This is a genomic window from Bradyrhizobium sp. URHD0069 (genome assembly GCF_000701345.1).
Classification (GTDB): Bacteria; Pseudomonadota; Alphaproteobacteria; order Rhizobiales; family Xanthobacteraceae; genus Bradyrhizobium.
The window spans coordinates 1-81,407 of record NZ_JNIJ01000034.1; the positions used below are offsets into that span (position 1 = coordinate 1).

The following is an 81,407-nucleotide window of genomic DNA, read 5'->3' on the forward strand; positions in this document are numbered from 1 at the left end:
CGCGACCCGTCTTCGCCAAGAGGCTTCGCCGGGCTGTGCACCTCCGGCGAAACTTTAATGAAAACGGAAGCAACATCGTTCGTCTGCGCGCCGCAAATCGCTCACGAGGTTCAACTCGCCCTGCGATTGCCGATGCGTGCCCGACGCTGCCGCGTCCACCGCATCCCACCCCGCGTCCGTGACGATCGCGATACGCCCCTCTCATGGGGTGAGACGGCGAGGCTTATAAATTTGATTTGGGTCAAACGGGAAGCGGAATATTTTTGCGAACAGGACTAGACAGCCAACTTGCTGATTTGCCCGTCGGGCAAATCAGCCGACCTGCGTGCCGGAGCTCAGAGGGCGGTGACTGAAGGCTCACTATGGCGGTGCTCACCGAAGCCAACACAGTGATCATGCAGCTTAAGCGGTGCAATATCGGCGTTGATTGCCCAGACCTCTCACGAGCACGGCTGCATTAATGAGGAAATCGTATTTTTCTTGTTGACGTTGGTCGGTTGTAGATGGTGCCGCCGAACAAAATTTCGATTATCGCAAGCGTCATTACGATGGCGATGATCACCATCACTACGCTGCGCGGCGTGACCATCGGCTCGAATTCAATGATGGAAGGCGGCACGGCTTGAACCATATCGACCGAGCGCGCAACAATGGGGAGTTGTAGTGGCTCGATATCTATCCAGCGATCGATCCATGGTGTTTGTACAGGTTCTTCATCGAGCGACATCTCCGACATCGCTGTCTGCCACTTGGGCTGATCGATGGGTTGCCGAACTTTATGGATCTGATCCGCTTCCTGAACTTTAGGGATCTGGATCTTTTTCTGAACTTTATAGATCCGATGACGTCGGCGTGTCGGTGTCGCGTCCCAGCAACGATTATTGCCGTGCCAATAGATGTGTACCGAACCGAAATGCTGACGCGCTTCGGTCTTGGTCATGCAGGACTTCGAAGCTTCTGATGGTGTGCTCACCACCAAGATCACAGCAATCATCGCGACGCGCATGCGGTCGCTCCGCCTTACATCACTACAGACGTTGCTCCGGCCTAAAAATCGCAAGACCGACGAGCTTAAGTCTAGAAACGTCGGATTGCAAATTATCCAAGATTCTTAAAGGACAATATGTATGTCCTATTAGCTTGTTTGCAGTCACCGCCCCAGCGAATGCTCTGGCTTTCTCTTTCGCATCTCACGCCAACAGTGCGATCTCTTTCAAACGTGAATCTCTATGCCTTACAACGGAAAGGATGGTCTGATTGGTTCGGCGTTCGAGGTGGCAAAAAACGCAAGGCAAAGTCGAGAGCCCATCGGCGAACGAATTCCGCGGCTTGTTCAGAGAAACGGCTTGGTTAGAGAAATCGTGCTCGAAGGCTCCCGCCCAGGTTCCTGAGCTCGCGAACTGGGCGGCTACTTTAGGAACCGGGCCCGACGCACGACGTTGTCCGGACGATACACGTCGGGCCCAGCCAAACCGCCGGGGGTTGAGATACCTTTGGGATGGCCGAATCAAAACATAAGCCAACATCGTGGCAAAAAATCCGAGGGCCAAAAAATCCGAGGGCTCTGCCGCAACGCCGTTCTCGACCCCAATAACCGCTCAAAGCTCCGGCTCCGGGTCACCCATGCCAACTGTGAAAGCCCTTGCGTCCAGGATCCTCGGCGAGTTCGAGCAAGCCCAGGCTGAGCTGGTCGGCAAGGCCGTGATCCTCACCGACGGAAAGGCCGGTACGGTGGAGAACGTTTGGCTTGACGAAATGCACGGGTTGCGAATCTCTATCAGGGGCCACGATGGGAAGTGGCCTGTCTCCACCATCAAGTTCGCGCAGCGGGCTGAAATCGGTTAGGCTGGGACGGGTACGACCGAGACGATCCACCGAGACGATCCAGTGGGTCGGAAGCCGTCGTCGATTGAGCATCACCGCTCCCGCTCCTCCTCATCGGGATGCACCCAGACGTAGCGCAGCGTTTGTCACCGTCCGGCGACGACCGGCGCGATGCGCCATGCCATCTGGGAAGATCGACGGCAAGCAATCCCCAGCTGCAGCGTGAAAGAACCGGTGCTAGCGCACGGGCATCGGCGGCCGCGGCACCGATGACGACTCTGGTTCGGCCTGCGGCTGATCCGCGGCTTGCGGCTGTGGTTCAACTTGCCGCGGCACGGAAGGCGAAGCGGCTTGCGTGGGCGGATATGGCGGCATCGGCCTGCGCGCCGGCGCGGCGGCCGATCGCGGCGGAGGCGCTGCTGTCCTGGGCCGCAGGTTCTGCTCGGAAGCCTTGTTCTGCTCGGAAACCTTGGCAACGTCGCGGGACATTTGTTCCTGGCTGGCCTTGAGCTGCTCGATGCTGGCCTTGAGCTGCTCGATCTGTTGCCCCACCGTTGCGAGATCGCGCGCCATCGATTGGAGCAACTGCGCCGATTCCGGAGATGGGGCGACGGCGGTCGCTACGACGCCTTCCGGTACCGTCTGAGCCAGAGGTGCCGGTTGCGGAGGTGCTGCCTTTGCCGCGGTCGCCTGAACGGCAGGTGGGGTCGCTCGCTCGGCCAGCCCCGGGTTTTCCAGCGGCCGCGATGAAGTCTGTACGAGCTGCGGCGCCCACTTCGCAATAATCGCTTTGGCCGCCTCCCCGTGGGACTGCCAAGCGATGGCAGCCACACCGATGCACGCTGCCAACAGCAAGGCCGTGAAGGCGCGTAATGCCCGCCTGCCAATCGACCGCCGGTGGCCGGGGACCTGGACATTGTTGACGGCAGGGCGAAACGTCGTAACGACCGGTGGAACCGGTGGGCCAGCGGAGAAGCCGGATCCTGTATGGGTCTGCGGATCCGAAAGATGGCGCGCGGCATCGCGCAACACATTGGTAAGCTCATCCCCGGGCGCGGCCACAACGGCATCGGACGCGACCTCAAGGACATCGTGCGGATCATCGGTTTGTTTCGGCTTCAGCGTGGAATGCATTGGCGCTCCATACTCGGTCCAATGTCACCGGCAAAAGAAAGCCGGCGGATTTACGCTAGGTCGACGACGACCTGCCCCACCCTTCATTCCGGTTTGACCAAAGCATGGCGATACGATGGAGAGTATAGGGCCGTGAGCGTCGCGATCGTGGGTGTTCTAGCTTCTCCGGGGAGAGCGTCTGCTTAGGATGCCGGCGTGAGTGGCATTCCTCCGGCGCCTGCGAATGCGCGGGGACTCAACAACTCGGTCAACGATCCGAGCGGCACCGGGAATGCGGCCAGAGTGCCTGCGATACCGCCGCCGGCAATAACTCCCCTTACACCACCCACTCTAGCCCCTCCTGCTGCTTACCGAACGGTTCCGGTGCAAAGGGCGGTAAAGATAAGACGAACGCGAGTTGCGACATCCGGATCTCATCGCCCGGCGACCGGAGCTGCCGTCAGGGAGCAAGACAAGCGGCTCGACCGCAAGAATATAAGCATCTGCAGGGGATGCTGAACTATACGGACCTCATCCTGAGGAGCTTGCGAAGCAAGCGTCTCGAAGGATGGATGCAACGCAGGGACTCGCGGCCATCCTTCGAGACGCGCGCAAGAGCGCTCCTCCAGCGATAACGGCGAAGCCGTTACGCCGGGATGAGGTCGGAGACGCGCGCAAGGACGCGCTCCTCCAGCGATAACGGCGAGGCCGTTACGCAGGGGATGAGGTCGGAGATATATTTACAAGCTCTTCGCGGGCTCGGATCAATCGCTGACGCCTCGGAATACCGGATCGCCGGTCGGAGCGTGTGAAGGATACTGACCTCATCCTGAGGAGCTTGCGAAGCAAGCGTCTCGAAGGATGGACGCAACGCAGGGACTCGCGGCCATCCTTCGAGACGCGCGCAAGGGCGCGCTCCTCCGGCGATAACGGCGAGGCCGTTACGCAGGGGATGAGGTCGGAGATATACTCACAAGCTCCTTCGCGGGCTCGGATCAATCGCTGACGCCTCGGAATACCGGATCGCCGGTCGGAGCGTGTGAAGGATACTGACCTCATCCTGAGGAGCTTGCGGAGCAAGCGTCTCGAAGGATGGACGCAACGCAGGGACTCGCGGCCATCCTTCGAGACGCGCGCAAGGGCGCGCTCCTCAGGATAAGGTCGGAGACGGCGCAAGGCGCCGCGCAATGTCGTAGGTTTTCACCCCAGCGGCTTCAGGCCGGCCTCGATTTGCGCGCGGCGCGGCTCCAGAAACGGCGGCAGCGCCAGTTTTTCGCCGAGCGCCTCCATCGGCTCGTCGGTGGCGAAGCCGGGCCCGTCGGTGGCGATCTCGAACAGGATGCCGTTCGGCTCGCGGAAATAAAGGCTTCGAAAATAGAACCGGTCGATCTCGCCGCTGTTGCGCACGCCTGACGCGTTCAGCCGCTGCGTCCAGCCATGATATTGCGCTTCGTCCGGGGTGCGAAACGCGACGTGATGCACCCCGCCGGCGCCCTGCCGCGCCATCGGCAAATCCTTCTGCTCGATCACGTGCAGCTCCGCAGCCGGACCGCCCTCGCCCATCGCGAACACGTGAATCCGGGCTGCTGCGTCCGGAGCGGCATAGTCGCGCTCCCTGCGCATATTCATAACGCCGGTCAGAACCTGCTCGGTAAGTGCAAGATCCTGCACGTTGAGCACGATCGGACCGAGACCGCGAATTTGGTGCTCCGCCGGCACCGGGCTGCGCTCCCACGGTGAGGCTGAACCCATTCCGCCATCGTCGACCAGCACCAGCCGCTGGCCTTCGCTATCTTCAAACGGCAGCGTCAACCGGCCGTCGACTTCGGTGACGTCGCCGGTGTGGCCGCCCGCCTTCTTCAGGCGATCCCGCCAATAGCCCAGGCTTTTCTCGCCGGCGACTCGCAAGCCGGTGCGCGAAATGCTGTTGCTGCCGCGCCGCTCCGGCGCTGCCGGAAAGTCGAAGAACGTGAGATCGCTGCCGGGATTGGCCTTTCCGTCGGCGTAGAACAGATGATAGGCGCTGACGTCGTCCTGATTGACGGTTTTCTTGACCAGCCGCATGCCGAGCACGCCGGTATAAAACGCCAGATTCTCCCGCGGTTTCGCCGAAATGGCCGTCAGATGGTGGATTCCGGTCAACTGCATCACGTCATCCTCACGCGTCGTTGCGCCACGTTGAAAACCGGTGTGGCCGGTTTCGGGCGCCGTCGCAGATGATGTAGGATATGCTTCGAGGACTCGCCAGCCACGCACACACGCGCGCTTGCCAAGGGGACAATACCATGACCGGGCACCTGATAGTCACCGACGAAGACGCGACGCGGGTGATCACGCTGCGGCGGCCCGAAAAGAAGAACGCGATCACCCAGGAAATGTATCGCGCGATGAGCGATGCGATCAACACGGCGCAGAACGATCCGGCGATCCGCTGCCTCATCATCACCGGCGGCTCGGGCGTATTCACCGCCGGCAACGATCTCGAGGACTTCCTGAAGGACGGCACCTCCAACACCGACACCCTGCGCGCCTCCAACGCCACGAAGTTTCTTTATTCGCTCGCACACAACGTCAAGCCGATCATCGCCGCGGTCGACGGCGTCGCGATCGGTATCGGCACCACCATGCTGTTCCATTGCGACTACGTTCTCGCCAGCACGGCGGCGACATTCTCGACGCCCTTCATTCATCTCGGTCTGGTTCCGGAAGGCGCCTCCAGCCTGCTGATGCCGCGCACCATGGGACATCAGCGCGCATTCGCCACGTTGGTGATGGGACGCACCGTTACCGCCGAAGACGCACGCGTCGCGGGCTTCGTCAACGTGGTGGTAGCGCCCGGTCACACCGAAGCCGAGGCGCGCAAGGTGGCGCGCGAGATCTGCGCGTTGCCGGCGGAAGCGGTCGCGATCTCCCGCAAGCTTCTGAAACTGCCGCCTGAAGATCTCACCCGCAGGATCGATCAGGAGGGCCATCTGTTCGGCGAACGCATGCGCTCGAAAGAGGCCGTGGCCGCGTTCAAGGCGTTCTTTTCGCGCAAGAAGGCGTGAAGCCAAGCTCCGTGAAATCCAAGCTTTGTGAAATCCAAGCTTTGTGAAATCCAAACTTTGTGAAATCATTGTGCTGCCGCGCCATCGCAAAATCATGAGACATTCGCTTTCGCCGATCCTCGCAGCCGTGATGCTGGTGATGGCGCTCGACCCCGCCTCGCGCGCCATAGCTCAAGCCGCGTCGGTCGATGTGAAGATCCTGGCGATCAACGACTTTCATGGTTACCTTCGGCCGCCGCCGGCCGGAATCACGATCGCCGATCCCGACGACAAGGCCAAGAAGATCATCGTGCCGGCCGGCGGCGCCGAGCACATGGCGACGCTGGTCAAGCAACTCCGCGAGCGAAACAAGAACACGATCTTCGTCGCCGCCGGAGACCTGATCGGCGCCAGCCCGTTTCTGTCGGCGATGTTTCACGATGAGCCGACGATCGAATCCTTATCCATGATGGGGCTTGAGGTGGCTTCGGTCGGCAATCACGAATTCGACGAGGGCAAGGACGAACTGCTGCGGATGCAGCATGGTGGCTGTCATCCCGTCGACAATTGCCAGGGGCCGCATCCGTTCCTTGGCGCGAAGTTTCGCTATCTCGCGGCCAGCACGATCGAAAAGAGCACCGGCAAGACGCTATTTCCGCCCTACGAGATCAAGCAGTTCGACGGCATTCCCGTTGCTTTCATCGGCCTGACGTTGAAAGGCACGCCTGGTCTCGTCTCACCGGTCGGCGTTTCCACGTTGGAATTCCGTGACGAGACCGACACCGTAAACGCGCTGGTGCCGGAGCTGAAGGCGCGCGGCGTCGAGGCCATCGTCGTGCTGATCCATGAAGGCGGTTTTCCGACCGGCGATTATAATGAATGCCCCGGGATATCCGGGCCCATCGTCGACATCGTCAAGAAGTTCGACCGGGCGGTCGACCTGGTGATCAGCGGCCACACCCATCAAGCCTATGTCTGCGAGATCGACGGACGGCTGGTCACCAGCGGCGACAAATACGGCACCCTCGTCACCGCGATCGACCTCAAGCTCGATCCTGCGACGCGCGATATCATCAGCGCCAAGGCTGACAACATCATCGTCCGCACCGCCGCCTATGCCAGGGATCCGGAGCAGACCGCGTTGCTGGAGTCCTACGACAAATTTGCCGCGCCGATCGCCAACCGCCGCGCGGGCTCGATCACCGAAACGCTGTCGCGGATGCCCAACAGCGCCGGCGAGAGCGCGCTCGGCGATATCGTCGCCGACGCCCAGCTGGCCGCGACCCGCGCCGATGCCAACGGCGGAGCCGTGATCGCGTTCACCAATCCGGGCGGCGTCCGCGCCGACATTCCGAGGAATGAAGATGGGGCGGTGACCTACGCCGAAATATTCGCGAGCCAGCCGTTCCGGAATCAACTGGTCACGCTGACGCTGACGGGAGTCCAGATCAAGAACATGCTCGAGCAGCAATGGCTCGATCCGAAGCGGCCGCGGATCCTTCAGGTCTCGAACGGTTTCAGCTACGCGTGGGATGGCGCCAAGCCGTACGGCGATCGCGTCATGGCGGATCGCGTGTCGCTGAACGGCCGGCGCATCGATCCCGCGATGAGCTATCGCGTGACGGTGAACAACTTTCTCTCGGCCGGAGGCGACGGCTTCACCGTCTTGAAGGAAGGGACTAACCAGCAATTCGGCATCTACGACGTCGAGGCCTTGTACGCCTACTTCCAGGCCAACAGCCCGATCGCGCCGACGCCAGCCGACCGCATTACGCGAATGAACTGAATTGCAAACCATATCGGCGGGTTCGGCTCTTTCGGAGCAGCCGGCGACCGCCTAGATTAGCCCCCTCTCGCAAAGCGCGTTGACGCGCCAGGGTATTGCATGACGACGCTTCTTCTTACTCACCGCTCATGTCTCGACCATGCCACGCCTCCCGGACACCCGGAACGCGCCGACCGGCTGCGTGCGATCGGCGAGGTGCTGGCGGAAGAGCGTTTCGGCAAACTGGTACGCGGCGAGGCGCCGGAAGGCAGTCTGGATTCGGTCACGCTCTGTCATAACGAGCATTATATCGGAGAACTCCGGCATATCGCACCGTCGAGCGGGCTGATCTATATCGACGGCGACACCTCGATGTCTCCCGGCACCTGGGAGGCGGTGATGCGCGGCGTCGGCGGTGCGGTCGCCGCCACCGACGCTGTGATGTCGGGCGTTCATAAAAATGCGTTCGTCGCGATCCGGCCTCCCGGCCATCACGCCGAAATCAGCAAGCCGATGGGCTTTTGCTTTTTCGACAACGCCGCCATTGCCGCGCGTCACGCCCAGCGCACATACGGCATCGGCCGCGCCGCCCTGGTCGATTTCGATGTCCATCACGGCAATGGCACCCAGGATATCTTCTGGGCCGATCCGACGGTAATGTACTGCTCGACCCACCAGATGCCGCTGTTTCCCGGCACCGGCGCCAGCGGCGAGCGCGGCGAGCACGACACCATCGTCAACGCGCCGCTGGCCGCGGAAGACGGCAGCGCCAAATTCCGCGCCGCGTTCGAAAACCTGATCCTGCCGCAGTTGCAGAAATTTTCCCCCGAGCTGATCATCATCTCGGCCGGGTTCGACGCGCATTATCGAGATCCGCTGGCGTCGCTCAATCTCAGGGCGGACGACTTCGGCTGGGTCACGCGCAAACTGATGGATATCGCCGACTCAAGCGCCGGCGGCCGAATCGTTTCGGTGCTCGAAGGCGGCTATGATTTGCAAGGGTTGAAAGAATCGGTCGCGGCGCACGTCACCGCATTGATGGACGGGTGAATTCCCGCCACAATACGCCCGCAAAAATTAGTTTGAATCTGCGCCGGTGAAAGGGCGCATCCGGGAAAGCAGTATGACCGAGAACACCCAAGTGGACGTCAAGAAGCTGAGCTTCGAGCGCGCGATCGAGGAGCTTGAATCGATTGTAAAACGGCTCGAGGAAGGCAAGGTGCCGCTGGAGGAATCCGTCGCCATCTACGAGCGCGGCGAGGCCTTGAAACGGCGATGCGAGGAATTGCTTCGGCAGGCGGAGGCGCGGGTCGACAAGATCACCACCGACGCCAACGGCCAGCCGACCGGCACCGAGCCGCTCGACGTTCAGTGAGATCGGGCCATCCGGCATGCGGGTACACGTCGCTCCCGGGCAACAGTTGAGAATATTAAGTCAAACCGACACCAAACCACCCCGACGAGGGCGGAAATAGCTCTTGGCGCGTTACACGGCCTGATATAGTCCCGGCGTGAGCCTGGGGATCAGCCGTTAGTGCGCGTTCAGCACCGCCATATCATCTATGTGCAGGGATACGATCCGCGCGGCCTCGCGCAATACTATCGCATGTTCCGAACCGAACTGCGGAAGTTTGGTCGGCTCTATCACCTCAGCGCCAGCATCAGCCGGCCGCAAGTAGCGCCCGACGGCGAGACCGCGTCCTGGACCATCGAGACCAAGGCAGGCGACTGGCAGACCCGCACCAGTTACGATTTTCTGCGCTGGGAAGACCTAATCCAGCGCGATCTTGCCGCGCCAATCTGGGCGACGGTGTTCCACGCCATGTGGATCTATTGGCGGCTGGTCTTCAGCGGCACGATTGCGCGATTCTGGAAGGCGCATTGGCGGTTCGCGACCTTCATTACCTACCCGCATCTCGTGCTGCTGGTCGAAGCCCTGTGCGTTGCGGGCCTTGCCTTCGCCTTCGAGAAAGGCCTCGATGCCCTTGGCATTCCTGACCCGTTCAGTATCGCCGCGGCGGCCGCCCTGTTCATCGCCGTACTCGGTACCGTTCTGAAATACACGGAAAACCAGACATATTTGCTCTATCTGCTGTCGGACACAATCTGGACCTGGGAATTCTCTCACCGCCAGCGGCCGGAGTGGGACGAGCGCATCGACCGTTTTGCGCAATACCTCGCCAAGGTCGCCCGCTCCAGCGACGCCGAGGAAATTGTCGTCGTCGGTCACAGTTCGGGATCGTTTTTGGGGGCCGAGATCCTGGCGCGCGCGCTCAAGCTCGATCCGGCGCTCGGGCGGCACGGCCCGCGCATTGTCCTGCTCACGATCGGCGGCAATTTCCCGATCGTCGGATTTCATGCGGCCTCGCAGGATTTCCGCGATCACCTTCGCCTGCTGGCGATCGAACCTTCGATCGACTGGATCGACTGTCAATCGCGCAAGGACGTGATGAATTTCTACCCGTTCGATCCGATCACAGGCCAGGGCATCGACGCCGGAAGCTCCCGACGCAACCCTACGATTGTGCCGGTCCGGTTCCGCGAGATCATCAAGGCCGAACACTACAACCTGTTCCGCTGGAAGTTCTTTCGGGTGCATTTCCAGTTCGTGATGGCCAATGAGCGGCCGCATGCCTACGATTTCTTTATGATCGTCTGCGGGCCAATTCCATTGAGCGAACGCATGGCTCGCCCCGAGGCGGCGCTGGCGATCGCGACCGGCGACGCCGCCGCCCGCGAATGGGCCTGGAAAAGCCTGGAAATGGCGGTCGCCAAGCGAATGGACGCCGCCGATTTAGTGGAGATGGAACGTTCGGCACGCTGCCGGGGTTAGCCAAGTTGCGCCGCGGCAGGGCCCTGCGGGTTGGCTTTGACCGCGGCTTTAGTGTAAAGCTACAGGGCTATGGACTGTTCAAAGCGGCCTACCGCCGGTCCTCGCGGCAGTAAGCGCTTCAAATCGCTGACAAAATGATTAATGAGGGCGAAGCCGCCGAAAGTGATGTACGTCACATTGAACGAACCCGGAGCGCATCTAAGCTTTCGAACCAGGCTTCGGCCTGCTCAGGTGGCATCCGGCGTCTTTTTGTTGCGCCGATAGGGTGCAACCCAACTCACGTCGGGCGACTTGTCCCGACATGCAAAATTGGAATATCGCCGTGACCGTATTCAGTAAAACGCCGCTTCTCGACACGATCCACACCCCGGACGATCTGCGCCGGCTCAAGGTGGAACAGATCCGGCAAGTCGCCGATGAGCTGCGCCAGGAAACCATCGACGCCGTCTCGGTTACCGGCGGGCATTTCGGCGCCGGGCTTGGAGTCGTCGAATTGACGACGGCTTTGCACTACGTGTTCGACACCCCGCGCGATCGCCTGATCTGGGACGTCGGCCACCAGGCCTATCCGCACAAAATCCTGACCGGCCGCCGCGATCGCATTCGCACGCTGCGCACCGGTGGCGGGCTGTCCGGTTTCACCAAGCGAACCGAAAGCGACTACGATCCGTTCGGCGCCGCCCACTCCTCGACCTCGATCTCGGCGGCGCTGGGCATGGCGGTGGCGCGCGACCTCTCCGGCGGCAAGAATAATGTCATCGCCGTGATCGGCGACGGCGCGATGTCCGCCGGCATGGCCTACGAGGCCATGAACAATGCCGGCGCGATGAATTCCCGGCTGATCGTCATTCTCAACGACAACGACATGTCGATTGCGCCGCCGGTCGGCGCGATGTCCGCCTATCTGTCGCGGCTCTATTCAGGCAAGACCTATCGTTCGCTGCGCGAGGCGGCCAAGCAAATTAACAAGCATCTGCCAAAAGTGCTGGCCGACCGCGCCAATCGCGCCGAAGAATATTCCCGCGGCTTCATGGTCGGCGGCGGCACCCTGTTCGAGGAACTCGGCTTCTACTACGTCGGCCCGATCGACGGCCATAACCTCGACCATCTGCTGCCCGTGCTCAAGAACGTCCGCGACATGGAAACCGGCCCGATTCTGGTTCACGTCGTGACGCAGAAGGGCAAGGGCTACGGCCCGGCGGAAGCCTCCGCCGACAAGTATCACGCCGTGGTCAAATTCGACGTCGCGACCGGCGCGCAGGCCAAGGCCAAGCCGAACGCTCCCGCCTATCAGAACGTGTTCGGCCAGAGCCTCGTCAAGGAAGCCGAGAAGGACGACAAGATCGTTGGTATTACCGCGGCGATGCCGTCGGGCACCGGGATCGATATTTTCGCCAAGTCCTTCCCGGAGCGTACTTTCGATGTCGGCATCGCCGAGCAGCATGCGGTGACGTTCGCCGCCGGTCTGGCGACGGAGGGCTACAAGCCGTTCTGCGCGATCTATTCGACCTTCCTGCAGCGCGGCTATGACCAGGTCGTACACGACGTGGCGATCCAGAGCCTGCCGGTACGCTTCGCCATCGATCGCGCCGGCCTCGTCGGCGCCGATGGTGCGACCCATGCCGGATCGTTCGACAACGCCTATCTCGGCTGCCTGCCCAATTTCGTCATCATGGCGGCTTCCGATGAGGCCGAGATGGTTCACATGGTCGCGACCCAGGTCGCGATCAACGATCGCCCGAGCGCGCTGCGCTATCCGCGCGGCGAAGGCCGCGGCGTCGAGATGCCCGAAGTCGGTATTCCGCTCGAGATCGGAAAAGGCCGCGTCGTTCGACAGGGCACCAAGATCGCGCTGCTGTCGTTCGGCACCCGTCTTGCCGAATGCGAGAAGGCTGCCGACGAGCTGGCGGCCCACGGCCTATCCACCACCATCGCCGACGCGCGCTTCATGAAGCCCCTCGACGTCGACATGATCCTGAAACTCGCGCGCGAGCATGAAATCCTGCTGACCATCGAGGAAGGCGCGATCGGCGGCTTCGGCTCCCATGTCATGCAGATGCTGGCGGACCACGGCATGCTCGACGGCGACCTGCGGATGCGGTCGATGGTCATGCCCGACGCGTTCCTGGATCACGATTCGCCGAACGCGATGTACGCCCGCGCCGGCCTCGACGCCAAAGGCATCGTAGCCAAGGTGTTCGAGACGCTCGGCAAGGATTTCAAGGCCGAGACGGTGAAGCTCGCCTGACGCATCCGAGCCGGCTGCTGCCGACTTCGACAATGATAGTGCCGAACTCGGGTAAACCGAGTTCGGTTCGCGCATCCACGATGTGCAATTTGCACATCGGGAATGACAGGAATTTGTCTAGCCGGCCCCGACGTTTTTCTGCCCGATGCCCTTGATATCGGACGACCCAAGGTCGAGTTGTGTAAGCGTCACGGGCGGATCGGCCTGTATCCGCTGGACAATGCGATCGACCCCGCAGCCAACGACGCCTCGCTGACGATACTTCGCGGCAATGAAAACATGATAATCGAGGCCGAGACTTGCGAGCGCATGGCAGCCGAGCGACTGGCGTCTACGCACATGCCTGCATCGAGTTGAACTTGACCAAGGGCGATCGAACCTCACCCCGCAAGCGCGCGGACCTGTTGCTGGTCGAGCGCGGCCTGTTCGAGAGCCGGGCGCGGGCCCAGGCCGCGATCGAAGCCGGCCTCGTTATGGCCGATAACAAGCCGGTGCTGAAGCCATCCGAGAGCATTGCCGCCGACGCCGTGCTGCAGGCGCAGCCCGCGCATCCCTTTGTCTCACGCGGCGGCGTTAAACTGGCGGGCGCGCTCGAGCAATATCCGATCGAAATCGAGGGTCATGTCTGCCTCGACGTCGGCGCATCGACCGGCGGCTTCACCGAGGTCTTGCTCGCCAACGGCGCCAGCCTGGTGTTCGCCATCGATGTCGGGCGCGAGCAACTGCATCCGTCGCTGCGCGGCCATCCCAAGGTCGTTTCGATGGAAGAAACCGATATCCGCGATTTTGAGGGCAAGCGCCTGCCGGCGCGTCCGGATGTCGTCGTCATCGACGTCAGTTTCATTTCCCTGAAAGCGGTGCTGCCGGTTGCGCTGTCGCTGGCGGCGGCGCCGATGCATCTGCTGGCGCTGATCAAGCCGCAATTCGAGGCGCCGCGTAAGCATTCCAAGCGCGGCATCATCCGCAATGCGATGGTGCATCAGGAAATCTGCGACGATATCGCGGCGTTCGCGGCTTCGCTCGGATGCACCGGCATCCAGGTGTTTCCGTCCTCGATCAAAGGCGGCGACGGCAACATCGAATTCTTCATCGGCGCGCGCCGTGGTTGAACGTCTGGTCATCGATCACGTCGGTCATCGCGGCGACGGTGTCGCCTTGGTCGACGGACAGACCGTGTATGTGCCGTACACGCTTGGCGGCGAGACCGTCGAGGCTGCGCCTGTGGCTGGCCATCCCGACCGCCGGCGCCTGCTCGGGGTCGAGCATGCAAGCCCGGAGCGGATCACGCCATTTTGCCCGCATTTCGGAGTCTGCGGCGGCTGCGCGATTCAGCATTGGGAGGCCGAGCGCTACCGCGCATGGAAACGCGATCTCGTGATCGAGACGCTGGCGCAGGCGAAGATCGATTGTGAAGTGGCTCCCCTGGTCGATGCCCATGGCCTCGGTCGGCGGCGGATCACCCTCCACGCCCGGATGGGCACGCATGACGTGCTCAAGGTGGGCTACGCCGAGGCAAATTCGCACGACATCATTCCGGTCGATCGCTGTCCAATTCTCGATCCTGCATTAAACGGTGCGCTGGAAGCCGCGTGGGCCATCGCCGAGCCGCTGATATCGATCGGAAAGCCGCTCGACATCCAGATTACCGCTGCGGATAACGGCCTCGATGTCGACGTGCGCGGCTCGGGGCCGCTGCCGGCGAAGCTGATCGCAACCCTGTCGCGCGTTGCGGAGCGACACCGCCTGGCGCGGCTGACACGCCACGGCGAGCTGGTGCTGATGCGGGCGCCGCCGACAATCACCATCGGCAATGCGCAGGTACCCCTGCCGGCGGGCTCGTTCCTGCAGGCCACGACCGCCGGCGAGCAAGCGCTGGCGGAGCTCGTGGCCGGACATTGCAAGCGCGCCAAGCACATCGCCGACCTGTTTTGCGGGGTCGGACCGTTCGCGTTGCGGCTCGCGGCAAAATCGCGAATTGCAGCATTCGACAGCGACCCGGGCGCGATCACCGCGCTGCAGAAAGCGGCGACCTCGACCCCTGGACTGAAGCCGCTCAAGGCCGAGGCACGCGATCTGTTCCGGCGTCCGCTGATGCCGCAGGAGTTGCGCGACTACGATACGGTCGTCTTCGATCCGCCCCGGCAGGGCGCGCAGGCGCAAGTGCTTCAGCTCGCGGCGAGCAAAGTTCCGGTGGTGGTTGCGGTATCATGCAACGTCGCAACGTTTGCGCGCGATGCGCGGATTCTGATCGATGGCGGCTACAGGCCAGAAAGCGTAACGCCGGTCGACCAATTCCGCCACACCCCGCATGTGGAACTGGTCGCACGATTTGTGCTGAAACGTTGAACCTGTTTTGCGGGCCGATGACCTACGCATGGGAAGCGGTCACAGGGCCGGTCGATCGCGTTTTGGTTCCAGTGATCGCCGATCCAGCATTCCACGGCATGCCGACGGATTGAGCAACACAGACGGCCGAATGCCGCGTGAGATCCGGGCAAGTCACGCCGTTGAAGACAGTTGACTTCACAGGAGATCATTATGGACGTCAATCCTGACAAGCTAAATGCATTCGTCGGAAAGATGCTGGGCGACGTCGGTGCGGCGATGAACGCTTCGCTGATGCTGATCGGCGACAAGCTCGGCCTCTACAAGACGCTTGCGGCCAAGGGACCCCTCACCTCGGCGGAACTTGCCCAAGCGACGAACACCAGCGAACGCTATGTCCGCGAATGGCTCGCCGCCCAGGCCGCATCCGGCTATGTCGATTACGACACGGCGTCCGGCGAATTCTCGATGACGCCGGAGCAGGATATGGTTCTCGGCAACGAGGACAGCCCAGTGTTCATGGGTGCGGTCGGCAGTCTAATTTCAGCGACGTTCCTCGACGAATCCAAGATTTCCGACGCGTTCAAGACCGGCAAGGGCGTCGGGTGGAATCAGCGTAGCGAATGCCTGTTCTGCGGTACGGCGCGTTTCTTCCGCACAGGCTACAAGCACCATCTGGTGCAGGAATGGCTGCCCGCGCTGGATGGCGTCGTCGAGAAGCTCAAGCGCGGCGCAGCGGTTGCCGACGTCGGCTGCGGACACGGAATTTCCACGCGGCTGATGGCGGAGGCGTTTCCGAATTCACGATTTTTCGGATTCGACTATCATCCGGGTTCGATCGAGGCCGCGCGCCAGGCAGCAAAGGATGCCGGGCTTGGCGAACGCGTGCGTTTCGACGTTCACTCTGCCAAGACGTTTCCAGCCGCGGGCTATGATCTCGTCTGTTTCTTCGACTGCCTGCACGACATGGGCGATCCGGTCGGCGCAATGAAACACGTGCGGGAGACCATGTCGGACGATGGCACCTGCATGCTGGTTGAGCCGTTTGCCAACGACCGACTTGAGGACAATCTCAATCCAGTCGGACGCATCTTTTACGCCGCGTCGACGGTGGTCTGCACGCCCGCCTCGCTCGATCAGGAGGTCGGCTTGGCGCTCGGCGCGCAGGCCGGTGAAGCGCGCCTTCGCGAAGTCGCTCGGCAAGGCGGGCTGACCCGATTCCGCCGCGCCACCGAAACGCCTTTCAACTTGATTCTGGAAGCGCGGGCGTAATCGAAAACCTGCGTTGGGGTTGACGTCGGGGTTTACGTCGGGGTTTACGTCGTCCTGGCGCTCCCCGGCCCCGTAAAGAACGGCCTCGTGGTCGAGACGGCGCGCAAGGGCTTTTCTCGCCACGAAGCTGCCTAACCTCTCACCGCCCCCAGCGATCTTGCCAGATTTTTTCGCCGATCATGCAATTCACCCGCGGCTCCTTCTCGGCCACCGGGACGATCGGGCGCTCGGGCGTCCGGCCGGCGACTTCGAGCAGCAGTTTAGTCCGGATCGCCTCCTTGAATTTGTCGCGATCCTTGATCGTCACCACAAACGAGCCGGGGCCTCCGATCACGCAGTCCTCGTAGTAAAAATCCAGATTGTCGATGTCCATGGTCGAATAGGACGGCTCCTTCACCATGATGGGCAGGCCGTTGATGACGATGCCCTTCTCCAGCGCCGCGTCGCGCGCGCCGGTGACCGGCGCGCCGTTATTGTTGGGGCCGTCCCCGGAAATATCGATGACGCGCCTCAAACCGCGATAGGGATTCTCCTCGAACAAAGGCATCGCGAAATGGATCGCACCTGAGATCGAGGTGCGCGACGCCCGGCGGATCGGCGTTTTCATGATTTCATTGGCGACGGCATCCGCCGTTTCCGGGCCATCGATCAACCGCCAGGGAATGATGATCTTCTGGTCGCTGGATGCCGCCCATTCGAAATAGGTCACGGCAATCTTGCCGTTAGGGCCGGTTTTTAGCGCCTGCAGAAATTCCTTGGAAACGATGGCCTGGGCGTAGCCCTCTCGCTGGATCGCAAGTTCGTCAATGTCCATCGAATAGGAGACATCGACGGCGAGAACCAGTTCGACATCGACAGGCGACCCCGCGTCCTTGTCGGCAAAGTGATGGCCTGCTTGATTGCTTGGGTTCGGCGCGGCGATACCCGCTACGTCACCTCCGGCCATCGCCCCCGCGACAAGCACCGCCCCGATCGAGACATACCAGCGCATAGCGGCCCTCCCGTCGTCTGACGCGATGGTGACACGCAAATCGGACTTCGAAAAGCGGGAACATCGATTGTCGCTACACATTCAAGTCAGTCAAACCGCTGCCTTAATTGCGACGGGACTCCATTTACCACCGACGCGAGGAAGCGGATTCGGGCGATATCATCGCCTGCCGCCCACCGTGCTGCCGCACCAGTGACCCGGATTGAACGAATCCAGCGGTGAGGCGACAGATGTAGCGCGCGAAAAAGTGCGCGGATCGGCACAGATATGGTTACACCCCCTGCGATTCCCGCAAACGATGGTCGGCCGCCACGGACGCGCGCGACCGTTTGGTGGGCCGTTTTGTTGGCGGTGATCGGCGCTGTCGTTGTGCTATTTCTGTCGCCGCTGTGGCCAGAGGTGAGTGAGCCCGCCGCTGCGACATCGAGTGAACCGCTAACAGCGGCCTCGGCCGGCGAAACCTGCCTCCGCCTTTCCGATCATGCATCGGAGTATCTCGGCGACGAGGCAATTCGGCGCCGCACCGAACTACGGATCTCGAGTTGCAATATGGCGTTCGCAGCTCAACCGGAGAATCCCCGCTTCAAGGTAGCCGTGGCGCGGGCCATGCCGCACGCCCAAAGAGCGGAGTCGCTTGCGCTCCTGCGCGAGGTGGCGGCGCAAAACGACGCCGAGGCCTATTACGAGATCTATGAATCCCATAAATCATGGGATCGCGGCGATCTCGACAAGGCGCCGCTGGTGCCGCGCGCCGAGGCCGATCACGCGCTGCGCAAAGCCGCCGAGCTCGGGCATCCCTATTCCACGCAGATGCTCGCCGTATTGCTTGACCGCGGCGGCACCGTAAAGCGCGACGCGGCCGCCGCGCGATATTGGGCGGAGCGCGCGCTTGCCAATCCCGCGAAAGACGAGAGCCGCGGAAATCTCCTGGTGCTGCTCGGGCGCTTGCTGGCGAAATCCGACAATCCGGACGAAGCAGCCCGTGGCGTTGACCTGCTCGAGACACTGAGCAAGGCGGGGCAGTCTGGCGCCAAGACGCATTTGGCGCTCGCAATCCGCAAGGACGATCCCATGCGCGCGCGGTCATTGCTGGAAGAATCCCGGCGTCCCGATCCCGGCGGCGCGATCCCGCCTTTGGCGGAAATGCTGATCGCCGGCGAAGGCGGCCCGGCGGACCCGAAGCGCGCGTTGTCCCTGCTGCAAGCCCCCTCAGACACCGTAAAGGTCAAGGGTGTACTCGGGCAGCTCTATCTCGAAGGCAAACTGGTGCCCCGCGACGTCCAGGAGGCGGTGCGGCTGGTCGATCTCGCCGGCCAGTGGGATCTCGACGCGCGCCTGCAGGTGTTGCAGTTGCTCGCGGCCAATCCCGACGTGCGGGTCAAATATCCGAGGAACTTACTTTACGGCGCCGTCGAGGCCGCGGAACTCGACGAGCCCGGCGCGATAACGGCCCTGATTGCCCTGAAACTGTCACCGAATGCCCAGTTCCAGGACAAGCCAGGAGCCTGTAAACTCATCGAGACGGCCGTCAACCGTGGCGATCAGAGCATGAAGCCGCGTCTGGCGGAGTGCCGCGCCAACTGACCAAAGCGTGCGCCGCCGTGAGGAGGTGCTGCCGGAATGATCGATGCCGTCACCAAGCCGAAAACCAAGGTCAAGACCAAGACCAAACGGCCGCGCCTGCACAAGGTCATCCTCGTCAACGACGATTACACGCCCCGTGAATTTGTCGTCACAGTCCTGAAGGCGGAATTCCGCATGACCGAAGATCAGGCCCACAAGGTCATGATCACGGCGCATCGGCGCGGCGTATGCGTGGTCGCCGTCTTCACCAAGGACGTTGCCGAGACCAAGGCAACGCGCGCCACCGACGCCGGCCGCGCCAAGGGCTACCCGCTGCTGTTCACCACCGAGCCGGAGGAATAGAGCGTTTTCAAACGAAGTGGAGACCGGTTCACATCAAGAAAACGCGTCAATCAAGAATCGAGAGCCAAGTTTCGATTCTATCAAAACGGAAAAGGCTCCAACAGGCGATGACCGGCTGTTCCCGAGTTCAAGCCGCAGGGGTCTCATCTACCAAGCCATAGACGCGCTGGGCATTTGAAAAGCCAGCGATCGGAAACTCGCCCAAATCAGCCCAGCTGCCTGCGCAAATTCCAGCGAACCCGGCAGACGCGACAATCGTTCGATTGAGGCGGCCGGCGATTTTCTCCAGCCGCGCGGCGAGGTTGACGGCCGGACCGATGCAGGTGAAGTCGAGCCGGTTGCCGCCGCCGATATTGCCGTACAGGATTTTTCCGACATGCAGCGCGACCCCGAAGCGGAAGCGCTCGACGGCATCGCCGATCGGGTACTGCATCGCCTCGACGCTGGCGCGGGATTCGCGCGCGGCTTCCAGCACTTGGCCGCAGACCTGCTGGACGTCGCCGACATATTCATCGATCGGAAACACCGCGAGCAGCCCGTCGCCCATGAACTTCAGCACTTCCCCTCCGTGCGTCCGGATCGCGGCCACCTGGCAGTCGAAATAGCCGTTGAGGATATCGACCACGGTCTCGGCCGGCAGCCGGTCCGACAACGCGGTAAAACCGCGTAAGTCCGACAGCCAGATCGCGGCATCCATCGTATCGGTGTGGCCGCGCCGTATCTGCCCGCCGAGAATCCGCTCGCCGGCGCGGTTGCCGACATAGGTGTCGAGCAGGATCGAGGCGGTGCGGCGCAGGCTGATGATCTCGATGACCCGCGCCAGTGGCGTCACTATCGCTCGCAGTGCGGCCAACTCGTCATCGCTGAAGCCGTCCGGCCGTTTCGTGGTGAAGCTCGATGCGTGGATCGAGCCGTCGAGGAACAGAAGCGGCAGCGCGATATAGTCGGTGACGCCTTCGGCGCGCATGTCGTCGAGAAAAGGAAAGCGGTCGCTTGCCGGATCGTCGAGGCGGCATCTGACCTCCCGCCCCTCGTGAAATACGATCGCCAGCGGGCTGCTTTTGAATTCCGGCGAATTCCGAATATCAAAATCCACAGTGCCGACGGTGACTTCGGCTCCCGGCCGCCAAATGAAATTGCGGCCGAAAATATCGGGATGCAGAGTCCGGACGAAGACACCGACGCGCCACAGCGGCAAGCCTGCCTGCACCACGCGCTCGCAAGTGTCCGCCATCATTCTGGATGGGCTGGGCGCGGACCTGGCGCCATCGATCAGCCAGTCGGCGATTTTCTGCAGGTCGGATGTATTCATCACGGTCGCATTTGCCGCGCAAGTTCGCGGCCCGTCAATGAGATAACTTACCGATATGGCTAACCGCCGACCTGCCCGCGATGCCGCAGAAAATGATCGGCGAGCACGCAGGCCATCATGGCTTCGCTCACCGGCACCGCGCGGATGCCGACGCAGGGGTCGTGGCGGCCCTTAGTCATGATATCGGTGTCGGCGCCGCTGCGATCCACAGTGCGGCGCGGCGACAGGATCGAGGAGGTCGGCTTCACCGCGAAGCGCGCCACCACCGGCTGCCCGGTGGAGATGCCGCCCAGAATGCCGCCGGCATGATTTGACAGGAAGCTGACGCCCTGATTGCCCATCCGCATTTCGTCGGCGTTTTCCTCGCCGGATAATTCGGCAGCGCCAAAGCCGGCGCCGATCTCGACGCCTTTCACCGCGTTGATGCTCATCAGCGCCGCGGCCAAGTCGGCATCGAGCTTGGCGTAGATCGGCGCGCCCAGTCCCGCCGGCACGCCTCCCGCGACGACCTCAATCACCGCGCCGATCGACGATCCCTTCTTTCTGATATCGTCGAGGTAGCCCTCGAAGAACGCAGCCTTGTCCTTGTCCGGGCAGAAAAACGGATTGCGCGCGATCTCGTCCCAGTCCCATTTTTCGCGATCGATCTTGTGCGGACCCATCTGCACCAGGGCACCGCGCACGGTCATCTCGGGAACGATCTTGCGGGCGATGGCGCCGGCCGCGACCCGCGTCGCGGTCTCGCGAGCGGAGGAGCGGCCGCCGCCGCGATAATCGCGCAGGCCGTATTTGGCCTCATAGGTGAAATCGGCATGGCCCGGACGAAACTTGTCCTTGATGTCGGAATAGTCCTTCGAGCGCTGATCGGTGTTCTCGATCAACAGCGCGATCGGCGTGCCGGTCGTCACCTGCACGCCGGTCTCCGGATGCGCCATCACGCCGGAGAGAATCTTTACCGCATCTAGCTCCTGGCGCTGGGTGGTGAAGCGCGACTGTCCGGGACGGCGGCGATCGAGATCGCGCTGGATGTCTTCGTTGGCCAGCGGCAGCAACGGCGGGCAGCCATCGACCACGCAGCCGATCGCGATCCCATGGCTCTCGCCGAAGGTCGTGACCCGGAACATGTGGCCGAAGGTGTTGAAGGACATTTTTGACAATCCGCAGGGCGGTTGAAAGTCAACAGCGCCTTGTCGTAACGCGGGGGACTTGGCCGGTCAAACCTCTCGTTCGTCATGGCCGGGACAAGCCCGGCCATGACGGTGGGGAGATCTCGCTACCGGCGCGGAATACTGGATGCCCGACGGAGCCTGTCATCGAGCGGCCCATCGGCCGACCGGTTGGCGGGCATGATGGTCGCGATTGTGCCCTTAACTATATTTCGTCAATCCAGCCTCGTTGAACACGTAGACCACGCCCTGCCCGATCGGCGTCTCGGCGGCCTCAAGCGGCATCGCGATGCCAAGGGCGACCATCAGCGCCCGCATGGTGCCGCCATGGGCGACAGTGACGGTGTCGACGGGAAGGGAATCGAACCACTCGCGCATGCGCAGCGTGACGCTCGCATAGCTCTCGCCCGATGGCGCCGCGACGCCCCATTTGTCCTCGTGGCGGGCTGCGAACGTGACCGCGTCGTGCAACTCCATCTCGGGCAGCGTCAAACCTTCCCACTGGCCATAGCCGATCTCGCGCAGCCGATCGTCAACGGCGTAATCGTCGGGCGGCAATTGCAGCGTGCCGCGCACAAGCTCCATCGTCAGCCGCGCGCGGCCAAGCGGACTGGCCACGAATGCCAGGGACGATGCCTCACTCCCATCGCGCGCCAACAAATCGGCGAGAATACCGCCGGCCGCAACAGCCTGGGTGCGTCCGAGGTCGTTTAGTGGAATATCCTGCGAGCCCTGGAAGCGTCCCGCGGCATTCCATGCTGTTTCGCCATGGCGAATGTAGTAGATCGTCGGCACGGGCATCGTACGCTTGGCTATTCCTTGCTCAGCGACATGTCCGGCGCCTCCGGACGCTTCATGCCGACGACATGATAGCCGGAATCGACGTGATGCACTTCGCCGGTGACGCCGCGCGACAGGTCCGAAAGCAGATACAGCGCGCTGTCGCCGACCTCCTCGATGGTGACGTTACGACGCATCGGCGCGTTGATTTCGTTCCACTTCAGGAGATAGCGGGAGTCGGCGATGCCGGCAAACGCCAGCGTCTTGATCGGTCCCGCCGAAATCGCGTTGACGCGGATGTTCTTCTCGCCAAGATCGGCCGCGAGATAGCGCACGCTGGCCTCCAGCGCCGCTTTCGCAACCCCCATCACGTTGTAATGCGGCATCCATTTCTCCGCGCCGTAGTAGGTCAGCGTCAGGATCGAGCCGCCATCGGTCAAAAGCTTTTCGGCGCGCTGCGCGATCGCGGTCAGCGAGTAGCAGCTGATCAGCATGGTCTTTGAAAAATTATCCGCCGACGTTTCGAGATAGCGGCCGTCGAGCTGGTCCTTGTCGGAGAACGCGATCGCGTGCACCACGAAGTCGATCTTGCCCCATTTCTCTTTCAGCACCTCGAACGCCGCATCGATGGTTGCGGGTTCGGTGACGTCGCAGTGGCCGAGCAGGACGCCATTGAGTTCCTTGGCCAGCGGCTCGACGCGCTTCTTCAGCGCATCGCCCTGCCAGGTGAGCGCGATCTCCGCGCCTGCCGCGTGGCAGGCCTTGGCGATGCCCCAGGCGATCGAGCGGTTATTGGCGACGCCGAGGATCACCCCGCGCTTGCCCTGCATCAGACCTGAAATGTGCGGCATCCAAGTTTCCAATCGACCTTGATCAGGTCTGGAGGTACACCAGCCCCACCGGCCGGTACAGCCCAAATCCGCCTCGGATTGGGCTGTTCGGCGCGCAGCCGGAATAGCCGCGATATTTCGGTGTTCTATTGGTTGAGGCGTTGGCGATATTCGACGCCCACGGACGTGTCCGAGATCGGGCGTTAATGAACGCGTTTCGCCAGAGTGTCGAAGCCATGATTCCGGCCCTGCGGCGGTACGCGCGTGCATTGGCGCGCGATGCCGATGTCGCCGACGATCTGGTGCAGGATACGCTGGTGCGGGCGCTGCGTTCGGAACGGCTGTTCCTCGGCGGCGACGTCAGGAACTGGCTCTATGCCATCCTGACCAACCTCAACAAGAACCGGAGGCGATCGCTGGCGCGGCGGCCGCAGTTCATGCCGCTGCTCGACAACAATCCCGACGCCAGCGGCACCGAAGCGGAAGGCCGCGACATCGCCCGCGCGCTGGCGACCTTGGTGGAGGAGCAGCGTTCGGTGCTGCTTTTGGTGATGCTGGAAGGGTTGAGCTATCGCGAGGTCTCCGACATTCAGGGGGTGCCGATCGGCACCGTGATGTCACGGCTCGCCCGTGCCCGCGCCCATGTGAAAGCCGTGCTTGAGGGCGAACGCCCGGCGCTGCGGCGGGTGAAATGATGGCAACTATTAACCACGCAGGCGTAACGAACGATGTGATGAACGGGTTTGAATTGCGATGTTTTCGCATTTTTCCCCGCGTTGGGAAGACCGCTGACAGCCGACAAGCAATTTTCGATTAAGATCAGACAGAGACAACGACGATGACCGATCCAAAAATTCCTGTCACCGAGGACGAGCTGCACGCCTATGTCGACAACGAACTGCCGGCGGAGCGTCGCGGCGATGTCGAAGCATGGCTCGCAGCCCACCCTGACGACGCCGAGCGGGTGCGATCATGGAGCGCGATGGCGGAGGGGCTGCGTGCGCGGTATGACGCGGTCGCCGACGAGCCGGTGCCGAAGCGGCTTGAGATCGAGCGGCTGGTGCGGCAACCGCGCCAATGGATCTACGGCGCGATCGCAGCAGCGCTGGTGGCGTTCATCGCCGGCGGCGGCGTCGGCTGGCTGGCGCGTGGCGCGGCCGCTTCGCCATCGGCGTTGCAGAATTTCACGCGGGATGCGCTGGATGCGCACCGGCTCTATGTGGTCGAGGTCCGCCATCCCGTCGAGGTGCCCGGAAGCGAGCGCGCTCATCTCCAGCAATGGCTGACCAAGCGCTGCGGCTGGGACGTTCGTGCCCCGGAGCTGGACGCGACCGGGTTGAAGCTCGTCGGAGGACGGCTGCTGCCCGGCCCTACCGGACCTGCATCGTTTCTGATGTATGAGAGCGCGTCGGGTGAACGCTTTACGGTCTACGCCGCGCGAGCGGCAGCGGAGACCACGCAGATGCGGTACGCCAACCAGGATAACAACGGCGCGCTTTTTTGGTCCGACCGCGGTGTCGGATACGTGGTCAGCGGCAGCAGCGACCGCGAGCGCCTGACGCAGGTCGCCCGTCTGGTTTACGACCAGACCGAAAAGAGCGGCGGCTAAGCGCTGCTCACGAGGTGCAGGCGGGTCATAGCGGAGCGCAATCCGGGTCAGTCTCCGCGCCTGCGGTGTCGCCCGGGACGAAATCGCGCCGATAGTGGGCCAGCTTGGCAGCCTATCCCGGATTCGCTTCGCTCCATCCGGATACGGGCCAAAAACACTACCAAAGATAGCGGCTAGACTGGGTCATCATTTCTGTCCCAATTCCGACATCGAAAATCTGGAATCAAGACATCGGCGGGTCTCAAAATCGCACCGCATGTCACGCGAAATGTGACGCGCTCGATCCGCCGATCGACGCAACCGGCCTCGATCGGGGTTTTTGTACCGCGCTGGTCCCCCGGTCGAGGCCGTACACTTTCGGCCTGACTTGAAGCAATCAGGCCAGAAAGAATCAGGTCAGATCGCTGCGCGGATTGTAGGGATGTCCCTCGCGCCACTTCTGCATCAAGGCCTCGAGCGCGCTGTCGTGCCCGTCCGGCAGGATGATGCGGGTGGTGACGAACAGGTCGCCGGTACCGCCGGTCGCAGTCGGCAGCCCCTTGCCCTTCAGGCGAAAGGTCCGGCCGCTCGAAGTGTTCTTCGGAATAGACAATTCGACCGCGCTGCCGAGCGTCGGCACCCGAACCTTGCCCCCGAGCACAGCTTCATACAGGGTGATCGGCAGATCGACGCGAAGGTCGCTGCCGTCGACCTTGAAGAATGGATGCGGCGCGATATTGACCGTGATCAGGAGATCGCCGGAGCGGTGGCCGGGCGCGGTCTCGCCCTGCCCCTTCAGCCGGATCTGCTGACCCGCGGTGACACCGGCGGGAATCCTGACGTTAAGTTCCTTGCCGGTCGGTAGCCGGACGCGCTTCTCCACGCCCTTCACCGCCTCTTCGAGCGACACCGTCATCGCCACGCTGAGATCGAGATCAAGCGCTATGCCGCCGGTATCGAACTCGAAGGCGCTGCCTGCGCCGCGCCGTGCGCCCCGCGCCGCGGCGCCGGCAAACATGCTGTTGAGAATGTCCTCGAAGCCGCCGCCGCCAAAGCCTCCGGGGCCGGCACCGCCGGTGCGGAATGTATGGCTCTCGAAGCCGCCCCCGCGCGCACGCGGGTCGCCGCCCGGAAAGCCCTGGAAGCGCGGCTTACCGTCGGCGTCGATTTCGCCGCGATCGAACTGCTTGCGCTTCTCCTCGTCGCCAACGATCTCGTTGGCCGAATTGATCTCGGAGAAGCGTGCCGCGGATTTCGGATCGTTCTTGTTGTTGTCCGGATGATGCTTCTTGGCGAGCTTGCGATAGGCGCTCTTGATCGCCGCAGCGCTGGCGCCCCGCGGCACCCCCAAGACCTCATAGGGGTCGCGCATTCGTTAAGTCTCCTTACGGGATTTCCGATGTTAAATTTTCGGGCTGTCGGCCCATTTCAGTTTCATCTGGGATCTTCGTGGCATTTTTGCAACTGCCGAACGTTCAACCCCGCCTCCACGGCTTTAACGTATGAATTTCCCATCGGCCATGGTCGGTGCGGCAGGCGGCGCCCTGCAGCCAGCTTTCCAACCGGCCATTAACATAACTCGCCAAAAAATCCCGGCAGGTGCGTCCCTCCGAGGAATAGGCCTGCGCCAGAGGCGTCACTGAACCCCGTGCGCCGGTCGCTGGATTTTCCCAGGGCTGGCTGGAATCCCTGTCGCCCTTGGTCAGCACATCGGAGGCCGCATTGCGGGCAAAGGCAAGATCGCTCTCGGTCGGCGCCGACCCGCTGGTTGGGACCGCAAGCGAGCCCGTCACCTCGTTGTCGTTCATTTTGGCAAAAGCGCCGTCGGTCCGGGACAGGCCGCAGCCGCCCGCGCCGACGCCGATTAGAATCCATGTCAAGACGACCCCGGTCGGCCCGATCGCCGATAGGCCAACGCGTCCCCATGCCCTATATAGGGCGAGCCCACATCGGGGCTGCAACGCACTTTGGACCGCAGGCGGACGCAACTCGGAACCCCTGAATGACCGACACGACCTCCATCAAACACCCGACACCATTAACATCCGGTGATTTCACCGCGGCCGAGGAGCCGTTTGCGTTGTTTGGCGACTGGTTTGCGGAAGCCGTGAAGGCCGAACCCAACGACCCCAACGCCATGTCACTGGCTACCGTCGATGCCGACGGCTTGCCCGACGCGCGAATGGTGCTGATGAAGGGCTATGACGCCGCCGGTTTCGTGTTCTATAGCCACATCGCCAGCCAGAAGGGCCACGAGCTCGCCACAAATCCTAAGGCGGCGTTACTGTTTCACTGGAAGTCGCTGCGTCGGCAGGTCCGCATCCGCGGCAACGTGTCGCCGGTGACGGAAGCGGAAGCCGACGCCTATTTCGCGACACGGCCGAAGCAGGCCCAGATCGGCGCCTGGGCCAGCAAGCAATCGCAGCCGCTGGAAAGCCGCTTTGCCTTCGAACAGGCGATCGCCAGGATCGCCGCCAAGTACATCGTCGGCGAGGTACCGCGTCCAGCGGGCTGGAGCGGCTGGCGCATCGCGCCGATACAGTTCGAATTCTGGCATGATCGGCCGTTCCGCCTGCACGATCGCATCGAATTCCGCCGCGCGGCGCCGGATCAGCCATGGTCCAAGACGCGACTTTATCCGTAGAGTAATAGGTCGTCATGGCCGGCCCAATCGCGAACCACGTCTCTCGCTATTGTCCCGGACAGCCAGGTCTTTCTTCTGCAACTGCCAAAGTAAGACGTGGACGCGCGGCACAAGCCCGGGAATGACTGAGGACGAGAGAACCGTTTATGCCCACTTCATCGAACAATGGGCCGCGGCGCACGCTGCTTCTGACCGGAGCCAGCCGCGGCATCGGCCATGCCACCGTGATCCGCTTTTCCAGCGCCGGCTGGCGCGTCATCACCTGTTCGCGACATGCCTTCCCGGAAGAATGCCCGTGGGGCGCCGGCCCTGAGGATCACATCCAGGTCGACCTGGCCGATCATGCCGACACCACGCGGGCGATTTCCGAAATCCGCGAGCGGCTTGAAGGCGGCACGTTGCACGCGCTGGTCAACAACGCCGCGATTTCGCCGAAGGCTGCAGGCGGCGGTCGGCTCGGCTCTATCGATACCGACATCGAGACCTGGAGCCACGTATTCCGCGTCAACTTCTTCGCGCCGATCATGATGGCGCGCGGCCTGATCGAGGAATTGAAGGCCGCGAAGGGCTCGGTGGTGAACGTCACCTCGATCGCGGGCTCGCGGGTGCATCCATTCGCAGGCGCAGCCTACGCGACCTCGAAGGCGGCGCTGGCTTCATTGACCCGCGAGATGGCGTCGGATTTCGGCCGCGTCGGTATCCGCGTCAATTCGATCGCGCCGGGCGAGATCGACACCTCGATCCTGTCGCCGGGCACCGAAAAGATCGTCGAGCAGCAGATCCCGCTGCATCGGCTGGGCACGCCGGACGAAGTGGCGAAGATCATCTATGTGCTGTGCACGGAGACGAGTTCCTACGTGAACGGCGCCGAGATCCACATCAACGGCGGTCAGCACGTTTAGCGCTTCCTCATCCCGAAGGAGCGGCCTCTCGGCCGCGTCTCAAAGGAGAGCAGGAAGAACGGCCCCGTTGCCATCCTTCGAGACGCCGCTTTCGCGGCTCCTCAGGGTGAGGCTGGTGTTTGCGGCTCAACTCAATCCGCGTAAAATTTTCGCGGCGCACCGCGCAGACGCGGCGCCTCGAAATTGAAGGCGCTGGAGCATTCGTCTTCGCTCTCGCCCTCCGAAAGCATCGCGCCGCAGTGCCGGCAGACCCGCGCCGAGATCGCAAGCGCCTTGTCGGCAGCCTTGCGGCCCCGGTGATAGCGCGCGAAATCGACCACATTGCGGGGTGACGTTATAATTCTTTCAACCATTGCTGTCCTCGCGGCTTGAGGCCAGCGTTATGGCAGACAAGTTTCGCTCAAACGTTCAGCGCACCGCTCAAATTTTAGCAGAGAAATTGAGGCAGGAATCGTCCAGGAATCGTCAAGGCGCGTCGCCCTTTTCCTTAACTACAACCACTTTTTCCATTTGAAGAGCATGTACGGCAATACCGCTGCAAGCAGCATCGCCATCAGCGCGAAGGGATAGCCGAGCTGCCAATCGAGCTCGGGCATGAGCTTGAAATTCATGCCGTAGATCGAGGCGATCAGGGTCGGCGGCATCAACACCACGGCCATCACCGAAAACAGCTTGATGATGTTGTTCTGCTCGAGATTGACGACGCCGAGCATCGCGTCCAACACAAAGGTGATCTTGTTGGAAAGATAGGAGGCGTGGTCGGTCAGCGAGGTCACGTCGCGCTGCATGGTCTTAAGCTGCTCGCGCATGTCCTTGGACCATTTGACGCCATCGACCGCGGCGGCGACGAATGTCACCACCCGCCCGATCGACACCAGGCTCTCACGCACTTTGGAGGTAAGGTCGCCCTTGCGGCCGATCGCGATCAGGATGTCGGAATAGCGCTTGGCGTGGCCGGTGCGCGCCGCCCCCGCCGGCTCGAAAATATCGTGGCTGATCGAGTCCATGTCGCTGCCGGCGCGTTCCAGAATATCGGCGTTGCGATCGATCACCGCATCAAGCAGCTCCATCAGCACCATTTCCCCGGTGATCCCCGCCGCGCAGGAGCGCGCCAGCTTGTTCTCCACCAGCATGAATGGCTTTGGCTCGTCGTAGCGCACGGTTACCAGGCGATGGCTGGCAAGAATGAAGGTCACCGCGGTGGTGCGCGGATTCTCGGTATCGGCTGCGCACATCAGTGTCGCCGTCATGTAGCGCGCGCCGTTCTCGATATAGAGCCGGCTGGAAATCTCGATTTCCTGCATGTCCTCCCGTGTCGGAACCGCAATTCCGGCCAGCCGCTCGACGGCTTTGTCCTCCGCCGCGGTCGGCTTCACCAGGTCGATCCAGACCGCGCTTTCGGGCAGCTTGGCCGGGTCACCATCAGTTAGTCTCTTCAGCGAGGATTCGGAGGGGACGAACACCGATAACATGCAAGACTCCGGGACCGAGCGCGCGATCTACCCAACAGGACTTAGCTCGATTCTGGCAAGCGCTTCATGACCCGCGCATTAACCGCCGGTCCATATTTTGCGGCGGCGCGGTGACGGCAGGTGACGGTAGTGGGCGGCGACACCGCTCTTGGCCAAAAAATCAGCCGAAAACCGCAAGATTTGCGGCAAAAAAGACACAGCTAGCATGCCGCGATGCGGGGCAAGCATCTAAGTTCTGGAATTGTGACCGATTTCGGCGATAATGTGACAAATCGAATGGTGCGTTTTTGCATCGCAAGCTTGCGGTGGAATCGGCGCTCCGGTCACTTGGAACAAAAAAAATGTCGGGCTTCCGGACAAAACTCGCGATTCTCGCCGCTGGCGTGATGCTTTCTGGCTGCATGCAGGCCACTACCTATCAGGCCGCGCCGGAAGCTACTCTCAAGCCGACGGACAAGGTCCAACTCGCAAAGGCGCGTTACGCCAAGGTCGCGCCCGCCGAGCCGTTCCGGCGCGCCATCGTCGACTATCACCGCAAGGAAATGCCCGGCACTATCGTGGTCGATTCTGACAATCACTATCTCTATCTGGTGCAGGACGGCGGCAAAGCTATCCGCTACGGCGTGACCGTCGGCGAGGAAGCACTCGCCTTTTCCGGCATCGCTCGCGTCGGCAACATGGCGGAATGGCCGAAATGGACGCCGACCGCGGACATCCACAAGCGCATCGAAGGCTTGCCTGCCTCGGTGCCCGGCGGCATCGATAATCCGCTGGGCGCCCGCGCGCTCTACCTTTACCAGGGCAGCCGCGACACCCTGTTCCGGATCCATGGCACTAACCAGCCGGAATATATCGGCGCTTCGATTTCCTCGGGTTGCATCCGCATGACCAACGAGGACGTCATCGATCTCTACACCCGAGTGAAGCAGGGCACGGTCGTCGTCGTGCTCGAACCCAAGCAAGGCGACTCGCCATACAATTCCAAGATGGCGCTGCAGGGCGGCGGTGGCAGCCCAATGATGCAATAGACAATGGAATCGTGATCGATCTCTATCAGCGCGTCGGTATAGGCACAGTCATGGTGGTGCTGGAACCGAAACACGGCGATTCGCCATTCAATTCGAAGATGGCGCTGCGGGGCGGCGGCAGCAACGCGTTCTGATCGGGGCGGCACCTTCCGAACATACTCAAAAGCGCCGGTCTTGCCGGCGCTTTTTCGCTGGCGGTTTGCTCTTGCCGGCGTCCGGCCCGGCAGCATCGGATTTCGAAGGCGCGGATGCCGCCTCGGATTTCGCCGCCTCGGATTTGGCGGTGACCTCGCGCGGCGGGGCTTCCTCCGGCCGCTCGGCCGGCAGCAACGGCGCGAGCTGCGGCAGCGGGTCCCACACGTCCCACTGACAGATTCTGTAATTGTTGCGCCGCTCCATCAGGTCGAGATGAATGTGGTCCTCGTGGTACCAGTCCGAGCCAGGCCCCAGCACCGTCGAGAACCGCGCGCACGCCGAATGCAGCACGCTTTCGCGCAACTCGCGCGATACCGTGCGATCGGTCAGCGAGATCGACCGGCCGTTGGCGAGCTTTAAGGCACGGACGTCGAGCGCGTTGGCGCGGCCGTGCTCGGACAATCTGGCACCGATCACGCGGTTGCGGCCGCGGCATTCGAACGAGTCGAAACTGTCGAGGTCGCTGATGACGCTGCCGAGGTTCGCCGCCAGCGGCGCGATGTCGGCGCGGATCCAGTCCGCGATCGCCGACGCCATCGGGCAGCGCAGGATCGCTGCCGGTTTTATCAAAACCCGATGCTTGTCCGGCAGCACCACCGCCTCTAGCCGGACCAGGTCCTGGCCGCCACAGCCGTTCGCGCCATGGATGTCGGGGATGCTGGGGGCGATGGCGATCTCATCGGTCAGCGCCAGCCGACAGGCCGAGGGCGGCGGCGGCGCGGGGGCGGCCTGTTCGGCCGGCTTGTCGGGTTCCGCGGGCTTCTGCTTTCCCGCCACGGGCTTGTCGGGCCCGGTTGGCGGCGCTTCGGCCGGACGAGGCTTAGGCAACGGCACCGAAACAGGGAGCGCAACCCGGCGCGTCTTCGGCTTGTTCTCCCTGAACAGGCCGCTCCAGGGTCCCTGCGACCAGGCGCCGGATTTTCGCGCCGCGGCAGTCGGTGCCGTTTGCGTGAAAAGCAGCAGCAGCACGGCGACAGCGGTAACTACTAGCCTTTTGCCGCACGCCAAAGCGCCACAAGGCCATTTGCGGCGTGCTTTCCCCGCGCTAAACTTCATGACAATTCCAAGGCTCGACAATTCCGAGGCTCGCCGCAAGCGACAACACATTCTGGAGGAACGTATGCGTGGATTGATGCAAGACTGGCCTTTGCTTTGTCACCGGATTATCGAGCACGCTGCCGCGGTTCATGGCACGCAAGAGGTCGTGACGCGATCGGTCGAAGGCCCCATCCACCGCACCAATTACGCCGAGATTCGCAACCGCGCACTGAAGGTCTCGCAATGCCTCGATCGCGACCGCATCAAACTCGGCGACCGGGTCGCCACCATCGCCTGGAACACCTGGCGCCATCTCGAAGCCTGGTACGGCATCATGGGGATCGGCGCGATCTGTCATACCGTCAATCCACGGTTGTTTCCCGAACAGATCGCCTGGATCATCAACCATGCGGAAGACCGCGTGGTGATGACCGATCTTACCTTCATTCCGATCCTGGAGAAAATCGCCGACAAACTGCCGAGCGTGGAACGCTACATCGTCTTCACCGACAAGGCGCACATGCCGCAGACCACGCTGAAGAACGCGATCGCCTATGAAGACTGGATCGCGCAAGCCGACGGCAATTTCAAGTGGAAGACCTTTGACGAAAATACCGCGGCCGCGATGTGCTACACCTCCGGCACTACCGGCGATCCCAAGGGGGTATTGTATTCGCATCGCTCCAACGTACTGCATGCGTTGATGGCCAACTCCGGCGATTCCCTCGGCGCGAATGCTACCGATACAATGCTGCCGGTGGTTCCGCTGTTCCATGCCAACAGCTGGGGCATCGCGTTCTCGGCGCCCTCGATGGGCACCAAGCTGGTGTTGCCCGGCGCGAAACTCGACGGCGCTTCAGTCTACGAACTATTGGATACCGAGAAGGTGACGCATACCGCCGGCGTTCCGACGGTATGGCTGATGCTGCTCAATCATATTGCCGCCAACAATCTGAAGCTGCCGCACCTGAGAATGGTGGTGTGCGGCGGCTCGGCGATGCCGCGCTCGATGATCAAATCGTTCCTCGACATGGGGGTGCAGGTGCGCCACGCCTGGGGCATGACCGAAATGAGTCCGATCGGCACCCTTGCCGCGTTGAAGCCTCCGTACTCGGAGTTCACGGGCGAGAGCCGACTCGATATCCTGCAAACCCAGGGCTATCCGCCGTTCGGCGTCCAGATGAAGATCACCGACGATGCCGACAAGGAACTGCCGTGGGACGGCAAGACGTTCGGCCGGCTGAAGGTCAGCGGCCCGGCGGTGTCGCAGGCTTATTTCCGCGTCGATGCCAACATTCTCGACGAGGAAGGCTATTTCGACACCGGCGATGTCGCGACCATCGACAAGCACGGATACATGCGGATCACCGATCGCTCGAAGGATGTGATCAAATCCGGCGGCGAGTGGATTTCATCGATCGATCTGGAAAATCTCGCCGTCGGACATCCCGCAGTGGCGGAAGCAGCCGTGATCGGCGTCTATCATCCGAAATGGGACGAGCGTCCGCTGTTGATCGTCCAGCTCAAGCAGGGCCAGAGCGCGACGCGCGAGGACATCCTGAAATTCATGGATGGCAAGATCGCCAAATGGTGGATGCCTGACGATATCGTGTTCGTCGATTCGATTCCGCACACCGCGACCGGAAAGATCCTGAAGACCGCGCTGCGCGACCAGTTCAAGACGTACAATTTTCCGACCGCGGCGGCCTAGGGTCCTATTTCCCTCTCCCCTTGTGGGAGAGGGGCGGCCTCCGGCCACCGTTCCTGGGTGAAGTCGCCGATGCTTCGCATCGGCTACGGACGCGTCGCGGACGGGTGAGGGCTGGCCCACCGGACAGGCCAAAGTCCCTTGAATTCGCCGCAGGTCCGTGGTCTCAAACGAGCCAGTTTGCAAGCCTGGCGCATTCCGCCCGGCAACGCTCCAACCCGGCAGATTCTGACCGATGGCCCGCAGGTTTTCCGCTCCCTATCAGTCGGAGCCCGTGTCCAGCCTCGCCTCATGGGCGCGCAATCTCGCGGTGTTCTCGCTGGTTGCGGTGCTGGGTTCGATCATCATCGTCCGCTTCGATTTCCTGGAAATGAAACCGGCGCTGGCGACCTTCTTCGGCGCCCTCGCCTGCGCCGGTCTTTCCATTCTGGTCGGCTTGGCCGCTTTTGTCGCGATCTGGCAGAACGGTTCGCGCGGCATGAGCCGCATCCTGCTGGCGCTGCTGATCAATGCGATGATCCTCGCCTATCCGGTCTATCTCGCCCTGCAATATCGCAAGCTGCCGCCGATCTACGACGTCACGACGGACCCGATTGATCCGCCGCGCTTCGAGGCGCTGTCGCGCCTGCGCACCGGCGACGGCGCCAATTCCCCCGTCTATGCCGGGCTGTATTCCGCCGAACAGCAGCGGCTAGCCTATCCCGATATCGAGACCGTGGAACTCGAGGTTCCCGTACAGCGAGCCTATGAGGTAACGCTGCGTTTGGTCCACAAGCGAAAATGGCTTGTCATCGACGAGCGCCCTCCGCAGTTTCCGCGCCGCATCGCCCGGATCGAGGCGGTGGCGCGGACGCCGATCATGGGGTTCCGCGAGGATGTGTCGATCCGCGTCATGCCCGACGGCGAGGCCTCGCGCGTCGATATCCGCTCGTCGTCCCGCTATTTCGAGAGCGATCTCGGCAGCAACGCCGCGCGCATCACCAAGCTGATCGACGAAATCAACGACGCCGTCGACAACGCCAAGCCGGTGAAGAAGCCGCAGGCACCGGCCAAGGTGCAGGCCAAGACGGTGAAGAAGTGAGGGGGTAAGGGGCGAATGGCGAGTGGCGAATAGCGAATGGAAAGCGGGGTAACTCGCGCCAAACCTTCTTCCCTATTCGCCACTCGCTACTCGCTATTCGCCCTGACTATTCGCCAATCTGTAACTCCCCCCGATCACCGGGTCGCCCTCCGTCGCCACGATGCCGCGCGCGACCAGATCCTCCAAATGCGCCAGCACGGAATAGCCGGCCGCGTCCGTCAGCCGTGGGTCGATGCCGATATAGATCGCGCGCACCATGGTCGGGATATCGGCTTCGCCTTTGCCGAGACGATGCAGGATCGAGGCTTCGCGGGCCTGACGGTGCCGGATCAGGAAACGCGCGTAGCGCGGCCCTTGCGGGATTTCCGGCCCGTGGCCTGAAAAATACAAATCCTCGTCGCGTTGCGTCAGTTTCTCGAGCGAGGCCATGTAGTCGATCATCGATCCGTCCGGCGGCGCCACGATCGACGTCGACCAGCCCATCACATGATCGCCCACGAAGGATATCTTTCGGTCCCGCCACGCGAACGCCAGGTGATTGGCGGTGTGGCCCGGCGTCGCCACCGCCTGCAGCGTCCACCCCGCACCTTCGATGACGTCGCCGTCGCGTACCTCGATGTCGGGCTTGAAGTCGCGGTCGGCGCCGGATTCGGAGGATATCTTTTCGCTCTCATAGCGCGGCCGCGATGCGCGATGCGGACCTTCGGCATAGACCGTGGCACCGGTGGCAGCCTTGATCCGCGCGGTGTTCGGCGAGTGGTCGCGGTGGGTGTGGGTAACCAGAATATGCGTCACGGTTTCGCCGCGCACGGCGTCCAGCAGCGCCGCCGCGTGGACCTCACTATCCGGACCGGGATCGATGATCGCGACCTGGCCTTGACCGACGATGTAACTCACCGTGCCGGTGAAAGTGAACGGGCTTGGATTGTTGCACAGAACCCGCCGCACGCCGGGACGGACTGCATCGACCACGCCGGGCTGAAGCGGAAAATCGCGATTGAACGGGATGTCGTCGTAGTCGGTCATGGGGGATTCCCTACTCAAAGCGAGTTGCACAGCCCGAAGAACTCGCAACTGTCGTCATACCCCGCGAAAGCGGGGTATCCAGTAGTCGCTGACATCAGAGATAAAATGAGGCGCCTCGGAGTACTGGATCGTCCGCTTTCGCGGACGATGCCAGTGGGATTCATGGCCACGCTGGCAATCCTAAGAACAGCGCCTTACGAAAACGCCTGAATGCCGGTGATGGCGCGACCCAGGATCAGCGCGTGGACGTCGTGGGTGCCTTCATAGGTGTTTACGGTTTCCAGGTTCGCGGTGTGGCGCATCACGTGATATTCGATCTGGATGCCGTTGCCGCCGTGCATGTCGCGCGAGACGCGCGCGATGTCGAGCGCCTTGCCGCAATTGTTGCGCTTGACGATGGAAATCATCTCCGGCGCCACCTTGCCTTCATCCATCAGCCGCCCGACCCGCAGCGAGGCCTGCAGGCCCAGCGCGATCTCGGTCTGCATGTCCGCAAGCTTCTTCTGCACCAGCTGCGTCGCCGCCAGCGGACGATTGAACTGCTTGCGGTCGAGCGTGTATTGCCGCGCCCGGTGCATGCAGTCTTCGGCAGCCCCCATCGCGCCCCAGGAAATGCCGTAGCGGGCGCGGTTGAGGCAGCCGAACGGTCCCTTCAGGCCCGATACGTTGGGCAATAGCGCGCTCTCCGGCACCACCACGCCATCCATCACCACTTCGCCGGTCACGGATGCGCGAAGCGAGAGCTTGCCGCCGATCTTCGGTGCCGAAAGACCCTTCATGCCCTTTTCGAGAATGAAGCCGCGGATATGGTTGTTATGCTCGGCGGATTTCGCCCATACCACGAACACGTCGGCGATCGGGGCGTTGGAAATCCACATCTTGGTGCCGGTCAGCCGGTAACCGTCGGAAACCTTTTCGGCTCGCGTCTTCATGCCGCCGGGATCGGAGCCGGCGTCCGGCTCGGTCAGGCCGAAACAGCCGACCCATTCGCCGGTGGCCAGCTTGGGCAGATATTTCTTGCGCTGGTTCTCGTCGCCATAGGCATAGATCGGATGCATCACCAGCGACGACTGCACCGAATTCATCGAGCGATAGCCGGAATCGACGCGCTCGATTTCGCGCGCCACCAGGCCATAGGCGACGTAGCTCGCGTTGGCGCAGCCATATTCTTCCGGAAGCGTGATGCCGATCAAGCCGAGCCCGCCCATCTCGTGAAAGATGTCGCGATCGACCTTCTCTTCCAGATAGGCCTTGGTCACGCGCGGCAGCAACTTGTCCTGCGCATAGGCGCGCGCGGTGTCGCGGATCATGCGCTCGTCTTCGGTGAGCTGCTCGTCGAGCATGAACGGATCGTCCCACTGGAAATTCACCGGGGACGGCTTGTCCTTGGTCTGAGGGCGCACACTCATGAAACTTCCTTTCGGGTCACTGTATTTATTTTAGAGCGCGACGGGCGGGAGCGCAATTGAATTGGATGGACCTCAGTTTCCGTCATTCCGGGCGCGCAAGAGCGCGAACCCGGACTCTCGTGCAAAAAAGTTGAGAACGAGATTCCCCGATGTCCAATTGCACATCTGAGGTCTGGCTCTTCGAGCCATCCCGGAATGATGAAGGCCCTAGACTTCAAGCTGTTCGTTGGAGACGATCTCGATGCCAAAGCCGGACAGTCCCTTGTAGTCGTGCACCGACGACGTCAAATGACGGATCGAGGTGACGCCGAGGTCGCGCAAAATCTGCGCGCCGACGCCGACCTCTCGCCATTGCCGGTGGCGGTCGGCTTCGGCGGAATTCTGCTCCGGCAGCGGCGCAACCGGAACGCCGGCGGCGCCGTCGCGCAGATAAACCAGCACGCCGCTGCCGGCCTTTTTGAAATGTTCGAGTACGGCCTGCATGCGCTTCGGCCCGGTGAAAATGTCCCTGACGATATTGGGCTTGTGGAACCGGGTAAGCACGTTCTTGCCGTCGCCGACGCCATTGTAGACAAAAGCGACATGGGCGATGGAATCGAACGGCGAGCGATAGGCATAGCCCTGCAGCGGCCCGATCGGACTGTCTGTGGTGAATGTCGCGACCCGCTCGATCAGCTTCTCGCGCGCCTGGCGGTAGGCGATCATATCGGCGATGGTGACGTGCTTGAGCTTGTGGGCGGCCGCGAACCGCGCCACCTGCTCGCCCTTCATCACCGTGCCGTCGTCGTTCATCAACTCGCTGATGACGCCGACCGGCGGCAGTCCGCTCAGCTTGCAGAGATCGACCGCGGCCTCGGTGTGACCCGAGCGCAGCAGGACGCCGCCGTCGCGCGCGATCAGCGGAAACACGTGGCCGGGCCGCGCGAAATCGTTGGCGCCGACATTTGGGTTGGCCAGCGCGCGGCAGCAGGAGGCACGTTCGTCTGCCGAAATCCCGGTGCCGCCATCCGGTTTGTAGTCGATCGACACCGTAAAGGCGGTCGTATGACTGGATTCGTTACGCGCCACCATTGGATCGAGCCGCAGCCGGCGCGCGTCTTCGGTAGTGATCGGCGCGCAGACGATACCCGAGGTGTGGCGGATGATAAACGCCATCTTTTCGGCGGTGCACAGCGACGCCGCGACGATCAGATCGCCCTCGCCTTCGCGGTCGTCGTCATCGGTGACGACAACGAGTTCGCCATGTGCGAAAGCTTGCAAAACTTCCTGGATCGCATCGGCCATTTAGGGGTCTCGCTTTTGTGCTGGGAGCATTAGCCGGACTCGTCAGCCTGCGCCAGCTTCATTACGCAGGGCGGAACGGTGCTGTCGGGGCACCGCGCCAGGCCGCCTTCTTACCAAGATGGGGTCCCTGGATTTGTCTGAAAAGCCCGATCCCAAGCCGGCTGCCGGGCCGCGCCGATCCTCCTTGCCGAGGCCATGGCGCGGGGGGCGCGAGAAGGCAGCCTAACCCTACGGCAACACTTCGCGGCGCTCGCTCAGTTGCGCATCCATCTCGGCGCGCTTGTCTTCCAGCAGTCCGGCATCGGCGGCCTCGATCACCGTGAAAAGTTCATGGGCGTCGCTGAGCCGGGTCACGGTCACATAGTCGGCGCCGGCCGCATAAAGATCATTCACGTCGGACAGCAGATCAGCGGTGGCGACGATCTTGGCTTTCGGATTGAGCGAACGCACATGGCGAGCCAGCTTCTCGTTATTGGCGCCTTTCAACAGCGAGTCGGGAACGCTCAAAATGATGATCTCGGCCTTGCCGATTCCCGCATGCAGCAACGTGTCCACATTGCTGATATCGCCGTAAATCACATGCAGACCGCGATTCGCCAGGGTCTTGAACACATTCGGATTGAAATCGACCACGGTGATCTGATCGAGCAGGGATTGGTTCTGCCGCTCGATCTCGCTCAGCAAGGCGCTCGCGGCGCGGAAAAAGCCGAGGATGACGATCCGCCGCGCCTCGCCGTGCCCTGCTTCGTGCCCGGCGTCGGCCGCATGGACGTGGTCCAGATCGCGAACACCGATCCGCTTCAGCGCCCCAATGGCAAGCCGCGTGATCTGGTCGCTGCGCATGATCGCGAATGTGCTCAGCACCGCCAGAATTACGAATGCGAAAGACACCGCATTCGCGGTCTGGGTCTGGATATGACCCGCCACAACGCCGGTCTGAATCACCACCAGAGAAAATTCGCTGATCTGTGCGAGATTGATCGCCGGCAACAGGCTGGCGCGCAGGCCCTGCTTCATCAGGTAAAGCGGCGCAAACGTCGTCGCCACGCGGCTGATCACGGTGAACGCGGCTATGATCAACGCGAGCCCTATCACCGACAAATTGGGGATCGGAATCGTCATGCCCAGCGCGACAAAGAACAGCGTGATGAAGAAGTCGCGCAACGTCGTGACCTTGGCGGTGACGTCGAGTGCGTACGGGAACGTCGACAGCGACACCCCGGCGACCAGCGAACCCATTTCGCGCGACAGATGAAGTCGTTCGGCGATCTCACCGATCAGGAAGCACCACGCCAGCGCGCCCAGCAGGATCAGTTCCGGACGGCGCGCGATCTGGTGAAACAGCCGCGGCAAAACGTAGCGACTGAGCACCAGCGCCGTTGCCACAAGCACCCCGACACGGCCGATCGAGAGCAGGATCACGCCGATCTGAAGATTCGCGAGGCTTGGCTGCACCGCCAGAAACAGGATCGCAAAGATGTCCTGCAGCACCAGCACGCCGAGCGTAATGCGCCCGGGCAGCGTATCGAGCTCGCGTTTTTCGTACAGCACCTTGACGATAATGACCGTGCTGCTCAGGGCGCAAGCGATACAGAGATACAGCGCGTCGAAGCCGCCGCCGCCCATCGACAGCCCGATGGCCACGAAGAACAGGATGCCAAGCACGCAGCCGCCCGCCAATTGCCCGCCGGCTGCAAACAGGATGACCCGACCGGCGCGCACAATCTTCTTCAGATCGATTTCCAGCCCGATCATGAACAGCATGAAGATGAGGCCAAGCTCCGAGATGACACTGATCGATTCCTGGGACTTGACCCACCCCACACCGAATGGACCAATGAAAAAGCCGGCGATAAGGTAAGCGAGGATCAGCGGCTGCCGGAAGAAATGGGCCAAGAGCCCAAGCACCCACGCGAACAGGATGCATAAAGTGATATCGCCAATAAGCTCGTGCATGACAAAAAGGCCCCTCACCCCAACTTAAAGGCATGAGCGTGCAGGTCAAACAAGCAATTTTTCACCACCCGATCGGGCGCCTCTTCCGCGCATCCCTGCTGTGCCTCCTGACGGTGGCTGCGCGTGCGGCCAAGGGCCAAACCGCCGGTATCGAGCAAGCCTTTTCCGGTTCGCTGACCGCGATGCCGTCGGAAAATCTCGGGGTAACCGGCGCGCCACAGGGAAGCCGCTGTATCCGGCTCCTTCAACAAGAAAATCAATGGGGATGAACGTCATGACATCAGCGCAATTCGACTTCGCACCACTGCTCCCGGCGGGATTGCCGGCGCCAGCGGCGAAATGGACCGGGCTTGCAAAATACAGCTTTGTCGGCGGCAACAACGACCCGGCAGAGGTCCCGGTCGACGGTCTGATCGAGGCTGTCAACGCCGTCCTCAAGCGCGAGGGCAAGACGCTCGCCACCTACGGGCTTGCCAGCGGTCCGCAGGGTTACCGCCCCTTGCGCGAATTTCTCACGGGCAAGTTGAAGCGCGATGCGGGCATCGACTGCGTCGCCGACGATATCCTGATCGTCTCCGGCTCGCTGCAAGCGCTCGACCTCGTCAACCAGTCGCTGCTGGCGCACGGCGATACCGTTGTTATCGAGCAGGATACCTATCAGGGCTCGCTGAACCGGTTGATCCGGCTCGGCGTCAATGTGGTCGGCATTCCGCTCGATGATCGGGGCATGCGCATGGACGCGCTGGCGGAGGCGCTCGCCGACCTCGAGCGCCGCCGCATCACGCCGAAATACATCTACACCATCCCGACCGTACAGAACCCGACCGGCACCATCATGCCCGAGGGGCGCCGCGCCGAACTGCTCAAGCTGTCGCAACAATATGGCGTGCCGATCTTCGAGGACGATTGCTACGCCGATCTGATCTGGGACGGCAAACGCCCGCCCGCGCTCTATGCAATGAGCAACAACGGCGGCGTCATCCACATCGGCTCGTTCTCCAAATCGATCGCGCCGGCGTTGCGGGTCGGTTTCATCGTCGCGCCATGGCAGATGCTGTCGCGAATGCTGGCGCTGAAAACCGACGCCGGTTCCGGCGCGCTCGAGCAGATGGTGCTTGCGGAATATTGCGCGCCGCATTTCACTTCACATGTGCCGAAGCTGACGCGCGGCCTGCGCGCCAAGCTCGACACGCTGATGGAGGCGCTCAACGAGCAATTCGGTACGGCTGCGGAATTCGAAGATCCCAAAGGCGGTATCTTCCTGTGGGTGAAGCTGCCGGACAATGTCGATACGCTGAAACTCTATCAGTCCGCGCTCGCCGCCGGGGTCGCCATCAATCCGGGACCCGAATGGTCCACCGACAAGGCCTATGCCCGCAGCCGCTTAAGGCTGTGCTTCGCCAGCCCATCCCATGAGCAAATCCGCGAAGGCGTCGCCGTGCTGGCCGACGTCTGCCGCAGGGAATTCGGCGTGCCGGCGAGAAGCGCCAACGTGGAGAAGCGGACGCGGACGTAATGCCGATTTTCGGCGGAACGTTTTGCCTCGCTCATCGCTGACGTTTGCTTGCCACGGGTTCAGATCGTTGCCTTCCCACGGCGGGTGCTCCAGGTGCGGGGTAACTTCTTTTGGGCCCAAATTGTGAGCGGATGAGCTTTACAACAATACACATCCGGTCTCGAATGCGCTGGCCGAGCGATATCCGATCTGATGAGAGCGAGAGGCGCGCCGCGTCGTTCGCGGGAGGACTGGATGGCTTTCGAGAAACTCACATTCCGGTCGGTGACGGTTCGGCCAGTGCTGGTACCGCTTCGCAGGCCGGTGGTTTCCAAGGTCGGCCTGTTCGATCAATGGCCCATTATTCTCATCGACCTCGCAACCGAGGAAGGTGTTGTCGGTCGCAGCTATCTCGAGCCCTATTTGAAGCATTCGGCGCGCTATATCGTGCCCGCGATTCACGATCTTGCCGAGCCGCGGAAGGGCCAGGCAATCCGCCCGATTGAGGATTTTCAGAACGCGCGCAGAGCGCTGAACCTGATAGGCTACGAAGGCGTGTCGATGATCGCTGTATCCGGGCTCGACATGGCGTCATGGGACGCCTTGGCGAAGGCGGCCGGTATGCCGCTCGCTGTCTTGTTAGGCGGCTCGACCGGGCCGGTGCCGGCCTATAACAGCAATGGCCTGTGGCTTACCGACGTAGCCGGTTTGGGTGATGACGCCCGAGCGCTCGTGGCCGAAGGTGCCTTCAAGGGACTCAAATTGCGGCTGGGCCGCGACAGATTGGCTGACGATCTCGCCGCGATAGATGCTGTGCGCACCGCGGTGGGCCCGGATATCAAGTTGATGGTGGATTTTAACCAAGGCCTCAGTCTCGGCGACGCACTGCACCGCTGTCACGCGCTCGACCGGCAAGGCCTCTACTGGTTCGAGGAACCCATCACTTACGACAATCTCGCAGGATACGCACAGCTCAGCCGGGAGCTGACGACGCCCGTGCAACTCGGCGAGAACTTCTACGGGCCGCGCGCATTGCATCAGGCTCTGTCGATGGGCGCCGGAGACTATGTCATGCCCGATCTCATGCGTATAGGTGGCGTAACGGGCTGGATGCGCGCGGCTTCGATAGCCGGCGCGGCCGGCGTCGAGATGTCGACGCACCTCTATCCCGAATTCGCGGCCCATCTGATGCGCGTCACGGAAACCGCTCATTGGCTGGAATGGCAGGATTGGGCCGACCCGATCCTCGCCGCGCCCTTTGAACTTTCAGACGGTTTCCTCATGATCCCGAACCAGCCCGGCGCGGGCGTGGAGTGGAACGAGGATGCCGTGAGGCGCTACCAGTACGACGCGTAGTCCAGGCGCCTCGCCGCGCTGTGCCGCGGGAATTGGCGCGCCGGCGCAGATCGCGAATCTCGAAAAGGTGCTGGCGTAGCTTAGGCCAGCGGGATCGTCTACCTCACCGCGAACGGCGCCTGATACGGCCGGCCGAACGGCACGCCGTTGATCACGGTCTGGACCGGCTTCAAATAGGCCTTGCCGTCGCGCTTGTTGTTGCGGGTATCGACGAACGACACCGGCCCTTCCACCAGCTCCATGATCGCGATGTCGCCGGGCGCGCCGATCTGCAGCGTGCCGATCTTCGGCGCGCGGTTGATGATCTTCGCCGGCGCCGTGGTCGCCATCGCCACCACCTGCTCCAGCGAAAAGCCCAGCATCATGAACTTGCTCATCACGTTCGGCAGATACGGCATGCCCGGCGAATTGCCTGAAAATACGTGAATGTCGGACGAGATGGTGTCAGGCGCGCAGCCGCCGGGAATCGCCACGTCCGCCACGGTGAAATCGAAGCTGCCGCCGCCATGCCCGACATCGAACATCACGCCGCGCTGCTTGGCGGCGAGCGCCGCCGGCAAGAGCTTGCCGTCTTGCACGATGTTGGTGAAGGCGCCGCCGATGTTCGGCGCGCCGGAATAGGAATGGGTCAGCACGTCGCCGGGCCGCAGCAAGTCCAGAATCTGCGACATCAGCTCCTTGGTTTCGACGCCGCCGATATGCACCATCATTCTGGCTGGCCAGCCGCACATCTCGCAGGCCTGGATGCCGCGCTTCAGCGGCTCCAGACCATGCTTGAAGATCACGTTCTCCGACATCCGCACTTTTACGCCGATCAGGAAATCCGGATTTTCCGCCAGCGCCATCGCGCAGGCCTCCATCTGCGCGTTGTCGATATTGTAAAGCTCGGCGACCGGGAAGGCCGACAGTCCGTTATTGGCGATATGGACGAATGCATAAATCCGCGCACGCGACTGCGCCACGATATAGCGGCGCAGCGCCGCAAGATTGTTGACGCCGGCGTCGCCCGCCGACACCACCGTGGTGGTGCACTGATGCTGCACGAGTTCGTCGGCGGGAATGCCGATCGCGGAGCCGTAGGGATAGACGTGGCAATGCAGATCGATCAGGCCTGATGTCACGAGCTTGCCGGTGGCGTCGATGGTCTTCAATGCGCGGGCGGCTGCAATCTCCGGCTCGATGGCTTCGATCACTCCCCAGCGGATGCCGATGTCGCGCCTGCCGCGCAGCGACTGGCTGGGATCGAGCACGTCGCCGCCCTTGATGACGAGATCGAACTTGTCGGCGGGACCCATCGCCGCCTCGGCGGACGTGGTGAGGCGCCCCGACAGCGTTGCGGCAGTGGCCGATCCCGTAAGAGCAAGAAAATCGCGCCGTGACCATCCGGACATGGCATCCTCCCAAATGATTTTTATCGATCGATGATGCTCCGCGCGTTGGCTTTCCGCAAGCACCGATGACGAGCGCCTCGCGCATTTGCGCGACAGCAATTCGCTGCAGCAGCGCCAGGTTCGTCGCAATCTGAATGCGCGTTGTTGTGCGTGCTCATCGATCCTGAACAACCATTCAGAATTCTCCTGGAATTCCGGCGGAACGTTCCGCCGGATGTGATGTTAGGTTTTCACTGAAAAAGGAGAACAAACATGAAGCTTGGATACGTTATCGCCGCGCTTGGTGCCATCGCCATCGCGGCGCCGTCGATGGCAAGTGCTGAGACCGTCGTGATCAAGGGCGGCGGCCATCATTACGGCTACGGCGCGCGTGCCGAGATGCATCGTGATCATGGATGGCACCGCGGTTGGCGTCATCGCCACGCCGATAAGGTGGTGGTCGTCAAGAAGCGTCATTATCATCACTACTGAGGCGACACGAGAATGGCCCCGCAAGGGGCCATTCTTCTTGTATAAGTAACACCAGCGACATCATCCCGAGCAGCCGCGTTCTTTGCGCGGCGTCTCGAATGACGCGCAAGCCATCCTGCGAGGCTCGCAAGGGCTCGCATCTCCAGCGATAACGGCTCGGCCCTGCGCCAGCGGACAATAGGCCAGCAGCGGGATCGATTTCGCCGCCGGAATGAGCAACCGGCGATGTGACGCGAATCAGATGTTGCGTTAATAGGGGATTGAGACGGCGTGTCAGCCGTTTGATGGTCTGCCCGGCAACGGAAGCTCCAAATCAAGATCGAGTTGCGATGGTTAAAGCATTACGACGATGGCTGGAAGCGAACGAACTGTTCGCGATTGTCGCCGGCGTGCTCGGCGCGCTCATCGCACTGTCGATGCTGCTGGTATTGGGCGGCTATCTGATCGTGGCGCGCTGAGCCGGTTTTCTGAAACAGGTCAAATATGCTGAGTAAGGATTCTTCCCGGGCGGGCGTCCGGTCGCGGCGCGATATCGACCGACCACAGCGCACGATCATCGACATCCTTCAAGGTCACCGTCATGACGCCGGACTGACCGTCGATATCGACGCGGCCGAAGAACTGCAGCCCAAAACACGGGGCGAGATTTTCGCCTTGTTGCGTGCTGCAGCCCTTCTGAAACATCGCCGCCGGGCCGAACGTGTTATCCAGTTCGGCAGGGGGCCATGTCCCCGCATGAAGCGGACCCGAGACGAATTCCCAGAACGGTTCGAACTCCTGAAATACCGCGCGGTTCGGATCGTAGTAATGTGCGGCGGTGTAATGCATGTCGGCCGTCAGCCACACGGTATTTCGGATGCCGGCGCGTTTCATGAATGACAACAGATCGGCAATTTCGTGCTCGCGCCGTTCCGGCGGTCCATAGCCGAGCGCGATCGCGTCTTCGCTGATCAATCCGATCGGCAGGTCCGCGGCAATGACCTTCCAGGTCGCGTCGGATGCCGCGAGTTCGCGCTTCAACCAGGCCAATTGGGCCCGGCCCAGAATGAAAGTGTCGCTGCGGTCGTCGCGCTTGTTCCAGCTCGAATCGCGGTAGCTGCGCATGTCGATCAGAAATACATCGAGCAGCGGTCCGTATCCTATCCTGCGATAGACGCGGCCGGCCTGGCTGGAGATGGCGCGGATCGGCATGAATTCATGAAACGCACGGCGTCCGCGCTCAACCAGTCTGGATGCGCCGTCCTCGGCGTAACCGGTCTCGTCGGCGGTACCGATCGGCGACCAGTCGTTGGTCACTTCGTGGTCATCCCACTGCGCCAACATCGGCACCTGCGCATTGAAGGCGCGCAGATTGTCATCGAGCAGGTTGTATTTGTAGTTGCCGCGAAACTGCGCCAGGCTGTGGGCAACTGCGGATTTCTCTTCTATCACGATATTGCGCCAGATTTCTCCGTTTGGAAGTTTCAACTCGGAAGGAATCGGACAGTCGGCGTAGATGTGATCGCCGGAATGGATGAAAAAATCCGGACGGTTTTCCAGCATGGTCTTGTAGGTTCGCATGCCGCCGCGGGTAGGATCGATGCCCCAGCCCTGGCCTGCGCTATCGCCCGACCAGACAAACGATATCGAAGCTGGCTCGAGCGGCGCTGTCCGGAAATGCCCGACCTGCGTCTCTCCTGATATCCCGCTTTCACCGATGTCTTCAAACCGCACGCGGTAGAAAATGTCCTGACCGGGCGGGAGACCTTCAAGCAGCACCTTCGAAGTGAAGTCATGCTCCGGCAATGCTTCCGATGATGCGACGCGAAAAATTGACTTTAAGCTCTCGACGGTCGAGCATTCCACCCGCAGGCGCGCCGGGCGATCGGCTCGCGCCCACACTACCGCGGAGCCCGCGGATACGTCGCCCGATGCAAGTCCGCTGGCGATCTGTGGACGATCTGCGGCGCGGCTGAGATAGGGTTTGGCGAGACCTCCCAATCCCACCAATGCGACCGTGGATGCTGAGCGGACCAGCAGCTGACGTCTGGTCAGAGCTTGCTTCGCACGTATCGCAATCGCCATTCGGGAACCCTCGTCGAATCACGACGAAGGTTGCCTACTCGATTTGACTCTGGGTCGACGGTTTTGCGACAGGCGGATGACTCAAATGAGACGTGAGCGCGCCGTTGCGAGCCCGATCACGCGGGATTCAATCTTTCTAGCGCTTCCAGTTGCAGATGCCGCCCGACCTGCATGGCCAGACCTGAATCCGCGTATCGAACGCCTGGGCATCGAGCGGATTGTGATGTCGCCGCGCCAGTGTCGTTCGAACCGCGCCGCGCGGCTTTTCCGCGGGCGCATGCACAACCCGGGTTTTGTGATCAACGACTTTGGGCTCAGCTCCCGGCTCGGCCCGTGCCTGCGTGCGCTCGTTGCCGCGATCGCCGTTTGCTTCGACCGCAACCGGCGCGAATTCGGTAGGAGGCCCAAGCGGCTTCGGCGAAAGCAGCGCCTTGGAAAGGTCGAGGCTGAGGAACTCGTCGGCACGATATTCATCCGCCGTCGACCGGCCGCTCCATACCGAGAGCGTCGTGCAGATGATGACGATGCCAACATTTTTCAGGACCATTGGAGGCCTCCTGAAATACTCAAAAGCTAACACCGCTCATTTAGGAAACGGAATGCGCAATTCCAGCGGATGTGCCGACATGGTTACCGCGCGATATCGCCCGATCGCACACCACGGCCCCCGAGATCGCCCCCAGAGCAGCATCGCTACCGCGGCCCTGAGCCCACGCTCCCATCGGGACAAACGCGAAAGCCACCACCGCCACAACCAGCCTTTTCTTTTTCTTATGTGTCATATGTGCTTCCCGAAAAAAGCTTCCGCGAAGCGGCTACGACCGAATTACGGCCCTTCGAAGGAAGCATTTGCCGAGCTTCAGGCAAGGACATTCGGTTCAAAACGGCGGCGGGCGCAACAGCGCCGTGCGCGTACTGCTCGCAGCCCGGATGGAGCAAAGCGAAATCGTTGTGGTCCCCGATTTCCGGGATTTTCAAATGACAACGGCGCTCTGTACGACGCATGCAATCGATGTCGGCCATCCCGACTTTTCGGAAACCGGAACAATCGGCGCGAACCAGTGTTGCATCATGACCACCAACGGAGAACCCGGCCGGTCAACATGTTCACGCCTGCTTTCCGCTGTCTCTCTCCCATGTTCGAACGATTGACATGTTGACGGAGGGCAAAACGGTTTGGCGCCGGGCCAACGCGCACCGAGTCAGTGTCCTGAACGACGGCGCGGCATACTTTGGCACTCTGAGGCGCTGCTTGCTCGCCGCGCAGCGGTCGGTATTCATCATTGGTTGGGACATCCATAGCGAAACGCGATTGGTCGGGCCGAGCGGCAAAGCAAGCGACGGATGGCCCGAGCAACTGGGCGAACTGTTCGAAGCTCTCCTGGCGCGACGCCCGGATTTGAAAATTTACCTGCTCATTTGGAAGTGGCCGATTTTATACGCGAGCGAGCGCGAGTGGTTCCCCGCCTTGAAATTTGGCAAAGCAGGTAATCAGAGGCTGAAACTCTGTCTCGATGATTGCCTGCCGATCGGATCTGCCCAACACCAGAAAGTCGTCGTCGTGGACGATGCTGTGGGTTTTGTCGGCGGCTGCGATCTTACAATCCGGCGTTGGGACACTAGCGCGCATCTTCCGACTTCGAAGTCCCGCGTCGACCCTCACGGGGTCCCCTACCCGCCCTTCCATGACGTCGAAATGATTATTGATGGCGAAGCCGCACGAAACCTTGCTGAATTGGCTCGCTATCGATGGTCCTGCGCCAATTGCGGAGAAATTCCACCGATCGCGCCGGTGGGGGACCCATGGCCCACGGATCTTGTGCCTGATTTCCGGGATGTGATGGTCGGAATAGCGCGAACGGAACCCGCATGCGATGGCCGAGCGGGCATCACCGAAGTGGAGAAGCTGTTCCTCGCTTCAATCGATGTCGCCGAACAAGCAATCTATATCGAGAATCAATTTCTCAGTTCCGAGACGATCGCCAAAGCGCTCGTGAAGCGATTGCGAGAAAGACCGGCGCTGGAGGTCTTGTTGGTCGCGCCGAAAACGCATGCATCCTGGCTCGAAGCGAGGACCATGCGGAACGGACGCCTCGCCTTCATGAAGGTATTTGACGAGGCCGGACTTCGAGATCGGGTGCAGTTGCTCTATCCGGAGACGTGCGACGGGAAAGCAACCGCGGCCGTCATGGTTCACGCCAAGGTCATGATTGTCGACGACCGAATCCTTCGCGTGGGCTCTGCCAATCTCAACAACCGCTCCATGGGCGCGGATTCGGAATGTGACCTCGCCATCGAAGCTCGTACCGACGCCGAACGAGAGAGGATCGCTGAAATACGGAATATGCTGCTGGGAACATATTGCGGGGTCAACGCCGCTGCCATCCGGGAGCAACTGACCGGCAATACTTCGCTGTTGAGCATCGCCGCAAATCTTTCGGCAGACGGATATAGGCTCCGACCGGTCGAGGACGGCAAGCCGGATCGGGCGGAGATCACTCAAGTTGTAACGCCTGTGGCGGACCCTCCCGGTCCATTAGGCCTTGAGCGCGCCGCGGCTGCGACATTTCCGGCATCGATGAAGATCATTGCACTCCTCGTTGGGATCTGCCTGCTTGCTGCGAGTTGGCGCTTCACGCCACTTGACGCGTACACTGACTCAGAAGCATTGATGCGAGCCTTTCGGTCATTTCAGGGATCGCCGATCGCGCCGCTTATTGCCATCGCTGCATTCGTCCTGGGCGGCTTCATCCTGTTTCCCGTGACGGTGCTTATTGCTGTCACGGCAGCCGCACTTGGCCCTTGGCTTGGGTTCACCTCGGCAGCGAGCGGCGTATTGGCGAGCGCTTCGCTGATCTATGCGATTGGGCGAATCCGTGGCCTCGAACCGATGAAGTCGCTGCTTGGCCCTCGCCTGATTCGCATTCAAAAGAACATCGTCGGAAACGGGGTCATGGCTGTCGCACTGATCCGGATGATTCCGGTGGCGCCATTCTCGCTTGTTAACATCGCAGCCGGAGCAATGGGCATCAGGTTTGTCGACTTTATCGTCGGCACCGTGTTGGGCATGACGCCGGGGCTGCTGGCGATGTCAGCCTTTGGCGCTCAGATTTCCGATCTTCTGGCGCGACCCACCTGGTCCAATGTAGCAATCCTTTTGATATGTGTGACCGCATGGCTGCTGTTCTCGATCACCGCCCAGTTCGTTGTAACCCGATTGAGTCGGCACTCGTGATACCGGCCACGATCCGCCTCATGACCTGGAACGTGCACGGCACATTCAGTCTCAATCCACGATTCGACCTCGAAGGCGCCATTGCCGTTATCCAGAAATGGTCTCCACAAATTGTGGGGCTTCAGGAGATCGATTCACGAGGCCGGAATGACAATCCGTTTGCGGTGCTGGAGGACGCTCTAGGCGGCCATAGCGTGGGCGCTAAATCCATTGTGACTACCGATGGCGACTATGGCCAGATGCTGATCAGCCGCTGGCCCTGGGTAAAACCGCCCCTCGTCGAGGACATCTCGTACCGTGAACGGGAGCCGCGTCGAGCCATCGCTGCAGATATTTCGACGCCTTTTGGTGGATTGCGGGTGATCTCGACCCATCTGGGTTTGAGCATTCGTGAACGTCACGAGCAAGCTCAGCGGCTCCTGCAACTAGCCAGTGAGACAGGGTATCCAGCTATCGTGCTTGGAGATTTCAATGATTGGTTCTGGATCAATTCAGTCCGCGGCGCGCTTGCCGAAAGATTTCCAGTTCGGACACAGCATAGGTCATTTCCGTCCCGGCTGCCGCTCATGAGACTTGATCGAATTTACGGCTATCGAGTTCGGCTGGTCCGCACCTTTGCGGATTCGGCGGCCCGTTCTATTTCAGACCACCTGCCGGTTATCGCGGACATCACGCCGCTTCACATCCTCAATGCTGCCGAGCCGTCCATAGGCGGACTGCGCGCCGAATCCCTTTAGCTCCCATCAGCGGAGATGTTTTGAAACCGAAGGCAAGTCGCCGATGGTTACCGATGATCTCATCCGAACGAGTTCGAGATCGATGTCAGGGTACAGCAGCATTACGATGGAACGCCCCTTCGGCTGCCGCAGTTGATGGCGCCCGTTGCCCCGCTTGCTCGGTAAGGCATCCAAACCAGGCGGAATCGCCGCGTTCGCCGCAGCGAATCCGTTGAACCTTGAAAGCCATTGGGAAAACAGGCAAAAAGCCTGACGTTTAAGTGGTCGGAGTGGCAGGATTTGAACCTGCGACCCCTGCGTCCCGAACGCAGTGCTCTACCGGGCTGAGCCACACTCCGACAAGAACGCGGCTTATAGCCTTGGCTTTCACGCACCGCAAGAAGCCGAATTGAGGACGCCAATCTCCGTGAATGTAGGCCTGAAAACGCAGATTCTGCCGGCCGGCGAGGCCGCCGTGGCCGCGGCGGGCCGGGCTCTCGCGGAAGGCGCTCTGGTCGCGTTCCCGACCGAGACGGTCTATGGCCTCGGCGCCGATGCCACCAACCCGGCAGCGATTGCGCGGCTCTATGAGGCCAAGGGCCGGCCCGCGTTCAATCCGCTGATCACCCATGTCGGCGACCTCAGCGCTGCGACCCGGATCGGGCGCTTCGACGCCCGAGCAATCGCGCTGGCGGAAGCATTCTGGCCGGGGCCGCTGACCCTGGTATTGCCGAAGACAGGGGACTGCACGGTGGCCGATCTCGCCACCGCCGGGCTCGATAGCATCGCGATCCGGGTACCCGCCCATCCGGTGGCGCGGGACATTTTGCGGGCGTTCGGCGGGCCGGTGGTGGCGCCATCGGCCAATTTGTCGGGCCACGTCTCGCCGACGACCGCAGCCCATGTGCAAAGCGACCTCGCCGGGCGCATCGATCTGATCGTCGACGGCGGCGCGGTCGCGGTCGGGGTCGAATCCACCATTGTCGGCTGTTTTGACGAACCGATGCTGCTGCGTCCCGGCGGTGTGCCGCGCGGCGAGATCGAGCGCGTGCTCGGCCGCGCGCTGCTGCAGCCGCCTGAGGATGCCAACAGCGATACGGGCCAGCCTTTGGCGCCGGGCATGCTGGCCTCGCACTACGCGCCGCGCACGCGCGTGCGGCTCAATGCCGGGAGGATTGACGCCGGCGAGGCGCTGCTGGCGTTTGGCTCCAATGCGGTGCCGGGAGTTGACGCGGCGACCGCGGTGCTGAATTTGTCCGCGCAGGGCGATCTCACCGAGGCCGCCGCCAATCTTTTCGGTTATCTTCGCGCGCTCGACGCCAAGGGCGCGCGGGCCATCGCGGTGATGCCGGTGCCGCATCACGGGCTCGGTGAAGCCATCAATGACCGGTTGCGCCGCGCTGCGGTGGGGCGCGAGTGAGTAAATGCATGAGACAAAGATGAATATCGCAAAGCCCGCCGCGCCGCCGCTGCCGCCCGAACTGATCGCGCGTTTTCGTGAAGTTGTCGGCGACAAATATGCGGTAACCGACGCGGCTGAGATCGCGCCTTACGTCACCGAAGAGCGCGACCTGTTTCACGGACGCTCTCCGCTGGTTTTGCGGCCGGGTTCGACGGCGGAAGTCTCCGCCATTTGCAAGCTTGCCAGCGAACATCGGATCGCGCTGGTGCCGCAGGGCGGCAATACCGGCCTGGTCGGCGGACAGACGCCGCATCATGGCGAGGTCGTCATTTCGATGCGGAGGATGGACAAGATCCGCGACATCGACACCGCCTCCAACACCATGACCTGCGAGGCCGGCGTCGTGCTGCAGGTCGCCCAGCAGCGCGCCAGCGAGGCCGACCGGCTGTTTCCGCTATCGCTCGGCGCGGAAGGAAGCTGCACCATCGGCGGCAATCTCTCCACCAATGCCGGCGGCACCACGGCGCTGGCCTATGGGGTGGCGCGCGAGATGGCACTCGGGCTGGAGGTGGTGTTGGCCGACGGGCGCATTTTGAATACATTGTCGAAGCTGAAGAAGGACAACACCGGTTACGATTTGCGCAACCTCTTCATCGGCGCCGAGGGCACGCTCGGCATCATCACCGCGGCGACGCTAAAACTCTTTCCAAAACCGCGCGCGGTGGAAACCGCCTTCGTCGGCCTCAAATCGCCTGCGGCAGCGCTCAAGCTACTGTCGATCTCGCAGAACGAGGCGGCCGGCACGCTCACCAGCTTCGAACTGCTTGCCGACATCGCGGTGGATTTCAGCGTCCGTCACGGCATCGACATCCGCGATCCCCTGGGCAGCAAGCATCCCTGGTACGTGCTGATGGAGTTGTCCTCGCCGGGCAATGACGCCCGAGCCACCCTGGAGTCGATTCTCGCCAAGGGTCTGGACGACGGCATCGTCGACGACGCGGTGATCGCGGCCAATCTTGCCCAGCGCATGGCTTTCTGGAAACTGCGCGATGAAATGTCCGCGGCGCAAAAGCCGGAAGGCGGCTCGATCAAGCACGACATTTCGGTGCCGGTCGTCGCGGTGCCTGATTTCATCGAACAAGCCAATGCGGCCGTGGTAAAGCTGATACCGGGCGCGCGGCCAGTGCCGTTCGGGCATCTCGGCGACGGCAATATCCATTACAATGTCAGTCAGCCGATCGGCGGCGACACCGCGGATTTCATGGGCCGATGGCACGAGGTCAATGCGGTGGTATTCGAGATCGTTTTGCGAATGGGTGGATCGATCTCCGCCGAGCACGGCATCGGCGTGCTCAAACGTGACGAATTGCCTGGTGTGAAGGACAAGGTCGCAATCGAGCTGATGCGCGCCATCAAGGCGATGCTCGACCCGCTCGGCATCATGAACCCAGGCAAGGTGCTGTAGTTGGCGTAGGGCGGGCAAGGCCACCGGGTCGCGCGAATGCGCGCCCGATGATAAACTCCGCGTGCCCACCAATCAGTGACAAGGTTCTGAAACGTCGGGATGTGGTTGGACCCGGCGCAGGTGCGCCGTTGCCACCCTCCGATTCCACGATTCAAAACAACGAGCCCTGCCCGTCATCGGATGCCAGCGGCGCCGGCTTGCGCGGTGCGGCTTTCTTCGCCGGCTTCGGCTGTTCGGCCGCCATCTCTTCAGCCGTAATCGGCAGGGTGAGTTGCGCGTCGTCGTTGGCGACGCGATTGACCCGCGTCGAGACTTCATGCCAGACGAATTCGCCCTCGGCGGGCGCGGTCAGTAACGCCATCGCCGCCTCGTCATCGTGCGCGCCGCAATCGAGCCAGCGCTCGAAATCGCCCGGCGCGATGGTCACGGGCACGCGGGGATGCAGCACGCCGAGATCGGCGCTCGCCGGCGCGGTGACGATCGCCACCGTATCGAGTTCCTCGCCGTTCGGGCCGATCCAGGTTTCCGCGAGCCCTGCAAGGCCGATCGGCTGACCATCGCGGCGATGAATGAAGTGGGGGCGCTTACGTCTCTCGGAAGACTGCCATTCATAGTAGCCGTCCGCCGGGATCAGGCAGCGCCGCCGCTTCATCGCGTTCTTGAACGCAGGTTTATCCTTTGCCGTTTCGGAACGCGCATTGAACACCAGGGCGAATTTCCGGGGGTCCTTGACCCAGGCCGGCAACAGGCCCCAGCGCATCAGGTGAAAATGCCTGGTGCCGTTCTCGATGATGACCACTGGTATCGGTTGTGTCGGCGCAATATTGTGTCTGGGCGGGAAATTGGGCTGCTCGACATAGCCGAAAATCTGCCGCAAGGCCTCCGGAGGCGAGGTGATTACGAAGCGTCCACACATTCTATGGCCAAAATAGGCATTTGTTCAGCACCTTTTAACCCCGAACGTTAACACTGCGCGAGATGACCTCAACGGCCGCCAAGACCACCCTATCCCACCGCCCGGCGCCAGTTAAGGTTGGCGGCGATGGTGCGCGGGCTGCCCAGTTGCGGGCCGCCAACATCAATCCCCGCACCGGGCTCGCCACCGACTATCTGAATCATTTCAACGAAGCCATCATGCTGCTTGAGATGATTCCTGACATGCCGGAATGCGCGGAGGATTTCCTGAGCTGGCAGCCGCTATCCTATCGCGAACATTTCAGGGCCTCAAATTTCAAAGCGCGCGACCTCGCCATCGAAGCCTATGATTCCGCCAACGAGGTCATCCGCACCGAGTTCGAGAATATCACCAGTGCCATGACCTCGATCCTCATGGCGGTCGGCGCGGCGATACGCGACGCCCGGCAGGAAAAGACCCGCGCCACGCTGGCCGAGCAGGCCACCGGCTGGGTCAAGCCCCTGGTGGCGCTGGCCGGCGGCATCATCAATGGCGGCAGCGAAGCCGACATCGACTACATCATGACCCACTGATGTCAGTGGCGTCCCCCGTTCAGCCATCGCATCCCCAGCTTGCCGTCAGCGCCGCGATCTTCCGCGATGGCAAAGTCCTGCTGGTGCGGCGCGCGCGTTCGCCGGCCAAGGGCTTCTATTCGCTGCCCGGCGGCCGGGTCGAATTCGGCGAGACGCTGCATGCCGCGCTGCATCGCGAAGTCGATGAGGAAACCGCACTGAAAATCGCGGTCATCGGCCTCGCCGGATGGCGCGAGGTGCTGCCGGAAACCGCCGGCGGCGGGCACTATCTGATTATGTCGTTCGCGGCGCGCTGGGTCGGCGGCGAACCGGTCCTGAACGACGAACTCGACGATTTCAGGTGGGTCGCGCCCGATGCGCTCGGCGATCTCAAGCTCACCGGCGGCCTGCAGGAAGTCATCCAGTCGGCGTGGCGCCTGCTCCGGGCCTGAGCGCGGTTCACATCTTCGAGCCCCGCGCCTTGCTTCCAGCGCATTGAAAAGGCATATCACTGGCGCTCCGTTTCCGAAGTCGGGAAACGTTTGCGGCAGCTCTGACACGAACTTCGGAAGCAAAGGGGCGCTGGCAGCTTCATGTTTCTGGTGCCGCGTTTTCGATTTGACGTTCCTGATGGGAGCTCGCGGCAACAGGTGCAAAACTTCAAATCGGCGGCACCACCGTCCCGGATCCATTCATGTCAAAGCACTTTCTGGCCGCCCTCATCCTCATCTCGGCATGCATTTCCGGCCCTGCGCGGGCCCAGGATGCGGCGGCGCCGTTCGATGGCGACCTGCAGCGGCTGGCCGAAGTCCTCGGCGCCCTGCACTACCTGCGGGGCATTTGCGGATCCAATGAAGGCGCGAAATGGCGCAACGAGATGCAGGCGCTGATCGATGCCGAAACGCCCTCGGGCAATCGCCGCGCCCGAATGATCGCGGGCTTCAATCGCGGCTATAATGGCTTCCAGCAGACCTACCGGACCTGCACGCCGGCAGCCACGGTCGCGATCCGCAGATACATCGAGGAAGGCTCGAAGATCTCGCGGGATTTGACGGCGCGTTATGCGAACTAAACGCGGTTGGAATTCGGTCGGGAACAATCAATTCATATTGTTCAGCGCCGTTAACCTTTCTTAAAGAAGTGATCTAGGCGGCCCCGTGCCGCATGCTACACCTCGCCCATTCGACGCGCTCCGCCCTGGAGCCGCGCACAGACTTGTTGAGTTTCATGAGCCGTCCAGCGTCCTTCACAACCGCCCGCGACCCACTACCCGATCACGAGCAGAAACAGGCCGCGCTCAGCTATCTCAACGAGGCCTGGGCGGAGGCGCGCCACGATGGCGTCGATGGCGACTGCCTGGCGCAGGCAAGCCTGTTCGCGGCATTCGCCGAACTGGTCGCAACCTATGGCGAAGACGCGGTGGCGAAATTCGTGGAAGGTCTGCCGACCCGTGTCCGCAACGGCGAGTTTTCGATTTCGCTGGCGAAGCAGTAAATTTGCCCCGCGCAAACTGTCATCGCCCGACTTGACCTTGGCTTGACGTTAGCTTGACCTGGCGACCCACTATTTCATCGTGCTGTCACTGCGAGGAGCGCAAGCGACGTGGCAGCCCACGCTTCCGTTTCGCTTCTTCCGTTTCGCTGCAAATCTGGATTGCTTTGCAGAGCCTGTCATCGGGCGCGCATTCGCGCGACCCGTTGGCCCGCAATGACGGGAGAAAACGTCACCCCGCCTTCAGCGTCTCCAGAAACCGCACCGGCTCCCCGGTCGACGGCGTCGCCAACTCGCCCTGCCACATCACCCGCCGTCCGCGCACGAAAGTGCCGACCGGCCAGCCGGTGACGCGCACGCCGTCATAGGGCGTCCAGCCCGCCCGCGAGGCCACCCAATCGTTGGTGATGGTTTCGCTGCGCTTGAGATCGACGATGGTAAAATCCGCATCGTAGCCCGCCGCGATCCGGCCCTTGCCGGCGATGTTGAACAGCCGCGCCGGACCTGCGCTGGTGAGATCGACCAAGCGCTTGAGCGACAATCGACCGGCGTTGACGTGATCGAGCATCAGCGGCACCAGCGTCTGCACCCCGGTCATGCCGGATGGCGACGCCGGATAGGTCCTGGCCTTCTCCTCCAGCGTATGCGGCGCGTGATCGGAGCCGAGTACGTCGATAATGCCCTGCTCGATGCCGTACCAGATGCCGTCGCGGTGATCGACCGAGCGCACCGGAGGATTCATCTGCGCGCGGGTGCCGAGCCGCTCGTAGCATTCCGGTGCCACTAGCGTGAGGTGATGCGGCGTCGCCTCGCAGGAGGCGACATCCTTGTGATCGCGCAGGAATTCGATCTCCTGCTTGGTCGAGATATGCAGCACGTGAATCCGCTTGCCGGTTTCATGGGCGAGCTTGACGAGACGTTGCGTCGCCATCAGCGCCGCGGTCTCGTCGCGCCACACCGGATGCGAACGCGGATCGCCTTCGACGCGCAGATGCTTGCGTTGGTTGAGGCGGTATTCATCCTCGGCATGAAACGCCGCGCGGCGTTTGATCACCTGAAAAATCCGCCGCAGGCTTTCGTCATCTTCCACCAGCAGGGCTCCGGTGGAGGAGCCGATGAACACCTTGACCCCGGCACAGCCGGGCGCGCGTTCGAGCTCCGGCAAATCCTGCACGTTGTCGCGGGTGCCGCCGATGAAGAACGCGAAATCGCAATGCATGCGGTGACGGCCGCGCTTTACTTTCTCCGTGAAGGCCTGCTCGGTGACGGTCAAGGGATCGGTGTTCGGCATTTCGAACACCGCCGTCACGCCGCCCATCACAGCGCTGCGCGAGCCGGTTTCCAAATCTTCCTTGTGGGTCAGGCCCGGCTCACGAAAATGGACTTGGGTGTCCATCACGCCCGGGAGGATGTGCAGACCCTTGCAGTCGATCACCTCCGCGGCCGAGGCCCCTCCAAGCCCGCCGATCGCTGCGATGCGGCCGTTGCTGACGGCAATGTCGCGCACGCCCTCGCCGTCCTGATTGACCACGGTGCCGGACTTTAGAATCACGTCAAAGCTCTGGCTCATCGTTCCTCGCAGTCAGTTCACATCCTCATGCCGAGGAGGCCCCAGCTCCGCCTGCTCCTCGGGATGAGGTCGTGCCAGCCCTTGTCGTTTATGACTTGGCGGCTTACGTTCCGCTGCAACATGCCGCAAGAGATTTTTACATGAAAGCAGCGTTTCTTGCCGATCGGGGCGTGGTCAAGGTCAGCGGCGAGGACGCCCGCGACTTTCTCAATGGCCTCGTCACCACAGACGTTACGCTGCTTCGCCCGGGCCTGGGGCGATTCGGGGCGTTGCTGACACCGCAGGGCAAGATAGTTGTGGATTTTCTGATTACCGAAGCGCCCTCCGGCGATGGCGGCGGTTTCCTGATCGACTGCCCGCGCGCGCTGGCACAGGGGCTTGCCGATAAACTTGGCTTCTACAAGTTGCGCGCGAAGGTTGCGGTCGAGAATCTGTCCGATGGTCTCGGCGTACTCGCGGCGTGGGATGGTGATTTTGCGATCAAGCCCGATCTGGCCTTTGCCGATCCGCGCAACACAGCTCTCGGCTGGCGGATTCTTGTTCCCGAAGAGCTCAAGCAAAAAATCGCCGATCTGGCTGGCGTGGATCTGGTCGACAGCGCCGCCTATGAGGCGCATCGCATCGCCACCGGCGTGCCGCGCGGCGGCCTCGACTTTATGTATGGCGATGCATTTCCGCATGAAACCAACATGGACCGGCTGCACGGCGTCGATTTCGAGAAGGGCTGTTACGTCGGGCAAGAGGTGGTGTCGCGGATGCAGCATCGCGGCACCGCGCGTACGCGAACGCTGCGGGTCATTCTTGAGGGGCCGTCGCCCGAGCCGGGCACCGCGATCCTCGCCGGCGACAAACCCGTGGGCACCATGGGTTCGACCGCCGGTCCGAACGCTCTCGCGCTGATCAGGATCGATCGTGCCGCCGATGCGCTGCAAGCCGGCACGCCCCTGACGGCTGGCGGCCTTGCCATCCGCCTTGCCGAGCCGGATGATTTGCTGACGGCACCCAAGCAGACCGTCGCATGAGCCGTTCGGCGCGCTTGCATGCTGATGGGCTGATGCGGTGTCCCTGGCCGGGTGACGACCCGTTTTATATGGCTTATCATGACACCGAATGGGGCGTGCCGGAATATGACGACCGTGCGCTCTATGAGAAGCTCATCCTTGACGGTTTTCAGGCCGGCCTGTCCTGGATCACGATTCTGCGCAAGCGCGAAAACTTCCGCCGCGCCTTCGACGATTTTCAGCCCGAAAAGATCACACGCTACAATGCGAAAAAAATTCACGCGCTGATGAACGACGCCGGCATCGTCCGCAATCGCGCCAAGATCGAAGGCACCGTCGCAAGCGCTAAATCCTATCTGAAAATCATGGAAGAAGGCCCCGGCTTCTCGAAATTCCTGTGGGATTTCGTCGATGGCAAGCCGAAGGTCAACAAGTTCAAGACCACGGCCAGCGTACCGGCGTCGACGCCGCTGTCGATCAAGGTTTCAAAGGAACTGGCGGCGCGCGGCTTCAAATTCGTCGGCCCGACCATCGTCTACGCGTTCATGCAGGCCACCGGTATGGTCAACGACCATCTGGTCACGTGCTTTTGCCATGAAAACTGCGCAGGAAAGCATCGCGCGCCGCGCTTCAACGTCAAATGACGGCCGAAAAATTGCCTGCGCCTAAAATTTCCACGCGCGTCTGGCAGCGGATGTTATCGGGGCGGCGGCTCGATCTGTTGGACCCCTCGCCGCTGGATATAGAGATCGCCGATATCGCCCATGGCCTGGCACGGGTGGCGCGCTGGAACGGGCAAACTCGCGGCGCGCATATTTTTTCGGTGGCGCAGCACACGCTGTTGGTCGAAGCCGTGATGCGCGAGCAGACGCCGCGCGTCGATGTTAGATTCCGGCTCGCGGCGCTGCTGCACGACGCGCCGGAATATGTCATCGGCGACATGATCTCGCCGTTCAAGGCGGTGCTTGGTGGAGACTACAAGGCCGTCGAGAAGCGCCTGCTTGCGGCGATCCATATCCGTTTCGGACTGCCGCCGGTGCTCGGTCCCGAGATCGAGCGGCAGATCAAGGACGCCGACCGGGGCGCGGCCTATCTCGAGGCAACGGAACTGGCGGGCTTTGCACAAGCGGAGGCGAAACGCCTGTTCGGCCGCGATCCCGGCTTGCCGATGCCGACCCAGCGGGACTATCTCACGCCATGGACGGCTGCGAAGGCAGAGAAGCGGTTCCTGGAGCGGTTCAAGGCGCTGGCCGGATCATCGTAGGCTAGACAACTTGAAGCGTGCCCACAAACTTTATGCCGAAAATGATGGTGGGCACGGCGCGACAGGCGGCTTTGCACACCCTACACGTCGCTACATGCAGCTTTCGCAAATTGACGTGCAGCCTTATAATCCGGGCAAACTAAAAGGAACGCCATGATTCACGTCTGCTCGCTCGCCGCACTTCCCGACACCGTCAAGGCCACCGGCGCCAGCCATATCCTCACCGTGATGGCCAACGTCAATCAGGTGCAACGGCCGGAATCGGTTCTGGAAGCCAATCATCTGAGGGTGCAGATGGACGACATCATCGAACAGATGGACGGCTTTGTCGCGCCCTCGGACTCGCATATCGAGCAGGTCCTGAACTTCGTGCGCGGCTGGGACCGCGGCGCGCCGCTGGTCGTCCACTGCTATGCCGGTATCAGCCGCTCGACCGCCAGCGCCTTTGCGGCCGCCTGTTTGCTCAATCCGCATCGCGACGAAATTTCGATCGCGCGGCAAATTCGTGCCGCCTCCCCGATCGCGTCGCCGAACCGGCTGATCGTCAGCCTGGCGGACAAGGCGCTGCAGCGCGAGGGGCGGATGTTGCGCGCGCTCGACGAAATGGGTCCGGGCACCATGATGGTCGAAGGCCGGCCGTTCCGCATCGATCTCGACTGATGCCCTCGAACGACGCCAGATGAGCGAAAAGCTTCTGACGCCGATCGAAATCGGCTTGACCGCCGCGATCGTCGCGATCGAAGCCAACGAACCGCTCATCCTCACAGCATCCGGCAGCGACCGCGACAAGCTGGCCGGGCTTCCGTTCGGCCCGTTCGATGCGGTCTCGCACCGAACCTTCGAGATCGGCTTGCGCGCCTGGGTGGAAGAACAGGCGGGACTGCGGCTAGGCTATGTCGAGCAGCTCTATACGTTCGGCGATCGCGGGCGCCACACCCGGGCCGGCGACACCGACGCCCATGTTGCCTCGATCGGCTACCTGGCGCTGACCCGCGCCGCCGATAATGCCTCGCGGGCGCCGGGCGCGACCTTTGAGCCCTGGTATCGGTTTTTCCCGTGGGAAGACTGGCGGACAGCGCGGCCGGAGACCATCGAGCGCGACATCGTTCCCGAGCTCACGCGCTGGGCTGCCGAGAGCGAGCAACCGGAGACGACGCGCGCGCTCAGCCGCAAGGATCGCGTGCGGCTGTATTTCGGCACCGAGGGCGCGCATTGGGACGAGGAGCGCGTGCTCGATCGCTACGAGTTGCTCTATGAAGCAGGGTTGATCGAAGAGGCGCGACGGGACGGACGGCCTGCGGCATTGGCGCGCAAGTCGACTCCCAGCCTCGGCATATCGATGCGCTTCGATCACCGGCGAATCCTGGCCACCGCGATCGCGCGGCTGCGTGCCAAATTGAAATATCGACCGGTCGTATTTGAACTTTTACCGCCCGAATTCACACTCACTGAACTGCAACGGACGGTGGAAGCGATCTCGGGGCGGCATTTGCACAAGCAGAATTTCCGCCGGCTGGTGGAAGCCGGCGCCCTGGTTGAACCCACCGGCGTGATGTCGACACAGACCGGCGGCCGGCCCGCCGCGCTGTTTCGCTTCCGCCGCGAGGTGCTGCAGGAGCGGCCGGCGCCGGGCCTGCGCGTACGCGGGCGGCGCTGAAGATTTGACGCGGTAAGCCCTGACGCCGGGCCGCAGGCAGCCGCCGCCCGTGCCTGTCGCCCAGCCAGGAGCGTAGACCTTTCTGATCGGCCCAGACATTTTCTGAACACAGTTTAAAATTCAAAGATGATGCTGCTGCCTTTCCGATAGACCATGGCTCTATCATCTGAAATTTCGATCGCCCCGGCACGACAATTGGCGCCTGAGACATTGCACATGGCGCATGCACGGAGACATCACTATGAGAACGCTCGCTCGGATAACGTGCGCAGCTATTGTCTGCGTACTGCTTGGCGTTGATGCTGCGCCGGCCCAGCAGGCTACAATGGGGTGCACTTCGGAGCATCCGCCGAACGCGGCGCAAACCCTGCGCTGCCGCGGTAGCGTCACCATCATTGCCGAGGACGGCGCCAGGTTCACGTTGCAAGATCGCGACAACAATGGCGACGTCGATTCCGTCGATCTTCAAAGCAAGGCCTTGCTGGTCGATGCCCCCAAACAGCGGGGTAAAAATCGCTTCGAGGTCAAGACGCCACAAGCCATCGCCGCCGTGCGCGGCACGAAATGGGCGGTAGACGCCCAGCAAACAAGGACGTCGGTGCTGGTCCTGCGAGGCCAAGTGGCGGTGCGCAGACCCGCCGCTGCCGGCCAGGTGGTTCTTGGCCCGGGCCAAGGTGTCGACGTCGACGAGGCCGGTCCCCTGGTCGTCAAGCGCTGGCCGCAGGCGCGCGTTACTGCATTGCTGGCACGTCTCGGGCAATGACCGTCCTGGGCAATGATCGTCGGTGACCGGCCGGAGCTTCCAGACACTGGTTGCGCTCGTCCTGTCGGCTTGCTGGGCATTGGCTCTGGGATTCGTTCACTGGAAAGGCGACGTTCCATTTCTTGACCGCACCGAGGGCGCGCTGACTGATCTGCGCATGATCGCGCGCGGGGAAAGAGCCGCGCCGGACCTGGTCACCATCGTGGCTATCGACGATGTCACGGCGGGGAAGAAAGGCGGCTATCCGCTGCCGCGCGCCGATCTCGCCGCAATCGTCGATGCGATTGCGCGGTTCGAACCCCGCGTCATCGCGGTCGATTTGCTGCTGCTCGATCACGGGAACGGCCGCGGCGACGCAGCCCTGGCGCAGGTATTCGACAAACGCCCAACCGCTATCGCCGCGGCCGCAGTCTTTCCCGAAGCAAAACAATTGATCGCTACGGAGGAAGGTGGCCCCGTCGCGGGCCTGCCACGGGCTGAGCGATTCCTGCTTCCCTTGAAGGAATTCGCCGATCATGCCGCGGTCGGCGTGGTGAATTTAACCACGGACAAATCCGGGACACCGCGCGGCGCTCCGATGCTGTTCAGAACCGACGACAAGATTGAATTGTCGTTCCCGCTGCGCGTCGCTGCACTGGCGACCGGTAGCGAGCCAACCATCGAAGCGGACAGCATGATGCTGGCGGGACGACATATCCCGATGGATATCGGTCATGTTCTGCCGCTGATATTCTATGGCCGCCATGGCACGATCCGGACAATCAGCGCGTCTTCCCTATTGGATGGCGAGGTCGCAGCAGAAGCCGTTCGAAACCGGATCGTCGTGATCGGAGCGACAGTCACCGGCAGCGGTGACGTTTTCTCCACGCCGTTTGATCCGGTGATGCCGGGCGTGGAGATCATTGCCACGGCCATTGCTCATTTGATGACCGGGGACGGAATTTTGCGTAACCGGTTGACGCGCGCCGCCGATGCGATCATTGCGATCGCATTGACGTTATTGCTCGTGGGTTTACTGGCATGGCAGCGCAGCGCCGTCGGCCTGTTCTCGATTTTAGCCGCGCTTCTAATCTGGATGGCTGCCAACTTCGCGGCATTTTCGCACGGCATCTGGTCAAGCGCGGCCCTGCCGGTCGCCGCAGCCGCCCCTCCGGCTATTCTATTCGGGGCAGTGCAACTTTGGCTGAACCGGCGGCGGGCGCAGTATTTCGCCAAGAAGAGCGAATTGCTGCAGCAGTTTCAGGCGCCGGCGCTTCGCAAATGGCTGACCAAGAACCCCGAATTTCTCCTTGAGCCGGTCCATCAGGATGCGGCGATCATCTTTATCGACTTGTCCGGGTTTACTTCGCTCAGCGAAACACTTGGATTGGACACGGGGCTGCAGTTGCTGAAGGACTTTCACGCCCTTGTTGATCGCGAGGTAGTGGCGCGCGGCGGGGTCATCACCAGCTTTCTGGGTGATGGCGCCATGATTCTGTTTGGCCTGCCGGAGAGCTCCGTGGACGATGCCCGCAACGCCGCGCTTTGCTGCGTGGATCTCTGCAACCGCGCCGAGCGATGGATCGAATCCCTCCCGCCATCGATCGCCTCACGAACCGGTTTCAAGGTGGGCGCCCACTTCGGTCCCATTATCGCTTCCCGCCTCGGCGGCGGCAGCTACCAGCACATCACCGCGACCGGTGACAGCGTGAACGTGGCCAGCCGCTTGATGGAAGTCGCAGCGGAGCAACGCGCGGCACTGGCCGTGAGCGATGATCTGCTTCGTCAGGCTGGCCCGGAATGCGCGTTGTTCGAGCTGGGAGTTCTCACCGGGCCCAGGGAAACGCGGATCAGGGGGCGGTCGCGTGCGCTCTCTGTCTGGCTTTGGCGGAACGATTGACGTGGTCTCGATCAATCCGACCTGATGCGGCAGTGATCAGGCCGAATAGGGTCACGGCAGCTCGGCTGCAACACGCGCGCCCGATCAAGCGGCGCGTACCGAATTGAGGAATTTGTCGACCTCAAGCTTCAGGCGGTTGCTGTCGCCGGATAGCGACTGCGCCGCCGAGAGAACCTGCGCGGAGGCTGATCCGGTCTCATTGGCGCCGCGCTGCATGTCGGTGATGTTGGATGAAACCTGCTGGGTGCCGTGCGCCGCGTGCTGGACGTTGCGAGAAATCTCCTGGGTCGCCGCGCCCTGCTCTTCCACCGCAGCAGCGATGGTCGAGGATACCTCCGACAGCTTTTCGATGGTGCCGCTGATCTCCTTTATTGCGCCCACCGACTCCTGGGTCGCCGACTGGATGCTGCTGATTTGCTGGCCGATCTCGTCGGTCGCCTTGGCGGTCTGCTCGGCCAGCGCCTTCACCTCAGACGCCACGACGGCGAAGCCGCGGCCGGCCTCGCCTGCACGCGCCGCCTCGATGGTGGCATTCAAGGCCAGCAGATTGGTCTGTCCGGCGATGGAGTTGATGAGTTCGACGACGTCACTAATGCGGGCAGCCGCCTTCGACAGTTCGCTAACGCGATCATTGGTCCTGCGCGCCTGATCGACGGCCTCGTTGGCCATCCGCGCGGATTCCTGTACCTGACGGCTGATCTCGTTGACGGACGAGGCCATTTCCTCGGTCGCGGAGGCCACCGACTGCACATTGCTGGCGGCTTCCTCGGAAGCTGCTGCGACCGTCGTGGTGAGCCCTTGGGCACGCTCCGCGGTCGAGGTGAGCGTGCTGGCGGAGGCTTCCAGCTCGCTCGAGGCGCACGACACGGTTTCGACAATTTTTCCGACGGCGCCTTCAAACTCATCTGCGAGCTTGATCATGTCCGCCTTGCGCTGCTGGGCGGCGATCTGATCCTGCTTGATCTTGGCTTCGGCTTCGTTGCGCGCCTTTTGTTCCGCATTGACTTTGAAGGCTTCGACCGCTTGCGCGATCTTGCCGATCTCATCCGCGCGGCCAAGTCCGGGCAGAACAACCGCGAAGTTGCCCTTTGCAAGATCGACCATGGCGGCCGTCAGCGCAGACAGTGGTTTGGAAATCGATCTGCCGATGAAAAATCCCGCTCCCAACACGGCGAATGCGATCAATAGAATGGAGATTCCCATTCGCCGCTGAATATTATCGTGCACTGTTGCGCTCGACCGCTCGGCCTCGGCTCTCATTGCGTCAACCGCCTTCGATACGGTCTCAATGGCCGGTTCGACTGCCGAGAACGACCCTGACGTTGCCTTTAGCTCGCCGGCAAGCTTCAGCGCAGTTTCCATCCAGACAAAAAATTCGCGTTGATAGTCGGCAAGCTTTTGCTTGAGCTCGGTCTTTGCAGCTTCCGGAATGTTCGCGTTCTCGATCCCGATGGTAAATTCGGAAGCTCGCTTTTTCATGTCGTCGCCGTATTTAGCGTCACGTCGCAGCATGAAATCCTTTTCGTGACGACGCATCATCAGCATGGTGATCATAAGGGCCGACTCATTCAGTTGACCGACCCGCGACTCGATGTCGTGAACGGATGTACGCAGGCGACCCTCAAGGCCCGATTTCTCGTCCAAGCCAAGCTGCCGTTTCAGTTCGACGACCGTGACAAAATGCGCCTGATATTGCTTAGCGAGGTACGCATAGCTTCGATCTGACGAGCAAGATCAGACCTGCCGGCCGCAATGGCTTTGCCGTGAAGCATGTCGATATCGGCAGCGACAGATTTGGCGATATCGATCTGGCTGTCGGCCTTCTTAGAATCATTGCGGAGCAGAAAGTCCTTTTCGGCCCGGCGGCCCTCCAGCAATTTGATCTCGATCTTGCTGCTCAACGCGGAAATCGTATGCGCGTTTTCCGACGCATCTCTGTATACGGCCATCGCGGATTCGCCGTACACGTGCATGCCGCCGACCAGGATGACCCCGGCGATGCCAACGATGCCGATCGCCACTATTTTGTGCGTGAGTCGGAAAGTAAAACCGCGCATGAGTGTTTCCTGGTGAGTCAGGTTGAGGAAGGGGCGTCCTATCGAACCGCGTCGAAACCACAGCGACGAACACCACCACCAGCGAAGTTCACGTTTGAGTTGGATGAGGAGAGCGCGCTCCTCGAACAATGCCGCCCACGGTGTTTAATTACCGTTAATTTTCGCACGTAGTACGTGCGGCATACGTGCACACAACCATACGGAGCCAGGTCCTGATGGAAGCGAAGATTTCCGAACTAGCCGCCGCATACGCCGGCGCAATGGTATCGCCCAACCCAGCGCCTCCGCCACGAGGCGGAGTTCATCCACGCTTGCGGAATACGTGCGGCCTGTCGAACTTCGACAAATTGCATCGCGACCAGCCACCGAGACATGAAGTTGTCGCCCCGTGTGACTACGCGATAACGATGCGGCACTCGCCGTCAGCTTCTCAAATGAGCGTGGTTGAGTGCGCGGCGCCTAGTCAGCGCCGGAGCCCGATCAGTCGGTCGAGCGGCGCAATTCGGGTGCGCCTTCCGATTTCGCCGGCTGGGATCTTGTCCCGGACCAGACCGGCTCGATCCTGGCGCTCTCGACCGCGGGGGTTTCGACCCGCGCGGAGACTTCTGTGTGGGTTGCGTCGGTCGAACGGGCCGGACGCAGCGAACGCGGCCGTCCCACCGCGCGTGCCATCAGCATCTGCGCTGCGCCTTGGTGACGGAAATCGCAATAGGCGAAGCCCATGCCGGAGACCGATCCGCGGAAGTTGCGCTCGTCTTTCTTATCGAGATTGAAGCACGGCTCGAACGGAATTCCCTTGATCGAGGCACAGACGGCCTGGCCGCGGACCTGAAGCGTATTGCCGGGCAACCGCATGCGGCGCACCGGACCGGAGCCGGCAAATTGCACCGCTCCTGCCGCGCCACCATCATCCAGCACCCGGCCTGCGCCGCGCGTGCCGTCGAAGCAGGTGAATGCGAATACCTTGCCGGCTACGAACTTGCGGGCCTCATCGGCATTCATCTGTCCTGCGAGGGCGGGCGCGATCACCGCACCGGCCGCGATGGTTCCCAACATGAAACGCGCAAGCATCCTGCAACTCCGACTTTAACAAAGCGCGGGTAACCGCCTGATGTCCCTTTACCCGCTGCTTACCATACCAACCGTGGCAACATTGGAGCAGCTTGGTTGGTAAAGTCTGAACGCGTTAGAGAATTTTTACCACGATTCGACCGCGGACCTGGCCAGCGAGGATCTTGGCACCGGCACCGATGACTTGGTCGAGGCCAATTTCGTGAGTGATTTCAGCAAGTTTTGCCTGATGCAAGTCGGCTGCGAGGCGACTCCAGGCAATCTTGCGAACCTCAATCGGGCACATCACGGAATCGATGCCGAGAAGGCACACTCCGCGCAAAATAAACGGCGCCACCGAGGAAGGCAGGTCCATACCGGCGGCGATGCCGCACGCGGCGATAGCGCCGCCGTATTTCGTCATCGAGAGGATGTTGGCGAGCGTGGTCGAGCCGACGCTGTCGATGCCGCCCGCCCAGCGCTCCTTCGCCAGCGGCTTGGCCGGCCCCGACAGCTCATTGCGATCGAGGACCTCGGCCGCGCCGAGCCCTTTCAGATAGCTCGCCTCCGACATGCGGCCGGTCGAGGCGATAACGTGATAGCCGAGCTTCGAGAGCACCGCGGTCGCGACCGAACCGACACCGCCGGCGGCGCCGGTCACGACAATAGGCCCGTGCTTCGGGGTGAGGCCGTGCTTTTCCAGCGCGAGCACGGACAGCATCGAGGTGAAGCCCGCGGTGCCGATCGCCATCGCGTCGCGGGTCGACATTGCCGCAGGGACGCGAACCAGCCAGTCGCCCTTGACGCGCGCCTTCTCGGCGTAAGCGCCGAGATGGGTCTCGCCCATGCCCCAGCCGGTGCAGATCACCTTGTCGCCGGCCTTCCATTGCGGATGGGACGACTGCTCGACGGTGCCCGCGAAATCGACGCCGGCGATCATAGGAAAGCGCCGCACCACCGGCGCCTTGCCGGTGACGGCGAGGCCGTCCTTGTAGTTCAGTGTCGACCATTCCACCCGCACGGTGACGTCGCCCTCCATCAATTCGGCTTCGTCGAATTGGGTGAGCGCGGCCGTGGTGCCTTTGTCCGCTTTGTCGATCCTGATTGCCTTGAATGTTCCCAACGTGAACTCCCTTTTTGCAGTTGGGATGTTTACCGGATCATGCCGGCTGTGCAAGCGGGCGCGCCACCGGCGCTTCGACGATCGGCAGGTTGATCAGCGCCGACAGCACGCCGAACAGCACCGCAAGCCACCAGATCGGCCCGTAGGATCCGAAGCTCTCAAACACGATACCGCCAAGCCAAACGCCAAGGAAGCCGCCGACCTGATGGCTGACGAAGGCAAATCCATACAGCGTCGCAAACCAGCGCGTACCGAACATCAGCGCCACCAGCGCCGAGGTCGGCGGCACCGTCGAAAGCCAGGTCAGGCCGCTCACGGCGCCGAACGTGATCGCCGAGAATGTCGTGATTGGAAACGAGATGAACGCGACGATCGACAGCGCACGGGTGAGATAGATCACCGACAGAATATAGCGCTTCGGAAACACATTCTGCAGCCAGCCGACGCCCAGCGAACCGATGATGTTGAACAGGCCGATCGCAGCGATCACCCAGCCGCCGGTTTGCGCGGATACGCCGCGATCAGACAGGTAAGCCGGAAGATGCACGGTGATGAAAGCCAACTGAAACCCACAGGTAAAGAAGCCGAGCACCAGCAGCACATAGGAGCGATGGCCGAATGCTTCCGCCAGCGCCGTCTTGAACGACTGCTGGTCGGCGGCAGGCACGTGGGCCGACGTCGCCGCTGGCGTGGCGAGCGCGAACGACAGCGGCACGATCAGCAGCATCAGCGCGGCGAACGCCGTCAGCGCCGCCTGCCAGCCGAAATTGTCGATCATCGCCACGCCGAACGGCGCGAACAGGAATTGCCCCAAAGATCCAGCAGCCGTTCCGGCACCCAGCGCGATGCCGCGGCGCTCGGGCGGCAACAGCTTGCTGAACGCGGACAGCACCAGATTGAATGAGCAGCCGGACAGGCCGAAGCCGATCAGGACGCCGGCGCCGACATTAAGCGAGAGCGGCGTCGCGGCGTAGCGCATCATGAGCAGGCCGCCGGCATAAAGAATGGCGCCGACACACATCACGCGCAGCACGCCGAAGCGGTCGGCGATCGCGCCGGCTATCGGCTGGCCCAGTCCCCACAACAGGTTTTGAAGGGCAAGCGCAAGGCCGAAGACGTCGCGGCCCCACGCAAGTTCCCGGCCCATCGGCTGGATGAAGAACCCGAGGCTCGATCGCGGCCCGAAGCTCAACAGAGCGATCGCGCAACCGCAGAGGATGATGACCAGCGGCGTACGCCAGTTGTCGATGCCAGGGGCCGGACGAAGCTCGCTTGCGACTGACTTCATGCAAATTCCTCGATGGTTGGCATCGGACGCAAAAGGGGGCCGAGCAAGCAGGTTACAGGGAGTTAATGCATTCGCATGAAAACCCCAATCGACAGCCACCGGGAAAAACCCTCTGCAGGGCAGCCTTGCAAATCAGCACGGGCAGCTTTGACGATTTAACCGTCGATGCATCTAGCGAAGTCCCACGCGGCATGTTATATTTGATTTGCTCATTATGAGGATAATTAAACGTCCTCGATGTGCGCCGAACCTTCCTCGCTGCGGCTTGGGTCGGCTCGACTACGCAGCAAAAAGTGCCGGCCCTTTGCGGCCGGATTTCTCAAACCCTATATATGCTCACATCGAGTATATATGGTTTCCAAGGGAGGCAGTCATGCCGATCGCTGGAATCTACGGTCCCGAAGATTTCGCAAATCCCATCAGCCGGCATACCGTCGCCCCAACGCGCAGCATTACCCCCGCCGAGCGCGCGCGTGCGCTGCCAATGCCGTCGCTGGAGTGGACTCCGGAGGTCGAACGCGCGACCGCGCATCTCTATGGGCGGGTCAGGAACGTGATCTCACCGGTGGAATGGCCATTCATGGCGCCATACATCAAGGCGATCAACGAACTAAAGAAAACACGTGACGCGGTCATTTTGGCGCACAATTATCAAACCCCGGAGATCTTCCATTGCGTCGCCGACATCGGCGGTGACTCGCTGCAGCTCGCGATCGAAGCCACCAAGGTGAAGTCCAACGTCATCATACAGTGCGGCGTGCACTTCATGGCGGAGACGTCGAAAATCCTCAATCCGCAGAAGACAGTACTGATCCCGGATTCACGCGCCGGCTGCTCGCTGGCATCGAGCATCACCGGCGCGGATGTGCGGCTATTGCGCGAGCGCTTTCCCGGCGTGCCGGTCGTGGCCTATGTCAACACGTCGGCCGACGTGAAGGCGGAGGTCGATATCTGCTGCACCTCGTCCAACGCGGTGCAGGTGGTCGAGAGCCTCAATGCGCCGACGGTGATCTTTCTGCCGGACCAGTATCTGGCAAAATACGTGGCTTCAAAGACCGAGGTGAAGATCATCGCCTGGAAAGGTGCCTGCGAAGTGCACGAGCGTTTCACCGGCGACGAACTGCGAAGCTTTCGCGAGGCCGATCCGTCGGTGCAGATCATCGCTCATCCCGAATGTCCGCCCGACGTTTTGGCTGAAGCCGATTTCACCGGTTCGACCGCGCACATGATCAACTGGGTGCGCAACAAACATCCCAAGCGGGTGGTGATGATCACCGAATGCTCGATGGCCGACAACGTGCAGGCCGAACTGCCGGATGTCGAAATGGTGCGGCCGTGCAATCTGTGTCCGCACATGAAGCGGATCACGCTGCCCAAGATCCTGGACAGCCTGGTTTACCTGCGTGAGGAAGTCTCCATCGATCCCTTGATTGCCGAAAAGGCACGTCGTTCGGTCGAGCGAATGATCAATCTGAAGAACTGAGATCAGTTGTCGTCCCCGCGAACGCGGGGACCTATGGCCAACGCTGCCGATGTGTGGAAGCGACTACAAGCAACCGACACAACTAACGGCACGGCGTATGGGTCCCGTCGTTCGCCGGGACGACGAACAGGGGAGCGGAAATGTCAATCCAAAATGATGACCTCACCCGCAACACCGACGACGTCGTCATCGTCGGCGGCGGTCTCGCCGGACTGTTCTGCGCGCTGAAACTGGCGCCGCGTCCGGTCACCGTGATTTCAGCGGCGGCGCTGGGCCAAGGCGCGTCGACGGCGTGGGCGCAAGGCGGCATCGCCGCCGCGGTCGCCGAAGGTGACAGCGCGGAGGCCCATGCCGCCGATACCATCGCTGTCGGTGCGGGTCTGGTCGATGAGACGGTGGCGCTGGGACTGGCGCGCGAAGCCGGCGCACGCATCCACGATCTGCTGCATTATGGCGTCCCGTTCGATCGCGACCTCGAAGGCAAGCTTGCAGTCGGCCGCGAAGCCGCGCATTCCGCGCGACGTATCGTACACGTGCGCGGCGACATGGCCGGCAAGGCGATCATATCAGCGCTGATCGAAGCCGTGCGCAGAACGCCGTCGATCCAGGTGATCGAAGGCTACATCGCCGAGGCGCTGTTGACCGAGCATGACGCGGTCGCCGGACTGCAATTGCGCAGAGTGGGCGATACGACCGCCAAGCCTGTAACCATCGCGTCGCGCGCAGTGGTGCTGGCGACCGGCGGCATCGGGCATCTCTATGCCGTGACGACAAATCCGGCTGAGGCGAGCGGGCTCGGGCTTGCGATCGCCGCGCGCGCCGGAGCCGTGATCGCCGATCCGGAATTCGTGCAGTTTCACCCGACGGCTATCATGGTCGGCCGCGATCCGGCGCCGCTCGCAACCGAAGCCCTGCGCGGCGAAGGCGCCACACTGACTAACGACAAGGGCGAACGCTTCATGCAGGCGCGGCATCCGCTGGCCGAGCTTGCGCCGCGCGACGTCGTAGCGCGAGGCGTGTTCGCGGAAATAGCGGCGGGTCACGGCGTGTTCCTTGACGCGCGAGAGGCGCTCGGCGTGCATTTCGCCGAAAGGTTTCCGACCGTCTATGCGAGCTGCATGGCCGCCGGCATCGACCCGGTGAAGCAGCCGATCCCGGTGGCGCCGGCTGCGCACTATCACATGGGCGGCATATCGGTGGATGCTCATGGCCGCACCTCGTTGAAGGGCCTGTGGGCCGGCGGCGAAGTGTCTTGCACCGGCGCACACGGCGCCAACCGGCTGGCGTCCAATTCCCTGCTCGAAGCCGTGGTTTACGCCGCACGTATCGCAGAAGATATCGGCGGCATGCCGATCGGCGCGCCGGCCCGCTTGCCGGCGGCGCCGATCATCCCGCGAAATTGCGCAATGCCGGCTATTGCCGAAGCAAATCTGCGAGTCATGATGGCCTCGCATGTTGGCGTGATCCGCGATGCAGAGCGGCTGGCGGAGGCCGTGCGGTCGTTCGCGGCGATCGAGCGGGATACCGGCAACATCGCGTTGCGCAATATGGCCACCACGGCGCTGTTGGTGGCGGCCTCGGCGTGGACGCGGCGCGAAAGCCGCGGTGCGCATTACCGCACCGATTATCCAATCGAAAGATCGGCGCTGGCTCATCGCACCATGACGACACTGGCGGCGGCGCGGGAGATCGCGGCGTCGCTGTATGAGCCTGCTGCGGCGCGAACCGCGCAGCCGATCATCGCCTGACGGGAAATACGCATCATGACAACGCCTGCCTCGCTACTCAATTCCGAAGCATTCCTGTCGCCGCTTGCCATTGACGAAGCTGTGCAGCGCGCGCTGGACGAAGATCTCGGCCGCGCCGGCGACATCACCTCGATCGCTACTATTCCGGAAAAAACACAGGCCCACGCTATCATGATCGCGCGGCAGGCCGGGGTGATCGCCGGCCTGCCGCTGGCGGTTGCGACCTTTCAGAAACTGTCGGGCGACATCAACATCCAGGCGCATTTTCGCGATGGCGGGGCGGTCGCGGCAGGCCTGCACGTGCTGACGATATCCGGCCCGGCACGGGCCGTGCTGGCCGGCGAGCGTACCGCGTTGAATTTCGTCGGCCGGTTGTCCGGCATCGCCACGCTCACCGCCGACTATGTGCGCCACACCGCCGGCACCAAGCTGCGCATCTGCTGCACCCGCAAGACCACGCCGGGCCTGCGCGCGCTCGAGAAATACGCCGTGCGCTGCGGCGGCGGCTTCAATCATCGCTTCGGCCTCGACGATGCGATCCTCATCAAAGACAACCACATCGCCGTCGCCGGAGGTATCACGCCGGTGCTGAAGCGCGCACGGGCCCATGCCGGGCATCTCGTCAGGATCGAGATCGAGGTCGACAGCTTGAACCAACTGCGCGAGGTGCTTGACACCGGTCTCGCCGACGTTGTGCTGCTGGATAATATGGACATCGCCGGTCTGGCCGAGGCCGTGAAGCTGGCAAAGGGACGCGTGGTGCTGGAGGCGTCCGGCGGCGTCGCGCAAAATTCGATTGCGAAGATCGCCGCGACCGGCGTCGACTACGCTTCATGCGGCGCGCTCACGCACTCCGCTCCGAATTTCGATGTCGCCCTCGACATCGACGCGTGAACGGGAAATCCGTCATCCCTCCCGCGTAAGGGCTTCGGGCGTCGCTTCGATCTAACGCCGGACGGTTGCATCCGACAGCTCGGCCGAACTACGCGCGGCTTCCGCGAGCTTTGCCGAAATTGCCGCGGTCTCTGCCGGCGTTCCCCAGCTCGGCGCCTCGCTGCCGTCGCCCCATGCCCGCGGCCGGTAGAAGGTATGCACGCCGAACTTGTACGTCTTCTTCATTTCGTGGACCCAGGACGGGCGCACCCAATAGGCGTGATAATGCGTCGACTTGGCAACTTCGGGCAACCAGAGCTGGCCGTCGAGCATCGCCTTCGCGATCTTTTTGGCGCGGTCCCACATGTCGGGTTCGCGCACGACGTCGGCATTGTTGTCGCAAGCGAAGGTGAACTGGCAGGCGAGATGGCGGTGCTTGTTCTGATAGACCACGCCGCACACCGTGTCCGGATAGAAGCCGGAAAATGCGCGGTTCAACACCACCTGCGCCACGGCGATCTGGCCGCGCACAGCCTCGCCGCGGGCTTCGAAATAGACGGCGTCGGCGAGGCATTTCTCCGATTTGGCCCGCGACTTTTCATCGAACAGGCCGAGGCGCTCGGCCGGCGTCTTGGCGCGTTGATTGTCGGCGTTGACTTCCCCCTTGGCGGCGATGCTCTCACCGGCTGGGGACGGCTCGTGCGCGGCTGGCGGCAGCGATGCGATCACCTTCATGTCCGGATCGGGGAGCGCGCCCGGCACTACGATCAGCGGTTCTTCGCCGGGCCGCCAGCGTTCCATGCTCTCCACGGAGCCGCCGAGCGACGAGCTTCCGAAAAACAACCTCGCGGTCTTGACCGAGAATCCATTGCGTGACGGGGCGGGCTCAAGCTCGATGGCAGCGGCGTCGGGTGCGCTCTTCAAATCGTCGAGCGGCTGGGATTCGAGCGACATCGACACATCGTATTGAGCAAGCGGCGGAGCGCTCAACGCCTCCTGCAGTTCCGGATCGAGCGGCGTGCGCTCCACGAGGGGCGCGGCGTCGGCGGTTTTCGCGCCAGCCACTGAGGCATTGGAGGTCGCCGGGTCCTCATTAGAGGGCGCGGCATTGGCCGGCGCCGGGGGCTCGGGCGGGATGACGACCAGGCGATCGCCCTTCAAAATGCGATCGACCTTGGGGAAGTCGGCCGCCTGATAACGCGGCGGCGCCTGCATAATCGGATTGCGTGTCACCGCGCCGGTAATGTCGATGCCCTGGTTGTCGAGCCTCGCCAGCCGAAGGGTCGCGGTCTGCGGCGTGGCGGTTCCGATCGGACGGCCAAAACTGTAGGTGGCGACCTGGATGGTGCTGGCGGCGGAGAATACCCGTTTCTGCCAGCGCTCGGCGACGCCGGGCTGCCGGGCCAGCAGTGACGCGATATCCTGATATCCGATCTCTGCCGGCATCAATGCGAAGATGCAGAGACCAAGACCGAAGGACGCGAAGCGCGCACCCTTCGGCCGGTTACGCATGACTAACATCGATACGCTCACGCAACGCTACAGACACGCGATCGAACCCAGTACATCCGTGCAATTCGATCCTTTTTGTTAGTATCGAATTTAGGTTGCGAGGGAGTTAATCGGCGTTGCAGGCGCGATACATGCAAGAAATCGCTATCGTTTGTGCCGGTCACATCGAAAAGCTTGGTAAACAGCCACTCGAATAAAGTGGTAAACATCCGGTCAACGAAAATGATGAAGAAAATTCTTGCAAAGGGCCCGCCCGCTTTACCGGCTCCCACAATGGCGTCCGATGGGCATGCGTCAGAGGACAGCGGCGTCTTGGTATTTCCCCGTCATTGCGAGCCAACGGGTCGCGCGAATGCGCGCCCGATGACAGGCTCCGCGAAGCAATCGATACTGCCAGCGAAGGAGGCAGACTGGACCGCTTCGCCGCTTTCGTTCCTCGCAATGACGGCAGCTACATTACCCGGTCAGCCTCACGCCTGACTGGCGACGGTCTTGCCGAGCGCGGCCTGCGCCGCGGCGAGCCGGGCGATCGGCACGCGGTAGGGCGAGCATGAGACGTAGTCCAATCCGATCTCGTGGCAGAACGCGACGGAAGCGGGATCGCCGCCATGCTCGCCGCAGATCCCGACCTTGATATTCGGGCGGGTCTTGCGTCCCCGCGCGACACCAATCTTGACCAATTCGCCGACGCCGTCGCGATCGACCGAGATGAACGGATCGATCTCCAGGATTCCCTTCGCGATATAGGTGCCGAGGAATCCGGCGGCGTCATCGCGGCTGATGCCGTAGGTCGTCTGCGTCAGATCGTTGGTGCCGAACGAAAAGAACTCGGCCGTCTTGGCGATATCGCCGGCCATCAGGCAGGCGCGCGGCAGTTCGATCATGGTGCCGACCTGATAGCTCAGCTTGGTTCCGGTCTCCTTCATCACCGACTGCGCCGTGGCGTCGATCCGCGCCTTGACCAGATCGAACTCGGCCTTGGTCGCGATCAACGGCACCATCACCTCTAGTCCGACGGCCTTGCCGGTACGTTTTCCGGCCTCCACCGCGGCTTCAAAGATCGCGCGCGACTGCATCTCGGCGATCTCAGGATAGGCGATGGCGAGGCGGCAGCCTCGGAAGCCCAGCATCGGATTGAATTCCGCGAGATCGCGGGCGCGATCGGCAAGCCGCCGCGGATCGGTATTCATCGCGCGGGCGACTTCCTCGATTTCGGCCTGGGTGTGCGGCAGGAACTCGTGCAACGGCGGATCGAGCAGCCGGATCGTCACCGGCAGCCCCTTCATGATCTCGAACAGCTCGACAAAATCCGCCCGCTGCATCGGCAACAGCTTCGACAGCGCGGCGCGGCGCGCCTGTTCGTCTTCGGCGAGAATCATCTCGCGCACGGTGCGGATTCGGGTTTCCTCGAAGAACATATGTTCGGTGCGGCAAAGCCCGATGCCCTCACCGCCGAATTTAACGGCGCTGCGTGCGTCCTCCGGCGTATCGGCGTTGGCGCGAACGCCGAGCTTGCGCACCTGATCGGCCCAGCCCATCAGCGTGCCGAACTCGCCCGACAGTTCCGGCTCGATCATCGGCATCCGCCCGGCCAGCACCTGGCCCAGCGAGCCGTCGATGGTGATGACGTCGCCGGTCTTGAAGGTGCGGGAGCCGATGCTCATGGTGCCGCGGCCGTAATCGACGCGGATGGTGCCGCAGCCGGAGACACAAGGCTTGCCCATGCCGCGCGCGACCACCGCGGCGTGCGAAGTCATGCCGCCACGGGTGGTCAGGATGCCTTCGGCGGCGTGCATGCCGTGAATGTCTTCGGGGCTGGTCTCGATCCGCACCAGAATGACCTTGCGGCCATCGGCCTGCAGTTTCGCAGCTTCATCGGACGAGAACACGATTTCGCCGGCGGCAGCGCCGGGCGATGCCGGCAGACCGGTCGCAATGACATCGCGCTTCGCGGCGGGATCGATGGTCGGATGCAGCAATTGATCGAGCGAGGCGGGATCGATCCGCGACACCGCGTCCTTCTTGCTGATCAGACCTTCGTTGGCGAGTTCGACGGCGATGCGAAGCGCTGCTTTGGCGGTGCGCTTGCCGCCGCGGGTCTGCAACATCCACAGCTTGCCCTGCTCCACCGTGAATTCCATGTCCTGCATGTCGCGGTAATGCTTTTCGAGCAGCGTGTAGATCCGCGTCAGCTCCTTGAACGCCTCGGGCATCGCGATTTCCATCGATGCCTTGTCGGAGCCGGATTCCTTGCGCGCATATTCGGTGATGTCCTGCGGCGTGCGAATGCCCGCCACCACGTCTTCGCCCTGCGCATTGATGAGGAATTCGCCGTAGAGCCTGCTCTCGCCCGTCGAGGGATTGCGCGTGAATGCAACTCCGGTCGCCGACGTCTCGCCCATATTGCCGAACACCATCGCCTGCACGTTGACCGCGGTGCCCCAGGATTCCGGAATGTCGTGCAGCCGCCGGTAAGTCACCGCGCGCGCATTCATCCAGGATGAAAACACCGCCCCAATCGCGCCCCACAATTGCGCATGTGGATCCTGCGGGAATTCCTTGCCGGTCTCGCGCGCCACCGCTTCCTTGTAGCGGCCCACCACATCGATCCAGTCGTCGCCGGTCAGGTCGGTGTCGAGCGTATAGCCCTGGCTGTCCTTGAAGGTATCGAGGATATCCTCGAAGTGATGATGCTCGAAGTCGAGCACCACGTCGGAGTACATCGTGATGAAGCGACGGTAGCTGTCATAGGCGAAGCGGCGATCGCCGGACATTTCGGCCAGCGCTTCGACCGTCTTGTCGTTTAGACCGAGATTGAGCACGGTATCCATCATGCCCGGCATCGAGGCACGGCCACCGGAACGCACCGAAACCAGCAGCGGATTCTTCGGATCGCCGAACGTCTTGCCGGTTAGCTTGCCGACATAGTCCAGCGCCTTTTCGACCTGCCCCTTCAATTCCTTCGGATAGGTTTTCTCGTGCGCGTAAAAATAGGTGCAGACCGAAGTCGGGATCGTGAAGCCGGGGGGCACCGGCAGTCCGAGATTGGCCATTTCGGCAAGATTGGCGCCCTTGCCGCCAAGCAAATCGCGCAACCCTGCTTTGCCCTCAGCTTTGCCGTCGCCGAAGCTGTACACCCATTTGCCGGATTTCGCGGTATCGGCGGCGGCCTTGTTTGCAGCAACTTTGCTGGCGGGCTTCGGCGCCGGTTTTGCCGCGCTCTTCTTCAGAGCCTTGTTCAGACTCTTGCGGGCCGTGGCAGGTGGCGCGGCCTTGGTCCGGACCGAAAGGGATGGCTTTGATTTCGCTGCGATTTTCTTGGGCTTAGCGACGGCTTTGGCCATGACTGATCATCAATCCGCGAGAGGGGAGGAGGTGCGCGCCTTACACCACTTTGGACGGTTCCGCGCAAGGTGCGAACCCGCGCTTATGAGCGCTAGATATGAAGCCACCGGAGCACACCAAGACCGATCAGGCCGATGCAAATCAGATAAATCGCGACCACCAGATTGAGGAGCCGCGGCATAATCAGAATGAGGATGCCCGCGATCAAGGCCACTATGGCAGGAATGTGGGCAGTGGTGATGGTCATTGAAATCTCTCCGGAATGACGAGCGCGTGATCCGCCAAAGTGTGAAGCAGTTTGGCGACAAGATCATGCACTCTTTGTGTATCTGAGAGCGCGATCGGACGCAAAACCGTGTTCCACTTTTGCTGATCGCTCTTGGGGAAAACGAATCGAGGTCTGCATTTTATCTGCATGCGTGGTTCCATGATAGCAGACGTTGTCGATTCAAAGGTTCCGTCGCATGCCAACAATGCCGAAAATTTGCAGCGGCAGGATGTGCATTTTCTCAGGAACAATGCGGCGTGCGATGAATTGGGTGGAATCGCGGGCCGGCGCAAGCCGGCGTGCATCATCGCAAGGGAGTTGAACATGCGGAACAGGATACTTGCCATTGCAGCGATCGCGGGCGCGATGAGTGCACCGATCGCGGCGCAGGCGCAGGGCGCGGTCACTACTGGCGTCGTACGCGGCGGCCCCGCGATCGTTGAGGATATCGATGGTATCGCCGTCGATCAGCGTCCGGCGTTCCGTGAATACATCGTGCGCGAACGCGTGCCGAATTATGTGATTTCGGATCGCGTGATCGTCGGCGGCGTGCTGCCGGAGACCGGCGTCATCTACTACGACGTGCCGCAGACCTTTGGCGCCACGCCGTATCGCTACACCGTGGTGAACGGCGAGACCGTTCTGGTCGAGCCGCGTACGCGCCGCGTCGTCCAGATAATCGACTAAAGTCCAGTTAGTCGGAACGAACGGTCCGGGCGCCGCGGATTTTCCGCCAGAGTGGCGCCCGGTTTGCCGGTTAAAAATGCGCGGGGGTTGTGAGGGTTGTGAGCGGCGTGCCATGGCCGAAAACCCTTCTTTCATGTCGTCCCCGCGCACGCGGGGACCCATACGCCGCGGCCTCGCGTTTTGGCACAGTGGCTAACGGCTTCTGCTCCAATAGACGTAAGTGGTTATGGGTCCCCGCGTGCGCGGGGACGACGCATAGTATGGCGTAGTCGTGCCCAATGCTTTGCTGAAAATTCGCATGTCAAACAGCCAACGACCGTTGTGGAGCTGTCGTTGCGAGCGCAAGCGAAGCAATCCATAGTCACCGCGAACCAGAAGCTGGATTGCTTCGTCGCTTCCGCTCCTCGCAATGACGTCAATGCCAGACACGGCTTCGCGATCCCGCGGCGCGATGCGCCCGAGTCGTGAAAAAATCTTTCGCCCAGGAAAACAGAGGGCGTGGGGAATGCCGGGTGCACGGTGCACCCGCAGCCCGTGTGCAATG

At 62.1% G+C, this 81,407-nt stretch carries 72 protein-coding genes, 1 tRNA gene and 3 pseudogenes; 46 read left to right on the top strand and 30 right to left on the bottom strand.

Annotated elements, in window-relative coordinates:
- Positions 1-457: 457 nt before the first annotated feature.
- Positions 458-1,006 (bottom strand): hypothetical protein, encoded by a 549-nt coding sequence (locus N554_RS0120485; protein ID WP_156042015.1) that lies wholly within the window; start codon positions 1,004-1,006, stop codon positions 458-460.
- Between the two features lie 617 nt (positions 1,007-1,623).
- Here N554_RS0120485 and N554_RS0120495 point away from each other — a divergent pair.
- Positions 1,624-1,845, top strand: a complete 222-nt coding sequence (locus tag N554_RS0120495) for a PRC-barrel domain-containing protein (protein ID WP_029585183.1) — start codon at positions 1,624-1,626, stop codon at positions 1,843-1,845.
- A gap of 216 nt (positions 1,846-2,061) precedes the next feature.
- On the opposite strand, the gene N554_RS37440 is transcribed toward N554_RS0120495, so the two are convergent.
- On the bottom strand, positions 2,062-2,958 hold the full coding sequence (locus N554_RS37440) for a hypothetical protein (RefSeq protein ID WP_051677604.1): 897 nt from the start codon (positions 2,956-2,958) through the stop codon (positions 2,062-2,064).
- A 1,179-nt stretch (positions 2,959-4,137) separates the two neighbouring features.
- Positions 4,138-5,085, bottom strand: coding sequence for a ring-cleaving dioxygenase (locus tag N554_RS0120505; protein ID WP_029585185.1), 948 nt, complete (start codon positions 5,083-5,085; stop codon positions 4,138-4,140).
- 137 nt (positions 5,086-5,222) lie between these two features.
- On the opposite strand from N554_RS0120505, the gene N554_RS0120510 reads away from it, so the two are divergent.
- From N554_RS0120510 to N554_RS0120560, 10 genes and pseudogenes are all read left to right on the top strand, one after another.
- Entirely contained in the window at positions 5,223-5,984 is a 762-nt protein-coding gene (locus tag N554_RS0120510) for a crotonase/enoyl-CoA hydratase family protein (protein WP_029585186.1), read from the top strand.
- A 94-nt stretch (positions 5,985-6,078) separates the two neighbouring features.
- Complete coding sequence (locus tag N554_RS0120515; protein ID WP_029585187.1) at positions 6,079-7,749, top strand: bifunctional metallophosphatase/5'-nucleotidase; 1,671 nt, start codon at positions 6,079-6,081, stop codon at positions 7,747-7,749.
- A gap of 99 nt (positions 7,750-7,848) precedes the next feature.
- On the top strand, positions 7,849-8,778 hold the full coding sequence (locus N554_RS0120520) for a histone deacetylase family protein (RefSeq protein ID WP_029585188.1): 930 nt from the start codon (positions 7,849-7,851) through the stop codon (positions 8,776-8,778).
- Between the two features lie 73 nt (positions 8,779-8,851).
- Entirely contained in the window at positions 8,852-9,103 is a 252-nt protein-coding gene (locus N554_RS0120525) for an exodeoxyribonuclease VII small subunit (RefSeq protein WP_029585189.1), read from the top strand.
- Between the two features lie 159 nt (positions 9,104-9,262).
- Complete coding sequence (locus N554_RS0120530) at positions 9,263-10,561, top strand: lipase family protein (protein WP_029585190.1); 1,299 nt, start codon at positions 9,263-9,265, stop codon at positions 10,559-10,561.
- 301 nt (positions 10,562-10,862) lie between these two features.
- Positions 10,863-12,809 carry a 1-deoxy-D-xylulose-5-phosphate synthase gene (dxs, locus tag N554_RS0120535; protein ID WP_036053774.1) on the top strand — a complete coding sequence of 649 codons (1,947 nt, stop codon included), beginning with the start codon at positions 10,863-10,865 and terminating at the stop codon, positions 12,807-12,809.
- Positions 12,810-12,911: 102 nt separating this feature from the next.
- Positions 12,912-13,106 (top strand): annotated as a pseudogene (locus N554_RS0120540) (nucleoside 2-deoxyribosyltransferase); the annotation flags it as partial.
- A 62-nt stretch (positions 13,107-13,168) separates the two neighbouring features.
- Positions 13,169-13,918, top strand: a complete 750-nt coding sequence (locus tag N554_RS0120545) for a TlyA family RNA methyltransferase (protein WP_029585193.1) — start codon at positions 13,169-13,171, stop codon at positions 13,916-13,918.
- Complete coding sequence (locus N554_RS0120550; protein WP_029585194.1) at positions 13,911-15,155, top strand: class I SAM-dependent RNA methyltransferase; 1,245 nt, start codon at positions 13,911-13,913, stop codon at positions 15,153-15,155. Before N554_RS0120545 ends, N554_RS0120550 begins: the two co-directional genes overlap by 8 nt.
- Before the next feature lie 192 nt (positions 15,156-15,347).
- On the top strand, positions 15,348-16,406 hold the full coding sequence (locus N554_RS0120560) for a class I SAM-dependent methyltransferase (protein WP_036053776.1): 1,059 nt from the start codon (positions 15,348-15,350) through the stop codon (positions 16,404-16,406).
- Positions 16,407-16,545: 139 nt separating this feature from the next.
- Here N554_RS0120560 and N554_RS0120565 read toward each other — a convergent pair whose 3' ends face one another.
- Positions 16,546-17,397 (bottom strand): DUF1194 domain-containing protein, encoded by an 852-nt coding sequence (locus N554_RS0120565; RefSeq protein ID WP_029585196.1) that lies wholly within the window; start codon positions 17,395-17,397, stop codon positions 16,546-16,548.
- Positions 17,398-17,946: 549 nt separating this feature from the next.
- Between N554_RS0120565 and N554_RS0120570 the strand changes: the two genes are divergently transcribed.
- Both N554_RS0120570 and clpS read left to right on the top strand, forming a co-directional pair.
- Positions 17,947-18,981, top strand: coding sequence for an SEL1-like repeat protein (locus tag N554_RS0120570; RefSeq protein WP_197033652.1), 1,035 nt, complete (start codon positions 17,947-17,949; stop codon positions 18,979-18,981).
- 36 nt (positions 18,982-19,017) lie between these two features.
- On the top strand, positions 19,018-19,323 hold the full coding sequence (clpS, locus tag N554_RS0120575) for an ATP-dependent Clp protease adapter ClpS (RefSeq protein ID WP_029585198.1): 306 nt from the start codon (positions 19,018-19,020) through the stop codon (positions 19,321-19,323).
- Between the two features lie 127 nt (positions 19,324-19,450).
- Here the strand turns inward: clpS and N554_RS0120580 are convergent, their stop codons facing one another.
- The 4 genes from N554_RS0120580 to fabI form a co-directional block, all read right to left on the bottom strand.
- The gene (locus tag N554_RS0120580) at positions 19,451-20,635 is read right to left on the bottom strand and encodes an adenylate/guanylate cyclase domain-containing protein (RefSeq protein ID WP_029585199.1); all 1,185 of its coding nucleotides are present in this window, start codon (positions 20,633-20,635) and stop codon (positions 19,451-19,453) included.
- A gap of 59 nt (positions 20,636-20,694) precedes the next feature.
- Entirely contained in the window at positions 20,695-21,783 is a 1,089-nt protein-coding gene (gene aroC, locus N554_RS0120585; protein WP_029585200.1) for a chorismate synthase, read from the bottom strand.
- 219 nt (positions 21,784-22,002) lie between these two features.
- Positions 22,003-22,602 (bottom strand): histidine phosphatase family protein, encoded by a 600-nt coding sequence (locus N554_RS0120590; protein WP_029585201.1) that lies wholly within the window; start codon positions 22,600-22,602, stop codon positions 22,003-22,005.
- Between the two features lie 11 nt (positions 22,603-22,613).
- A complete protein-coding gene (fabI, locus tag N554_RS0120595; RefSeq protein ID WP_029585202.1) occupies positions 22,614-23,432 on the bottom strand; it encodes an enoyl-ACP reductase FabI in 819 nt (272 codons plus the stop codon).
- Between the two features lie 185 nt (positions 23,433-23,617).
- Here fabI and N554_RS0120600 point away from each other — a divergent pair, with 185 nt between their 5' ends.
- Together N554_RS0120600 and N554_RS0120605 are read left to right on the top strand one after the other, a co-directional pair.
- Positions 23,618-24,106, top strand: a complete 489-nt coding sequence (locus N554_RS0120600) for an RNA polymerase sigma factor (protein WP_029585203.1) — start codon at positions 23,618-23,620, stop codon at positions 24,104-24,106.
- Positions 24,107-24,249: 143 nt separating this feature from the next.
- Positions 24,250-25,020, top strand: a complete 771-nt coding sequence (locus N554_RS0120605) for an anti-sigma factor family protein (RefSeq protein WP_029585204.1) — start codon at positions 24,250-24,252, stop codon at positions 25,018-25,020.
- A 391-nt stretch (positions 25,021-25,411) separates the two neighbouring features.
- Here N554_RS0120605 and N554_RS0120610 read toward each other — a convergent pair whose 3' ends face one another.
- On the bottom strand, positions 25,412-26,371 hold the full coding sequence (locus N554_RS0120610) for a DnaJ C-terminal domain-containing protein (protein WP_029585205.1): 960 nt from the start codon (positions 26,369-26,371) through the stop codon (positions 25,412-25,414).
- Between the two features lie 103 nt (positions 26,372-26,474).
- Entirely contained in the window at positions 26,475-26,879 is a 405-nt protein-coding gene (locus N554_RS0120615) for an RT0821/Lpp0805 family surface protein (RefSeq protein WP_029585206.1), read from the bottom strand.
- A 122-nt stretch (positions 26,880-27,001) separates the two neighbouring features.
- On the opposite strand from N554_RS0120615, the gene pdxH reads away from it, so the two are divergent.
- Both pdxH and N554_RS0120625 read left to right on the top strand, forming a co-directional pair.
- Positions 27,002-27,643: a pyridoxamine 5'-phosphate oxidase gene (gene pdxH / locus N554_RS0120620; RefSeq protein WP_029585207.1), complete on the top strand. Its 642-nt coding sequence runs from the start codon at positions 27,002-27,004 to the stop codon at positions 27,641-27,643.
- Between the two features lie 146 nt (positions 27,644-27,789).
- Entirely contained in the window at positions 27,790-28,545 is a 756-nt protein-coding gene (locus N554_RS0120625) for an SDR family NAD(P)-dependent oxidoreductase (protein ID WP_029585208.1), read from the top strand.
- Between the two features lie 131 nt (positions 28,546-28,676).
- Here N554_RS0120625 and N554_RS0120630 read toward each other — a convergent pair whose 3' ends face one another.
- Positions 28,677-28,898 carry a hypothetical protein gene (locus tag N554_RS0120630; RefSeq protein WP_029585209.1) on the bottom strand — a complete coding sequence of 74 codons (222 nt, stop codon included), beginning with the start codon at positions 28,896-28,898 and terminating at the stop codon, positions 28,677-28,679.
- 138 nt (positions 28,899-29,036) lie between these two features.
- On the bottom strand, positions 29,037-30,017 hold the full coding sequence (locus N554_RS0120635; RefSeq protein WP_029585210.1) for a magnesium transporter CorA family protein: 981 nt from the start codon (positions 30,015-30,017) through the stop codon (positions 29,037-29,039).
- A 341-nt stretch (positions 30,018-30,358) separates the two neighbouring features.
- Between N554_RS0120635 and N554_RS0120645 the strand changes: the two genes are divergently transcribed.
- Both N554_RS0120645 and N554_RS40155 read left to right on the top strand, forming a co-directional pair.
- Positions 30,359-31,045, top strand: coding sequence for a L,D-transpeptidase (locus tag N554_RS0120645; RefSeq protein WP_029585211.1), 687 nt, complete (start codon positions 30,359-30,361; stop codon positions 31,043-31,045).
- Between the two features lie 11 nt (positions 31,046-31,056).
- Entirely contained in the window at positions 31,057-31,179 is a 123-nt protein-coding gene (locus N554_RS40155) for a hypothetical protein (RefSeq protein ID WP_371259508.1), read from the top strand.
- Between the two features lie 25 nt (positions 31,180-31,204).
- On the opposite strand, the gene N554_RS0120655 is transcribed toward N554_RS40155, so the two are convergent.
- A complete protein-coding gene (locus N554_RS0120655) occupies positions 31,205-32,296 on the bottom strand; it encodes an extensin family protein (RefSeq protein ID WP_029585212.1) in 1,092 nt (363 codons plus the stop codon).
- Positions 32,297-32,360: 64 nt separating this feature from the next.
- On the opposite strand from N554_RS0120655, the gene N554_RS0120660 reads away from it, so the two are divergent.
- Both N554_RS0120660 and N554_RS0120665 read left to right on the top strand, forming a co-directional pair.
- Complete coding sequence (locus N554_RS0120660; RefSeq protein ID WP_029585213.1) at positions 32,361-33,989, top strand: fatty-acid--CoA ligase; 1,629 nt, start codon at positions 32,361-32,363, stop codon at positions 33,987-33,989.
- A 232-nt stretch (positions 33,990-34,221) separates the two neighbouring features.
- The gene (locus tag N554_RS0120665) at positions 34,222-35,067 is read left to right on the top strand and encodes a DUF1499 domain-containing protein (protein ID WP_029585214.1); all 846 of its coding nucleotides are present in this window, start codon (positions 34,222-34,224) and stop codon (positions 35,065-35,067) included.
- A 93-nt stretch (positions 35,068-35,160) separates the two neighbouring features.
- On the opposite strand, the gene N554_RS0120670 is transcribed toward N554_RS0120665, so the two are convergent.
- The 4 genes from N554_RS0120670 to N554_RS0120685 form a co-directional block, all read right to left on the bottom strand.
- Entirely contained in the window at positions 35,161-36,093 is a 933-nt protein-coding gene (locus N554_RS0120670) for an MBL fold metallo-hydrolase (protein WP_029585215.1), read from the bottom strand.
- 194 nt (positions 36,094-36,287) lie between these two features.
- A complete protein-coding gene (locus tag N554_RS0120675; protein ID WP_029585216.1) occupies positions 36,288-37,502 on the bottom strand; it encodes an acyl-CoA dehydrogenase in 1,215 nt (404 codons plus the stop codon).
- 207 nt (positions 37,503-37,709) lie between these two features.
- A complete protein-coding gene (ribB, locus tag N554_RS0120680; protein WP_029585217.1) occupies positions 37,710-38,786 on the bottom strand; it encodes a 3,4-dihydroxy-2-butanone-4-phosphate synthase in 1,077 nt (358 codons plus the stop codon).
- A gap of 228 nt (positions 38,787-39,014) precedes the next feature.
- Complete coding sequence (locus N554_RS0120685) at positions 39,015-40,742, bottom strand: cation:proton antiporter (RefSeq protein ID WP_029585218.1); 1,728 nt, start codon at positions 40,740-40,742, stop codon at positions 39,015-39,017.
- A gap of 32 nt (positions 40,743-40,774) precedes the next feature.
- Between N554_RS0120685 and N554_RS0120690 the strand changes: the two genes are divergently transcribed.
- From N554_RS0120690 to N554_RS0120700, 3 genes are all read left to right on the top strand, one after another.
- Positions 40,775-41,011 carry a hypothetical protein gene (locus N554_RS0120690; RefSeq protein WP_029585219.1) on the top strand — a complete coding sequence of 79 codons (237 nt, stop codon included), beginning with the start codon at positions 40,775-40,777 and terminating at the stop codon, positions 41,009-41,011.
- Positions 41,012-41,016: 5 nt separating this feature from the next.
- The gene (locus N554_RS0120695) at positions 41,017-42,258 is read left to right on the top strand and encodes an aminotransferase-like domain-containing protein (RefSeq protein WP_029585220.1); all 1,242 of its coding nucleotides are present in this window, start codon (positions 41,017-41,019) and stop codon (positions 42,256-42,258) included.
- Positions 42,259-42,492: 234 nt separating this feature from the next.
- Positions 42,493-43,593, top strand: coding sequence for an enolase C-terminal domain-like protein (locus N554_RS0120700; RefSeq protein WP_029585221.1), 1,101 nt, complete (start codon positions 42,493-42,495; stop codon positions 43,591-43,593).
- 98 nt (positions 43,594-43,691) lie between these two features.
- On the opposite strand, the gene N554_RS0120705 is transcribed toward N554_RS0120700, so the two are convergent.
- Entirely contained in the window at positions 43,692-44,984 is a 1,293-nt protein-coding gene (locus N554_RS0120705) for an amidohydrolase family protein (protein ID WP_029585222.1), read from the bottom strand.
- Between the two features lie 252 nt (positions 44,985-45,236).
- Here N554_RS0120705 and N554_RS0120710 point away from each other — a divergent pair, with 252 nt between their 5' ends.
- Entirely contained in the window at positions 45,237-45,455 is a 219-nt protein-coding gene (locus tag N554_RS0120710) for a hypothetical protein (protein ID WP_029585223.1), read from the top strand.
- A 329-nt stretch (positions 45,456-45,784) separates the two neighbouring features.
- The gene (locus tag N554_RS42735; RefSeq protein WP_256378748.1) at positions 45,785-45,913 is read left to right on the top strand and encodes a hypothetical protein; all 129 of its coding nucleotides are present in this window, start codon (positions 45,785-45,787) and stop codon (positions 45,911-45,913) included.
- Positions 45,914-45,932: 19 nt separating this feature from the next.
- Here N554_RS42735 and N554_RS0120720 read toward each other — a convergent pair whose 3' ends face one another.
- A complete protein-coding gene (locus tag N554_RS0120720; RefSeq protein ID WP_029585224.1) occupies positions 45,933-47,519 on the bottom strand; it encodes an alkaline phosphatase D family protein in 1,587 nt (528 codons plus the stop codon).
- Positions 47,520-47,655: 136 nt separating this feature from the next.
- A complete protein-coding gene (locus N554_RS0120725; RefSeq protein WP_029585225.1) occupies positions 47,656-48,066 on the bottom strand; it encodes a hypothetical protein in 411 nt (136 codons plus the stop codon).
- Between the two features lie 606 nt (positions 48,067-48,672).
- Here N554_RS0120725 and N554_RS43065 point away from each other — a divergent pair.
- The 3 genes and pseudogenes from N554_RS43065 to N554_RS0120740 form a co-directional block, all read left to right on the top strand.
- A pseudogene (locus N554_RS43065) lies at positions 48,673-49,119 on the top strand (phospholipase); the annotation flags it as partial.
- A 297-nt stretch (positions 49,120-49,416) separates the two neighbouring features.
- Positions 49,417-50,754: a VTT domain-containing protein gene (locus tag N554_RS0120735; RefSeq protein ID WP_245283660.1), complete on the top strand. Its 1,338-nt coding sequence runs from the start codon at positions 49,417-49,419 to the stop codon at positions 50,752-50,754.
- Between the two features lie 20 nt (positions 50,755-50,774).
- Positions 50,775-51,491: an endonuclease/exonuclease/phosphatase family protein gene (locus N554_RS0120740; RefSeq protein ID WP_051677606.1), complete on the top strand. Its 717-nt coding sequence runs from the start codon at positions 50,775-50,777 to the stop codon at positions 51,489-51,491.
- A gap of 261 nt (positions 51,492-51,752) precedes the next feature.
- Here N554_RS0120740 and N554_RS0120745 read toward each other — a convergent pair.
- A tRNA-Pro gene (locus tag N554_RS0120745) sits at positions 51,753-51,829 on the bottom strand.
- A gap of 68 nt (positions 51,830-51,897) precedes the next feature.
- Here N554_RS0120745 and N554_RS0120750 point away from each other — a divergent pair.
- A complete protein-coding gene (locus N554_RS0120750; RefSeq protein ID WP_029585229.1) occupies positions 51,898-52,890 on the top strand; it encodes an L-threonylcarbamoyladenylate synthase in 993 nt (330 codons plus the stop codon).
- A 19-nt stretch (positions 52,891-52,909) separates the two neighbouring features.
- Complete coding sequence (locus N554_RS0120755; protein WP_029585230.1) at positions 52,910-54,337, top strand: FAD-binding oxidoreductase; 1,428 nt, start codon at positions 52,910-52,912, stop codon at positions 54,335-54,337.
- A gap of 151 nt (positions 54,338-54,488) precedes the next feature.
- Here N554_RS0120755 and N554_RS0120760 read toward each other — a convergent pair whose 3' ends face one another.
- Positions 54,489-55,253, bottom strand: a complete 765-nt coding sequence (locus N554_RS0120760; RefSeq protein WP_029585231.1) for an SOS response-associated peptidase — start codon at positions 55,251-55,253, stop codon at positions 54,489-54,491.
- 62 nt (positions 55,254-55,315) lie between these two features.
- On the opposite strand from N554_RS0120760, the gene N554_RS0120765 reads away from it, so the two are divergent.
- The 4 genes from N554_RS0120765 (at position 55,316) to N554_RS0120780 (ending at position 57,298) form a co-directional block, all read left to right on the top strand.
- Entirely contained in the window at positions 55,316-55,825 is a 510-nt protein-coding gene (locus N554_RS0120765) for a hypothetical protein (RefSeq protein ID WP_029585232.1), read from the top strand.
- A 5-nt stretch (positions 55,826-55,830) separates the two neighbouring features.
- Positions 55,831-56,256: an NUDIX hydrolase gene (locus tag N554_RS0120770; RefSeq protein WP_029585233.1), complete on the top strand. Its 426-nt coding sequence runs from the start codon at positions 55,831-55,833 to the stop codon at positions 56,254-56,256.
- Between the two features lie 242 nt (positions 56,257-56,498).
- Entirely contained in the window at positions 56,499-56,876 is a 378-nt protein-coding gene (locus N554_RS0120775) for a TIGR02301 family protein (RefSeq protein ID WP_029585234.1), read from the top strand.
- 155 nt (positions 56,877-57,031) lie between these two features.
- The gene (locus tag N554_RS0120780) at positions 57,032-57,298 is read left to right on the top strand and encodes a hypothetical protein (protein WP_029585235.1); all 267 of its coding nucleotides are present in this window, start codon (positions 57,032-57,034) and stop codon (positions 57,296-57,298) included.
- A gap of 229 nt (positions 57,299-57,527) precedes the next feature.
- Here the strand turns inward: N554_RS0120780 and N554_RS0120785 are convergent, their stop codons facing one another.
- Complete coding sequence (locus N554_RS0120785) at positions 57,528-58,865, bottom strand: dihydroorotase (protein WP_029585236.1); 1,338 nt, start codon at positions 58,863-58,865, stop codon at positions 57,528-57,530.
- 140 nt (positions 58,866-59,005) lie between these two features.
- Here N554_RS0120785 and N554_RS0120795 point away from each other — a divergent pair, with 140 nt between their 5' ends.
- The 7 genes from N554_RS0120795 to N554_RS0120825 all read left to right on the top strand — a co-directional run bounded on the left by N554_RS0120795 (position 59,006) and on the right by N554_RS0120825 (position 65,429).
- Positions 59,006-59,887, top strand: coding sequence for a CAF17-like 4Fe-4S cluster assembly/insertion protein YgfZ (locus tag N554_RS0120795; RefSeq protein ID WP_029585237.1), 882 nt, complete (start codon positions 59,006-59,008; stop codon positions 59,885-59,887).
- Positions 59,884-60,510, top strand: a complete 627-nt coding sequence (locus tag N554_RS0120800; protein WP_029585238.1) for a DNA-3-methyladenine glycosylase I — start codon at positions 59,884-59,886, stop codon at positions 60,508-60,510. Before N554_RS0120795 ends, N554_RS0120800 begins: the two co-directional genes overlap by 4 nt.
- Complete coding sequence (locus N554_RS0120805; protein ID WP_029585239.1) at positions 60,507-61,130, top strand: YfbR-like 5'-deoxynucleotidase; 624 nt, start codon at positions 60,507-60,509, stop codon at positions 61,128-61,130. Before N554_RS0120800 ends, N554_RS0120805 begins: the two co-directional genes overlap by 4 nt.
- A gap of 153 nt (positions 61,131-61,283) precedes the next feature.
- Positions 61,284-61,790 carry a tyrosine phosphatase family protein gene (locus tag N554_RS0120810; protein WP_029585240.1) on the top strand — a complete coding sequence of 169 codons (507 nt, stop codon included), beginning with the start codon at positions 61,284-61,286 and terminating at the stop codon, positions 61,788-61,790.
- A 19-nt stretch (positions 61,791-61,809) separates the two neighbouring features.
- A complete protein-coding gene (locus tag N554_RS0120815; protein ID WP_029585241.1) occupies positions 61,810-62,787 on the top strand; it encodes an NUDIX hydrolase in 978 nt (325 codons plus the stop codon).
- A gap of 325 nt (positions 62,788-63,112) precedes the next feature.
- The gene (locus N554_RS0120820) at positions 63,113-63,550 is read left to right on the top strand and encodes a FecR domain-containing protein (protein WP_245283661.1); all 438 of its coding nucleotides are present in this window, start codon (positions 63,113-63,115) and stop codon (positions 63,548-63,550) included.
- Positions 63,551-63,572: 22 nt separating this feature from the next.
- A complete protein-coding gene (locus tag N554_RS0120825) occupies positions 63,573-65,429 on the top strand; it encodes a CHASE2 domain-containing protein (protein WP_029585243.1) in 1,857 nt (618 codons plus the stop codon).
- Positions 65,430-65,513: 84 nt separating this feature from the next.
- On the opposite strand, the pseudogene N554_RS36185 reads toward N554_RS0120825, so the two are convergent.
- The 4 genes and pseudogenes from N554_RS36185 to N554_RS0120845 all read right to left on the bottom strand — a co-directional run bounded on the left by N554_RS36185 (position 65,514) and on the right by N554_RS0120845 (position 70,947).
- Positions 65,514-67,486, bottom strand: a pseudogene (locus N554_RS36185) (methyl-accepting chemotaxis protein).
- A 480-nt stretch (positions 67,487-67,966) separates the two neighbouring features.
- Complete coding sequence (locus tag N554_RS0120835) at positions 67,967-68,557, bottom strand: hypothetical protein (protein WP_029585244.1); 591 nt, start codon at positions 68,555-68,557, stop codon at positions 67,967-67,969.
- Between the two features lie 115 nt (positions 68,558-68,672).
- Entirely contained in the window at positions 68,673-69,659 is a 987-nt protein-coding gene (locus N554_RS0120840; protein WP_029585245.1) for an acrylyl-CoA reductase (NADPH), read from the bottom strand.
- A gap of 37 nt (positions 69,660-69,696) precedes the next feature.
- Positions 69,697-70,947, bottom strand: coding sequence for an MFS transporter (locus tag N554_RS0120845; RefSeq protein ID WP_029585246.1), 1,251 nt, complete (start codon positions 70,945-70,947; stop codon positions 69,697-69,699).
- Positions 70,948-71,320: 373 nt separating this feature from the next.
- On the opposite strand from N554_RS0120845, the gene nadA reads away from it, so the two are divergent.
- From nadA to nadC, 3 genes are all read left to right on the top strand, one after another.
- A complete protein-coding gene (gene nadA / locus N554_RS0120850) occupies positions 71,321-72,430 on the top strand; it encodes a quinolinate synthase NadA (RefSeq protein ID WP_029585247.1) in 1,110 nt (369 codons plus the stop codon).
- A 140-nt stretch (positions 72,431-72,570) separates the two neighbouring features.
- Complete coding sequence (locus N554_RS0120855; protein WP_029585248.1) at positions 72,571-74,178, top strand: L-aspartate oxidase; 1,608 nt, start codon at positions 72,571-72,573, stop codon at positions 74,176-74,178.
- 15 nt (positions 74,179-74,193) lie between these two features.
- Positions 74,194-75,072 (top strand): carboxylating nicotinate-nucleotide diphosphorylase, encoded by an 879-nt coding sequence (gene nadC / locus N554_RS0120860; RefSeq protein WP_029585249.1) that lies wholly within the window; start codon positions 74,194-74,196, stop codon positions 75,070-75,072.
- A gap of 51 nt (positions 75,073-75,123) precedes the next feature.
- Here the strand turns inward: nadC and N554_RS0120865 are convergent, their stop codons facing one another.
- The 3 genes from N554_RS0120865 to N554_RS38540 form a co-directional block, all read right to left on the bottom strand.
- Positions 75,124-76,572, bottom strand: coding sequence for a cell wall hydrolase (locus tag N554_RS0120865; protein WP_029585250.1), 1,449 nt, complete (start codon positions 76,570-76,572; stop codon positions 75,124-75,126).
- A gap of 461 nt (positions 76,573-77,033) precedes the next feature.
- Positions 77,034-79,907: a pyruvate, phosphate dikinase gene (gene ppdK, locus N554_RS0120870; protein WP_029585251.1), complete on the bottom strand. Its 2,874-nt coding sequence runs from the start codon at positions 79,905-79,907 to the stop codon at positions 77,034-77,036.
- A gap of 92 nt (positions 79,908-79,999) precedes the next feature.
- Positions 80,000-80,155: a DUF3096 domain-containing protein gene (locus N554_RS38540; protein ID WP_081851343.1), complete on the bottom strand. Its 156-nt coding sequence runs from the start codon at positions 80,153-80,155 to the stop codon at positions 80,000-80,002.
- Positions 80,156-80,500: 345 nt separating this feature from the next.
- On the opposite strand from N554_RS38540, the gene N554_RS0120885 reads away from it, so the two are divergent.
- Entirely contained in the window at positions 80,501-80,863 is a 363-nt protein-coding gene (locus tag N554_RS0120885; protein ID WP_029585253.1) for a DUF1236 domain-containing protein, read from the top strand.
- Positions 80,864-81,407: the final 544 nt, after the last annotated feature.

Excerpts from the sequence above, each read along its gene's own strand:
- N554_RS0120485 (WP_156042015.1), bottom strand. The coding sequence starts at position 1,006 with ATGCGCGTCGCGATGATTGCTGTGATCTTGGTGGTGAGCACACCATCA.
- N554_RS0120765 (WP_029585232.1), top strand. The coding sequence starts at position 55,316 with ATGACCTCAACGGCCGCCAAGACCACCCTATCCCACCGCCCGGCGCCA.
- N554_RS0120855 (WP_029585248.1), top strand. The coding sequence starts at position 72,571 with ATGTCAATCCAAAATGATGACCTCACCCGCAACACCGACGACGTCGTC.
- N554_RS0120560 (WP_036053776.1), top strand. The coding sequence starts at position 15,348 with ATGGACGTCAATCCTGACAAGCTAAATGCATTCGTCGGAAAGATGCTG.
- nadC (WP_029585249.1), top strand. The coding sequence starts at position 74,194 with ATGACAACGCCTGCCTCGCTACTCAATTCCGAAGCATTCCTGTCGCCG.
- N554_RS0120660 (WP_029585213.1), top strand. The coding sequence starts at position 32,361 with ATGCGTGGATTGATGCAAGACTGGCCTTTGCTTTGTCACCGGATTATC.
- N554_RS0120690 (WP_029585219.1), top strand. The coding sequence starts at position 40,775 with ATGAGCGTGCAGGTCAAACAAGCAATTTTTCACCACCCGATCGGGCGC.
- N554_RS0120780 (WP_029585235.1), top strand. The coding sequence starts at position 57,032 with ATGAGCCGTCCAGCGTCCTTCACAACCGCCCGCGACCCACTACCCGAT.
- N554_RS0120670 (WP_029585215.1), bottom strand. The coding sequence starts at position 36,093 with ATGACCGACTACGACGACATCCCGTTCAATCGCGATTTTCCGCTTCAG.
- fabI (WP_029585202.1), bottom strand. The coding sequence starts at position 23,432 with ATGCCGCACATTTCAGGTCTGATGCAGGGCAAGCGCGGGGTGATCCTC.
- N554_RS0120725 (WP_029585225.1), bottom strand. The coding sequence starts at position 48,066 with ATGGTCCTGAAAAATGTTGGCATCGTCATCATCTGCACGACGCTCTCG.
- N554_RS0120600 (WP_029585203.1), top strand. The coding sequence starts at position 23,618 with ATGAACGCGTTTCGCCAGAGTGTCGAAGCCATGATTCCGGCCCTGCGG.
- N554_RS0120740 (WP_051677606.1), top strand. The coding sequence starts at position 50,775 with ATGACCTGGAACGTGCACGGCACATTCAGTCTCAATCCACGATTCGAC.
- N554_RS0120665 (WP_029585214.1), top strand. The coding sequence starts at position 34,222 with ATGGCCCGCAGGTTTTCCGCTCCCTATCAGTCGGAGCCCGTGTCCAGC.
- N554_RS0120625 (WP_029585208.1), top strand. The coding sequence starts at position 27,790 with ATGCCCACTTCATCGAACAATGGGCCGCGGCGCACGCTGCTTCTGACC.
- ppdK (WP_029585251.1), bottom strand. The coding sequence starts at position 79,907 with ATGGCCAAAGCCGTCGCTAAGCCCAAGAAAATCGCAGCGAAATCAAAG.
- N554_RS0120510 (WP_029585186.1), top strand. The coding sequence starts at position 5,223 with ATGACCGGGCACCTGATAGTCACCGACGAAGACGCGACGCGGGTGATC.
- N554_RS0120810 (WP_029585240.1), top strand. The coding sequence starts at position 61,284 with ATGATTCACGTCTGCTCGCTCGCCGCACTTCCCGACACCGTCAAGGCC.
- N554_RS0120820 (WP_245283661.1), top strand. The coding sequence starts at position 63,113 with ATGGGGTGCACTTCGGAGCATCCGCCGAACGCGGCGCAAACCCTGCGC.
- N554_RS0120520 (WP_029585188.1), top strand. The coding sequence starts at position 7,849 with ATGACGACGCTTCTTCTTACTCACCGCTCATGTCTCGACCATGCCACG.
- N554_RS0120495 (WP_029585183.1), top strand. The coding sequence starts at position 1,624 with ATGCCAACTGTGAAAGCCCTTGCGTCCAGGATCCTCGGCGAGTTCGAG.
- N554_RS0120885 (WP_029585253.1), top strand. The coding sequence starts at position 80,501 with ATGCGGAACAGGATACTTGCCATTGCAGCGATCGCGGGCGCGATGAGT.
- N554_RS0120865 (WP_029585250.1), bottom strand. The coding sequence starts at position 76,572 with ATGTTAGTCATGCGTAACCGGCCGAAGGGTGCGCGCTTCGCGTCCTTC.
- N554_RS0120775 (WP_029585234.1), top strand. The coding sequence starts at position 56,499 with ATGTCAAAGCACTTTCTGGCCGCCCTCATCCTCATCTCGGCATGCATT.
- N554_RS0120505 (WP_029585185.1), bottom strand. The coding sequence starts at position 5,085 with ATGCAGTTGACCGGAATCCACCATCTGACGGCCATTTCGGCGAAACCG.
- N554_RS0120590 (WP_029585201.1), bottom strand. The coding sequence starts at position 22,602 with ATGCCCGTGCCGACGATCTACTACATTCGCCATGGCGAAACAGCATGG.
- N554_RS0120645 (WP_029585211.1), top strand. The coding sequence starts at position 30,359 with ATGTCGGGCTTCCGGACAAAACTCGCGATTCTCGCCGCTGGCGTGATG.
- N554_RS0120795 (WP_029585237.1), top strand. The coding sequence starts at position 59,006 with ATGAAAGCAGCGTTTCTTGCCGATCGGGGCGTGGTCAAGGTCAGCGGC.
- N554_RS0120705 (WP_029585222.1), bottom strand. The coding sequence starts at position 44,984 with ATGTCCGGATGGTCACGGCGCGATTTTCTTGCTCTTACGGGATCGGCC.
- aroC (WP_029585200.1), bottom strand. The coding sequence starts at position 21,783 with ATGTCCTTCAACACCTTCGGCCACATGTTCCGGGTCACGACCTTCGGC.
- N554_RS0120605 (WP_029585204.1), top strand. The coding sequence starts at position 24,250 with ATGACCGATCCAAAAATTCCTGTCACCGAGGACGAGCTGCACGCCTAT.
- N554_RS0120635 (WP_029585210.1), bottom strand. The coding sequence starts at position 30,017 with ATGTTATCGGTGTTCGTCCCCTCCGAATCCTCGCTGAAGAGACTAACT.
- nadA (WP_029585247.1), top strand. The coding sequence starts at position 71,321 with ATGCCGATCGCTGGAATCTACGGTCCCGAAGATTTCGCAAATCCCATC.
- N554_RS0120785 (WP_029585236.1), bottom strand. The coding sequence starts at position 58,865 with ATGAGCCAGAGCTTTGACGTGATTCTAAAGTCCGGCACCGTGGTCAAT.
- dxs (WP_036053774.1), top strand. The coding sequence starts at position 10,863 with ATGCAAAATTGGAATATCGCCGTGACCGTATTCAGTAAAACGCCGCTT.
- N554_RS0120815 (WP_029585241.1), top strand. The coding sequence starts at position 61,810 with ATGAGCGAAAAGCTTCTGACGCCGATCGAAATCGGCTTGACCGCCGCG.
- N554_RS42735 (WP_256378748.1), top strand. The coding sequence starts at position 45,785 with ATGGTTAAAGCATTACGACGATGGCTGGAAGCGAACGAACTGTTCGCG.
- N554_RS0120565 (WP_029585196.1), bottom strand. The coding sequence starts at position 17,397 with ATGCGCTGGTATGTCTCGATCGGGGCGGTGCTTGTCGCGGGGGCGATG.
- N554_RS0120700 (WP_029585221.1), top strand. The coding sequence starts at position 42,493 with ATGGCTTTCGAGAAACTCACATTCCGGTCGGTGACGGTTCGGCCAGTG.
- N554_RS0120835 (WP_029585244.1), bottom strand. The coding sequence starts at position 68,557 with ATGCTTGCGCGTTTCATGTTGGGAACCATCGCGGCCGGTGCGGTGATC.
- clpS (WP_029585198.1), top strand. The coding sequence starts at position 19,018 with ATGATCGATGCCGTCACCAAGCCGAAAACCAAGGTCAAGACCAAGACC.
- N554_RS0120845 (WP_029585246.1), bottom strand. The coding sequence starts at position 70,947 with ATGAAGTCAGTCGCAAGCGAGCTTCGTCCGGCCCCTGGCATCGACAAC.
- N554_RS0120805 (WP_029585239.1), top strand. The coding sequence starts at position 60,507 with ATGACGGCCGAAAAATTGCCTGCGCCTAAAATTTCCACGCGCGTCTGG.
- N554_RS0120570 (WP_197033652.1), top strand. The coding sequence starts at position 17,947 with ATGGCGTTCGCAGCTCAACCGGAGAATCCCCGCTTCAAGGTAGCCGTG.
- N554_RS0120630 (WP_029585209.1), bottom strand. The coding sequence starts at position 28,898 with ATGGTTGAAAGAATTATAACGTCACCCCGCAATGTGGTCGATTTCGCG.
- N554_RS0120580 (WP_029585199.1), bottom strand. The coding sequence starts at position 20,635 with ATGAATACATCCGACCTGCAGAAAATCGCCGACTGGCTGATCGATGGC.
- N554_RS0120760 (WP_029585231.1), bottom strand. The coding sequence starts at position 55,253 with ATGTGTGGACGCTTCGTAATCACCTCGCCTCCGGAGGCCTTGCGGCAG.
- N554_RS37440 (WP_051677604.1), bottom strand. The coding sequence starts at position 2,958 with ATGCATTCCACGCTGAAGCCGAAACAAACCGATGATCCGCACGATGTC.
- N554_RS0120525 (WP_029585189.1), top strand. The coding sequence starts at position 8,852 with ATGACCGAGAACACCCAAGTGGACGTCAAGAAGCTGAGCTTCGAGCGC.
- N554_RS0120675 (WP_029585216.1), bottom strand. The coding sequence starts at position 37,502 with ATGAGTGTGCGCCCTCAGACCAAGGACAAGCCGTCCCCGGTGAATTTC.
- N554_RS0120610 (WP_029585205.1), bottom strand. The coding sequence starts at position 26,371 with ATGCGCGACCCCTATGAGGTCTTGGGGGTGCCGCGGGGCGCCAGCGCT.
- ribB (WP_029585217.1), bottom strand. The coding sequence starts at position 38,786 with ATGGCCGATGCGATCCAGGAAGTTTTGCAAGCTTTCGCACATGGCGAA.
- N554_RS0120515 (WP_029585187.1), top strand. The coding sequence starts at position 6,079 with ATGAGACATTCGCTTTCGCCGATCCTCGCAGCCGTGATGCTGGTGATG.
- N554_RS0120655 (WP_029585212.1), bottom strand. The coding sequence starts at position 32,296 with ATGAAGTTTAGCGCGGGGAAAGCACGCCGCAAATGGCCTTGTGGCGCT.
- pdxH (WP_029585207.1), top strand. The coding sequence starts at position 27,002 with ATGACCGACACGACCTCCATCAAACACCCGACACCATTAACATCCGGT.
- N554_RS0120800 (WP_029585238.1), top strand. The coding sequence starts at position 59,884 with ATGAGCCGTTCGGCGCGCTTGCATGCTGATGGGCTGATGCGGTGTCCC.
- N554_RS0120695 (WP_029585220.1), top strand. The coding sequence starts at position 41,017 with ATGACATCAGCGCAATTCGACTTCGCACCACTGCTCCCGGCGGGATTG.
- N554_RS0120685 (WP_029585218.1), bottom strand. The coding sequence starts at position 40,742 with ATGCACGAGCTTATTGGCGATATCACTTTATGCATCCTGTTCGCGTGG.
- N554_RS0120755 (WP_029585230.1), top strand. The coding sequence starts at position 52,910 with ATGAATATCGCAAAGCCCGCCGCGCCGCCGCTGCCGCCCGAACTGATC.
- N554_RS38540 (WP_081851343.1), bottom strand. The coding sequence starts at position 80,155 with ATGACCATCACCACTGCCCACATTCCTGCCATAGTGGCCTTGATCGCG.
- N554_RS0120720 (WP_029585224.1), bottom strand. The coding sequence starts at position 47,519 with ATGGCGATTGCGATACGTGCGAAGCAAGCTCTGACCAGACGTCAGCTG.
- N554_RS0120710 (WP_029585223.1), top strand. The coding sequence starts at position 45,237 with ATGAAGCTTGGATACGTTATCGCCGCGCTTGGTGCCATCGCCATCGCG.